This window comes from Rhodococcus jostii NBRC 16295, from assembly GCF_001894825.1.
GTDB classification, from domain to species: Bacteria; Actinomycetota; Actinomycetes; order Mycobacteriales; family Mycobacteriaceae; genus Rhodococcus_F; species Rhodococcus_F jostii.
Map to the genome: position 1 here is coordinate 1 of NZ_BCWY01000037.1, position 89,262 is coordinate 89,262.

Annotated in this window: 88 protein-coding genes and 2 pseudogenes; 61 read left to right on the forward strand and 29 right to left on the reverse strand. The window is 68.8% G+C overall.

Going from position 1 to position 89,262, the window contains the following annotated elements:
- The 3 genes from RJ1_RS23140 to RJ1_RS23150 all read right to left on the reverse strand — a co-directional run.
- Positions 1-770, reverse strand: a 770-nt coding sequence (locus tag RJ1_RS23140; RefSeq protein WP_073364324.1) for a ribokinase, incomplete at its 3' end; no start/stop codon positions are given.
- 9 nt (positions 771-779) lie between these two features.
- On the reverse strand, positions 780-2,249 hold the full coding sequence (locus RJ1_RS23145) for an MFS transporter (RefSeq protein WP_073364325.1): 1,470 nt from the start codon (positions 2,247-2,249) through the stop codon (positions 780-782).
- Positions 2,250-2,491: 242 nt separating this feature from the next.
- A complete protein-coding gene (locus RJ1_RS23150) occupies positions 2,492-3,592 on the reverse strand; it encodes an NADH:flavin oxidoreductase/NADH oxidase (protein ID WP_073364327.1) in 1,101 nt (366 codons plus the stop codon).
- A 114-nt stretch (positions 3,593-3,706) separates the two neighbouring features.
- Here RJ1_RS23150 and RJ1_RS23155 point away from each other — a divergent pair, with 114 nt between their 5' ends.
- The 12 genes from RJ1_RS23155 (at position 3,707) to RJ1_RS46825 (ending at position 14,782) form a co-directional block, all read left to right on the forward strand.
- Positions 3,707-4,987: a glutamate-5-semialdehyde dehydrogenase gene (locus RJ1_RS23155; RefSeq protein ID WP_073364328.1), complete on the forward strand. Its 1,281-nt coding sequence runs from the start codon at positions 3,707-3,709 to the stop codon at positions 4,985-4,987.
- 97 nt (positions 4,988-5,084) lie between these two features.
- Positions 5,085-5,966 (forward strand): AAA family ATPase, encoded by an 882-nt coding sequence (locus tag RJ1_RS23160; RefSeq protein WP_073364330.1) that lies wholly within the window; start codon positions 5,085-5,087, stop codon positions 5,964-5,966.
- Between the two features lie 10 nt (positions 5,967-5,976).
- Positions 5,977-7,437: a vWA domain-containing protein gene (locus RJ1_RS23165; RefSeq protein WP_073364331.1), complete on the forward strand. Its 1,461-nt coding sequence runs from the start codon at positions 5,977-5,979 to the stop codon at positions 7,435-7,437.
- Between the two features lie 19 nt (positions 7,438-7,456).
- Positions 7,457-8,152: a nicotinate-nucleotide adenylyltransferase gene (gene nadD / locus RJ1_RS23170; protein WP_005248045.1), complete on the forward strand. Its 696-nt coding sequence runs from the start codon at positions 7,457-7,459 to the stop codon at positions 8,150-8,152.
- Positions 8,153-8,186: 34 nt separating this feature from the next.
- Positions 8,187-8,609 carry a ribosome silencing factor gene (gene rsfS, locus RJ1_RS23175; protein ID WP_073364333.1) on the forward strand — a complete coding sequence of 141 codons (423 nt, stop codon included), beginning with the start codon at positions 8,187-8,189 and terminating at the stop codon, positions 8,607-8,609.
- A complete protein-coding gene (locus RJ1_RS23180) occupies positions 8,606-9,265 on the forward strand; it encodes a histidine phosphatase family protein (RefSeq protein WP_073364334.1) in 660 nt (219 codons plus the stop codon). The genes rsfS and RJ1_RS23180 overlap by 4 nt, the downstream gene beginning before the upstream one ends.
- Positions 9,252-10,049 carry a diglucosylglycerate octanoyltransferase gene (gene octT, locus RJ1_RS23185; protein WP_073364336.1) on the forward strand — a complete coding sequence of 266 codons (798 nt, stop codon included), beginning with the start codon at positions 9,252-9,254 and terminating at the stop codon, positions 10,047-10,049. The genes RJ1_RS23180 and octT overlap by 14 nt, the downstream gene beginning before the upstream one ends.
- Before the next feature lie 4 nt (positions 10,050-10,053).
- Entirely contained in the window at positions 10,054-10,920 is an 867-nt protein-coding gene (locus RJ1_RS23190; protein ID WP_073364337.1) for a DegV family protein, read from the forward strand.
- Between the two features lie 69 nt (positions 10,921-10,989).
- The gene (locus tag RJ1_RS23195) at positions 10,990-11,847 is read left to right on the forward strand and encodes a ComEA family DNA-binding protein (RefSeq protein WP_073364428.1); all 858 of its coding nucleotides are present in this window, start codon (positions 10,990-10,992) and stop codon (positions 11,845-11,847) included.
- The gene (locus RJ1_RS23200) at positions 11,847-13,406 is read left to right on the forward strand and encodes a ComEC/Rec2 family competence protein (protein ID WP_073364339.1); all 1,560 of its coding nucleotides are present in this window, start codon (positions 11,847-11,849) and stop codon (positions 13,404-13,406) included. Before RJ1_RS23195 ends, RJ1_RS23200 begins: the two co-directional genes overlap by 1 nt.
- Before the next feature lie 51 nt (positions 13,407-13,457).
- Complete coding sequence (locus tag RJ1_RS23205; protein WP_073364340.1) at positions 13,458-14,423, forward strand: TIGR03557 family F420-dependent LLM class oxidoreductase; 966 nt, start codon at positions 13,458-13,460, stop codon at positions 14,421-14,423.
- A gap of 188 nt (positions 14,424-14,611) precedes the next feature.
- Positions 14,612-14,782 carry a hypothetical protein gene (locus tag RJ1_RS46825; protein ID WP_162850329.1) on the forward strand — a complete coding sequence of 57 codons (171 nt, stop codon included), beginning with the start codon at positions 14,612-14,614 and terminating at the stop codon, positions 14,780-14,782.
- A gap of 4 nt (positions 14,783-14,786) precedes the next feature.
- Here RJ1_RS46825 and RJ1_RS23210 read toward each other — a convergent pair whose 3' ends face one another.
- Positions 14,787-15,515, reverse strand: a complete 729-nt coding sequence (locus RJ1_RS23210) for an ANTAR domain-containing protein (protein WP_073364430.1) — start codon at positions 15,513-15,515, stop codon at positions 14,787-14,789.
- 132 nt (positions 15,516-15,647) lie between these two features.
- Here RJ1_RS23210 and RJ1_RS23215 point away from each other — a divergent pair, with 132 nt between their 5' ends.
- Positions 15,648-17,198, forward strand: a complete 1,551-nt coding sequence (locus RJ1_RS23215; RefSeq protein ID WP_073364342.1) for a carboxylesterase/lipase family protein — start codon at positions 15,648-15,650, stop codon at positions 17,196-17,198.
- A gap of 49 nt (positions 17,199-17,247) precedes the next feature.
- Complete coding sequence (locus RJ1_RS23220) at positions 17,248-18,357, forward strand: carboxylate-amine ligase (protein ID WP_073364343.1); 1,110 nt, start codon at positions 17,248-17,250, stop codon at positions 18,355-18,357.
- On the opposite strand, the gene RJ1_RS23225 is transcribed toward RJ1_RS23220, so the two are convergent.
- Positions 18,350-19,069: a hypothetical protein gene (locus tag RJ1_RS23225; RefSeq protein WP_073364344.1), complete on the reverse strand. Its 720-nt coding sequence runs from the start codon at positions 19,067-19,069 to the stop codon at positions 18,350-18,352. The genes RJ1_RS23220 and RJ1_RS23225 overlap by 8 nt on opposite strands.
- A gap of 103 nt (positions 19,070-19,172) precedes the next feature.
- On the opposite strand from RJ1_RS23225, the gene holA reads away from it, so the two are divergent.
- Positions 19,173-20,150, forward strand: coding sequence for a DNA polymerase III subunit delta (gene holA, locus RJ1_RS23230; protein WP_073364431.1), 978 nt, complete (start codon positions 19,173-19,175; stop codon positions 20,148-20,150).
- Positions 20,151-20,221: 71 nt separating this feature from the next.
- On the opposite strand, the gene rpsT is transcribed toward holA, so the two are convergent.
- Entirely contained in the window at positions 20,222-20,482 is a 261-nt protein-coding gene (rpsT, locus tag RJ1_RS23235; protein ID WP_033232941.1) for a 30S ribosomal protein S20, read from the reverse strand.
- A 306-nt stretch (positions 20,483-20,788) separates the two neighbouring features.
- Here rpsT and RJ1_RS23245 point away from each other — a divergent pair, with 306 nt between their 5' ends.
- From RJ1_RS23245 to RJ1_RS23265, 5 genes are read left to right on the forward strand one after another with little or no spacing between them, the layout of a single operon-like run.
- A complete protein-coding gene (locus RJ1_RS23245; RefSeq protein WP_073364346.1) occupies positions 20,789-22,426 on the forward strand; it encodes a circularly permuted type 2 ATP-grasp protein in 1,638 nt (545 codons plus the stop codon).
- Positions 22,426-23,397 (forward strand): alpha-E domain-containing protein, encoded by a 972-nt coding sequence (locus RJ1_RS23250; protein ID WP_073364347.1) that lies wholly within the window; start codon positions 22,426-22,428, stop codon positions 23,395-23,397. Before RJ1_RS23245 ends, RJ1_RS23250 begins: the two co-directional genes overlap by 1 nt.
- A gap of 8 nt (positions 23,398-23,405) precedes the next feature.
- A complete protein-coding gene (locus RJ1_RS23255; RefSeq protein ID WP_073364349.1) occupies positions 23,406-24,236 on the forward strand; it encodes a transglutaminase family protein in 831 nt (276 codons plus the stop codon).
- Positions 24,237-24,296: 60 nt separating this feature from the next.
- On the forward strand, positions 24,297-25,070 hold the full coding sequence (locus tag RJ1_RS23260) for an aquaporin (protein WP_073364350.1): 774 nt from the start codon (positions 24,297-24,299) through the stop codon (positions 25,068-25,070).
- Positions 25,071-25,113: 43 nt separating this feature from the next.
- A complete protein-coding gene (locus RJ1_RS23265) occupies positions 25,114-25,947 on the forward strand; it encodes a GDSL-type esterase/lipase family protein (RefSeq protein WP_083400714.1) in 834 nt (277 codons plus the stop codon).
- 53 nt (positions 25,948-26,000) lie between these two features.
- Here RJ1_RS23265 and RJ1_RS23270 read toward each other — a convergent pair whose 3' ends face one another.
- Positions 26,001-26,564, reverse strand: coding sequence for a type II toxin-antitoxin system PemK/MazF family toxin (locus tag RJ1_RS23270; RefSeq protein WP_073364352.1), 564 nt, complete (start codon positions 26,562-26,564; stop codon positions 26,001-26,003).
- 65 nt (positions 26,565-26,629) lie between these two features.
- Here RJ1_RS23270 and lepA point away from each other — a divergent pair, with 65 nt between their 5' ends.
- Entirely contained in the window at positions 26,630-28,522 is a 1,893-nt protein-coding gene (gene lepA, locus RJ1_RS23275; protein ID WP_073364353.1) for a translation elongation factor 4, read from the forward strand.
- Between the two features lie 51 nt (positions 28,523-28,573).
- Complete coding sequence (locus tag RJ1_RS23280; protein WP_073364355.1) at positions 28,574-29,509, forward strand: NAD(P)H-dependent flavin oxidoreductase; 936 nt, start codon at positions 28,574-28,576, stop codon at positions 29,507-29,509.
- Between the two features lie 52 nt (positions 29,510-29,561).
- Here RJ1_RS23280 and RJ1_RS23285 read toward each other — a convergent pair whose 3' ends face one another.
- Positions 29,562-31,517, reverse strand: coding sequence for a glycoside hydrolase family 15 protein (locus tag RJ1_RS23285; protein ID WP_073364434.1), 1,956 nt, complete (start codon positions 31,515-31,517; stop codon positions 29,562-29,564).
- A gap of 86 nt (positions 31,518-31,603) precedes the next feature.
- On the opposite strand from RJ1_RS23285, the gene RJ1_RS23290 reads away from it, so the two are divergent.
- The 8 genes from RJ1_RS23290 to RJ1_RS23325 all read left to right on the forward strand — a co-directional run bounded on the left by RJ1_RS23290 (position 31,604) and on the right by RJ1_RS23325 (position 38,884).
- Positions 31,604-31,786, forward strand: coding sequence for a hypothetical protein (locus RJ1_RS23290; RefSeq protein WP_225929358.1), 183 nt, complete (start codon positions 31,604-31,606; stop codon positions 31,784-31,786).
- Positions 31,787-31,912: 126 nt separating this feature from the next.
- Positions 31,913-32,002, forward strand: a complete 90-nt coding sequence (locus RJ1_RS48875; RefSeq protein WP_317746273.1) for an Ms4533A family Cys-rich leader peptide — start codon at positions 31,913-31,915, stop codon at positions 32,000-32,002.
- A 181-nt stretch (positions 32,003-32,183) separates the two neighbouring features.
- On the forward strand, positions 32,184-33,215 hold the full coding sequence (locus RJ1_RS23300; protein ID WP_073364358.1) for a sulfate ABC transporter substrate-binding protein: 1,032 nt from the start codon (positions 32,184-32,186) through the stop codon (positions 33,213-33,215).
- Positions 33,216-33,222: 7 nt separating this feature from the next.
- A complete protein-coding gene (gene cysT, locus RJ1_RS23305) occupies positions 33,223-34,104 on the forward strand; it encodes a sulfate ABC transporter permease subunit CysT (protein ID WP_073364359.1) in 882 nt (293 codons plus the stop codon).
- Positions 34,101-34,907 carry a sulfate ABC transporter permease subunit CysW gene (gene cysW, locus RJ1_RS23310; protein WP_073364361.1) on the forward strand — a complete coding sequence of 269 codons (807 nt, stop codon included), beginning with the start codon at positions 34,101-34,103 and terminating at the stop codon, positions 34,905-34,907. The genes cysT and cysW overlap by 4 nt, the downstream gene beginning before the upstream one ends.
- Positions 34,904-35,917, forward strand: coding sequence for a sulfate/molybdate ABC transporter ATP-binding protein (locus RJ1_RS23315; protein WP_073364363.1), 1,014 nt, complete (start codon positions 34,904-34,906; stop codon positions 35,915-35,917). Before cysW ends, RJ1_RS23315 begins: the two co-directional genes overlap by 4 nt.
- A 25-nt stretch (positions 35,918-35,942) precedes the next feature.
- Positions 35,943-37,322, forward strand: coding sequence for a sulfatase family protein (locus RJ1_RS23320; protein WP_073364364.1), 1,380 nt, complete (start codon positions 35,943-35,945; stop codon positions 37,320-37,322).
- A 68-nt stretch (positions 37,323-37,390) separates the two neighbouring features.
- On the forward strand, positions 37,391-38,884 hold the full coding sequence (locus tag RJ1_RS23325) for a UDP-N-acetylmuramoyl-L-alanyl-D-glutamate--2,6-diaminopimelate ligase (protein ID WP_073364436.1): 1,494 nt from the start codon (positions 37,391-37,393) through the stop codon (positions 38,882-38,884).
- A gap of 1 nt (position 38,885) precedes the next feature.
- Here the strand turns inward: RJ1_RS23325 and cysC are convergent, their stop codons facing one another.
- From cysC to RJ1_RS23345, 4 genes are all read right to left on the reverse strand, one after another.
- A complete protein-coding gene (gene cysC, locus RJ1_RS23330) occupies positions 38,886-40,769 on the reverse strand; it encodes an adenylyl-sulfate kinase (protein WP_073364366.1) in 1,884 nt (627 codons plus the stop codon).
- Positions 40,769-41,698 (reverse strand): sulfate adenylyltransferase subunit CysD, encoded by a 930-nt coding sequence (gene cysD / locus RJ1_RS23335; protein ID WP_073364367.1) that lies wholly within the window; start codon positions 41,696-41,698, stop codon positions 40,769-40,771. The genes cysC and cysD (RJ1_RS23335) overlap by 1 nt, the downstream gene beginning before the upstream one ends.
- Entirely contained in the window at positions 41,695-42,498 is an 804-nt protein-coding gene (stf0, locus tag RJ1_RS23340) for a trehalose 2-sulfotransferase (RefSeq protein ID WP_073364369.1), read from the reverse strand. Before stf0 ends, cysD (RJ1_RS23335) begins: the two co-directional genes overlap by 4 nt.
- A 248-nt stretch (positions 42,499-42,746) precedes the next feature.
- Positions 42,747-43,622 carry a universal stress protein gene (locus RJ1_RS23345; protein WP_073364370.1) on the reverse strand — a complete coding sequence of 292 codons (876 nt, stop codon included), beginning with the start codon at positions 43,620-43,622 and terminating at the stop codon, positions 42,747-42,749.
- A gap of 171 nt (positions 43,623-43,793) precedes the next feature.
- Here RJ1_RS23345 and RJ1_RS23350 point away from each other — a divergent pair, with 171 nt between their 5' ends.
- The gene (locus RJ1_RS23350) at positions 43,794-44,300 is read left to right on the forward strand and encodes a sigma-70 family RNA polymerase sigma factor (RefSeq protein ID WP_073364372.1); all 507 of its coding nucleotides are present in this window, start codon (positions 43,794-43,796) and stop codon (positions 44,298-44,300) included.
- Positions 44,297-45,055 carry an anti-sigma factor family protein gene (locus tag RJ1_RS23355; RefSeq protein WP_073364373.1) on the forward strand — a complete coding sequence of 253 codons (759 nt, stop codon included), beginning with the start codon at positions 44,297-44,299 and terminating at the stop codon, positions 45,053-45,055. Before RJ1_RS23350 ends, RJ1_RS23355 begins: the two co-directional genes overlap by 4 nt.
- A gap of 64 nt (positions 45,056-45,119) precedes the next feature.
- Here the strand turns inward: RJ1_RS23355 and RJ1_RS23360 are convergent, their stop codons facing one another.
- Positions 45,120-45,518, reverse strand: a complete 399-nt coding sequence (locus RJ1_RS23360) for a cupredoxin domain-containing protein (protein ID WP_073364375.1) — start codon at positions 45,516-45,518, stop codon at positions 45,120-45,122.
- A 155-nt stretch (positions 45,519-45,673) separates the two neighbouring features.
- On the opposite strand from RJ1_RS23360, the gene RJ1_RS23365 reads away from it, so the two are divergent.
- From RJ1_RS23365 to RJ1_RS23380, 4 genes are read left to right on the forward strand one after another with little or no spacing between them, the layout of a single operon-like run.
- A complete protein-coding gene (locus tag RJ1_RS23365) occupies positions 45,674-47,386 on the forward strand; it encodes a thiamine pyrophosphate-binding protein (RefSeq protein ID WP_073364376.1) in 1,713 nt (570 codons plus the stop codon).
- Positions 47,383-48,042, forward strand: a complete 660-nt coding sequence (locus RJ1_RS23370; protein ID WP_073364377.1) for an SRPBCC family protein — start codon at positions 47,383-47,385, stop codon at positions 48,040-48,042. The genes RJ1_RS23365 and RJ1_RS23370 overlap by 4 nt, the downstream gene beginning before the upstream one ends.
- A gap of 3 nt (positions 48,043-48,045) precedes the next feature.
- Positions 48,046-49,068, forward strand: coding sequence for a 3-oxoacyl-ACP synthase III family protein (locus RJ1_RS23375; protein ID WP_073364378.1), 1,023 nt, complete (start codon positions 48,046-48,048; stop codon positions 49,066-49,068).
- 1 nt (position 49,069) lies between these two features.
- On the forward strand, positions 49,070-50,119 hold the full coding sequence (locus RJ1_RS23380; RefSeq protein ID WP_073364379.1) for an aminotransferase class I/II-fold pyridoxal phosphate-dependent enzyme: 1,050 nt from the start codon (positions 49,070-49,072) through the stop codon (positions 50,117-50,119).
- Here RJ1_RS23380 and RJ1_RS23385 read toward each other — a convergent pair.
- The 6 genes from RJ1_RS23385 to RJ1_RS48880 form a co-directional block, all read right to left on the reverse strand.
- Positions 50,055-50,810 (reverse strand): sirohydrochlorin chelatase, encoded by a 756-nt coding sequence (locus tag RJ1_RS23385; protein ID WP_073364380.1) that lies wholly within the window; start codon positions 50,808-50,810, stop codon positions 50,055-50,057. The genes RJ1_RS23380 and RJ1_RS23385 overlap by 65 nt on opposite strands.
- 4 nt (positions 50,811-50,814) lie before the next feature.
- On the reverse strand, positions 50,815-52,101 hold the full coding sequence (locus RJ1_RS23390) for a sulfate adenylyltransferase subunit 1 (protein WP_073364381.1): 1,287 nt from the start codon (positions 52,099-52,101) through the stop codon (positions 50,815-50,817).
- 2 nt (positions 52,102-52,103) lie between these two features.
- Complete coding sequence (gene cysD, locus RJ1_RS23395; protein WP_073364437.1) at positions 52,104-53,057, reverse strand: sulfate adenylyltransferase subunit CysD; 954 nt, start codon at positions 53,055-53,057, stop codon at positions 52,104-52,106.
- A complete protein-coding gene (locus tag RJ1_RS23400; protein ID WP_073364382.1) occupies positions 53,054-53,797 on the reverse strand; it encodes a phosphoadenylyl-sulfate reductase in 744 nt (247 codons plus the stop codon). The genes cysD (RJ1_RS23395) and RJ1_RS23400 overlap by 4 nt, the downstream gene beginning before the upstream one ends.
- Complete coding sequence (locus RJ1_RS23405) at positions 53,794-55,515, reverse strand: nitrite/sulfite reductase (protein WP_073364383.1); 1,722 nt, start codon at positions 55,513-55,515, stop codon at positions 53,794-53,796. Before RJ1_RS23405 ends, RJ1_RS23400 begins: the two co-directional genes overlap by 4 nt.
- Positions 55,516-55,635: 120 nt before the next feature.
- On the reverse strand, positions 55,636-55,737 hold the full coding sequence (locus RJ1_RS48880) for an Ms4527A family Cys-rich leader peptide (RefSeq protein WP_369691057.1): 102 nt from the start codon (positions 55,735-55,737) through the stop codon (positions 55,636-55,638).
- A gap of 128 nt (positions 55,738-55,865) precedes the next feature.
- On the opposite strand from RJ1_RS48880, the gene hemW reads away from it, so the two are divergent.
- Positions 55,866-57,074: a radical SAM family heme chaperone HemW gene (gene hemW / locus RJ1_RS23415; RefSeq protein ID WP_073364386.1), complete on the forward strand. Its 1,209-nt coding sequence runs from the start codon at positions 55,866-55,868 to the stop codon at positions 57,072-57,074.
- Positions 57,075-57,095: 21 nt separating this feature from the next.
- On the opposite strand, the gene RJ1_RS23420 is transcribed toward hemW, so the two are convergent.
- Positions 57,096-57,413, reverse strand: coding sequence for a type II toxin-antitoxin system VapB family antitoxin (locus tag RJ1_RS23420; protein WP_005261240.1), 318 nt, complete (start codon positions 57,411-57,413; stop codon positions 57,096-57,098).
- 209 nt (positions 57,414-57,622) lie between these two features.
- Between RJ1_RS23420 and hrcA the strand changes: the two genes are divergently transcribed.
- The 4 genes from hrcA to RJ1_RS23440 all read left to right on the forward strand — a co-directional run bounded on the left by hrcA (position 57,623) and on the right by RJ1_RS23440 (position 61,437).
- The gene (gene hrcA, locus RJ1_RS23425; RefSeq protein WP_073364439.1) at positions 57,623-58,666 is read left to right on the forward strand and encodes a heat-inducible transcriptional repressor HrcA; all 1,044 of its coding nucleotides are present in this window, start codon (positions 57,623-57,625) and stop codon (positions 58,664-58,666) included.
- An 87-nt stretch (positions 58,667-58,753) separates the two neighbouring features.
- The gene (dnaJ, locus tag RJ1_RS23430) at positions 58,754-59,905 is read left to right on the forward strand and encodes a molecular chaperone DnaJ (RefSeq protein WP_073364387.1); all 1,152 of its coding nucleotides are present in this window, start codon (positions 58,754-58,756) and stop codon (positions 59,903-59,905) included.
- A 2-nt stretch (positions 59,906-59,907) separates the two neighbouring features.
- Positions 59,908-60,669, forward strand: coding sequence for a 16S rRNA (uracil(1498)-N(3))-methyltransferase (locus RJ1_RS23435; protein WP_073364389.1), 762 nt, complete (start codon positions 59,908-59,910; stop codon positions 60,667-60,669).
- 6 nt (positions 60,670-60,675) lie between these two features.
- Positions 60,676-61,437, forward strand: a complete 762-nt coding sequence (locus tag RJ1_RS23440; RefSeq protein ID WP_073364390.1) for an alpha/beta hydrolase family protein — start codon at positions 60,676-60,678, stop codon at positions 61,435-61,437.
- On the opposite strand, the gene RJ1_RS23445 is transcribed toward RJ1_RS23440, so the two are convergent.
- Positions 61,411-63,036 carry an MFS transporter gene (locus RJ1_RS23445; RefSeq protein WP_073364392.1) on the reverse strand — a complete coding sequence of 542 codons (1,626 nt, stop codon included), beginning with the start codon at positions 63,034-63,036 and terminating at the stop codon, positions 61,411-61,413. The genes RJ1_RS23440 and RJ1_RS23445 overlap by 27 nt on opposite strands.
- Before the next feature lie 148 nt (positions 63,037-63,184).
- Here RJ1_RS23445 and RJ1_RS23450 point away from each other — a divergent pair, with 148 nt between their 5' ends.
- The 6 genes from RJ1_RS23450 (at position 63,185) to era (ending at position 68,187) form a co-directional block, all read left to right on the forward strand.
- Positions 63,185-63,850: a TetR/AcrR family transcriptional regulator gene (locus RJ1_RS23450; RefSeq protein WP_073364393.1), complete on the forward strand. Its 666-nt coding sequence runs from the start codon at positions 63,185-63,187 to the stop codon at positions 63,848-63,850.
- 108 nt (positions 63,851-63,958) lie between these two features.
- Positions 63,959-65,032: a PhoH family protein gene (locus tag RJ1_RS23455; RefSeq protein WP_073364395.1), complete on the forward strand. Its 1,074-nt coding sequence runs from the start codon at positions 63,959-63,961 to the stop codon at positions 65,030-65,032.
- Positions 65,033-65,068: 36 nt separating this feature from the next.
- Positions 65,069-65,611, forward strand: coding sequence for an rRNA maturation RNase YbeY (gene ybeY, locus RJ1_RS23460; RefSeq protein WP_073364396.1), 543 nt, complete (start codon positions 65,069-65,071; stop codon positions 65,609-65,611).
- 21 nt (positions 65,612-65,632) lie between these two features.
- Complete coding sequence (locus RJ1_RS23465; RefSeq protein WP_073364398.1) at positions 65,633-66,952, forward strand: hemolysin family protein; 1,320 nt, start codon at positions 65,633-65,635, stop codon at positions 66,950-66,952.
- Entirely contained in the window at positions 66,945-67,277 is a 333-nt protein-coding gene (locus RJ1_RS23470; protein WP_073364399.1) for a cytidine deaminase-like protein, read from the forward strand. Before RJ1_RS23465 ends, RJ1_RS23470 begins: the two co-directional genes overlap by 8 nt.
- The gene (gene era / locus RJ1_RS23475; RefSeq protein WP_073364401.1) at positions 67,270-68,187 is read left to right on the forward strand and encodes a GTPase Era; all 918 of its coding nucleotides are present in this window, start codon (positions 67,270-67,272) and stop codon (positions 68,185-68,187) included. Before RJ1_RS23470 ends, era begins: the two co-directional genes overlap by 8 nt.
- A gap of 43 nt (positions 68,188-68,230) precedes the next feature.
- Here the strand turns inward: era and RJ1_RS23480 are convergent, their stop codons facing one another.
- The 3 genes from RJ1_RS23480 to pdxR are packed head-to-tail and all read right to left on the reverse strand — an operon-like array spanning position 68,231 to position 71,741.
- Positions 68,231-68,803, reverse strand: coding sequence for a TetR/AcrR family transcriptional regulator (locus tag RJ1_RS23480; RefSeq protein WP_073364402.1), 573 nt, complete (start codon positions 68,801-68,803; stop codon positions 68,231-68,233).
- 3 nt (positions 68,804-68,806) lie between these two features.
- Positions 68,807-70,252, reverse strand: a complete 1,446-nt coding sequence (locus RJ1_RS23485; RefSeq protein WP_073364404.1) for an amidase — start codon at positions 70,250-70,252, stop codon at positions 68,807-68,809.
- A 40-nt stretch (positions 70,253-70,292) separates the two neighbouring features.
- Positions 70,293-71,741 carry a MocR-like pyridoxine biosynthesis transcription factor PdxR gene (gene pdxR / locus RJ1_RS23490; RefSeq protein ID WP_073364406.1) on the reverse strand — a complete coding sequence of 483 codons (1,449 nt, stop codon included), beginning with the start codon at positions 71,739-71,741 and terminating at the stop codon, positions 70,293-70,295.
- A gap of 78 nt (positions 71,742-71,819) precedes the next feature.
- Between pdxR and RJ1_RS23495 the strand changes: the two genes are divergently transcribed.
- The 8 genes from RJ1_RS23495 to RJ1_RS23530 all read left to right on the forward strand — a co-directional run bounded on the left by RJ1_RS23495 (position 71,820) and on the right by RJ1_RS23530 (position 81,491).
- Positions 71,820-72,449, forward strand: coding sequence for a pyridoxamine 5'-phosphate oxidase family protein (locus RJ1_RS23495; RefSeq protein ID WP_073364440.1), 630 nt, complete (start codon positions 71,820-71,822; stop codon positions 72,447-72,449).
- A gap of 241 nt (positions 72,450-72,690) precedes the next feature.
- A complete protein-coding gene (gene kdpF, locus RJ1_RS23500; protein ID WP_072946639.1) occupies positions 72,691-72,789 on the forward strand; it encodes a K(+)-transporting ATPase subunit F in 99 nt (32 codons plus the stop codon).
- Positions 72,789-74,474 carry a potassium-transporting ATPase subunit KdpA gene (gene kdpA / locus RJ1_RS23505; protein WP_073364407.1) on the forward strand — a complete coding sequence of 562 codons (1,686 nt, stop codon included), beginning with the start codon at positions 72,789-72,791 and terminating at the stop codon, positions 74,472-74,474. Before kdpF ends, kdpA begins: the two co-directional genes overlap by 1 nt.
- Positions 74,471-76,576: a potassium-transporting ATPase subunit KdpB gene (gene kdpB, locus RJ1_RS23510; RefSeq protein WP_143048881.1), complete on the forward strand. Its 2,106-nt coding sequence runs from the start codon at positions 74,471-74,473 to the stop codon at positions 76,574-76,576. Before kdpA ends, kdpB begins: the two co-directional genes overlap by 4 nt.
- Before the next feature lie 6 nt (positions 76,577-76,582).
- Positions 76,583-77,233 (forward strand): potassium-transporting ATPase subunit C, encoded by a 651-nt coding sequence (locus RJ1_RS23515; RefSeq protein WP_073364409.1) that lies wholly within the window; start codon positions 76,583-76,585, stop codon positions 77,231-77,233.
- Between the two features lie 7 nt (positions 77,234-77,240).
- Positions 77,241-79,778 (forward strand): DUF4118 domain-containing protein, encoded by a 2,538-nt coding sequence (locus tag RJ1_RS23520; RefSeq protein WP_073364410.1) that lies wholly within the window; start codon positions 77,241-77,243, stop codon positions 79,776-79,778.
- Positions 79,775-80,455, forward strand: coding sequence for a response regulator (locus RJ1_RS23525; protein WP_073364412.1), 681 nt, complete (start codon positions 79,775-79,777; stop codon positions 80,453-80,455). Before RJ1_RS23520 ends, RJ1_RS23525 begins: the two co-directional genes overlap by 4 nt.
- A gap of 58 nt (positions 80,456-80,513) precedes the next feature.
- On the forward strand, positions 80,514-81,491 hold the full coding sequence (locus RJ1_RS23530) for an ABC transporter substrate-binding protein (protein ID WP_083400457.1): 978 nt from the start codon (positions 80,514-80,516) through the stop codon (positions 81,489-81,491).
- A gap of 6 nt (positions 81,492-81,497) precedes the next feature.
- Here the strand turns inward: RJ1_RS23530 and RJ1_RS23535 are convergent, their stop codons facing one another.
- On the reverse strand, positions 81,498-82,130 hold the full coding sequence (locus RJ1_RS23535) for a pyridoxamine 5'-phosphate oxidase family protein (RefSeq protein WP_073364415.1): 633 nt from the start codon (positions 82,128-82,130) through the stop codon (positions 81,498-81,500).
- 148 nt (positions 82,131-82,278) lie between these two features.
- Here RJ1_RS23535 and RJ1_RS23540 point away from each other — a divergent pair.
- The 5 genes and pseudogenes from RJ1_RS23540 (at position 82,279) to RJ1_RS23560 (ending at position 85,667) form a co-directional block, all read left to right on the forward strand.
- A pseudogene (locus RJ1_RS23540) lies at positions 82,279-82,589 on the forward strand (DUF1905 domain-containing protein).
- Positions 82,590-82,657: 68 nt separating this feature from the next.
- A complete protein-coding gene (locus tag RJ1_RS23545; RefSeq protein ID WP_073364417.1) occupies positions 82,658-83,620 on the forward strand; it encodes an alpha/beta fold hydrolase in 963 nt (320 codons plus the stop codon).
- 58 nt (positions 83,621-83,678) lie between these two features.
- Complete coding sequence (gene recO, locus RJ1_RS23550) at positions 83,679-84,494, forward strand: DNA repair protein RecO (RefSeq protein ID WP_073364418.1); 816 nt, start codon at positions 83,679-83,681, stop codon at positions 84,492-84,494.
- A complete protein-coding gene (locus tag RJ1_RS23555; RefSeq protein ID WP_061045323.1) occupies positions 84,460-85,269 on the forward strand; it encodes an isoprenyl transferase in 810 nt (269 codons plus the stop codon). Before recO ends, RJ1_RS23555 begins: the two co-directional genes overlap by 35 nt.
- Positions 85,266-85,667: a hypothetical protein gene (locus RJ1_RS23560; RefSeq protein ID WP_073364420.1), complete on the forward strand. Its 402-nt coding sequence runs from the start codon at positions 85,266-85,268 to the stop codon at positions 85,665-85,667. Before RJ1_RS23555 ends, RJ1_RS23560 begins: the two co-directional genes overlap by 4 nt.
- Before the next feature lie 3 nt (positions 85,668-85,670).
- On the opposite strand, the gene RJ1_RS23565 is transcribed toward RJ1_RS23560, so the two are convergent.
- Both RJ1_RS23565 and RJ1_RS23570 read right to left on the reverse strand, forming a co-directional pair.
- Positions 85,671-86,096: a Fur family transcriptional regulator gene (locus tag RJ1_RS23565; RefSeq protein WP_073364421.1), complete on the reverse strand. Its 426-nt coding sequence runs from the start codon at positions 86,094-86,096 to the stop codon at positions 85,671-85,673.
- Between the two features lie 5 nt (positions 86,097-86,101).
- Positions 86,102-86,464 (reverse strand): ArsR/SmtB family transcription factor, encoded by a 363-nt coding sequence (locus RJ1_RS23570; RefSeq protein WP_073364423.1) that lies wholly within the window; start codon positions 86,462-86,464, stop codon positions 86,102-86,104.
- 244 nt (positions 86,465-86,708) lie between these two features.
- On the opposite strand from RJ1_RS23570, the gene RJ1_RS23575 reads away from it, so the two are divergent.
- Positions 86,709-88,100 carry a glycine--tRNA ligase gene (locus tag RJ1_RS23575; protein ID WP_073364425.1) on the forward strand — a complete coding sequence of 464 codons (1,392 nt, stop codon included), beginning with the start codon at positions 86,709-86,711 and terminating at the stop codon, positions 88,098-88,100.
- A 7-nt stretch (positions 88,101-88,107) separates the two neighbouring features.
- Here RJ1_RS23575 and RJ1_RS23580 read toward each other — a convergent pair whose 3' ends face one another.
- Together RJ1_RS23580 and RJ1_RS23585 are read right to left on the reverse strand one after the other, a co-directional pair.
- Positions 88,108-88,776 carry a hypothetical protein gene (locus tag RJ1_RS23580; RefSeq protein WP_073364426.1) on the reverse strand — a complete coding sequence of 223 codons (669 nt, stop codon included), beginning with the start codon at positions 88,774-88,776 and terminating at the stop codon, positions 88,108-88,110.
- A 164-nt stretch (positions 88,777-88,940) separates the two neighbouring features.
- A pseudogene (locus RJ1_RS23585) lies at positions 88,941-89,262 on the reverse strand (TPM domain-containing protein); the annotation flags it as partial.

An 89,262-nucleotide genomic window follows, 5' to 3' on the forward strand; every position in this document is an offset into this window, starting at 1 on the left:
GGGACCGCCGCGGCGGGTCCGCCCAGCCAGGACACCGCGAGGGCGCCGGCGAATGCGTCCCCGGCGCCGGTCGTGTCGACCACCGCGACCTCGGGGGAGTCGGCGTGGAGCGTGACGCCGTCGCCGTCCGTGTGGTCGGCGCCCGACGATCCACGGGTGGTCACCAGGTGGGTGACGGCTCCGGTGACGTCGGCGCCGAGTTGCGCGGATTCGGTCTCGTTGACGAGCAGGACGTCGATCAGTTCCACGAGTTCGCGTGGAAGGGGCTGCACCGGAGACGGATTCACCATCACGACGGTGTCGTGGGCCGCGGCGTGCGCGGCGGCCGCCACCACGGTGTCGAGGGGGATCTCGAGTTGGCAGAGCAGGACGTCGGCATCGGCGATCGCCGCGAGTTCCGCGGGTGTCAGGTCCGCCACGGTGCTGTTGGCGCCCGGGACCACGACGATGCAGTTCTCGCCGGCGGCATCGACGGTGATCGCCGCGATCCCGCTCGGGCCGTCCACCTCACGCAGAAACCGGGTGTCGACCTCGGCGTCCACGAGAGCCTGACGCAGGTCGAGCGCGAACACGTCGGAGCCGACGGCCCCGATGAACGTCACCTCCCCGCCCGCCCGCGCGGCGGCGATCGCCTGGTTGGCGCCTTTGCCGCCGGGGGTGGCGGCAAAGGCGCTGCCCAGAATCGTCTCGCCCGGCCGGGGCAATCGCCCGGTCGCCGTCAGTAGGTCCATGTTGACGCTGCCGACGACGGCGACCCTGGGAGTGGACATACCCCGAGACTAGCCCGCGTCGGCGGACGCCGTCTCCTGCGCGGACGTCGCGGATGCGTCGCTCTTCGCGCGGCGCAGACGCTTCAGCACCCGGCGGGCCTCCGCGTCCGTGGACACGGCCGGCGGCGAACCCTCCAGCGGCTTCCTGGCCGTTTCGGAGATGAGCAGCACCGCGACACCACCGATGACCGCCGCAACCATCATGTACATCGGCGCGACGAGGTCGCTGCCGGTCGCGTCCTGCAGCGCCGTGAGCACCAGGGGAGTGGTGCCACCGAAGATCGACACCGCCAGGTTGTATCCGATCGCCAGGCCGCCGTAGCGGATTCCGGTGGGGAACAACGCGGGAAGGACCGACGGGAAGACGCCCACGAAGAGCAGCAGGAGCCCACCGAGGATCGCGAGACCGAGGAAGACGGTGAAGTAGTTGCCGACCCCGATCAGCAGGTACGCGGGCAGCGACAGAGCGAAGAATCCGACGAAACCGGCCAGCAGCAACGGTTTACGACCGACCCGGTCGGACAGTTTCCCGACGAAGCTGATGCCCACCATCATGATCAGCATCACGACGATCATGAGGACGAGGCCGTGCGACTCGTCGTAGCCGAGCGTGTTCGACAGGTACGTCGGCATGTAGCTGAGCAGGCCATAGTGCGCGATGTTGTAGGTGGCGACCAGGATGACGCACAGCACCAGCGGACGCCAGTTCTCCACCAGCGTCTCGCGCAGTTTGCGTCCCGTGGATTCGTCTGCGAGCGAACGCTCTTCGGCCTGCTCCATCTGCTGGAACGCCGGCGTCTCCTCGAGTCGCAACCGCAGGTAGAGGCCGATCAGGCCCAGCGGGCCGGCCAGTAGGAACGGAATTCGCCATGCCCAGTCGACGAGCGCGTCGGCGCTGACGACGCTGCTGATGATGGTGACCAGGCCCGCGGCCGCGACATACCCGGCGAGGGTTCCGAACTCGAGGAAGCTCGCGAAGAAGCCGCGACGCTTGTCGGGCGCGTACTCGGCGACGAACGTGCTGGCGCCGCCGTATTCGCCGCCCGTCGAGAATCCCTGCACGAGCCGGAACAGCACCAGCAGAACCGGCGCCGCGAGCCCGATGGATCCGTAACTCGGGATCAGCCCGATCGCGAAAGTGCTTCCCGCCATCAGGATGATCGTGGTGGCGAGCACCTTCTTGCGGCCGATCCGGTCGCCGAGCGGGCCGAAGAACAGTCCGCCGAGCGGGCGGACGACGAAGGCCGCGGCGAAGATCGCGAACGTCGACAGCAGCTGTGCGGTACCGCTGGCCTCGGGAAAGAAGACCTTGCCGATTGTGGTCGCCAGGTAGGCGTACACGCCGAAGTCGAACCACTCCATGGCGTTACCGAGCATGGTGGCCTTGACGGCCCGTTTGACGGAGGCCTCGTCGGTGACTGTGACATCAGGTGATTCGGCCACCTCGGCCGAGGTGATCGAGTGGTCTGGTGCATTCATGTCGTGCGCTCCCCAGCGCAGTTATCACCCGCGCGGGGCACGTACCTGATGCACGCATCTTTTCGTCGCCCGCACGGCGATTGCTGGTCGGGTTCGGCAACCCACGGCCCTTCGGCGCGATGCGGCCCCCGCCGATCGGCTCTGGCTCGTGGCTCGGTCCCGCCCCACCGTCCGGGGTGCGGGACTACCAGCTGTAAGAGCGATTACCGTAGCAAAGGATACGGAGCTTGTCGGCCCGAGCCTCAGAACGCGCGGGCGTACTGAGCCGGAATCTCCGGCGTCACCTGGGCATTCAGTACTCGTGCGGCTTTTCGCGGCCAGTACGGGTCGCGCAGGAGTTCGCGCCCGAGGAACACGGCGACGGCTTCTCCCGACTCCACGATCCGCTCGGCCTGCTCCGGCTCGGTGATGAGCCCGACCGCGGCCGCCGGGACCGTGGTCTCGTTCTGGATGCGACGGGCGAACGGAACCTGATACCCGGGTTCCACGGGGATCCGTGCGGACGCGACGCCGCCGCTGGAGACGTCGACGAGGTCGACACCGAGGTCGGCCAGCGCCTGCACGAGGGTGACGGTCTGGTCCGGCGTCCAGCTGCCGGCGTCGAGACCGGGTTCCTCGGACAACCAGTCGGTGGCCGACACCCGGACGAAGACGGGCAGCTCGGCGGGCCACACACCACGCACCGCCTTGACGACCTCGAGTAGGAGCCGGATGCGGCCCGCGAAGCTGCCGCCGTACTCGTCGGTGCGGTGGTTGCTCAGCGGTGAGAGGAACTGGTGGAGCAGATAGCCGTGTGCCGCATGGATTTCCACCACCTTGAAGGCTGCCCGGGACGCCCGCTCGGCAGCTGCGGCGAAATCCGCGACCACCTTCCGGATGTCTTCGGCCGTCGCCTCTGCAGGCGGGGTGTGATCGCCGAATCCGATCGCGCTCGGGGCCACCGTCTGCCAGGACAGCCGGTCGTCGCCGGCGAGGCTTCCGCCCCCGCGCCACGGGACGTGCGCGGACCCCTTCCGTCCGGCATGACCGAGCTGGATGCCCGGCACCGCGCCGAAGTACTCGATCTGCGCGTTGATCTCCGCGAAGGCGTGGGTCTGGGTGTCGTTCCAGATGCCGAGGTCGGCCGGGCTGATGCGGCCCTCCGGGCTGACGGCCGTCGCCTCGGTGAGGATCAGTCCGGCACCGCCGATGGCGCGGGTCACCAGGTGCGTCCGGTGCCAGTCGCCCGGGACTCCCACGTCGCGGCCCGTCACGTCGGCCGAGTACTGGCACATCGGTGCCATCCACACCCGGTTGGGGGCGGTGACTCCACGGAAGGTGATGGGCTCGAACAACACGCTCACTACAGCACTCCTGCCTCTGATGGTCTCGACCAGTCGTAACGTGCGCGGGGGACCACATCATTCCCGATCGTTCCCGCTCCGCGGTGTACACGCCCCGGTATATAGGCTGTCTTCATGACTGCAGTGACTTCCACCTCGTCGGCCGGTGCCACGGTGGACACCCGTGAAGCCGTCCACGCAGCGGCCCGTCGCGCTCGCACCGCGTCGCGGGTCCTCGCGCTGCTCACCACCGCGCAGAAGGATGCGGCGCTCCACGCGGCGGCCGACGCCGTCCTCGCCGCCTCGGCCGACATCCTCGCCGCCAATGCCGCCGACATCGAGGCGGCCCGGGCGTCGGGCACCGAGGACTCCCTCCTCGACCGGCTGCGGCTGACGCCGGAACGGATCGAGGGAATCGCATCCGGTCTGCGGCAGGTCGCCGGTCTGCCCGACCCGGTCGGTGAAGTGGTGCGCGGCTCCACGCTCCCCAACGGTCTCGAACTCCGTCAGCTGCGCGTACCTCTCGGCGTCGTGGGCATGGTGTACGAGGCCCGGCCCAACGTCACCGTCGACGCGTTCGGGCTGGCACTCAAGTCGGGCAACGCTGCCCTGCTGCGCGGGTCCTCGTCCGCGGCGAAGTCGAACGCGGCCCTGGTCGCGGCGCTGCGGACGTCGCTGGCGGCGCAGGACCTGCCGGCGGATGCGGTGCAGTTGCTGCCGAGCGAGGATCGCTCCAGCGTGACGCACCTGATCCAGGCCCGCGGGCTGGTGGACGTCGTCATTCCCCGCGGCGGCGCCGGCCTGATCAGCGCCGTCGTCCGCGACGCGACGGTCCCGACCATCGAGACGGGTGTCGGAAACTGCCACGTGTACGTGCACGCCGCGGCCGACCTCGAGATGGCCGAGCGGATCCTGCTCAATTCCAAGACCCGACGGCCGAGTGTCTGCAACACCGCCGAGACGGTGCTGATCGACGCCGCGATCGCGGAGACGGCCGTCCCGAAGCTGCTGCAGGCCCTCCAGATGCACAGTGTGACGGTCCACGGAGATCTGCCCGGGCTGGTGCCCGCGACCGAGGCGGACTGGTCGGAGGAGTACCTCACGCTGGATGTGGCGCTCAAGGTGGTCGACGATCTCGGCGCCGCGGTCGAGCACATCGACAAGTACGGAACCGGTCACACCGAGGCCATCGTGACGTCGGACCTCGCCGCCGCCCGCGAGTTCACCGCCCGGGTCGACGCGGCCGCCGTCATGGTCAACGCCTCCACCGCCTTCACGGACGGTGAGCAGTTCGGATTCGGCGCCGAGATCGGGATCTCCACGCAGAAACTGCACGCGCGCGGTCCGATGGGTCTCCCCGAACTGACCTCCACCAAGTGGATCGTGTGGGGAGACGGGCACACCCGCGCGGTCTAGACCCCCGTCAGACACCTCTCCAAGCACCTCTCCAAGCACCTCTCCAAGCACCTCTCCAAGCACCTCTAGCCCGTACACCCTTCTGAAAGGAGCGAGCGTGGACCGCGCACTGCCCACCACGACGCCGTTCTTCGCGAGCGTCGACGACGTCATCGCTCGGCTCGCCGAAACCGGATACCTGTCCGACAAGGGCACCGCGACCGCGGTGTTCCTCGCCGACCGGCTCGGAAAGCCCCTGCTCATCGAGGGCCCCGCCGGAGTCGGCAAGACCGAGCTCGCCCGCGCCGTGGCCGAGACCAGCGGTGCCGAACTGGTGCGGTTGCAGTGCTACGAGGGCGTCGACGAGGCCCGCGCGCTGTACGAGTGGAACCACGCGAAGCAGATCCTGCGCATCCAGGCGGGCAGCGACCACAGCTGGGACGCGACCAAGGCGGACGTCTTCTCCGAGGAATTCCTGCTGTCGCGGCCCCTGCTGACCGCCATCCGGCGCGAGGACCCGACGGTGCTGCTCATCGACGAGACCGACAAGGCCGACGTCGAAATCGAGGGGCTGCTCCTCGAGGTGCTCAGCGATTTCGCGGTCACCGTCCCCGAACTCGGCACCATCACGGCCACACGCAAGCCGTTCGTCGTCCTCACCTCGAACGCCACCCGCGAACTGTCGGAGGCCCTCAAGCGCCGCTGCCTCTTCCTGCATCTCGACTTCCCCGACGCGGAGCTCGAGCGGCGGATCCTCGCGAGCCGCGTGCCGGAACTTCCCGAGGCGGTGGCCGAGCAGTTGGTCAGGACGATCCGCGTGCTGCGCGGCATGCAGTTGAAGAAGCTGCCGTCGGTGGCCGAGACCATCGACTGGGGTCGCACGCTCCTGGCGCTGGGGCTCGACACCCTCGACGACGACGCCGTGCGCGCGACGATGGGTGTCGTCCTCAAACACCAATCCGACCAGCTGCGGGCTGCTGCCGAGCTGCGACTGAACTGAAGGACTCCCCATGGCTGCTGGTGGTCCACTCGCGTCCCGGTCGAAGCCGGGCGGTCCCGCGGCGCCGCACGGCCTGCCGGGGCATCTCGTCGACTTCGTCGAGGCGCTGCGGCGCCGCGGCATCATGGTCGGACCGTCCGAGACGGTCGACGCCGGACAGGTCATGGCCGTCCTCGATCTGCTCGACCGGGAATCGCTGCGCGAGGGTCTCGCGTGCGCGCTGTTGCGGCGTCCCACTCACCGGCCCACGTTCGACGCGTTGTTCGAACTCTGGTTCCCGGCGGCGGTCGGCCACCGATCGGACGGGGCGATCGACACGAGCCTGCCGCGGAACGCGAAAGGTGATATCGACTACGAGGCGCTGCGCGAACTGATCGTCGAGCTGCTCACCGACGGGTCGCCGGAGGCGATCGAACTCACCGAGCTCCTCACCGCGCAGATGGTCGAGGAACTCGGGCAGTACCAGTCGGCGAACGGTCCGTCGTTCTCGGCGTACCAGGCGCTGCGCGACGTGGCGCCGGAATCCCTGCTCAAGAAGATCCTCGACGGGCTGCTCGGCAATCAGCAGGACGGCGAAGCGCGAACCACGGAAAGCTACGAATCCGAGGTGGCCAAGCGCACCGCCGCCCAGCGGATCGCCGATTTCCGCAAGATGATCGAGAAGGAGACGCGGCGACGGTCCGCCGAGAACCTCGGCAAGGAACGGGTGGCGTCGTACGGCGTGCCGCGGCTGGCCGAGGAAGTCGACTTCCTGCGCGCGTCCGACGCCGAATTGACCGCGCTGAAACGCAACGTCACCCCGCTCGCCCGGCTACTCGCGAGCCGCCTGGCCGTGCGGCGCAGCCGTAACCGGGCCGGTTCGATCGACCTGCGCCGCACGCTGCGCAAGTCGATGTCCACCGGGGGAGTGCCCATCGACCTCGTCCAGCGCAAGCCCCGGCGGGCGCGGCCCGAGCTCGTCGTGATGTGCGACGTGTCGGGCTCGGTGGCCGGATTCAGCCACTTCACCCTGCTGCTCGTCCATGCGCTGCGGGAACAGTTCTCGCGGGTGCGGGTGTTCGCGTTCATCGACACCACCGACGAGGTCACCCGGTTCTTCGACTCGGGCGCCGACCTCGGCAGCGCCATGTCCCGGATGATCCGGGAAGCCGACCTGGTCGGCTACGACGGTCACTCCGACTACGGCAACGCGTTCGGGGTGTTCGCCGAGCGGTTCACTCAGAGCATCACGTCGCGTTCGTCGCTGCTGGTGCTCGGCGACGGTCGCAACAACTACCGGGACCCGAACCTCGAGGCCCTCGCCCGACTCGTGTCGGTGGCGAAACACGCGCACTGGCTCAACCCGGAGCCCCGCGGCCAGTGGGGATCGGGGGACTCGGCGGCCACGGTGTACAACGAGGTCATCAGCATGCACGAATGCCGATCCGCTCAGCAGCTGGCGTCGGTGGTCGCCGGATTGCTGCCGGTGTGAGCACGTAAGCTCGACACTCGTGGAACAGGGAGCAGCGGGCGCACGTCGGCGCCGCTTGGGAGTCATGGGCGGCACCTTCGACCCCATTCATCACGGTCACCTGGTGGCGGCCAGCGAGGTGGCAGACCGATTCAGCCTCGACGAGGTCGTCTTCGTGCCCACCGGCAGGCCGTGGCAGAAGCAGGGCAAGGGCGTCAGCCCCGCCGAGGACCGGTACCTGATGACGGTCATCGCCACCGCGTCGAATCCGCGATTCTCGGTCAGCAGGGTGGACGTCGACCGCGAGAAGGTCACCTACACTGTCGACACTCTGCGGGATCTGCGCAGCTACCACCCGGACGCCGAGCTGTACTTCATTACCGGTGCGGACGCCCTGGCGAGTATCCTGTCCTGGCAGGACTGGGAGGAACTGTTCTCGCTGGCGAAGTTCGTCGGGGTGTCGCGTCCGGGATTCGATCTCAACACCGAACATCTGGCCGGTCATCTGGACGCGTTGCCCGAGGACGCGGTCACGTTGATCGAGATCCCGGCTCTGGCGATCTCCTCGACGGAATGTCGGCGGCGCGCCAGTCGCCATCGTCCTGTGTGGTACCTCGTGCCGGACGGTGTGGTCCAGTACATCTCCAAACGGAACCTGTATCGGCCACCGGACTCCGAGCGCCTCGACGGCGCGACGACGATGTCCGAACCGGCCCCGGACAAGACCAAGAGTTAGTCAGTACTTTTCGAACGAACTGGGAGAACATCGCGTGAGCGCAACGACCGAAGCCATCGAGATGGCACGCATCGCGGCAGTGGCTGCCGACGAGAAGCTGGCCTCCGATGTGGTGGTGCTCGATGTTTCCGAGCAGCTGGTCATCACCGACTGCTTCGTCATCGCCTCCGCGCCCAACGAGCGCCAGGTGAATGCGATCGTCGAGAACATCGAGGATCGTCTGCGTGAGGCAGGTCACAAGCCGGTGCGTCGTGAGGGCACCCGCGAAGGCCGTTGGGCACTGCTCGATTTCGTGGACGTGGTCATCCACGTCCAGCACAACGAGGAACGCAACTTCTACGCACTCGACCGACTGTGGAAGGACTGCCCGACCGTGCCCGTCGAGGGTCTCGGGCAGCACGGTCCGGCCGACGCGAACGGTGCGGGCGCCCCCGAGGCCGAGGAGTCCGAACTGTGACGGATGCTCAACGTGCCCCGCGGCGTCTGATACTGCTCCGCCACGGACAGACCGAGTACAACGCCGACAACCGCATGCAGGGCCAACTCGACACCGAACTGTCGGAGCGGGGGCGGTCGCAGGCCCGCGCCGCCGCATCCGCGTTGGTCGGTCGCAGGCCGATCTCCATCGTGTCCTCCGATCTGCGCCGTGCGTACGACACCGCCGTCGAGGTCGGTGACAACGCCGGTTTGCCGGTGCAGATCGACGAGCGACTCCGCGAGACGCATCTCGGTGACTGGCAGGGGCTCACGCATCTCGACGTCGACGCACGCGCACCCGGCGCCCGCGCCACGTGGCGGGGCGACGCGACCTGGGCGCCGCCCGGCGGGGAGAGCCGCCTCGACGTCGCGCGGCGCAGCAAGCCGGTGGTCGCGGAACTCGTCGAGAAGCACGAGGACTGGGCCGAGAAGCCGGTGGTCCTGGTCGCTCACGGCGGATTGATCGCCGCGCTGACCGCCGCCCTGCTGGATCTGCCCGTCGACCGCTGGCCGGTGCTGGGCGGACTGGGCAACACGAGTTGGGTGCAGCTGAGCGCGTACGGAAACCCCGATTCGCTCAACTGGCGTCTCGACGTGTGGAACGCGTCTGCGAGTGTGGCCAGTGACGTCCTCTGAGGTGGGCACCGGCTCCGGGGAACGCCCCGTCCTGCTCGTGCTCGCCGATTCGCTGTCGTATTACGGACCCAAGGGCGGTCTCCCGTCCGACCACCCCGACATCTGGCCCAATATCGTTGCACGTCAACTCGGTTGGGACGTAGAACTGGTGGCGCGGATCGGCTGGACCAGCCGTGACGTGTGGTGGGCGCTGACGCAGGACCCGCGCGTGTGGTCCGCGGTTCCCCGAGCCGGCGCCGTCGTGTTCGCCATCGGGGGCATGGATTCGCTTCCGTCTCCGCTTCCGACGGCACTGCGGGAACAGTTGCGCTACGTCCGCCCGCCCGCGCTGCGGCGTGTCGTGCGGACCGGCTACCAGTGGCTGCAGCCCCGGCTGTCGCCGCTGGGGTGGCCGGTGGCGCTGCCCCCGCGGCTGAGCGTCGAATACCTGGAGAGTTCACGGGCGGCGCTCGAGTACATGCGCCCCGAACTCCCCGTCATCGGCACCCTGCCGTCCGTGCATCGCAGCGAGGCGTACGGCAAGGTTCATGCGGGCCGCCCCGGCGCCGTGGCCGCCATCACCGCCTGGTCGGAGGAGAAGAACGTGCCCCTCGTTGATCTCGCGGAGGCGGTGCGCGCCAACGTCTTCAGCGAACACGGAAATCCGGACGGCATCCACTGGGGCTGGGACGGACACACCGAGGTCGCCGCGGCCATGCTGACCGCCCTCCGCGCGGCGGGTGTCGCGCCGGAGGTCGCCGGGGACGCGGTTCCGGCCGACCCGGTGTCGAGTGGAGCCGAGTAGTCCGATGCCCGTCGTCGTCGTCACCGATTCTTCGGCATCCATCCTGCCGGAACTCGTCGAGCAGTACGGGATCCTGGTGGTCCCGCTCCACGTCCTCAGCGGCGGCAAGGATTTCCGGGAGGGGATCGACGAGGTCCCGGAGGAACTTGCCGGAGTCACCACGTCGGGAGCCTCGCCGAGCGAGCTGTCCGAGGCCTACGCGGCAGCGCTGGAACTCAGTGACGGCGCGGGAGTTCTCGCCGTCCACATCTCGCGGCAACTGTCCGGCACCTGGGAGGCCGGCCGCCAGGCGGCGCAGGAGTTCGATGGCCGCGTGCGGATCGTCGATTCCCAGTCCGCCGGAATGGGTTTGGGCTACCCGGTGCTGGAGGCGGCGCGGCTGGCGCAGGACGGTGCCGACCTCGAGGCGGTGTACCGGCGGGCTGTCGACGTCGCGAGCCGCGGGCGTTGCCTGATCGTCGTGGACCGGCTCGACCAGTTGCGTCGCGGGGGGCGGATCGGTACGGCCGCCGCGCTGCTCGGGACCGCGCTGGCGATGAAACCGGTCCTGCACCTCGTGGACGGTCGGCTGGTTCTGAAGGAGAAGACGAGGACCTCGACCAAGGCGATGGCCCGAATGGTCGACGCCGCGGTGGAGCAGGCGGGTCTGGACAGGACGGCCGTCGCTGTGCATCACATGCACGCCCCGCGGCGGGCCGAAGCGGTCGCGCAGCAACTGAAAGACCGGATTCCGCAGGTCAGCGATATCGTCGTCACCGATTTCAGCTCGGTGATCGGAGCCCACGTCGGGGCGGGTGCCATCGGCATCGTGCTGTGCCCGGAGCCCGTCCTGCACCACGACGACCACGATTCATCCACAACTTCGCACTGATCCACAGGAAGATTCGAAACGCCCGGTCACCCGGGCATCGGGGTGGGCGGGCCACTCTACTGTCGCGTCATGGGCATCAGGGAAGAGCGCTCGAGAGGCCGGACCCGTCTCGCGTTCCTCACATCGGGGGAACGCGAGGCCCTTCCTCCGGCCACGCCGGCGGCGCCGGAGTGGCTCGTCGAGCCCGACGTAACCGACCTCGACGGCGACACGACGTGGTCGGCCGAACACCGCCGGGGTGTCTTCTCGCTGCCCGACCGGTGGCGTGACGCCCGGTTCGATCCCGGACGATCCGGTGCGATCGTACTGATCGTGGTGGGAGTTCTCGTCGCGGCGGTCACCGTGGTGGGCGTGCGTAGCGATCGGCCGGAGACCCAGGCCGTTCCGTCGCTGCCCGCGGCGGGAGTGCAGTCCCCGGCCCCGGCACCCGAATCACCGACACCGGCCGCCGCGGCGCCGCCGGCTCCGTCGGAGGAGATCGTCGTCAGCGTCGTCGGGCTGGTGGTCTCGGCCGGGCTGGTCCGTCTTCCACCGGGCTCGCGTGTCGCGGACGCGCTCGCCGCAGCCGGGGGAGTGCGCGACGGCGCCGACACGCTCGGATTGAATCTGGCACAACGATTGTCGGACGGCGATCAGGTACTCGTGGGAGTCGCGACCACGCAGGCGCCCCCGAGCGCGGTGGGCGGCACGTCCACCGGGGCCCCGGCCGCGGGTGGTGCGACCGCCACGGCCGGTGGGCTGGTGAACCTCAACACGGCGACGGCGACGGAACTCGACGCGCTGCCCGGCGTCGGCCCCGTCACGGCGGCGGCGATCGTTGCGTGGCGCACGACCAACGGCACGTTCACCGACATTTCCCAACTGGGGGAGGTGGACGGCATCGGGCCGGTGCGGCTCGAGAAGCTGCGCGGCCAGGTCACGCTCTGATGCCCGAGAGCGAACCCCGGCTCCTCGATCTGCGGCTCGTCTCGTTCGCCGGGATGTGCTGGGTGGCAACACTGGTCGGCGTTCTCGGAGGGTCCCGGGCGGCGTGGGTGTTCGTGGGCGCACTGTCGGGAGCGGGGATTCTCCTCGCCGCCGGATGCGCCCTGCTCGGGACGCGGCGATGGACGGCGGGAACGCTGGCGGTCCTGCTGTTCGGATCCTGCTGCGGTGGCGGCGTGGCCTGGCGGGTGCAGAACGTGGAACGGCACCCGTTGACCGAACTCGCGCGAAACGAGACGTGGGTGACGCTTGTCGTGACCCCGGTCGACGACCCTCGGCCGATCGTGGGCTTCGGACGGCGCGTCCTCGTGAACGCGGACGTGGTCGAGATCCGCCGGGCCACCGAGACCGTCCACACGGGCGGCGCGGTGGTTCTCCTCGCCCCGGCGGAGGGGTGGCTCGGGCTGCTACCGGGTCAGGAAGTGGTTCTGCGGGGGCAGTTGAGCCCGCCGCTGCACCGGGACCTGAGCCTGGCCACCGTCCGGGTGTCGGGGCCACCCACCGGGGTCGGCCCCGCGCCCCCGCATCAGCGGTGGGCCGGCGCCCTGCGTGGACGGTTCGCCGCGGCCGCGGCCGTCCTCCCCGAGGGTCAAGCCGGGCTCCTGCCGGGGCTGGTGGTCGGCGACACCTCCGCGCTGCCCCCGGAGCTGAAGGAAGACTTCACCGCGACCGGACTGACGCACCTCACCGCGGTGTCGGGGGCGAATGTCAGCATCCTGCTGGGCGCGGTTCTGCTCCTGGTGCGAGCGGTGGGGCTCGGTCCCCGTGCCGGCGCGGTGCTCGCCGCAGTGGCCCTGATCGCCTTCGTGGTGATCGCGCGACCGTCTCCCAGTGTGTTGCGTGCCGCAGCGATGGGTTCGGTCGCGCTGCTGGCGCTCGTGACCGGGCGACGGAAACAGGCGATGCCCGCGCTCGCCGGGGGTGTCATCGCCCTGGTGGCCTGGTCGCCGGCACTGGCGGTGGACTTCGGATTCGCCCTCTCGGTGACCGCCACCGCGGCGTTGATCGTGATCGCGCCCGTGTGGGTGGACCGCCTCATGGGCCGCGGGTGGCCGCGGGCGCTGGCCGAGACCGTGGCGGTGACCGTCGCCGCCTTCGTCGTGACCGCGCCGATCGTGGCCGCGATGGCCGGGACCGTGAGCCTGGTGTCGATCTGCGCGAACATGCTGGTCGCCCCCGTGATCGGTGTGATCACCGTGGTGGGGGCGGTGGCCGCGCTCGTCGCCGCGATCAGCGTGCCCGCCGCGGCCGTGGCGGTGCGCCTGACGCAGTGGCCGCTGTGGTGGCTGGTGACCGTGGCCGAACGGGGAGCGCGAATTCCCGGCGCGTCGATACCGGTGCCGTCCGGGCCTGCCGGTGCCGCGGTCGTCCTCGGCGCCGTGCTCGCGATCGGCGTGGCACTCCGCAGCCGCCGTTCCCGGCTGGTGCTCGCCGGAATCGCCCTCGGTGTGCTGGTGCTGTGGGCGCCGGTCTGGCCGTCGTCGCTGGTTCGGCTCGAGTGAGCGCAGTCGAATCCGGGCAACCTCCACAGAACTCGAAGAAAGGGGCGAACCATGCAGGTGGGTTTCAAGCTGATGGCTGAGACCTTCGATCCGCGGGAGATCGTGCGGCAGGCGGTGGAAGCCGAACGCGCCGGCTTCGACTTCGTCGAGGTGAGCGATCACTACCACCCCTGGCTCTACAGCCACGGCCATTCGGGGTTCGTGTGGTCGATGCTGGCGGCGGCCGCAGCCCGCACCAGCCGGATCGGTCTGGCCACCGGCGTCACCTGCCCGTTCGTCCGATACCACCCCGCGATCATCGCGCAGGCCGCGGCCACCACCGCCGTTCTCAGCGAGGGCCGCTTCACCCTCGGGCTGGGCTCGGGAGAACGGCTGAACGAGCACGTCGTCGGCGGCGGGTGGCCGTCGGTCACCGTCCGGCACCGGATGCTCCGTGAGGCGATCGACATCATCCGGCTGCTGTGGTCGGGCGGCTACCACTCCTACGAGGGCAGGCACCTCACGCTCGACGACGCCCGCGTTTTCGATCTCCCCGACGTACCGCCCACGATCGCGGTGGCGGCGGGCGGAACGGAGGCCGTCCGCATCGCGGCGGAACTCGGCGACGGACTATTCGCCACCCAACCCGACCCGGACCTGGTGAAGGCCTATACCGGTGCCGGCGGGACGGGACCGCGGTACGGGGAAGTGCCCCTCGCATGGGCGCGTGACGAGGAATCCGCGGTCGAATCGGCGCACCGGCTGTTCCGGTTCGGGTTGACCGGGTGGAAGGTTCAGGCGGAGCTGCCGAATCCGATCAACTTCGAGGCGGCGTCGTCCTCGATCCGCACCGGGGACGTCCGGGACGCCATGGCGTGCGGGCCGGACGTCCGGCGGCACCTCGAGGTGGCAGGCACGTTCGTGGACGCCGGGTTCGATCATCTGGCGCTGATCGATGCGGGACCGGACGTGGATGGATTCTTCGAGTTCTTCGCCAACGAGCTGAACGAGCCACTGCGGGCGCTGACGACATCGTGATGCCCGCTGTGCCACTGGGCTTTTCGACGACATCGACCTGGTGAGGAAAAGCCGGGAGGAGCCACTTCTGTATCGTTTCGACTTCGATTCCCGATGTGTGTATGCGACACCGAAACACCGACTACCATCCGGTGGCAGATGTAGCGGTGAACGGTCTTGGAACGCACCCGCATTGGAGGGCGAGAGGGATGTCGGAATCGGAGCGGACAGATCTCGATGTGGACGAAGAACTGGACGCCGTCCAGGTCCGGAGGGCGCAGCGCGTCGTCGCTGCGCAGTCGCTCGACGCCGCAGACTGCCGCATGCTCCTGTCGATGCTGGGTATCGCGGGCAACCCCGATGCGCCGGAGGCGGACTGACCGGTCAGGTCACCTTCCGGTGATGATGGGCGACGATTTCCTGCGCCACCGTCGCCAGTTTGACGTTCATGTCCTGCGAGGTGGTGCGGAGAATCTCCATCGCCTGGGTCTCGGAAATGTTGTGGAACGCCATCAGCAGGCCCACGGCCTTCCCGATCTCACGATTGCTGGCGAGGCCGGCCCGCAGCGTCTCGGCCTCGAGGTGCTCGTGCACGGCCGCCAGCGCTACCGCCGCGAACGAGGCGAGCATGATGCCCTGCTCGACGGACGTGGTGGTCAGAGCTCCCGGGGTGTCGGAGAACAGATCGAGCGCTCCGACCTTGCGTCCCAGGATGACGAGACGGAATCCGGCAGCCCCGCGCACCGGCGTGTGGGCCAGAACCCGCTGCGACAGCCGGGGCCACTGCGAACCGGCCGCGAGGTCCGTTTCGAACTGAGGTGTGTCGCTGACGATGGCGTCGACGCAGGGCCCCTCGTTCTCGATGCGCTCGAACTCGTCGACGCGGGCGGCGACCTCGTCACTGGCGGCGACCGTCACGTAGCGCGACCCCTCCCGGAGCATCAGGCTGGCGTGTGCACAGCCTTCGACGAGAAGCGGCGCGGCATCGCAGATGGCTTGGTGAACATGCCCGAAATCCTGACCTGCGTACAGGAGGTCCGCGAGGGTCGCGAACGTCGCGGCCGACTTGCCGATGGCTTGGACGCGCGTCGGATCGGGCACTCTGTCTTGCATCGCGTCCTCCCGCACTCGGGCTTGCACCCGGCTCTGTGATTCAGTCTGCCAGAGCGGGAGGTCGCCGCCGGACCGGGCGACGGAATTCGCGATCTTCCGCCGGGAGCGGTCGCCTCGGCGGAAGATGACGACATGGTGACGCCCGCCGAGAGCCCACTCGTGACCATTGCCCAGGGAACTCTGCGGGGCACCTGCCGCGGCGGAGTGCTGTCGTGGAAAGGCATTCCCTACGCCGCTCCACCGGTCGGCGAGTGGAGGCTGCGCTCACCCTGCGCGCCCGAACCCTTCACCGAGGTGCGCGACTGTTCCCGGTTCGGCCCGATCGCACCGCAGAACGAGCACGGGCCGCTGCCCATCGACCCCGGACTGTCCCTCGACGAGGACTGCCTGTCCGTGAACGTCTTCGCCCCGGCGACGGGGTCGGATCGACCGCGGCCTGTGATGGTGTGGATTCACGGCGGCGCGTACTACCTCGGTTCGTCCGGGCAGCGCATGTTCGACCCCACCCATCTGGTCGAACGTGGGGACGTGGTGGTGGTGACGCTCAACTACCGCCTCGGTGCGCTGGGATTCCTGGACTTCTCCTCGTTCTCGACCGAGCGGCATCCGTTCGACACGAACCTCGGCCTGCGTGACCAGATCGCGGCACTGACCTGGGTCCGTGACAACATCGCGGCGTTCGGTGGCGACCCCGACGACGTGACGTTGTTCGGTGAATCCGCCGGTGGCGGCGCCGTCACGACCCTGATGACATCCCCCCGCGCGGAGGGGCTGTTCCACCGTGCGATCGCCGAGAGCTCACCCGCCACCTCGGTGTACGGCAGAGAACGTGCGGCGAGCATCGCCGAGTCCTTTCTCGAGTTGCTCGACATCGCACCGTCCGACGCGGGACGTCTGCGCGATCTCCCCGCCGACGTGCTGACGAAGGCATGCGTGGAACTCGTCCAGCAGGTGCCCGCGCGTGTGCCCGGCACCCTCGCGGTTGCCCCCACCGTCGACGGGGACGTGGTCCCGCACTACCCCGTGGCGGCCTTCCAGAACGGTCTCGCGCACCGGATCCCCCTGCTGATCGGGACGAACAAGGACGAGGCGTCGATGTTCCGGCTGATGAAGTCGCCCCTGATGCCGATCACCCCCGACGCTGTCCATCAGATGTTCGTGGCGATCGCCGCCGACCATCCCGACCTTCCCGCCGACGAGGAGCAGGAGGTGGCGGCGGCGTATCCCGACTACCCGAAGAAACGCTCGGCCATGGAGATCTCGCGGGATGCCGCATTCCGGATGCCGACGCTGTGGATCGCGGAGGCGCACAGCCGCGTCGCGCCGACGTGGCTGTATCGCTTCGACTACGCCACCCCCTTCCTGCGCGCCGCGCGGATCGGTGCCACCCACGGCACCGAGGTGCCGTACGTCTTCGGGAACTTCGGCGTCGTCCCGCGTGACCCCACGTTCAAGCTCGGCGGACACCGAACCGCCGGGCACGTGTCGGAACGGATCCAGCGGCGATGGTTGTCCTTCGCCGTGGACGGCACCCCGGACGGAACGGACGCGGAGGTCGGCTGGCCCCGGTACGACGAAGCGGATCGCACGACGCTGCTGATCGGGAAGTCCGACGCCGTCGTCGCCGACCCGGACCGGGAACTCCGCCGGGCGTGGGGTGAGGAGGTCATCGGTTTCACGTGAGCCCGAGGGCACCCGGTTTCGTCTCGGCGGAACGGGGGATACCTGCTGAATGAGTCCTGCAGCAACGGAATCGGGTCGCGACCTCACCGTGGGGGTCGAAGAGGAGTTCTTCCTCGTCGACGAGTCCGGACACCTTTCCGGGGCAGGGCCCGACGTGGTCGCGGAGGCGGGCCACGACATTCGCGGGCTCCAGCGTGAACTCGCGCGATGCCAGATCGAGACGGCGACCGGTGTGTGCCACACCGGAGAGGAACTGCACGAGGAACTGCGCAGCCTCAGGCGCCGGCTGATGAAGGCTGCCGCCGGCCGCGACCTGTCGCTGCTGCCGAGCGGTACACCGCCGATGACCGAGGGCGTGCCTCCGGCGATCACCCCGAGCCCGCGTTACGAGGAGATGGCCCGCCACTTCGGGTCGATCGTGGACACGGTGACCACGTGCGGCTGTCACGTGCACGTGGGAATCCCGAGCCGTGAGATCGGTGTCCGGGTGAGCAACCAGGTGCGCAGTTGGCTGCCGGTGCTCCTCGCCCTCGCCGGAAATTCGCCGTTCCACGGTGGGCACGACACGGGCTACCACAGCTGGCGGCACATCCTGTGGTCGCGCTGGCCGTCGGCGGGCCCGCCCCCGCATTTCGATTCCGCGGACGAGTACGAGTCGATCGTCGGCGCGATGATCGGATCCGGCGCCGCCATGGATCGTGGAATGATCTACTGGCACGTCCGCCTCTCCGACAAGCAACCCACCATCGAGGTCAGAATCGCGGACGTCGCCATGACCGCGGCGCACGCAGCGCTCTACGCGGTGGTGGTGAAGGGACTGGTCGGGTGGGCGCTGCTCTCGGTCGAGGACGGTCTCACCGTGCCGTGGCTGCGCGTCGAACTGCTCCGTGCGCAACTGTGGCGGGCGGCCCGCGACGGACTCGACGGGGAATGCACGAGTCCCGCCGCGGACCGGTCGCTGCCGATCCGGCGGCAGCTGGAACTGCTGAACGAGTGCATAGCCCCCTGCCTGGGGGCGGGCGATCGCGCCTTCCTCGAATCGGGACTCGACTCCGTCCTGCGAGAGGGGACGGGCGCCGAGAGGCAACGCGCCGAGTTCGAACGCGACGGCACACTGGCGTCGGTGGTGGGGCTCCTGACGCGAGAAGTGGTCAGCTGAGCAGCGGCAGGGAGCGGAGATAGCCGGGATGCAGCAGCCCGGCGGAGTGCGGCCCCGTGAACAGGGCGCCCGCGCTGGAATCGGGTCCGGCACGGAGCGGACCGGGGTCGTCGATCAACGCCTCCATGGTCGCGGTGTCGACGAGGACGAGGTCGATGCGCTGCTCGACGGGGTGGTACAGCGCGAGGATCACCGGTTCGGGGTGGTGGGCGGCGGCGCGTCGCATCACCTGCAGCGCGGGATCGGTGGCCAGGGCGAGCACGGTGACCTCGGCGAACGACGCGAGCCCGTCCGCGACCTCGTGGCCGGCGACGCTGCGCCACGTCCGCCCGTACAGGGTGAGAGCGTCGGTGTGGTGCCGCTGATCGTCGACGGTCCGCACCGTGCCGCGCGGCAGGTCGAGCAGGGTCCGCCATTGCGCTTCGAAGAACTCGGTCGCGGCGTCGAAGTCGGTTTGGTTCACGGCGACGTTCCGAGACCCGTTCGGTGCGGGTTCGAGAGGGCTGCCGCCACGGGCGAACACGGTCTCGGTGTGCCCGGACACCGAGCAGCGGGCCACCAGTTGTACCGACCACCGGATGAGCAGTCCGTCGCGGCCGGTGTACCGGAACCCGAGCTCGTACCGTTGCCCCGCCGCCCTGTCGTCGTCGAGGTCGATCGTGTGCGCGTAATCCTCGCGGGCGACGCCGTCCACCCCGGTATCCGCGGTCATGTGATCGAGTGTCCACCGATGGCGCAGTGTCCGGGCGGCGATGGAGATAGTCGCGTTCCGGGGTGTCGGCGAACGTGTCCGCCCCACGTGGCACGATCTTCGCGTGAGCACTCCAACTCAGCTCGAACAGCTCCATCTCGTCCTCGGTGACGAGGAGTTCCTCGTCGAACGCGCGGTGGCGCAGGTCATCGGGCAGGTCCGTGCGACAGCGGACGTGGCGGCGGGCGCGGACCTTCCCGTCAACCGGCTGCGGGCGGGCGATGCGGGGGCGCCGGAACTCGCCGAACTGCTCAGTCCCTCCCTGTTCGCCGAAGACCGGGTGGTGGTGCTCGAGGCCGCAGCCGAGGCGGGCAAGGACGCGGTGGCACTGGTCCTGGGCGCTGCCGGAGATCCACCGCCGGGTGTCGTTCTCGTCGTCCTCCACTCGGGCGGCGGACGCGCGAAGGCGATGACCGGGGCGTTGGAGAAGCTCGGCGCCGTTGTCCACCCGTGCGCCAAGCTGAAGTCCGGCGACATCATCGGCTTCATCCGCGGCGAGTTCCGCACACTGGGGGTCCGGGTGTCACCGGAAGTGGTGCAGAGCGTGTTCGAAGGGGTGGGCTCGAATCTGCGCGAGCTGGCCGCGGCGTGCTCGCAGCTCACGGCAGACACCGGCGGCAAGATCGACGTCGCGGCCGTGCAGCGGTACTACTCGGGCAAGGCCGAGGTCAGTGGATTCGATGTCGCGGACAAGGCCGTCGCCGGCGACACCGCGGGTGCGATCGAGGCGCTGCGCTGGGCGATGCTGCGGGGTGTGCCACACGTGCTGCTGGCGGACGCGCTCGCCGACGCGGTGCACTCGATTGCCCGGGTGGCCCCGGCCGGACGGGGAGACCCGTTCCGGATGGCGTCGGAACTGGGTATGCCGCCCTGGAAGATCAAGAAGGCGCAGGCCCTTGCGAACGGGTGGACACCCACCTCGGTGGGGGAGGCGCTGCGGATCGTCGCCACACTCAACGCCGACGTCAAAGGCGCCGCCGCTGACGCGGACTACGCCGTGGAGAGTGCCGTGGGACGCGTCTCCCGGTTACGTCAGATCTGACTCGAGACACGACAACAGCCGCTCGATCCTAGGATCGAGCGGCTGTTGGAGAGCCTACGACGGAAGAACCGTCAGATCTTGTTGGCAGCCTGCGCGAGAGCAGACTTCTTGTTGGCAGCCTGGTTGGCGTGAATGACGCCCTTGCTGGCTGCCTTGTCGAGCTTGCGGCTGGTGGCGACGAGGAGCTCGTTGGCCTTGTCCTTGTCACCGGCCGCCGCAGCCTCGCGGAACGAGCGGATCGCCGTGCGCAGCGAGGACTTCACCGACTGGTTACGGAGTCGGGCCGCCTCGTTGGTACGGATCCGCTTCACCTGGGACTTGATGTTGGCCACGCGTAAAATCCTGTCGTCTTAAGCTGGTTACGGTCGAGAAAGCTGTGGGCGCACACATATGCACCGACAGGCGAGATTACCAGTGATCGGTGTCCGATCTCAAACCGGCGCCGGGACGCGCCGACAAATCCTGCAGCTGCGCTGCTGAACGGGTGTGCATGTAGCAGCATGTCTGGGATGACGCCCCCAGCATCGAAGTCGTCAACAGTAGCGAAATCGTCGGCAACCTCGAAAGCCCCCGTCCGAAAATCGGGGGGAAGCACGCAGGCGGGTGCGAAGGCAGCGGGAACCCAGCCCCGGACGCGGGTGACCGCGCGGCCGCGCAAGCCCGCACCCCCCGCTCACGTGTTCGACGGTTACACCGACCTCGGCCGATACGGGCTCGCGTTCGACGAGATGTTCGACCGCGACGGCACCGTCCGCCCGCCGTACAAGGGCGTGTTCAAGGCGCTCGAGCCGGCGGACCGGGCCGACCTCGCCGCCCGATCCGACGCCCTGGGCAGGGCGTTCATCGACCAGGGCGTGACGTTCTCGCTGTCCGGTCAGGAACGGCCGTTCCCGCTCGATCTCGTGCCGCGAGTCATCGCTGCAGCGGAATGGACGCGCCTCGAGAAGGGCATCAAACAGCGCGTGCATGCGCTCGAGATGTTCCTCGACGATGTCTACGGGGAACAGCGCATCCTGCGTGACCACGTGCTGCCGAAGCGGTTGGTCACGTCGTGCGAGCACTTCCACCGGGAGGCCGCGGGGATCGTCCCGCCGAACGGTGTGCGAATCCACGTCGCCGGGATCGACCTCGTCCGCGACGAGAACGGGGTGTTCCGCGTCCTCGAGGACAACCTGCGTTCCCCGTCCGGGGTGTCGTACGTCATGGAGAACCGTCGCACGATGGCACGGGTCTTCCCCGACCTGTTCATGTCGCACCGCGTGCGGTCCGTCGGTGACTACGCCTCCCACCTGTTGCGGGCGCTGCGCGCGTCGGCTGCCTTGAACGAAGCCGATCCGACCGTCGTCGTGCTGACACCCGGCGTCGCGAACTCCGCGTACTTCGAGCATTCGCTGCTCGCACGCCAGATGGGCGTCGAGCTGGTCGAGGGCCGCGACCTCTTCTGCCGCGACAACATGGTCTACATGCGCACGACCGAGGGGGAGCGGCAGGTCGACGTCATCTACCGCCGCATCGACGACGACTACCTCGACCCCATGCACTTCCGGCCCGACTCGGTGCTGGGGGTGGCCGGTGTGCTCAATGCGGCGAGGGCGGGCAACGTCGTCATCTCGAGTGCCGTCGGGAACGGAGTCGGCGACGACAAACTCGTCTACACGTACGTTCCTCAGATCATCGACTACTACCTCGGCGAGAAGCCGTTGCTCGCGAACGTCGACACGTTCCGGTGCTGGCTGGACGAGGAGTGCGAGGAGGTCCTGGACCGGGTCGACGAACTGGTGATCAAACCGGTGGAGGGCTCCGGCGGCTACGGCATCGTCTTCGGCCCCGACGCGTCACCGAAGGAACTGAACACGATCACCCGGAAGATCAAGGCCGACCCCCGTGGGTGGATCGCCCAGCCGGTCGTCCAGCTGTCCACGGTGCCGACCAAGGTCGGGGACGAACTGGTTCCCCGGCACGTCGACCTGCGGCCCTTCGCCGTCAACGACGGCGACGACGTGTGGGTGCTGCCGGGCGGGCTCACCCGGGTGGCCCTGCCCGAGGGATCGCTCGTCGTGAACTCCAGCCAGGGCGGCGGCAGCAAGGACACGTGGGTGCTGGCGAGCAGGAGCTCCGACGAAGAACGGGAACTCGCCGGCGAGGAGCTCGTGGCCGAGCCGGCGCAGTCGGCGGAGGCCGAGCAGGGGCCCGAGCTCAGCACGACCCAACTACAGCAACAGCAACAGCAACAGCAACAGCAGCAGCAGCAACACGGCAGGGGAGGTGATCGCTGATGCTGGCGAGGAACGCGGAATCGCTGTACTGGATCGGCCGGTACGTGGAGCGGGCCGACGACATGGCCCGGATTCTCGACGTCGCCGTGCACCAGTTGCTCGACGACGCCTCGGTGGACCCGGACCGCACGTCCCGGTTGCTGTTGCGGGTGCTCGGCATCGAAGCGCCCGACACCCAGCTCGACGTCCGGTCGGTGACGGAACTGGTGGCGTTCAGCCGCAACCAGGTGGGCTCGATCATCGACTCGCTCGCCAGCGCCCGGGAGAACGCTCGGGGTGCCCGCGAGGTCACGTCCAGCGAGATGTGGGAGTGCCTGAACACCACGTACAACGGGCTCGCGGAACGGGAGCGGGCGTCCAAGCGTCTCGGGCCGCACGAGTTCTTCCGGTACGTGGAGGAACGGGCGGCGATGTTCGCGGGTCTGGCCGACTCGACCATGAGCCGCGACGACGGGTACCGCTTCCTGCTGCTGGGCCGCTCGATCGAACGGGTCGACATGCTCGCGCGGATGTTGCTGTCCCGTGCGGGCGACCGCCCGTCCTCGCCGGCGTGGGTGACGGTGCTGCGCTCCGCGGGAGCCCACGACACCTATTTGCGCACGTACCGCGGAGCGCTGGACGCCAACCGTGTGGTCGAGTTCATCCTGCTGGACCGCCTGTTCCCGCGGTCGGTGTTCCACGCCATCCGACAGGCGGAGCAGTGCCTCGCCGAACTCGACCACCAGCCCGACAGCCGCGTCGGCCCCCGGGCCGAGGCGCAGCGCCTACTGGGCCGGGCGCGGAGCGAACTCGAGTTCCTGCCGCCGGGAGTGCTCCTCGAAGACCTCCAGGACAGGCTCGCGGGGTTACAGGAAACCTGCCGGGAGCTGGGAGAAGCCATAGCGCTGCAGTATTTTCACGCCGCGCCGTGGGTGGCGTGGACCGATGCACGGGCCGTCGGCGGCGACGCCGTCGTGGAGGGAGAGCTGTGAGCTGGCGTATGAGAGTCGTGCACACCACCGGGTATGCCTACGACGCACCGGTCACGTCGTCGTACAACGAGGCCCGTCTCACCCCTCGCGGGGACGGCAGGCAGACGGTGATCCTGAACCGTGTGGAGACGACACCGGCGACGCGGTCGTACCGCTACACCGACTACTGGGGCACCGCCGTCACCGCATTCGATCTCCATGCGCCGCACAAGGAACTCGAGGTCACCGGACTGTCCGTGGTGGAGACCGAACCGTTCTGGGAACCGGAGGAGAAGGCGGACTGGGACGAGCTGGCCGGTGCGCCGCTCACGGACCGGTTCAACGAACAGTTGAGCAACACCACGTTCGTTCCGCGGAACCGCAAACTGGACAGCATCGCCCGGGACCTGCGCAAGGGCCGCACCCCCGACGAAGCCGTCGTCGCGGCCGCGGACTGGGTGCATCAGGAGATGGACTACGTCCCGGGGACGACCGGCGTCCACACGTCCGCGGTCGACGCCTGGGCCGAGCGGCAGGGGGTGTGCCAGGACTATGCGCACCTGACGCTGGTGCTGCTCCGCAGCATGGGAATTCCGAGCCGCTATGTGTCCGGCTATCTGCACCCGAAACCCGATGCGGCAGTGGATGACACGGTGGCGGGCGAGAGCCACGCATGGGTGGAGGCGTGGACCGGCGCCTGGTGGGGATACGACCCCACCAACGCCGTGGCGGTCAACGAACAGCACGTGTCGGTGGGCATCGGGCGGGACTACGCGGACGTTCCGCCGCTGAAGGGCATCTTCTCCGGGGGCCGGGCAACTGATCTCGAAGTCGTCGTGGAGATCACACGTCTGGCGTAAAGTCCCACGCATATCTGTGGAAAGCATGACTAACGATCCATTTCGACGAAGGTGGGTTCAATGTCTCCAACCGCACAGGAATACGTAGAAGTCGAACCGATCTCGGATCTCAAGAAATACGTAGCAGAGGCGATCGGTACGTTCGTACTGGTCTTCGCGGCAGTGGGTACGGCTGTTTTCGCCGGAGCCAAGGTCGGGAACCTCGGTGTGGCACTGGCATTCGGACTGACACTCCTCTTCCTCGTCTACGCCATCGGCCCCATCTCGGGCTGCCACGTCAACCCGGCCGTCACCGTCGGGCACCTCGCGCTCGGCCGGTTGTCCGTCGTGAAGGCCGGGCTGTACGTCGTCGCCCAGATCATCGGTGGTCTCGTCGCCGGCGTGGTGATCTACGCGATCGCGCAGAGCCTGCCGTCCTACAACCGGGCCGACGACGGTCTCGGCGCCAACGGCTGGGGCGCCCACAGCCCGTCGGCGATCAAGGGACCACTCGGCGGGGTCATCGAGAACGGTTACGGCATCGGTGCGGCGATGATCGTCGAAATCCTCCTCACCGCGCTGCTGGTGTTCGTCGTCCTCGCCTCCACCGACCAGATCTCCGACGTCCCCCTGGCCGGCGTCTCGATCGGATTCACGCTCGCCGTGATCCACCTCGCGTCGATCCCGATCGACAACACGTCGGTCAACCCCGCCCGCAGCCTCGCCGTCGCGCCCTACCAGAACGGCGCGCTCGCTCAGGTGTGGTTGTTCATCGTCTTCCCGTTGATCGGTGGCGCGGTGGGAGCGCTGGCCTATCGGTCGCTGTTCGGCCGGTACGACCGACTGCAGAGCTGAGCCTCGACTGACCCTCCTGCGGGCCGGGGTTCTCGCGTGCACACTGCTCGCGCTCACCGCGGCGGTCCCCGCGGCCGCGACCGCCGAGGACGCGCCGCGGCCCGGGCCGAGCTATGTCGCCCTCGGCGACTCCCGGGCCTCCGGCCCGCTCATCGAGGTCTCCGCGCACCGGGACCTGTGCCTGCGGTCGCCGGACCTGAATTATCCGGCGAAGCTCGGACAGCTGATCGGTGCCGCCACCGTCACCGACGTCACGTGTTCCGCAGCCACACCCGCCCACGTGATCACCACCCCGCAGTTCGTGGGGACGAATTTCGCTCCGCCGCAGATCGACGCGCTCCGGGCGGACACCGACGTCGTGACGCTGAGTATCGGTGGCGGCGGCTCCAACCACCAGCCCGTATCGGTGCGCTGCGGCGCGATCGCTCCGGGAGTCGACACCGGCTGCCGCGACGACCCCCGGGCCGAGCAACTCGCGGTCGAGGGGATCGCGAAGATGGCGCCGCAGGTCGATGCCGTGGTGGCCGCGATCGTCGCGAAGGCTCCGCACGCCGAGGTATACCTGATCGGGCACGGCGGTTCCGTCGGGCGACGCGGGTGCTGGCCCGAACTGCCGGTGTCCGACGCCGACGCGGTCTGGCTCGCGCGGTATTTCGAACGGTTCAACCAGATCTACGTCGACGCCGCCGCCAGGTACGGAGTCCACTACATCGACATCGCGAAGGCCGCCGTGGACGGCGGACACGACGCGTGCGCACCGACCGGACAGCGGTGGTTCGAGGGTCTTCTGCCGCAGTCACCCGCGGAACCGGTGCATCCGAACGCGCTGGCGATGACGGCGATCGCCGAGATGGTCGCCGACGACCTGCAACGGTGACCCGTCAGTGACTCGGCGACGGTGACCCGTCAGTGACTCTGCGACGGGACCCGTCAGTGCCAGCTGAAGTCCGCCCGCAGACGACTCGCGACGACGTCGAATTTGTCGCGGTCCATGACGGCGCCCTCGCGGCGGATCCCCGCCTCCGGCACGTCCAGCACCCGATCGAGACGGATCCAGCTCGGACGGCCCTCCGCATCCCAGGCTCCCGAGCCGACCGCAATCCAGTCGCGGTCGCCGTCGTGCTTGCTCTGCGAGGACAGCATCAACCCGAGCAGCGTGTCGCCGTCGCGTCCCACGACGAGCACGGGCCGGTCCTTACCCTGGCTCGGATCCTCCTCGTACGCCACCCACGTCCAGACGATCTCGCCCGGATCCGCGCGGCCGTCGAGGTCGGGGGAGTACTCGACCTTCCGGGCCCGATGGGCCGTCGGCGCGGAGTTGGCGGTGACCGGACGGCCCGGGGTGGGCTTCGGCACGGAGGCCGCCGACCCGGTGAGAACACCGGCCGCGCGGTCCAGTGCGCCGGACTTCTGCAGCTGCGCCAGAAGCTGCGGGCCCTTGTCCCGTGCAAGTCGGCCCAACGTCTTTCCGATGCTGCTCCACGTGCTCGCCATGGCCGCCGAGCTTAGTGCGTTGATGCCGCAGCAGCCGCAACGCGGTGGCTTGGATATCCTGACAGGTGACAGTGGCCCGGAACCGGGCCGGTGCCGGTCCAGGTAAGGGGTCCCCCATCAGCAGCTTCGCCGACAAGACGTTCACGGATCCTGCCCGGATCCGGAATTTCTGCATCATCGCGCACATCGATCACGGCAAGTCGACGCTGGCCGACCGCATGCTGCAGCTCACCGGCGTGGTCGAGGAGCGGCAGATGCGTGCCCAGTACCTCGACCGCATGGACATCGAGCGCGAGCGCGGAATCACGATCAAGGCGCAGAACGTCCGGCTCCCGTGGAAGGTGGGCGACGATGAGTACGTCATCCACCTCATCGACACTCCGGGCCACGTCGACTTCACCTACGAGGTCTCCCGCGCACTCGAGGCGTGCGAGGGTGCGGTCCTGCTGGTGGATGCCGCGCAGGGCATCGAGGCGCAGACTCTGGCCAACCTGTACCTGGCGATGGAGAAGGACCTCACCATCATCCCGGTGCTCAACAAGATCGACCTACCGGCCGCCGACCCCGACCGGTACGCCGAGGAGATCGCGCACATCACCGGGTGCGAACCGGGTGACGTGCTGCGCGTGTCGGGCAAGACGGGCATGGGCGTGAAGGAACTGCTCGACGAGGTCGTGAAGCAGGTCCCCGCTCCCGTCGGCGACCCCGACGGTCCGGCGCGCGCCATGATCTTCGACTCGGTGTACGACGCCTACCGCGGAGTCGTCACCTACGTCCGTGTCGTGGACGGCCGGATCTCGCCGCGCGAGAAGATCACCATGATGTCGACGGGCACCACCCACGATCTGATCGAGGTCGGCATCATCTCGCCCGAACCGAAGGCCAGCATCGGGCTCGGCGTCGGCGAGGTGGGGTACCTCATCACCGGTGTGAAGGACGTGCGCCAGTCGCGGGTCGGTGACACGGTCACCGCCGCGCGGGGCGGTGCGACGGAACCCCTCGTCGGCTACCGCGATCCCAAGCCGATGGTCTATTCCGGGCTCTACCCGCTCGACGGTTCGGACTATCCGGTGCTGCGTGACGCCCTCGACAAGTTGCGCCTCAACGACGCCGCTCTCGCCTACGAGCCGGAGACGTCGGTGGCGCTCGGATTCGGTTTCCGGTGCGGATTCCTCGGACTGCTGCACATGGAGATCACCCGTGACCGGCTCGAGCGCGAGTTCGGGCTCGAATTGATCTCGACCTCGCCGAACGTGGTGTACCGGGTGGTGATGGAGGACGGCTCCGAGCACGTCGTCACCAACCCGTCGTACTGGCCGGAGGGCAAGATCCGCGAAGTGTACGAGCCGATGGTCAAGTGCACCGTCATCGCGCCCAGCGAATTCATCGGCGCGATCATGGAACTCTGCCAGAACCGGCGCGGCGAACTCGGCGGCATGGACTACCTGTCCGAGACCCGTGTCGAGCTGCGCTACGAGATGCCCATGGGCGAGATCATGTTCGACTTCTTCGACGCCCTGAAGTCGCGGACCAAGGGTTACGCCAGCCTCGACTATGAGGAGTCCGGCGAGCAGCAGGCCGACCTGGTGAAGGTGGACATCCTGTTGCAGGGCGAGGCCGTCGACGCGTTCTCGTCGATCGTGCACCGCTCCGCTGCCGGCGCGTACGGCGGCCGGATGACGTCGAAGCTGCGCGAGCTCATTCCCCGCCAGCAGTTCGAGGTGCCGATCCAGGCGGCGATCGGATCGAAGATCATCTCCCGTGAGAACATCCGCGCGATCCGCAAGGACGTGCTCGCCAAGTGCTATGGCGGCGACATCAGCCGTAAGCGCAAGCTGCTCGAGAAGCAGAAGGAGGGCAAGAAGCGGATGAAGACCATCGGCCGGGTCGAGGTTCCGCAGGAGGCATTCGTCGCGGCGTTGTCGTCCGAGGCGGTCGGGGACAAGCCGAAGAAGTAGGGCGCTCGATCCTGTTGTCCGTCGACGTCTGACCGAAAGTAGGTGCGGCCCGTGGCCCTCGAAACCTGGCTCACCCGAACACTGGGGATCGAGGTGCCGATCTTCGGTGCCCCGATGGGCGGACGGGCCGGCGGGACCCTCGTCGGCGAGGTGTCGAAGGCAGGTGGGCTCGGCCTGCTCGGCGCGGCGCGGTACGCCACCCCGGAGTGGGTCGCGAAGGAGACGGCGGTCGCGCGGCGCATCGGCGGGGACGCCTTCGGGATCGGGTTGATGACCTGGGCGCTCGACGACGACGATGCTCTGCTCGACGCCGCGCTGGCCGAGAGTCCGCGGGTCGTGTCGCTGTCGTTCGGCGATCCCGCACCCTATGTCGAGCGGGTGCACGCCATCGGGGCGCTCGTGGTGTCGCAGGTGAACACGATCGACGATCTGCGGGTCGTGGAGGCCGCGGGTGTCGACTTCGTCATCGCCCAGGGCGGTGAGGCGGGCGGTCACACCGGCCGGATCGGGACGTTGCCGCTGCTGCAGGAAATTCTCGAGGCCACCGCACTGCCGGTGCTGGCCGCGGGCGGGATCGCGACCGGTCGCGGACTCGCCGCGGTTCTCGCGGCGGGCGCGGAGGGCGCGATGATCGGGACCGCGTTTCTGGCCAGCCCCGAGACCATCGGACCGGAGTACGCCCGCGGCAAGCTGATCGCGGCGGGCAGCGCCGACACCGTGTACACGTCGGTGTTCGACCAGGCGCGCAGCCAGCCGTGGCCCGCCCGGTGGGGTGGACGCGCCCTCGGCAACGAGTTCACGTCGCGCTGGCACGGCGCGGACGCTCCCGACACGGAACTCGCGTCCGCCTACGATCCGGCGAACCCCGACCTCGGTGTCGTGTACGCCGGGGAGGCGGCGGGTCTCGTCACGTCGGAGCGCCCGGCGGGTGACGTGGTGCGCCGGATCGCGGCCGACGCGGAGCGGTTGCTGCGCCGCTTCGCGTAGTAACCCGCCTGATGGCGCTGCCACGCCGCAACTGGAGGGGGTCGGCGCCTGATCAGACGGTGTTGTGGGCGGGTTGGAAGCCGCCCGCCGCAGCCTCCTCCGCGCGGATGACGTGGACCACCGCGTTGATCAGCGCCAGATGGGTGAACGCCTGCGGGAAGTTGCCCAGGTGCCGCCCCGAGTCGGGGTCGATCTCCTCCGCGTACAGCTTCAGGGGGCTGGCGAATCCGAGGAGCCGATCGCACAGGCGTTTGGCGCGGTCGAGTTCCCCGATCTCGACCAGCGCCGATACGAGCCAGAACGAGCAGATCGTGAACGTCCCCTCCTTGCCGCTCAGCCCGTCGTCCGTGGTCTCCACCCGATAGCGCAGCACCAAGCCGCCCTCGGTCAGCTCGTCCGCGATGGCGAGCACGGTGGCACGGATCCGCGGATCGTCGGCGGGCAGGAACCGCAGGAGCGGTGCGAGGAGGAGGGACGCGTCGAGGCTGTCGCTGCCGTACCGCTGCGTGAGGACTCCGCGCGCGTCGACGCCGTGTTCGAGGATGTCCTCCTTGATCTCGTCGGCCAGTTCGGACCACTGCTGCGCGTAACTCGTCTCGCCCTGCTGATCGGCGAGTTTCGCGCCACGGTCGAGCGCCACCCAGCACATGATCTTCGACGACGTGAAGTGCTGGGGCTCGCCGCGCACCTCCCAGATCCCGCGGTCGGGGAGACGCCAATGCTTGACGGCCTCCTCGACCTGGCGTTTGAGCATCGGCCACAAGGTCTCCGGTACCCGCTCACGGGATTTCACATGCAGGTACACCGAATCGAGGATCGTTCCCCAGATGTCGTGCTGGACCTGGTCGTAGGCGCCGTTTCCGATCCGCACCGGTCGCGCGCCGTCGTAACCGGAGAGATGGTGCAGTTCGGACTCCACCAGCGTCTGCTCGCCGCCGACGCCATACATCACCTGCAGCGGATGATGGTTGCCGTCCTCGGCGCTCGACACGTCGTAGATGAAGGAGAAGAAGTCGTTGGCCTCCCGGTCGAGCCCGAGGCTGTACAGGCCCCACAGCGCGAATGTCGAATCGCGCACCCACGCGTAGCGGTAGTCCCAGTTCCGTTCACCCCCCGGGGTTTCCGGGAGGGACGTGGTCGACGCCGCGAGCAGCGCGCCCGTCGGGGCATAGGTCAACCCCTTCAGGGCGAGAGCGCTGCGCTGCAGGTAGCCACGCCACTTGTGGTCGGGAAAGCGGCCGATGGTGATCCATTCCCGCCAGCACTTCGCCGTCTGCCACATCTTGTCGGCGGCCTCGTCGAACGTCTGCGGCGCGGGCATGTGCGACCACGACAGGGCGACGAACACGTTGTCGCCCTCGACCATCCGGGTGCGCGCGCGGGCCTCACGCCCTTCGAGCCCGATCTTCATGTTCGTCGTCAGCCTCAATGTCGGGTGGTCGCCCGGACTGCTCGACTTACACGTGGCACTGGCCTCTTCGTAGACCTTGCCTGTGTACTCCCAGTGCGCCGCGCCGCGGTGGTAGTCGAAGGCGGGTTCGCAGCTCATCTCCAGTTCGACGGTGCCGTTGACGCACTTCACCGTCCGCAGCAGGATGTGCTCGGCATCCCAGTCGGTGGGGGTGCGGCGGTGCGAGCGCGAGCGCTGCTCGACGTTGTGCCACGGGCCGAGGACGAGGGCGTCGCGCACGATGAGCCACCCCGTCTCGGTCTGCCACGTGGTCTCGACGATCAGTCCCCCCGGCAGGTAGCGGCGGGCGGCGGGCACGTTCTGCCCGTACGGCCCGATGCGGAAGTGGCCCGCGCTGCGGTCGAGGATGGCGCCGAAGACGCTGGGGGAGTCGGGCCGCGGGATGCACATCCACTCGACCGAGCCGTTGCGGGCGATCAGGCACGTGGACTCACAGTCCGACAGGAACGCGTAGTCGTCGATCGGCGGAAACGAATGGTGATGATGATGCGGGGCGGCGTGCAGCCGGCCGTGGGAGTGCGCGTCGCTGGACACCATGTGATCATCATCGACCGCCGCCGCCGCGCCGTCCACCTGTCCGCCGACTGCGAGCCGGCGAACGATAGGGTGGCACGGTGGACCGGATGGCGAGTTGGTGGGACGGCTTCGAGCTGTGGATCGCCGGGCTCCCGTTCGTACCGCAGGTCGCCCTCGTGCTGCTGGTGATGGTGCCGGTGTGCCGAGGACTGGCGTGGCTGCTCGATCGTGGCCTGGCCGCAGTCTTCGTCCTGCTCAGGCGGGACGTTCCGAAGGTGGAGGAACCCTGATGCCGCGCTCACGCGTCACGCTCGCGCTGCTCGCGCTCATCGTCCTCGTCGTCGTCGCATGGCTGCTCACCCGGTAGATCCCGTTCGATGTGAGCAGTTGGTTCAGCCTCTGCTACAGTCCACGGCGTGTCTGAAGCCGCTGTACACCAGGTCCGCCATGAATTGGCGTTGATCGCTGTCGGCATGCTCGCAGTCGCCGACATCGACTGTTGTTGATTTCTCCCCGCACACAGAAGTGCGCCCGGGTGGCACCACACATGCTCGACCTGCCTCGCGCTGCCGATGGTCGTTCGTACCCCTGATTCCCCGCTCGGGCGATCGCTGCGTTCCCTCGTTCCGCATCTCCACCAACTTTTCGCACCACCCCTCTGTGTAAGTTCCCAGGAAGGTTTCTCCCATGAAACGCCGTTCTCGTAGTCTTCTCACGGCCCTCGTGACGCTCGGAGCTGTGGCGCTGACCGCGTGCAGCGGTGGCGCGAGCGACACCGCCGGTGGCGACTCTGCCGGTGCCGACGGTAGCGCCGGCACCATCAATCTGTACGCGTACGCCGTGCCGAAGCCGGGCTTCGACAAGCTGATCCCCGCGTTCAACGCCACCGACGAGGGCAAGGGCGTGGCCTTCCAGCCGTCCTACGGCGCCTCCGGCGACCAGTCCCGCAAGGTGAAGGACGGCGCCGAGGCCGACTTCGTCAACTTCTCCGTCGAACCCGACATCACCCGCCTCGTCGACGCCGGACTGGTCGACAAGAGCTGGAACCAGGACGCCTACAACGGAATTCCGTTCGGTTCGGTCGTCACCATCGTCGTGCGTGACGGCAACCCGAAGAACATCCACGACTGGGACGACCTGCTGCGCCCCGACGTCGAGGTGGTCACCCCCAACCCGTTCAGCTCCGGATCCGCGAAGTGGAACCTGCTCGCGCCGTACGCGGCGAAGAGCAACGGCGGCCAGGACCCGGCTGCCGGTCTCGACTACATCACCTCGCTGGTCAACGACCACGTGAAGATCCAGCCGAAGTCGGGCCGCGAGGCGTCCGAGGCCTTCCTGCAGGGCACCGGCGACGTGCTGCTCAGCTACGAGAACGAGGCGCTGTTCATCGAGGGCAACGGTGATCCCGTCGAGCACGTGACCCCGCCGACCACGTTCAAGATCGAGAACCCGGTCGCGGTGCTGTCGAACAGCAAGAACCTGGAGAAGGCCAACGCGTTCAAGGACTTCCTCTACACCACCGAGGGTCAGAAGCTGTGGGCCGAGGCCGGATTCCGCCCGGTCGATCCGGCAGTGGCCACCGAGTTCGCCGACAAGTTCCCGGAGCCGGCCAAGCTGTGGACCATCGCCGACCTCGGCGGCTGGGCCAAGGTCGACTCCGAGGTGTTCGCCAAGGACACCGGGTCGATCGCTGTGATCTACGACAACGCCACCAAGTAAGACCGACATGAGCGACACCCCGACGACGGCGGGCGGACGCGGCACCACGGTGCCGTTCCCGCCCGCTCCGCCTGCCCGCAAGAAGATCGCCCGGGTCACCGGAGCGGTGGGACCGCTCGGCATCGGCATCGCGACGCTCTGGCTGAGCATCATCGTGGTCCTGCCTCTCGCCGCGCTCACCGTGGCGTCGTTCGGCGACGGGATCGCCGGGTTCGTGGACGCGATCACAGCGCCCGTGGCGCTGGCATCCCTGCGCGTCACCGTGCTGGTGTCGGTGGTGGTGGCCGTGATCAACGTGATCATGGGCACGCTCATCGCCTGGGTTCTCGTGCGCGACGAGTTCCCCGGCAAGCGGATCGTCAACGCGCTGATCGACCTGCCGTTCGCACTGCCGACCATCGTGGCCAGCATCGTGCTGCTGTCGCTGTACGGACCGGAGAGCCCGATCGGGGTCCACCTCAACGCCACCCAGCCCGGTCTGATCGTGGCGCTGGCATTCGTGACGTTGCCGTTCGTCGTCCGCTCGGTGCAACCGGTGCTGATCGAGGTGGACAAAGAGGTGGAAGAGGCCGCGGCCTCACTCGGTGCGGACAACGTGACGATCTTCCGCCGAGTGGTGCTGCCGACCCTGACACCGGCCGTCATCAGCGGCGCCGGGCTCGCGTTCGCCCGCGCGATCGGCGAATACGGATCAGTCGTCCTGATCGGCGGAAACATTCCCCGAGAGACTCAGGTCGCATCCCAGTACATTCAACAGCAGATCGAAATCGATCGGCCGGCCGCCGCGGCGGCCGTGTCGGTGGCCCTCCTGGCCATCGCGTTCGTGACGTTGTTCGCCCTCCGGGTCTTCGCCAGCCGGGGGCAGCGTCGTGAGGAGCAGGCGGAATGAAGCTCTCGGGATCCACCCGGATCACCCTGCGCGCGGTCGCGCTGCTTTATCTGTTCGGCCTGCTGGTGGTGCCGATCGTCATCATCCTGTTCCGGACGTTCGAGGATGGCATCGGCGCTTTCGTCGAGTCGATCAGCACGCCCGCCGCGATTTCCGCGCTCAATCTGTCCCTGCTGATCGTGGCCATCGTCGTCCCGGTCAACGTGGTGTTCGGGATCGTCACGGCCCTGGCGCTGGTACGGGGCCGCTTTCCCGGCCGCGGGTTGGTGCAGGCGGTGGTCGACCTCCCGTTCGCCGTGTCACCCATCGTGGTCGGTGTGTCGCTGATCCTGCTGTGGGGGGCCAACGGCTGGTTCGGCGGACTGGAATCGCTGGGCTTCAAGGTGATCTTCGGGCTTCCCGGCATGGTCATCGCCACCCTGTTCGTGACGCTGCCGTTCGTCGTGCGCGAGGTGGAACCCGTCCTGCACGAGATCGGCGAAGAGCAGGAACAGGCAGCGGCGACGCTCGGTGCGAGCCGCTGGCAGACCTTCTGGCTGATCACCCTGCCCGCCATCCGCTGGGGCCTCACCTACGGTGTGGTCCTGACCGTCGCCCGGTCGCTGGGCGAGTTCGGTGCGGTGATCATGGTGTCGTCGGGTTTCCCCGGCGTGTCCCAGACCCTGACCCTGCTGGTGCATTCGCGCTACATCGACGACCACAACACGTTCGGTGCGTACTCCGCAGCCACCCTGCTGATGGGTATTGCGCTGATCACCCTGCTTCTGATGACCCTGCTCGACCGCAAGAGGAGCACCACATGATTACCGTGACCGGCGCCCGGAAGAACTACGGGTCCTTCGCTGCTCTCGACGACGTCACCATCGACATCCCCTCGGGTTCGCTGACCGCGCTCCTCGGGCCGAGTGGTTCCGGCAAGTCGACGCTGCTCCGGTCGATCGCCGGCCTGGAATCCCTCGACTCCGGCACCGTGGTGATCGGCGGGACCGACGTCACCGACATCTCCCCGCAGAAGCGGGACATCGGGTTCGTGTTCCAGCACTACGCGGCGTTCAAGCACATGACGGTGCGCGACAACGTCGCGTTCGGTTTGAAGATCCGCAAGCGGCCCAAGCCGGAGATCGACAAGAAGGTCAACGAGCTTCTCGAGATCGTCGGCCTCGACGGATTCCAGCACCGGTATCCGGCGCAGCTGTCCGGTGGTCAGCGTCAGCGGATGGCCCTCGCACGGGCACTGGCCGTGGACCCGAAGGTGCTTCTCCTCGACGAGCCGTTCGGCGCGCTCGATGCGAAGGTCCGCACCGACCTGCGCACGTGGCTGCGCCGCCTGCACGACGAGGTGCATGTGACCACCGTGCTCGTGACCCACGACCAGGAGGAGGCGCTCGACGTCGCCGACCGGATCGCGGTCCTCAACAAGGGCCGGATCGAGCAGATCGGTGAACCGGAGGACCTTTACGACCGTCCGGACAACGACTTCGTGATGTCGTTCCTCGGGTCGGTGGCCAAGCTCAACGGCCAGCTGGTCCGACCGCACGACATCCGCCTCGGGCGCGATCCCAACATGGCTCTCGCTCAGGAGGCGGGGACGGCCGAATCGCTGGGCGTCACGCGGGCCACGGTCGAGCGAGTGGTGCACCTGGGTTTCGAGGTGCGGGTGGATCTGCGCAACGAGGCCACCGGTGAACCGTTCTCCGCGCAGGTGACGCGCGGCGACAGCGCGGCGCTCGGCCTGCAGGAAGGCGAGACCGTGTACGCGCGGGCGACGCGGGCTCCCGAACTCCCGGAGGCCGAAGTTCCCGTGTCCCTGTAATTCCCGAGTCAGGTAGGAGGCGACTGTGCCGACCCCGGCAAATCCCGTCCGAGACAACGTCCTGATCGTGCACTGGCACGACCTCGGTCGTCACCTCGGGTGTTACGGCGCATCCGGGGTGCACAGTCCGAACCTGGACCGGCTCGCCGCCGAGGGAATCCTGCTGACCGACGCACACGCGGCGGCCCCACTGTGCTCGCCGTCGCGGGGCGCTCTGTTCTCGGGCCGGTACCCGCACAGCAACGGCCTGATCGGTCTCGCCCACCACGGGTGGCAGTATCACGACGACGTCCGCACGCTGCCGTCCCTGCTGGCGGAGGCGGGCTGGTACACGGCGCTGTTCGGGATGCAGCACGAGACCGCGTATCCCACGCGGCTCGGCTATCACGAGTACGACGTCACCAATTCGTACTGCGATTACGTCACCGATCGGGCGTCGCGGTGGCTGGCACGGTTCCCGACGCGACCGTTCCTGCTCACCGCAGGCTTCTTCGAGACCCATCGCCCGTACCCGGTCGACCGGTATCCCCCCGCCGATCCGGACGGTTTCGACGTCCCGCCCTATCTGCCCGACCGGCCGAAGGTCCGCGAGGATCTGGCCGGATTCCACGGTTCGATCGAGGTGGCCGACGCGGCCGTCGGCAGGTTGCTGCAGACACTGGACGACGAGGGTCTGGACGACAGCACGTGGGTCGTGTTCCTCACCGACCACGGTGAGGCGTTCCCCGGGGCGAAGTCGACGCTGTACGCGCCGGGTACGGGAATCGCGACGATCATTCGTCCGCCGCGACGGCTGCGGGCGGAGCCCCGCGTGTACGACGACCTGTTCAGCGGGGTGGATCTGCTTCCCACACTCCTCGACCTACTCGGAGTCCCGGTCCCCGCGGCAGTGGAAGGCGTCTCCCACGCCGCGCAGTTGCTGGGGCGGTCGGAGTCGACGGCGCGCGACGCGTTGTTCACGGAGAAGACCTTCCACGACAGCTTCGACCCCATCCGGTCGGTGCGCACCAAGCAGTTCAGCTACATCGAGAACTACGCGCCGCGGCCCAAGCTCGACCTGCCGCTCGACATCGAGAACAGCCTGTCGGGGGAGGCGCTGGGCACCGAGCACCTCGATCCCCGTCCGAGCCGGGAACTCTACGATCTGCTCGCCGATCCCGGCGAGCGCGACAACCTGGCCGACACCGAGGAGTTCGCGGCGACCCAGGCCGAGCTCGCGCTGGAACTGTCGACGTGGCGGCGGGCGACGGGTGACTCGATCCCGAGCGAGGAGGAGGGAACGGCGTACGCGCGGAAGGCGATGGACGACTACCTCGCCACCCTCGGACGGACGCCGGATGTGCGTTCGGCCTACAGCGCGGACCGCGGCATCCTCGACGAGCCCCGGAGCGCCGCGAACACGTAGTGGCCGGTGGCCGGCGGATGACGACGGTTCCGACCTCGCGCGCCGCTCGGCAGTGGTGCACTGGAACCGTGAGCGTCGACTGCCCGCGCTGGAACCCACCGAAACCTCTGCGCGAGGTGGTGCGCAGTCTCGGCCGCTCGGCTGAGCTCGTCGGATCCGGCGACGCCGCGGTGACGGGCGTCAATCAGGACTCTCGGCTCGTCCGTGCCGGAGACCTCTATGCGGCGCTTCCCGGGCAGCATCGTCACGGGGTCGCGTTCGCCGCGGAGGCCGCGTCGCACGGGGCCGTCGCGGTGCTCAGCGACCGCGAGTGCGGCGTGCTGCCGACGATCGTGGTGGACGACCCGCGTCGTGCCCTCGGGCCGTTGGCCTCGTGGATCTACGGCGACCCGTCCGGAAGTCTCGACGTCTACGGCGTCACCGGGACCAATGGAAAGACCAGCACCGCGTACCTGCTGGACGCAGGACTGCGCGCGGCGGGGGTCGCCGCCGGGCTGGTCACAGGCATCACCGTCCGCGGACCGAACGGCTCACGCACCGCGATCCGGACCACTCCCGAGGCGTGCGAACTCCAGCAGACTCTCGCCGCGTTCACCGAACAGGGGACCGATGCCGTGGCGATGGAGGTGTCGAGCCACGGCCTCGCTCTGTATCGAATCGACGGGACGTTCTTCCGGGTCGGGTTGTTCACCAACCTCGCCCGCGACCATCTGGATTTCCACCCCGACATGGACGCGTATTTCGCGGCGAAGGCCCGGTTGTTCGACCCCGGGCGCTGTGCCACGGCAGCCATCGGCATCGACGACGAATTCGGACGACGCCTCGCCGCCGCCGTGACGGTGCCCCGCTTGACGTTCTCGTCGACGACGGTCGCGGCCGACATCCACGCCTCCGCCGTACACGCCGACGAGGGCGGCACGTCGTTCACACTCCAGGGGGCAGCAGAACGAAAGTCGGTGCGGCTGAGGCTACTCGGAGTGCATCAGGTCGACAACGCGCTCGCCGCGATCTCCGCCCTCGCCGCTCGCGGCGTGGATCTCGACGCGGCGATCGCCGGGATGGAGAACCTCGACACCGTGCCCGGCCGTCTGGAGGCGGTCGACGTGGGCCAGCCGTTCCTCGCGTTCGTCGACTACATGCACAACACCGCCGGACAGCGGCGACTGTTCCCGTACCTCCGCTCGCTGACCCGGGGGCGGGTCTTCGCCGTCGTCGGGGCGACGGGGGAACGCGACCCCGGCAAGCGGGCCCCGCTCGGCGCGACCGCGGCCTGTTTCGCCGACACCGTCATCGTCACCGACGAGAGTCCGTACTCCGAGGACGCGGGGCGCCTGCGCGAGGACGTGGCCCGTGGAGCGCGGGCGGGAGGGGACGCCGAAGTGCTCGTCGTTCCCGATCGTGCGGAGGCGATCCTCACCGCCGTCGGCCTCGCCGGCCCCGGTGACGTGGTGGTGGTCGCCGGTCGTGGGCACGACCCGGTCCAGGAGTACGGCGGGCACCGACGGGTGTTCGACGACCGCGTCGCACTGCGGGAGGCTCTGCTCCGGCTCGCCGCACCCTGAACTATGTCCTCCGCGCCTCGTGCCGGGCGAGTTCGGCGAGGATCCGCTCGACGAGGTCCTCGAGGTCCGCGCCGGTGGTGTCGAACGCGAGGTCGGGGTCCTCGGGGGCCTCGTACGGGGCGTCGATTCCGGTGAGGCCGCGGAGTTCGCCGGCCCGCGCGCGGGCGTAGAGCCCCTTCGGGTCGCGTCGCTCGCACTCCTCGACCGGTGTGCTGACGTGGATTTCGAGAAACGACAGGTCCGCGGCCTCGTTGAGGGCGCGGGCGATCGCCCGGTCCGACCGGAGCGGCGACACCATCGACGCGATCGCCACCACCCCGGCGTCGGCGAACAACCGGGTGAGATGGCCGACGCGCCGGATGTTCTCGGCCCGGTCACCGGGGGAGAACCCGAGATCGTCCGAGATACCGTGCCGCACGTTGTCGCCGTCGAGCAGGTACGCGGTCCGCCCGGCGTCGACGAGGGTCCGCTCCAGCGCGACCGCCACCGTCGATTTCCCCGATGCCGGCAGTCCGGTCAACCAGATCGTGGCGCCCCGCTGCCCGGTCGCGAACCAACGCCGATCCCGCTCCAGCGACGACGGGTGCCACTTGATGTCGCGCCGGGTCTGCTCACCGGGAACGACTTCCCGGGCCTCGCTGACGGTTCCGGCGCCGACGGTATCGTTGCTCTGCTCGTCGATGAGGATGAACGCGCCGGCGTCGCGATTGGTGACATAGGGGTCGGCGAGCACCACCGTGCTCGTCCGCAGCGTGATTCGGCCGATGTCGTTGAGGGCGAGTTCGCTGGGCGAGTCGTGTTCTTCGAGGGTTTCCGGGTCGAGCCGGGTGTGCAACTCCTGAACCGTGGCGCGCACGGTGCGGCTGGTGTGCTTGAGCGCCACCCGGTCACCTGCCCGCAACGGTGTCTCGCTCAGCCAGCACACGGTCGCGTCGATTTCGCGGGCGGCGACGGGGGCGGTCGCCGCGGCGGCCGCGCTCACGACGAGGTCGCCGCGGGCCACGTCGAGGTCGTCGGCGAGTTCGAACGACACCGACAGCGGTGCGACCGCGACGGACCGGTTCGGATCGAGGGTGTCGAGGGCCGTGACCGTGCTGCGGGAACCCGCAGGTAGCACCACGACTTCGTCCCCGACCGCGAGGGTGCCGGCGGACAGCCGGCCGGTGTATCGCCGTCGCTGCTCGTCCGTGGGACGCGCGACCCACTGGATCGGCAGACGCAGTTCGGACGCGACCGCCGACGGCGCGGCGAGCTCCACCCCCTCGAGATACTCGAGGATTGTGGGCCCGTCGTACCAGGGTGTCGAATCCGACCGCGTCACGACGTTGTCGCCCCGCGTGGCGGACACCGGGATCACCGTGAGGTCGCGGCCGCCCAGCCGGTGCGCGAGCAGGCCGAGTTCGGATTCGACCTCCTTGAACCGGGTCTCGTCGAAGTCGACGAGGTCGATCTTGTTGACCACCGCGACCAGGTGCGGCACACCGAGGAGGTCGGCGATCCGGGCGTGGCGGCGGGTCTGCCGGAGTACGCCGGCGCGTGCGTCCACGAGCAGCACGGCCACATGGGTGTTCGACGCACCGGTGAACATGTTGCGGGTGTACCGCTCGTGCCCCGGCGTGTCGGCGAGGACGAAACTCCGGGTGGGTGTGGAGAAGAACCGGTACGCCACGTCGATGGTGATGCCCTGCTCACGTTCCGCTCGCAGTCCGTCGGACAGGGCCGCGAGGTCCGGCTCGCCGTCGGCGTTCGTCACCGCTTCGAGGTGGTCGGTGGGCAGGCTTCCGGTGTCGTGCAGGAGGCGGCCGATGAGGGTGCTCTTCCCGTCGTCGACGCTGCCCGCGGTGGCGAGTCGCAGCAACTGGCGGGGCCCGCTGGTGGTGGTCATCAGAAATACCCCTCGCGTTTGCGGTCTTCCATCGCGGCAACGGAAGTCCTGTCGTCGGCCCGGGTCTCGCCGCGTTCGGAGACCGTGGCCGCGGCGATCTCGTCGATCACACCGGCGACGTCGCCGGCGTCGGAACGCACGGCGCCGGTGATCGTCAGGTCCCCGACCGTGCGGTACCGCACTCGGAGCCGTTGCACCAGTTCGTCTTCGGTGGGCAGCGTGTACTCGGACAACCCGAGCAGGATGCCGTCGCGCTCGAATACCTGCCGATCGTGCGCGAAGTAGATCGACGGCAGCGCGAGGTTCTCGAGTTCGACGTAGCGCCAGATGTCGAGTTCGGTCCAGTTGCTGAGCGGGAACACCCGAACCTGTTCGCCCCGGCGAATTCTCCCGTTGTACAACGACCACGGCTCGGGACGCTGGGAGCGAGGATCCCACTGCCCGAACTCGTCGCGGAAGCTGAGCACCCGCTCCTTCGCGCGGGCGCGTTCCTCGTCCCGTCGCGCGCCACCGAACGCGGCGTCGAAGCGGTGTTCCTCCAGGGCGTCGAGCAGCGTCCTGGTCTGCAGCCGGTTCCGGGACGCGCCGGGACCACCCGATTCGGTGACCCGGCCCTTGTCGATCGACTCCTGCACCGACGCGACGATCAGCCGATGCCCGCCCTCGTCGAGCCTGCGGTCGCGGAACTCGATCACCTCGGGGAAGTTGTGCCCGGTGTCGACGTGCAGGACGGGAAACGGCAACGGGGACGGCCGGAACGCCTTCTCGGCGAGCCGCAGCAACACGATCGAGTCCTTGCCTGCGGAGAACAGCAGAACCGGCCGCTCGAGTTCCGCGACCACCTCGCGGATGATGTGTACGGCCTCCGCCTCCAGCGCGCGGAGTTCGTCCACCCGTGCGGCGGTGTCGGTCGCGCCGAGGGCGGTCACAGGGGATATCCGTTCGCCGCGGCCTCGGACCGATAACGCAGGGCCCACTCCTTGGAGCGGCCGTCGCTCTGCCGGTTCAGCGGCGGCGGGGGTGCGAGATCGGCGTCGAGGCCGAGTTCGACGAGCACCTTCGCCGCCGTCGCCTGCGGGGCTGCGACGAGGTCGTCGAAACCGATGTCGATGTGGTCGAGTCCCTCGGTCTCGAACCAGTTGCGCCACTGGCGATCTTGATCGCGCAGAATGCGGACGAGGTGCGCGATGCCGCCCGCGTGGTACTCGGCGCCGTCGTGCGGGGCGGGCGGGGTGGCGTCGTCGCGCCACACCTGAGTCTGCACCGCCCGCCACATCGACACCGCCTGCGCGACGACGTCAGCCCGGAACACATGGATGAAGACGAGGTCGCGGTCCAGGATGTCGTCGAGGGCGGACCGCAGGTCGTCGCCGGACCGGTCCGTGAGGCCGGCGGCACGGTCGAGGACGAGCGGCACCTGGTTCCACATCAGCTTTCCGCCCCACACGCCGTTGGGGGTGCGCCCGAGGCTCAGCAGTTGATCGCGCCACTGTTCGGACGTCCGGGTGTCGGCCGTTCCGGGTTCGAGCGGGGCGAGCCGCGAGAGCACCGTCTCGTCGGTGACGCCGTCGAACCACTGCCGCGGTTGCGGTGATCGGCTGGTGGACGGCAGGTACTGGAAGAACTCTTCGGGGTTGCCGGCCACGGTGGTGGCGCGTAGGGATTCGACGAGCAGGGTGCTGCCGCTGCGCTGAGACGCGCAGACGAGATATGAGCGTGGCTCCGACATGCCGGAAACTATAAACGCGAAATCGGGTGCCGCAATCGGGGGGAAATCTAATTATCGTGATCGAAACACTTGATTATTCTGCGGCGTATGTATTTGTCGGATTTGTTTCGCCTCATTTTCTATTTACGCTGTTCACAATGGTTTTCCGGCAGCGGAATGCGACGCCGCTCCTCGCTGGGGAAATGGCGAAGCGGTGTGGGAATTCGAATCAGGCTGATTTCAAACGGGACGGGCGAATGGGGGAGGATTCAGCCCTTGCGGCAAATGAGCACCGGGCACCGCGCGTGGTGGATGAGGCTCTGGCTCGTCGAGCCCACGATCGACGCGGTGAACGGATTCCGCCCGTGACTGCCGACGGCGATCAACTGCGCCCCGAACGAGTACTCGAGAAGCACCTTCATCGGCCCGCCGCGCTCGAGGCAGCGGGTGACCTCGACATCGGGATACTTCTCGCGCCACCCCGCGAGACTCTCGGCGAGCCACGCTTCCTCGTGCTGCACCAGATCGGACCAGTCGGTGAAGCGCCTTTCCTCCGAGTACCACGCCCCGAGGGTGGAGTGCTCGGCCCAGGTGTGGACCGCGACGAGGGGAACCCCGAAGAACGCCGCGAACTCGAACGCATGGGCAACGGCCATGTCGCTCAGTTCGCTTCCGTCTACACCGACCACGACGGGCCGGCTTTCGCTGACCTCGTGGCCCTGGATGCCGCGCCACACGACCACGGGGCATTCGGCGCGATTCGACACGCGCACGACATCGGAACCGGCAACCACCGATTTCATCTCACTCGTCGCCGCGGGCCCGAGCACCAGCATGCGGGCCGTCTTGGACAGTTCCACCAACGCGTGGGCGGGCGGGCCGGGATGGGTGCTCCGCTCCACCTCGAGGTCTCGCTGCCCGTTCAGAACCGCCTTTTCGGCTGCGTCGAGCATCTTGTCGACCTCGGGGTCACCGTCGGTGCTGCCGCCGCCACGGGAATTCGGATGCTTCGGTAGCACGTGGACGAGGCGAAGCGGCTCCTCGAACCGCCTCGCAGCGGATGCGGCCCACGACGCCGCCTCCAGAGCGCCGTCAGAACCGTCGATACCTGCCACGATCCCGCGTCGAATCCGTTCTGTGGTCATGGGGGTGCTCCTCACCTCCATTCCAGTTTGATCCAGGACGGCGCCGGCGCGCCAGAGGCAAATCGTCGATCACCTCGGAGGCGTGTTTCACCTGGGGTTTTCCGGTGTTTCGGCCGCACGGTGAACCGGAAACGCGGTTGTACCGTGTGTACAGCTGGGAGGTGGTGACCGATGCCGGATGCCCAGACGGAGCTCATGCATGCCCTGTACGAGGAGCATGCCCCCGCAGTGTGGAGGTATGCCCTGAGGTTGACCGGCGACCGTGCCCGCGCCGAGGACATCGTGCAGGAAGTGCTGCTGCGAGCCTGGAAGCATCCGAACGTGCTCGACCAATCGGAATCGTCGGCGCGGGCCTGGCTGTTCACCGTCGCCCGGAACCTCGTGTTCGACGAGCACCGCAGCGCCCGCTCCCAACGGGAGATCGGTATGAGCTCGACACCCGAACGCGCCGCTCCCGACAGTTCGGACGGTGCGCTCGACGCCTGGATGATGGGCGACGCGCTCGCCCGGCTGAGTCCCGACCACCGCGCGGTGCTCGTGCTCGGTTACTACCGGGGAATGTCGACGCATCAGATCGCGGGCGAACTCGGGATACCGGAAGGAACGGTGAAATCCCGCATGCATTACGGATTGCGGGCCCTTCGATTGGCTCTGCAGGAAATGGGGGTGACCCGATGACGTTCGACGGCTTCGAGTCGCACGAGGATCCCTACGTCCGTTGGGACGCGGCGTACGTGCTGGGGGCGATGTCGCCCGGCGATCGGCGCGAATACGAGGCGCACCTGGCGCACTGCGCACAGTGCTCGCAGGCTGTGTCCGAACTGGCGGGCATGCCCGGACTGCTGGCCCTCATCACACCGGAGGAGGCGTTCGGCACGCTGCCCGGGAACGACGCGCACGAGGACGAGGAGACCCCCGCACCCCGTGTGCTGACCCAACTGGTGGGCACGGTGCAGCGGCGCCGACGCCGCCGGCGCGCGGCGGTGGCACTCGCCGCCGCGGCCGCCGTGGTGGCCGTCGCCGTTCCCGCCGGGGTGCTGGCGACGCAGGACCGGACCCCGGCCACTTCCGCGACGGCCTTGCCCGCCCCGGACCCCGCGAACACCATCGACGCGGTGTTCACACCCGTGGTTCCGACCACGATCACCGCGAGCGCATCCGTCGCGTCGACGTCCTGGGGCACGGTCGTCTTCGTCGAATGCTCCTACCGGGAGACGTGGCCCGGCGACGGTCGGTACGGCGCCGCCACCGAGGAGTATGCGTTGACCGTCACCGACCGCGCCGGAGCCGTCACGATTCTGGCCACCTGGACCGGCGAGGCCGGCCGGACGGTGCGGCCCACCGCCACCACCAGCCTGCCCGTCGACTCGATCGCGAGCATCGACGTGCGATCCGCGGACGATCATCAGGTACTGCTGACCACGACGCTGTGAGCGACCGCCGGAAAGCCCCGGCCGAGGGGGCTGGGGCTCTGTGGGGGCAGGTATGGGCAGCCGGTCAGCCGACGACCAGGGCGGCGTGCATGGTCGGGTGATACGTGCAGTGGAACGCGTAGGTCCCCGGCGTCGACGGCACGGTGAGGGTGGCGGTTCCGCCGCCCTCGATCTCGACGTCGAAAGCCCCCGCCGCGTCCGCGGTCACGGTGTGTTCCGCGGTGTCGTCGTTGCGAACGGTGATCCGATCGCCGGGCGGCACCCTCGCGGGAACGGAGAAGGCGAACCCCGCGATCACTATCTCGTTCGGGGCTGCGGCTGCGGCAACTCCGGGCGCGGGCGTCGTCCCGGCCATGGTCATGTCTGCCGACGTGGTTGTCGTGGCGCCGTCGTTGCTACAGGCGGTGAGTGCGCAGGCGGCCACGAACACCGACGCGAGGAGAGGTGTTGTCCAGGGTTTCATACTCTCTCCACGGTTCACCGCCGTGTTTCGTTCATCGCGAACGTTCCCGGAAAAATGTTCTGCCACCGGTGAACCCGACCGGCACGCCGTTCGTGTGTATATCCAGTGGGCGGCCGCAGGTCGCCCCGACCGATCCACGACACGGGGGTCTGCCGATGAATCTCACGTACCACGAGCCGCGGAAAACCCAGCAGAGCATGCGCGTCGCCGACTACATCGTCGCGGCACTGGCCGCCGAGGGTGTTGCCCACGTCTTCGGGGTGGGCGGCGCGAACATCGAGGACCTGTACGACGCACTGCACCGCTCCCGCGATGTCGAGGGTGTCGTCGCCAAGCACGAGTTCTCGGCGACGACGATGGCCGACGGGTATGCCCGGACATCGAACCGAATCGGCGTCGTCGCGGCGACGTCGGGCGGGGGAGCACTCAATCTGGTTGCCGGACTCGGGGAGGCCTTCGCTTCGCGGGTGCCGCTTCTCGCCCTGATCGGGCAACCGCCGACGACGCTCGAAGGGGTGGGCGCGTTTCAGGACACGAGTGGGCTGGCGGGGTCGATCGATGCCGCCCGGTTGTTCCGCGAGGTGTCGCTGTACTGTGCACGCGTCGAGTCGCCACTCGACATCGACCGTCACCTCGCCGAGGCGCTCGCAGCTGCGCGACGTGGCGGACCGGCAGTATTGCTGCTGCCGAAGAACATTCAGCAAGCGATCGGCGAATTCCCGGGACCGACGCGGACCGTGTCGACGGCGCCGCGGTCTGCCGCGTCGGATGTCACGCGGCTCGCCGAAGCGCTGCGCGACGACTACGGCCGGATCACGGTGATCGCCGGCGACGAGGTCGCGCGGGCAGGGGCGCGCACCGAACTCGCCGAACTCGCGCACACCCTCGGGGCGCGGGTGGCGGTCACCCCCGACGCGAAGGACGTGCTCGATCCAGCGGCGCCGGGGCGGCTCGGGGTCACCGGTGCGATGGGAAACCCGGATGTGATCGACGCGCTGCACGATTCCGACGTCTGCCTGCTCGTCGGCACGCGACTGCCGGTGATGGCACGGGGTGGGCTCGACACCGTGCTGGAGAAGACGCTGGTGTACAGCGTCGGGTCGGCGCAACCGTATCTGCAGACGCACCACGTACCGACGCGGGATCTGCGGGCGACGCTGCGCCGGCTCGTCACCGAGATCGGGCCGGCGGCCTCGCCGGTACCCGTCGCGGACAGCGATCCGACGTCGATCGACATACCACCGTCGGGCGCGTCGGGCCTGCGCTACACGGACGCGGTGAAGGCGCTCGCCGCGGCGCTGCCCGACGGCGCCGACGTATTCGCGGATGCAGGCAACACGGGTGCCGCTGTGGTGCATCATCTACCGGTCCGGCGCGGCGGCCGGTTCGTCGTCGCGCTGGGAATGGGCGGGATGGGATACACGTTCGGCGCGGCGATCGGTTCCGCGTTCTCCCGCGGCCGCCGCACCTTCGTGATCGCCGGTGACGGCGCGTTCTACGCGCACGGTCTCGAGATCCACACCGCGGTCGAGTACGACGTACCCGTCACGTTCGTCGTGTTCAACAACAATGCCCACGCGATGTGCCTGACGCGCGAGCAGGTGTACTACGAGGGCACGTACACATACAGCCGGTTCCGTCCCGCCCGCATTGCGGCGGGTGTCGGCGCACTGTTTCCCGGACTGCCGTCCCACACGGTCGACACGCACGCCGCCCTGGCCCACGCCCTGCGGGCCACGGTCGAGTCGGTGGGGCCCGCTGTCATCGAAGTCGCCTGCGACGCCGACGAGTTACCGCCGTTCCTGCCGTTCCTGCCCGCACGAGGCACCACCGAGAGAACCGAAAATCGAGAAGGAGCACGCCGATGACCGCCCACGAGATCGCAGCCCTGCCCGACCTTCCCGCCGACCTGCCCGGCCTCGTCCGTATCGAGACCTCCGACCGTCAGGCCACGACGCCGATCATCATGGACATGCTCAGGTCGGTGTACCCCCACGACCAGGTGTTCGGAAAATACTGCACCGTCAACGAATACATCGACTGCCCACCCGACGAGGTGTTCCGCTACCTCTCGGACACCCGGAGCCTGGAGGAGTGGACGTACAGCCTGCGGGGATTCACCCCCACCGACGACCCCGGACTGTGGCTCGCGTACGACCGCCTCGGCGACACGACCGAGATCTACACGCGCACCGTGGCTCACGCCGACGCGAGGACGGTCGACTATCACTGCGCCTGGGACCAGGGAAAGCACCTGTGGATGGTGTACGTGATGCGGGTGATGGACGCACGCACGGTGCTGGACGTCGAGGGATCGGTGGTGCTGTGGACGAACTGCCGCCACCCGTTCTACGACGAGAATCCGTACCCCGAGACCGCGCCGACGGACCGGGTGCCGTGGGTGGGTGACTTCTGGGACATGTTCGCCGCCGGACACCGACTCGAGATGAGCAACCTCAAGGCCATCTGCGAGTACCGGTGGGCGAACGATCTGCCCGTGACCCCGAACTGGATGAGTGAGTGAGACATGGACACCGTCAGCCTGATCGACATCGCCGGCTATCTGCCCGAGAACAGGGTGGGAGCAGACTATTTCGCCCAATTCGCCACGTCCGACCGGTTGGCCGCGAACATCATGTTCCGGGCGCCGAACTTCCGCCACCACATCGCGAGCGACGAAAACGCCGTCGACATGGCGGAACGCGCGGTCGCCCCGCTGATCGAGCGGAACGGTTCCGAGCTGATCGCCAACGTGGACATCCTCGTCACGCACACCCAGCTGCCGGACGTCCCGATCCTGGGCACCGGCGGTGACCTGGCGCGCAGGATGGGCATCACCCCGGACTGGGTGGTGGACCTGCACAACGGCGGCTGCGCGTCGTTCGTGTACATGATCAGACTGGCGCGTCAGATCATGCAGACCAGTGATGCGTCGACCGCCCTGATCGTGTCGGTGCAGAACAGCGCGGGCCAGATCTTCACGCAATCGGACGTGCGCACGCTGGCGCAGTCGGCGGTTCCGGGGGACGGGGCCGGCGCATGCCTGCTCGTGAAGTCGGAGGTGGCGCCCGTGCTCGGGCTGGAGTGCCGGACCTACCCCGAGTTCGCCGGGGACATGACCGCCGCGGTGGATCCGCCCCGCAAGTACTGGGAGACCGGAACCGGGCAACTGCACATCGGATTCACCGAATCGAAGATCGCGAAGGTCTTCGCCCGCGGGAACCGTCTCGTCCCCGAGGTGGCGATGGCGGTGTGCAAGCAGATCGGTATCACCCCGGGCGAGATCGACACACTGGTGACCAACCAGCCCAACCGGTTGTTCCTCCGCAACTGGCGTGACGCGCTGGAACTCCCGGTGGAACGACACCCCGACACCTTCGACGAATGCGGGAATCTGTTCGGCGCCGCGATACCCGTCACACTCGACATCGAGAACCGGGCCGGCCGGATCCCCAACGGATCGCTGGTGATGATGTCCGCGTTCGCGCACGCGGGCGACTTCGCCGGGGCCGGGGCGGTCCGATGGGGCGCAGCCCCGGTGGGGGTGTGAGATGACCGCGCCGACCATCGCCGGACCGGCGGTGCGATTCGATCTCGCGCTGAGCGAAAATCCCTTCGCTCCACTCCCGTCCGTGCTGTCCGCGCTCGACGACGTGATGCGCCGGGCGCACCGATACCCGGAGTTCCTCCCCGACCGGCTGATCGAGGTCATCGCGAATCACGAAGCGCTCGAACAGGATCAGGTGGTGGTGGGGGCAGGAGCCACCGGCGTCGGCCTGCAGATCATGCAGTCCGTCGCCGGGCCGGGGGAGCGGATCGTGTACTCCGCTCCGACGTTCGACGGGTACCCGATCATGGCCGGAATCGCGTCGCTCGACGTGGTGCCGGTGCCGATTCTCCCCGACGGCGAGCAGGATCTGGCGGCGATGGCGGCCGCGATCGACGGCCGCACCCGACTTGTCGTCGTGTGCCGTCCGCACAACCCCACCGGAACGCTCGTCGGCGCCGCCGAATTGCAGGCTTTCCTCCGCCGAGTCCCGGAGCGGGTGATCGTGATCCTCGACGAGGCCTACGTGGAATTCGTCGACCGCGGGCTGGTCCTGGACGCACACCGCATCATCGCCGAACACCCGAATGTCGTGTTCCTGCGGACGTTCTCCAAGGCGTACGGGCTGGCGGGCCTGCGCATCGGATTCGGCTTCGCGAGTGCGCGACTGGCGCACCGGATTCGAAGGCTGCAACTCCCGTTCGGGATGGGCAGCGCCGCCGTGGCCGCCGTCGCCGCGTCCTATGCTGCGGAACACGAACTCCGCGCCCGCGTGGCCGCCATCGTCTCCGAACGAGAGGAACTGTGGCGCACCGTGAGGGCAGCGGGGATTCCGGCCCCGCGCAGTCACGCGAACTTCCTGTACCTCCCCGGTACGGGCATGGGCGACGCACTGGCCCGCGCCGGGATTCACGCGCGCACCTATCCCCACGGGGACGCGCGGATCGCGGTCGGGAACCCGGACGCCGGACGTGCGGTGGTCGACGCGCTCAGGCCGACAGCGCGCGGGACCTCTGCAGCTCGGCCCGGGTGTGGGAGTACCGGTCGAGCATGACGTCGAGCAGCCGCGGGTGCGGGCCGATGGTGGCGGCGTAGGTGATGCCCTGCCCGCAGGATTCTGCGGCGCGGCTCAACCGGTCGGTGAGCAGTCCGGGCGCGAGGAACCACGGTGCGATCACGATGCGCTCCGCGCCCCCCTGGCGAAGGGTCGAGATCGCCTGCTGGACCGTCGGTTCGGCCGCCGTGGCGAAACAGGTGACGCCACCCGACCAACGGGTGCCCGCGACGACGGACTCGGCCAGTGCGCGGGTTCGGTCGTTCGCGGACGGGTCGGACGAGCCGACTGCGGCGAGAACCACCCCGAGACCGGATTCGCCGGTGGAACCACCGGCCTCACCGATCCGCTCGCGGACGGCGTCGACCAGGCGCGCGTCGTGCCCGAGGACGTCGGCCTGCCGGACGTGGAGTTGGGGATGACGGAGCCGCGCGGCGTCGAGGAGAGCCGGAAGGTCGACGCGGGCGTGGAACGCACTGCCCAGCAGCATCGGCACGACCACCGCCGCGGCGTGACCTTCGGCGGCGACCGCGTCGATCACCTGGTCGACGGACGGCGCGTTGAGGTCGAGGAAGCACAGCCGTACGTCGAGATCGGGTCGCCGGACGCGGAGCGCCGACACGGCAGCCGCCACCACCCGCGCGCTGCGGGGGTCGCGACTGCCGTGGGCTACAGCGATCAGCGGGGTCATCGCACTAGACGCGCTCGCCGAGCTCCACCGCTGCGATGGCATCTCCGACGAGCCCGGCCGCGAGCGTGTTGCCGCCGGCCGGATCGATCAGCAGGAAGCTGCCGGTGTGGCGGTTCACGGTGTAGTCGTCCGCCACGATCGGCTCGGCGACACGCACCGAGATCTTGCCGATCTCGTTGAGTTCCAACGACTCCGGGGTGGGCTCCGACGTGAGGTCCTGCTCGTTGAACCGCTCGACGAGCGTTCCGACGATGGCCTGCGTGGTGCGGGTGCCGTGCTTGAGAAGCAGGCGGGCACCGGGACGCAGCGGCTTCTCGGCCAGCCAGCAGACGGTGGCGTCGAACTCACCGAGCGGCTCGGGCGCGTCCGCGGGAGAGGCGATCACGTCACCGCGGGAGACGTCGACGTCGTCGGCCAGCACGAGGGTGACGCTCCGGCCGGCGTGGGCGCTGTCGAGTTCGCCGTCCGCGGTGTCGATCCGGGTAACCGTGGTGCGGACACCGGAAGGCAGGATCACGACCTCGTCGCCCGGTGCCACCTCACCGGCGGCGACCTGTCCCGCGTACCCACGGTAGTCCGGGAACTCCGCCGTGCGAGGCCGGATCACGTACTGCACGGGGAAACGGAGACCCACCCGGTGCGGTTCGGCGTCCACCGGGATCGACTCGAGGTGCTCGATCAGGGTGGGGCCGTCGTAGTACGGGGTGTTCTCGGAGCGGACGGCCACGTTGTCGCCGTGCAGCGCGGAGACGGGGATCTCCACGACGTCCTCGGACGCCCACCCCAGCGAAGTGGTCAGGGCGTTGAACTCCCCGGAGATGTCCGCGAACACCTGGGCGGGGTTCTCGACCAGGTCGATCTTGTTGACCGCGAGCACCAGCTTCGGCACGCCGAGCAGCGCGAGCACGGCGGCGTGCTTGCGGGTCTGCGAGATGACGCCCTTGCGCGCGTCGACCAGCAAAATCACCAACTGTGCGGTGGAGGCGCCGGAGACGGTGTTGCGGGTGTACTGCACGTGGCCGGGGGTGTCCGCGAGCACGAAGGTGCGGTTGGGCGTCGCGAAGTAGCGGTACGCCACGTCGATGGTGATGCCCTGCTCACGCTCCGCGCGCAGGCCGTCGACGAGCAGGGACAGGTCAGGGGTGGACAGGCCCTTGTCGACCGACGCGCGGGTGACGGCGTCGATCTGGTCTGCGAGAACCGATTTCGTGTCGTACAGCAGACGGCCGACGAGGGTCGACTTGCCGTCGTCCACACTGCCCGCGGTGGCAAGCCTCAGAAGGTCGCTCATGATCAGAAATAGCCCTCTCGCTTGCGGTCTTCCATGGCCGCTTCGGAAACTCGGTCGTCGCCGCGGGTCGCGCCGCGCTCGGTCAGCCGGGACGCTGCGACCTCGGCGAGGATCGCCTCGTTGTCGCCGGCCTCGGAAAGAACTGCGCCGGTGGTCGACCCGTCGCCGACGGTGCGGTACCGCACCGACAGCCTCTGCAGGTCTTCACCCTCGGACGGTCCGCCCCACACGCCGGGGGTCATCCACATGCCGTCGCGCTGGTACACGTCGCGCTGGTGCGCGTAGTAGATGCTGGCCAGTTCGACGTCGTCACGGGCGATGTACCGCCAGATGTCGAGTTCGGTGAAGTTGCTGAGCGGGAAGACGCGGACCTGCTCACCGGGGGAGTGCTTGCCGTTGTACAGGTTCCACAGTTCGGGGCGCTGCTTCTTCGGGTCCCACTGGCCGAACGAGTTGCGGAGCGAGAAGATGCGCTCCTTGGCCCGGGCACGTTCCTCGTCGCGGCGTGCGCCACCGAAGACGGCGTCGAAACGGTTCTCGGCGATCGCGTCGAGCAGCGGAACGGTCTGGAGCGGGTTCCGGATCCCGTCGGGACGCTCGGTGAGCCGGCCGTCGGCCAGGTAGTCCTCGACCTTCGCCACGTGCAGGCGCAGATTGTACTTGGACACGACGTGGTCGCGGAAGTCGAGGACTTCCTGCAGGTTGTGGCCGGTGTCGACGTGCAGCAGCGCGAACGGCAGCGGAGCGGGCCAGAACGCCTTGATCGCCAGGTGCAGCAGCACCGTGGAGTCCTTGCCGCCGGAGAACAGGATCACCGGGCGCTCGAACTCGCCCGCGACCTCACGGAAGATGTGGATGGCTTCCGACTCGAGGGCCTCGAGCGTGTCGAACTGCGACCCGTCCAACTGCGGCCGGACCGCGGACTCGGTGAGGGGAGTGGAGATGTCGATGGTCATGAGGCGTGCAACCCGCATTCTGTCTTGGCCTGACCGGCCCAGCGTCCGCTGCGCGGATCGCTGCCGGGGGCTGGCTTGCTGGTGCACGGAGCGCACCCGATGGACGGATAGCCCTCGTCGACGAGCGGATTCACCAGAATCGAGTGCTCGTCGATGTAGGCCTGCATGTCTTCGTCGGACCACGTCGCGATCGGATTGATCTTCACCAGACCGAAGGCGTCGTCGAACGAGATCAGTGGGGCGTTGGCGCGCGTGGGAGCCTCGACCCGCCGGATACCGGTGACCCAGGCCTTGTAGCCGGAGAGGGTCTTCTTCAGCGGGGCGACCTTCCGGAGCGCGCAGCACCGGTTGGGTTCGCGGGCGAACAGGTCCTTGCCCTCCGCCGCGTCCTGTTCTGCGACGCTCGCCTCGGCGCGCGCGTTGATGACGTTGACGCCGTACACCTGCTCGACGGCGTCACGGGTGCCGATGGTCTCCGCGAAGTGGTAGCCGGTGTCGAGGAACAGCACGTCCACGCCGGGATGAACCTGGGCGGCGAGGTGGACCAGAACGCCGTCCTGCATATTCGAGGCGACGATGTAGCTGTTCCGATACCCCGTCGCTTCGCTCGCCCCGGCCCCGAACGTGTCTTCCGTCCACTGCAGCAATTCCCGCGCGGACGCACCCTCGAGACTCGACGCCCCCTTCACGGCGAGTTCCCTCAGGTCGTCCTCGGTGACGCTGGAAAGGTCGACGCTCATCGCAGGTCCTCCTCTTCTGCTCGGACTGTCCACTCGGCGAATCGCTCGCCCTCGTTGCGGTGCTTGACGAACTGGCGCACCACGCGCTCGATGTAGTCGCCCAGCTCCCCGCTGGTCACCTTGTGCTGGCGCAGCTTGCGGCCGAAACCGGCGTCGAGGCCGAGGCTGCCGCCCAGGTGTACCTGGAAGCCCTCGATCTGGTTGCCCGCACCGTCGTCGACGAGCATGCCCTTGAACCCGATGTCGGCGATCTGGGACCGGCCGCAGGAGTTGGGGCAGCCGTTGATGTTCACCGTGATCGGCACGTCCAGGTTGGCGTTGATGTCCGCCAGGCGCTCCTCGAGTTCCGGCGCGAGCACCTGCGAACGCTTGCGGGTCTCGGTGAACGACAGCTTGCAGAACTCGATGCCGCTGCATGCCAGCAGGTTTCGACGCCAGTGCGATGGACGCCCGTGCAGCCCAAGGGGCTTGAGCTCGTCGATCAGCCATTCGACCTTGTCGTCCGGCACGTCGAGCACGATCAACTTCTGGTACGGGGTGAAGCGGACGCGGTCGGAACCGACGGCGGCCACCGCCTCGGCCACCTTCGTCAGGATGGTGCCTGACACCCGGCCCGCGATCGGGGAGAAGCCGATCGCGTTGAGCCCGTTACGCAGCTTCTGCACACCGATGTGGTCGATCGGGCGCTCCGGCTTGGCCGGTGCCGGGCCGTCGATCAGCTTCCGCTTCAGGTACTCGGTCTCGAGCACCTCGCGGAACTTCTCGATGCCCCAGTCCTTGATCAGGAACTTCAGCCGCGCCTTGGAGCGCAGCCGGCGGTAGCCGTAGTCGCGGAAGATCGAGACCACGGCCTCCCACACGTCCGGCACCTCGTCGAGCGGCACCCAGGCGCCGACCCGTTGCGCGAGCATCGGGTTGGTGGACAGGCCGCCGCCGACCCACAGGTCCAGGCCGGGGCCGTGCTCGGGGTGGTTGACGCCGACGAACGCGACGTCGTTGATCTCGTGCACCACGTCCTGCTGGCCGGAGATGGCGGTCTTGAACTTGCGCGGCAGGTTGGAGTACTCGGGCTTGCCGATGTAGCGGCGCACGATCTCGTCGATCGCGGGCGTGGGGTCGAGGACCTCGTCGAGGGACTCGCCGGCCAGCGGTGAACCCAGGACCACGCGGGGGCAGTCGCCGCAGGCCTCGGTGGTCTGCAGGCCGACGGACTCGAGGCGCTTCCAGATCTCCGGGACGTTCTCGATCTCGATCCAGTGGTACTGGACGTTCTCGCGGTCCGAGAGGTCGGCGGTGTCGCGACCGAACTCGGTGGAGATGCCGCCGAGGGTGCGTAACTGCTCGACGTTCAGGGCGCCGGCGTCGCAGCGGACCCGCATCATGAAGTACTTGGCCTCGAGCAGGTCGATGTTCTCGTCACCGGTGAAGGTGCCGTCGTAACCCTGCTCGCGCTGGGTGTAGAGACCCCACCAGCGCATGCGGCCCCGCAGGTCACCCTTGTCGATGCTGTCGAAGCCCTGCTTCGAGTAGATGTTCTCGATGCGGGCGCGAACGTTGAGCGGGTTGTCGTCCTTCTTCGCCTGCTCGTTGGCGTTGAGGGGCTCGCGGTAACCGAGGGCCCACTGGCCTTCGGCGCGTCGCCGAGCCGGCTTCGCCGTGCGCGTCCGCGCGGGTGCTGCGTCGACGGCAGCGGGGGAGGCGTCGGTGGTCGACGTCATGGAGCACTCCTGAATCTCAAGATGCACCGGCTGAGGCCGAGGAGGAGGGCTGATCCTCGCTCGGGGCATTCGAATCCGGCCGGAAGTCGAGAAGAATGATGAACGGGCTGACAGGCTGAACTACTGCGCGAGACAGGGCAGACAACAACAGCTGCAGACACGCTTGAGATCGACGTGACGACGCGCCACAAGTCGCACTCCGGGTCCGGTCATGCCGACCATTGTGCCACGTCAGATCGCTCACGCAGAGCCGGGCACCGATTTCCACCATTTTTGCGGGAAATATCACGGCGAGGGCCCCGGCACGGTCGGGTGGGGAGCACAGGTCGCAGACCGTGGAGACTGGAGGGGTGAACGGAACGAGCAGTACCACAGTGGGTCGCGACGAGGCGGCGGCGTTCGCGCTGCCCGAACGGGCGCTGGTCGGTGTGGGGAGCCGGCCGTTCGGGATCTATGTGCACGTGCCGTTCTGTGCCACACGCTGCGGATACTGCGACTTCAACACGTACACGGCGGGCGAGCTGGGGACGTCGGCGTCGCCGCAGTCGTGGATGGAGGGGTTGCGCCGCGAACTCGATGTCGCGGCGCAGATGACGGGAGCCCCCGCAGTCGACACGGTCTTCGTCGGCGGGGGCACGCCGTCCCTTCTCGGCGGCGACGGCCTCGCGGACGTCCTGGGCGCGATCCGGTCGAGTTTCGGGCTCGCCGGCGGCGCCGAGGTGACCACCGAATCGAATCCGGAGTCCACGTCGCCCGAGTTCTTCGACCGGCTGCGGGCCGGCGGTTTCACCCGGATCTCGCTGGGCATGCAGTCGGCGGCGCAGCACGTGCTGAAGGTGCTCGACCGCACCCACACGCCGGGACGCGCGGTCGCGGCGGCGCTGGAGGCGCGGGCCGCCGGGTTCGAGCACGTCAACCTCGACCTCATCTACGGCACGCCGGGGGAACGGGACGAGGACCTCGACCTCTCGTTGGACGCGGTGCTCTCCGCCGGCGTCGACCACGTGTCGGCCTACGCGCTGATCGTCGAGGACGGCACCGCGCTGGCCAGGAGGGTGCGCCGCGGTGAACTGCCCGCGCCCGACGACGACGTCCTCGCGTCGCGGTACGAGCGCATCGACGCGCGGCTCGCCGAGGCTGGGCTGACCTGGTACGAGGTGTCGAACTGGGCGCGTGACGACGCCGCCTGCCGGCACAACCTGGGCTACTGGGACGGCGGGGACTGGTGGGGCGCCGGGCCTGGCGCGCACAGCCACGTCGGTGGTGTCCGCTGGTGGAACGTCAAGCATCCGGCGCGCTACGCGGACCAGCTCGCCGCGGGGGCCCTGCCCGTCGGCGGAAGCGAGCAGCTGACCGCGGAGGACGTCCACGTCGAGCGGGTGATGCTGACGGCGCGGCTGCGCACGGGACTGCCCGTGCCGGAGTTGGACGCCGCGGAGCAGCGCGCCGCGGAGGAGGTGGTGGCCGACGGGCTGCTGGTGCGCGAGGGCGACCACCTGGTGTTGACCGACCGGGGACGGCTCCTCGCCGACGCCGTGGTCCGGACGGTGCTGCGGTAACCGCTCAGGCGGTGGCGGTGCTCAGGCGGTGACGATGCCCGGCATCTCGTCGTAGTCGAACACGCGGGCGTGCAGGACCACGCGGTTCCGCAGCGCCGAGCGCACCGCCCGGTGCAGGCCGTCCTCGAGGTACAGCACCCCGTGCCACTGCACCGCGTGCGGGAACAGGTCGCCGTAGAACGTCGAGTCCTCGGACAGCAGCCGGTCGAGTTCGAGAACCTTGGTCGTCGTGACGATCTCGTCGAGCCGCACCTGCCGCGGCGGGATCTTGGACCAGTCGCGCAGCGACAACCCGTGGTCCGGGTACGGCTTGCCGTCCATGACACCTTTGAAAATCATCGCCTCGTCATCCGCCCGTGGTCGTTGCCTCTGCTCGTCTCCGGTCACCACAGTAAGGCCTGAACCGGTATCGGCGGCGCGGCGATTAGACTGGATCGAGCCGAGATGCGCGTGCACATGCACGGAGCTCAGGGGATGTGACGGCCGACCCGAACGGAAGTTCGGGGACGCCGCTGCTCGTGATGATCGAGAACTGGAGGTGGATGGCGATGTCGAGTACGGACGACAGACGGTTCGAGGTTCTCCGCGCCATCGTCGCCGACTACGTCTCGACCCAGGAGCCGGTGGGATCGAAAGCGCTGGTCGAGCGGCACAACCTGGGTGTTTCCAGCGCTACCGTGCGCAACGACATGGCGTTCCTCGAGAGCGAGGGCTACATCGCCCAGCCGCACACGAGTTCCGGCCGCGTCCCCACCGACAAGGGCTACCGGCAGTTCGTCGACCGCATCGCCGACGTGAAGCCGCTGTCGACGGCGGAGCGGCGCGCGATCCTCGATTTCCTCGAGTCCGGGGTCGACCTGGACGACGTCCTCCGGCGCGGCGTGCGCCTGCTCGCGCAACTCACACGCCAGGTCGCGGTTGTGCAATATCCCACATTGTCGGCGTCGTCGGTCCGGCACCTCGAGGTGGTCGCGTTGACGCCCGCCCGCCTGCTGCTGGTGCTCATCACCGATTCGGGACGAGTGGATCAGCGCATCGTCGAACTCGGCGACGTGCTGGACGACGAGGATCTGGCGCGGCTGCGCGGGCTGCTCGGCGGCGCCCTCGACGGCAAGCGGCTGGCGGCGGCGTCCATTGCCGTGTCGGAACTCGCCGACGAGGCGCCGGAGGATCTGCGCGACGCCGTGATCCGGTCGGCCACCGTGCTGGTGGAGACCCTCGTCGAGCACCCCGAGGAGCGACTGGTCCTCGGCGGCACGGCGAACCTGACCCGGAACGCCGCGGACTTCACGGGAATCAGCGGATTCCCCGGTTCGCTGCGCGCGGTCCTCGAGGCGCTCGAAGAGCAGGTGGTGGTGCTCAAACTGCTCGCCGCCACCCAGGACGCCGGCACCGTGACGGTGCGGATCGGTGAGGAAACACAGGTGGAGCAGATGCGCGGCACGTCCGTCATCTCCACCGGCTACGGTTCGGCAGGCACCGTGCTCGGCGGAATGGGCGTGCTCGGACCCACCCGAATGGACTATCCGGGAACAATCGCGTCGGTGGCAGCCGTTGCGAGATACATCGGACAGGTGCTCGCCGAGCGGTGACGGCCGGCCCCGGCGACAGCGCTCCCATGGGGCGAGCACACGTACCAGTGGCGAGATAACGAAGTAGAGAAGGACGAGAGACTCAACGTGGCACGGGATTACTACGCAACGCTCGGCGTCGATCAGAAGGCGACCGACCAGGAGCTCAAGCGCGCGTACCGCAAGCTTGCGAGGGAACTGCATCCCGACGTGAACCCCGACGAAGCGGCGCAGGCCCGGTTCCGGGACATCTCGACGGCCTACGAGGTGCTGTCGGATCCGGAGAAGCGCCGCATCGTCGACCTCGGCGGCGACCCCCTGTCCTCGGGTGGCGGCGGCGGCGGTGCCGGCTTCGGCGGCGGTTTCGGTGGCGGACTCGGCGACGTGTTCGAGGCGTTCTTCGGCGGCGGAGGCGGCGCCGGCCGTGGTCCCCGTGGCCGCGTCCAGCCGGGCGCCGATTCCCTCCTGCGCACCAGGCTGACGTTGGCGGAGTGCGCGACCGGCGTGAGCAAGCAGGTCACCGTCGAGACGGCGATACTCTGCGACAGCTGCACGGGTTCGGGCACCAACGGCGACTCCAAGCCGGTGCGGTGTGAGACCTGTGGCGGCGCGGGTGAGGTCCAGTCGGTGCAGCGTTCGTTCCTCGGTCAGGTCATGACCTCGCGGCCCTGCCCCACCTGCCGCGGCGCCGGTGAGACGATTCCGGACCCCTGCCACAAGTGTGGTGGCGACGGCCGCGTCCGCGCCCGCCGCGACATCACCGTGAAGGTGCCCGCAGGCGTCGGCGGCGGAATGCGGATCCGGCTCGCCGCGCAGGGCGAGGTGGGCCCCGGCGGCGGACCCGCCGGCGACCTGTACGTCGAGGTCGTCGAACAGGCGCACGAGGTGTTCGTGCGCGACGGTGAAGACCTGCACTGCACGATCCGGGTTCCGATGATCGACGCCGCCCTCGGCACCAGCGTCACGATCGACACGATCATCGACGGGCCCAAGGAAATCGCCATCGAGCCGGGAACCCAGCCGGGATCGGTCACGGTCCTGCGTGGGCACGGCATGCCGAAGCTCCGGTCCGGTATCCGCGGCGACGTGCACGCACACCTCGAGGTCGTGGTTCCGTCGCGCCTCGACCACAAGGAGGCGAAACTCCTCCGCGAACTCAAGGACCTGCGCGACCGCGACGTCGCCGAGGTCGTCTCCACCCAGTCGCAGCACAGCGGCGGATTGTTCTCACGCCTGCGTGAAGCCTTCAGCGGTCGCTGACCGTGGCGGCGACGGTCTTCTTCCTCGACCCGCTGCCCGAGGTGGGGAGCACCGCGGTACTGGACGGCCCGGAGGGCCGGCATGCCGCGACGGTGCGCAGGATCGGCGTCGGGGAGCGGATCGTGCTGGCCGACGGCCGGGGCGGTCTCGCCGACACGGAAGTGACGGCCGCCGGGAAGGACCGGCTCGAACTCACCGTCCACGAGCGTCGGCAGGTGTCCGCGCCGTCGCCGAGTGTCACTGTGGTGCAGGCGCTTCCGAAGGCGGAGCGATCCGAGCTGGCGGTCGAACTGGCCACCGAGGCGGGGGTCGACGCCATCGTGCCGTGGCAGTCCTCGCGGTGCGTGGCGCGGTGGGAGGGCCCCAAGGTGGCGAAGGGCGTCGCGCGCTGGCGTAGTGCCGCACTTGCCGCAGCGAAGCAGTCGAGGCGGGCGATCGTGCCCGAGGTGTCGGAGCTGCACCGCACCGCGGGGATGCTCGCCGTCGTCCGTGAGGTGGTCGGCCGAGGCGGAGTCGTCGCGGTGCTGCACGAGGCGGCCACCCAGGGTCTCGCCGCGCTGCCGCTGCGTGCGGCCGCCGAGATCGTGCTGGTCGTCGGCCCCGAGGGCGGCATCTCCGACGACGAGATCGCGTCGCTGACCGAGGCCGGCGCCGTCCCGGTGCTGCTCGGGCCGCACGTCCTGCGGACCTCGACCGCGGCAGCCGTTGCGCTGGGCGCCATCGGTGTCCTCACCGACCGCTGGGGCGCGGCCCCGCTAGCCTGACTGTCCGTGGACCGCATTCGCATCGCCTACGGAACCGAACCGCAGCAGTTCGGGCACTTCTATCCGCCCGAGGACCCGGTGTCGACCCCGGTCCCGGTGGTGATGGTCGTCCACGGGGGTTTCTGGAGCGGGAAGTACCACCTGAACCTGGGAACGAGTTTTTCCGTCGACCTGGCGCGGCACGGTGTGGCGGTGTGGAACATCGAATACCGCCGGCTCGGTGCGGGAGGCCGGTGGGACGAGATGGCCGCCGACGTCCTCGCCGCGCTCGACGCGATCGCCGGTCCGGTCGCCGCGCAGTCGTCCGTCCCGTTCGACCTGTCGAAGGTCCGGGTCGTCGGCCACTCCGCGGGTGGGCAGCTCGCCGTGTGGCTCGCCGGGGAGAAGGGGACGACGGTTCGGCCGGAGCGGGTCGTGTCGCAGGCCGGCGCCCTCGACCTGGCCTCCGCGGGGGAGCGTGGCCGGCGGATCGGGTACATCGAGGATCTCCTCGGCGTCCCGTTCGCCGGGGACCCGGACCGGTACCGTGCCGCGTCCCCACTGCACCGCATCCCCGTCGGGGTCCCGGTGGTGTGCGTCCACGGCACGGAGGACGCACAGGTTCCGGCGAAGGTGAGCGTGCGGTACAGCGAGGCCGCGCGAGCGGCCGGGGATCCGGTCGCGCTGCATCTCGTCGAGGGCGAGGACCACTACGCGTTTCTCGACCCCGAGACGGAGTGCTGGAAGATCTCGCGGGACGCCCTACTGTCCGACGCCGACGAGTTCTGAACTGCGGTCGCCGATTTCGGGCGTCGTCTTCCGTCCCGGCAGGACGAGGGCCACGACCACGGCCCCGATGCCCAATGCGATTCCGCCGGCCAGGCTGGCCTGGGAGATAGCGTGTCCGAACGCCGTACCGGCGGCGTCGAGGAGTGCCTGCGACTGCGACGCGAGCATCGGATCGGCGCCGAGTTCCGCGGCGACCACCGACGCCCCGCCGATCGAGTCGCCCGCGACGTCCATCGCCTGAGCGGCCTGAGCGGCCTGTTCCCCGGACAGCTGACCGACGGGCAGCGTGCCGAGGAACCCGGCGATGTCGTCCTTGTACGCCGACGCGAGCACCGACCCGAGGATCGCGATCCCGAGCGATCCGCCCAGTTCGATCGCGGTGTCGTTGAGACCTCCCGCGGCGCCGAGGTCGCTCTCCGGGAAGTTGCCCATGATGGCGTCCGTCGCGGGAGACACGCTCAGGCCGATGCCGACACCGAGCAGGACGAGCGGGGCGAGGAAGTCGAGGTACGTCGAGTCGCCGTCCACGGTCGTCATCACCAGGACGCCGGCGGCCGCGATCACCAGGCCGGCGACGACGGTGACCCGGGTGCCGAGCCGCGGGTGCACCCGTCCGCTGAGCACCGATCCGACCGACACCGCAGCGGCGAGCGGCAGGAGGTGGACGCCTGTGGCCAGGGGGCTGAGTCCCAGGACGAACTGGAATTCCTGCGACACGTAGTAGATCGACCCGAACGCCGCGAGGAACAGCAGCAGCACGGCCAGGGCGCTGCCGCCGACCTCGCGCCGGCCGAGCCTGCGGACGTCGAGCAGCGGTTGCGGGTGGCGGAGTTCCCACGCGACGAACAGTCCGAGACCCACGGCCGCGGTGATCGTCGCACCGACAGCGCCAGCGCCCCAGCCGAAGTGGAACCCGTCGATGATCGCGTACACCAGCGACCCGATGGTCACCACCGACAGGAGCCCGCCGAGCCAGTCGATCGGACCGCGGCCCTCGGCCTTCGACGGCGGGACGATCATCAGGGCCGCGACCATCGCGACCGCGGCGATCGGCACGTTGATGAGGAACGTCGCACTCCACGAGTGGCTCCCCAGCAGCCAGCCGGCGAGCAGTGGCCCGAGGGCGATGGCGAGGCCGGACGTCGCGGCCCAGGCGGCGATGGCCCGGGCCCGCTCCGCACGCGGGAACGTCGCGACGAGGAGGGACAGCGTGGCGGGCATGATGATCGCCGCGCCGACACCCATGATCATGCGCGCCGTGACGACGGCTGTGGTGGTGTCGGCGAGGCTGCCGACGACGGCGCCGCCGCCGAACACCAGTAGTCCGGTGAGCAGCGCCCCGCGCCGGCTGTACTTGTCGCCGATCACGCCGAACAGCAGCATCAGCGCCGCGTAGGGGACGGTGTACCCGTCGATCACCCACTGCAGGTCGGAACTGCTCAGCGCGAGGTCGCGGGTCATGTCGGGGGCGGCGACGATCAGGGCGGTGTTCGCCATCACGACGATCAGCAGGCTCAGGCACAGCACGCCGAGCGCGGCCCAGCGCCGGCGGTACGGCCCGTCCATCTGCGAGACCGGTGTGTTCATCACGGTGGCCATGTCGACGCTCCTCGGGTAGCTCGATCGAACCCGCGCAGTTAGTTGCACAGTGATGTGTAAGTTAGTTACTTGCACACTGGTGTGCAAGTAAGCTTGGCGTAGATCACACCAGCCAACGGTCACACCAATCAGGGAGGGGGTTCCGCCCGTGTCGGTCCCGACGAAGTCGCCCGGTGGTTCCGAGAAGGCCCGCCGAAGTCACGCGCGCGCCAACCGGGCGCGGATCCTCGACGCCGCGGTCGCCGCCTTCATCGCGGACCCCGACGCGAGCATGGACGACGTCGCCCGCACTGCCGGGGTCGTGCGCCGCACCGTCTACGCGCACTTCCCCAGTCGGGAGGCGCTCGTGGAGGGCATCGCGGACGAGGCCTCCGCCGCGCTCGTGGCCGCCATGGGAGACGAAGCGGAGCAACCGCAGCGCCCCGACCTCGCGGTAGCGGTGATGGCGCTGCGGACGTGGCCGATCGGCGACCGGTTCCGGATGCTGTTGGCGTTCGCCCGCCGCGAACTCGGCGAGCAGCGCATCCGCGATCTCCTGGGGGTGGTGCGCGACCGGGACGCGCGAGTCGTCGAGCAGGGGCAGCGATCCGGGGTGTTCTCGACCTACCTCTCGTCCACGGTGCTCGTGGCGCTCGCCGAGTCGATGACCATCACCCTGCTCGACCAGGCGAATTCCGGCGAACTGCAGGATTCGGGGGAATCGTTCGCCGTCGCGTACCTCGCGGTGCTCGGGCTGACGCCGGCCGACGGGGCCCGTGTCGTGGACGAGGCGCGGCGGTGGTTACGCGAGAATCCGGACGAGTCGGACCGGTGACGGCGTCGCGTAATCGGGTGGGCGGTGCGACCTGCGAGCGATAGACTTCGTTCATCACGACGACCGTCGTGACCGACCAGGAACCGGGAAGAAGGCCATATCCCTCACGTGAGCGAACAAGACCAGAACGGCGAGACGTTCGGCGCCACGCGTCCGGCGGAACGCACCGTGCGTTCGAGTATCGATCTCCCACCCGAAACGGTCCCGCCTCTCCTCGGTTCTTCCGACGAGAATCTGCGCGCTCTCGAACGGGTCCTGGACGCAGACATCCATGTACGCGGCAACGCGGTCACACTGACGGGTCGGCCGGGCGACGTCGCGCTCGCCGAACGGGTCATCGCAGAACTGGGCGCCATCGTCGGTCGCGGGCAACCGCTGACCCCCGACGCGGTCCGTCGCACGGTCGGCATGCTCACGCAGGGTATCGGCGAATCGCCCGCCGAGGTCCTCACCCTCGACATCCTGTCGCGGCGCGGCAAGACGATCCGGCCGAAGACGCTCAACCAGAAGCGGTACGTCGACGCGATCGACGCCAACACCATCGTGTTCGGCATCGGGCCCGCGGGTACCGGAAAGACCTACCTCGCGATGGCGAAGGCGGTGCAGGCCCTGCAGACCAAGCAGGTGTCGCGGATCATCCTCACCCGCCCCGCGGTCGAGGCGGGGGAGCGGCTCGGGTTCCTGCCCGGCACGCTGCACGAGAAGATCGATCCGTATCTGCGGCCGCTGCACGACGCCCTGCACGACATGATGGACCCCGAGGCCATCCCGAAGCTGATGCAGTCGGGGGTCATCGAGGTGGCGCCGTTGGCGTACATGCGTGGCCGCACGCTCAACGACGCGTTCATCATCCTCGACGAGGCGCAGAACACCACCGCCGAGCAGATGAAGATGTTCCTCACCCGCCTGGGCTTCGGGTCGAAGGTCGTCGTCACCGGCGACGTCACGCAGGTCGACCTTCCCGGCGGCGCCCGGTCGGGTCTACGCGCGGCCACCGAGATCCTCGGCGACATCGACGACATCTACTTCGCCGAACTCAACAGCAGCGACGTGGTCCGGCACCGGCTCGTGTCCGACATCGTGGACGCGTACGAGCGTTTCGAGGCGGACCGGGACGGCAAGGTCGAGCTCGGAAACCGCGCACAGCGGAGAGCGGCGCACTCGCGTTCTCCACGACGGTAGGGTGAGTGTCGCCGGAACCAGGAGGAAGCGACACACATGAGCATCGAAGTCTCGAACGAATCGGGCATGGACGTCTCCGAAGAGGAGCTGATCAGCGTTGCCCGCTTCGTGATCGCGAGGTTGGACGTGCACCCCGCGGCCGAGTTGTCGATGGTCCTCGTGGACTCCGCCACCATGGCCGACCTCCACATGCGGTGGATGGACCTCCCCGGTCCCACCGACGTGATGTCCTTCCCGATGGACGAGCTCGAGCCCGGCGGTCGTCCGGACTCACCCGAGCCAGGGCCGTCGATGCTCGGTGACATCGTGCTGTGCCCGTCCTTCGCCGCCGATCAGGCCGAGAAGGCCGGTCATCCGCTCGCACACGAACTCGCTCTGCTCACCGTGCACGGTGTGCTCCACCTCCTCGGCTACGACCACGCCGAACCGGAGGAGGAGAAGGAGATGTTCGGCCTGCAGAACCAGTTGCTCGACGACTGGTACGAGGATCTGCGCAGCGCCGAACGCGACGCCGCACTCGCTGCCCGGGATCAGAAGCTGCTCGGCAAGGCCGGCTTCGTCGACTCGCCGGATCAGTAAGCGCCACGTGAAGGGTCTTCTGTGACTAGCGCCGCCGCGCTGATCGTCCTCGCGATCGTCCTCGTCCCTCTCGGTGGTGTCTTCGCCGCCGTCGATTCCGCTCTCAACACGATTTCGTCCGCGCGCATCGAGGAGATGGCGAAGGACGACCGTCCCGGCGCCACCCGGGTGCTCCGCATCCTGTCGGATCGCCCCCGCTACGTGAATCTCATGGTGCTGCTGCGCATCCTGTGTGAGATCACGGCGACGGTGGTGCTCGTCGGTGGACTGTCCGATCTTCTCGAACCCGTGTGGGCGCTCACGTTCACCGCGATCATCATGGTGCTCGTCGACTACGTGGTGATCGGGGTCGGCCCCCGCACACTCGGCCGCCAGCACGCCTATTCGATCGCGTTGATCACGTCGTTTCCCCTGCAGGTCATCGGAACCCTGCTGGGCCCGATCAGCCGCCTGCTGATCCTGATCGGTAACGCGATCACCCCGGGTAAGGGATTTCGCAACGGCCCCTTCGCCTCCGAGATCGAATTGCGCGAACTCGTCGACATGGCGCAGGAGCGCGGCGTGGTGGCCGACGAGGAACGCCGGATGATCCAGTCGGTGTTCGAACTGGGTGACACCTCCGCCCGTGAAGTGATGGTGCCGCGCACCGAGATGGTGTGGATCGAGAGCAACAAGAGCGCCGGACAGGCGACGTCGCTGGCCGTGCGCAGCGGACATTCGCGCATCCCCGTGATCGGGGAGAACGTCGACGACGTGCTCGGCGTGGTCTACCTCAAGGATCTCGTGCAGGAGACCTACCACTCGCGTGACGGCGGACGCAGTGTCCTCGTCCACGACGTGATGCGGCCCGCCGTGTTCGTGCCCGATTCCAAGCCCCTCGACAGCCTGCTCGCCGAGATGCAGCGCGACCGCAACCACATGGCCGTGCTCGTCGACGAATACGGCGGAGTGGCCGGGCTGGTCACCATCGAGGACGTCATCGAGGAGATCGTCGGTGAGATCGCCGACGAGTACGACCAGGACGAGACCCCGCCGGTGGAGGACCTCGGAGACGACATGTACCGGGTCTCCGCGCGACTGCCGATCGAGGATCTCGGTGAGCTGTTCGGCATCGAGGTCGAGAACGACGAAGTCGAAACGGTCGGTGGGCTCATCGGATACGAACTCGGCCGGGTGCCGCTCCCGGGATCCGAGGTCGTGTCGCACGGTCTCGTCCTCCGCGGCGAGGGCTCGCCGGATGTGCGCGGGCGGGTGCGGATCAGCACGGTCTTCGTGCAACGCGCACCCGTCGACGAGGACGAAGACGTCAACGACCGTGAACGGGAGGACGACGATGACTGAACTGGACGCCGAGGACGCGAAACTGGTCGTGCTCGCGCGAGGAGCGTTCGGCCGCACCGGAAGTGGTCAGGGGGCGGCGGTCCGCGACCTCGACGGCCGCACCTACTCGGCGGGCGCGGTCGCGCTGGCGTCGCTGACACTGACCGCCCTGCAGGCGGCCGTCGCGGCGGCGGTGTCGAGTGGCGCCGAGGGTTTCGAGGCCGCTGCGGTGATCGGCGGGAACGCGGACGACCCGGGCATCGCCGCACTACACGAAGTCAGTGCGCAGGCGGCCGTCGTCTTCGCGCGAACCGATGGATCCGTGATCGAGGAGCAACATGAGTAAACCCGAATTCCGTTCCGGATTCGTCTGTTTCGTCGGACGACCCAACACCGGCAAGTCCACGCTGACCAACGCGCTCGTGGGCAGCAAGATCGCGATCACGTCGTCGCGTCCGCAGACCACCCGCCACACCATCCGCGGGATCGTGCACCGCGACCACGCGCAGCTGATCCTCGTCGACACCCCGGGTCTGCACCGCCCCCGGACGCTCCTCGGTCAGCGCCTCAACGACCTCGTGCGCGACACCTACTCCGAGGTCGACGTGATCTGCCTGTGCATCCCGGCGGACGAGAAGATCGGTCCCGGCGACCGGTGGATCGTGCAGCAGGTCCGTCAGATCGCGCCGAAGACCACCCTCCTCGGCGTCGTCACGAAGATCGACAAGGTCAGCAAGGACATGGTCGGGCAGCAGTTGCTGGCCGTGTCCAAGCTCCTCGGCCCCGAGGCGGACGTCGTGCCGGTGTCCGCCGCGTCCGGTGAGCAGGTGGAGGTGCTGGTCGACGTCCTCGCGTCGAAGATGGAGGAGGGGCCGGCGTTCTACCCGGACGGCGAACTCACCGACGAACCCGAAGAGACGCTGATGGCCGAACTCATCCGTGAGGCGGCTCTCGAGGGGCTCGGCGACGAACTGCCGCACTCCCTGGCCGTGGTCATCGAGGAGATCATTCCCCGCGAGGGGCGCACCGAGAAGCAGGGTGAACTGCTCGACGTCCACGCGCTGCTGTACGTCGAACGCCCGTCCCAGAAGGGCATCGTGATCGGCAAGGGCGGCGCCCGGCTCCGTGAGGTCGGCACCAAGGCCCGCCTGCAGATCGAGAAACTCCTCGGCACCAGGATCTTCCTCGAACTGCACGTCAAGGTGGCCAAGGACTGGCAGCGCGACCCGAAACAGCTGGGTCGCCTCGGCTTCTAGGCGGCTCCGCCGCCCGTGAGTGGTCGACGAGTCCCCGGACTCGTCAACCACTTACGGGGCCGGCGGCCCGCAGCAGCAGGAGTACCGACGCCGCGAAGTCGTGATCGCCGTCGCTTCCGGTGGCGAGTCTCCTGAGCTGCAGGCCGGCGATGGTGGCCACGACCGTCGGGGCCACGGACGCCGCATCGGGGACCCCGAGTGCGGTGAGGATCGTGACCGTCAATTCGTCATAGGCGGCGAAACACTCGGCGGCGGCCTGCCGCAGTTGGTGATCGCGGCCCGCCTGGATGTACAGCTCGAACGGGGCGATCCGCTCGGCGGAGAACGCCAGATCCTGCGCGACCTTCTCGGTGAGCGCCGCGACATCCTCGAAGCTCAGCCCCTTGTCCCGGTAACCCTCCGCCAGCTCCGACAGGCGCTGCGTCTCCTCCGTCACGAACCCCGACAGCGCGGCACGCAGCAGGTCCGTCTGCGTGGGGAAGTGGTACGTGATGGAGCCGAGCGAAACCCCGGCCTGCGCCGCGATCCGCCGATTGGTCACGCCGGGAATGCCTTCCGTGCCGACGATGTGCAGCGCCGCCGCGAGGATGCGGTCACGGACGTCCGTCGAAGCCACCGATCACCACCATCTCTCGGGCCGCGCCAGGTCCCACCGGAGCACCGATTCGAGCTGGGCCGCAACGGAAACCAGTAGCGGTTCGGAATCGCCCGGCCCCATCAGCTGGGCTCCGATCGGCAGGTTGCCGGAAGTGAACCCGGCCGGGACGTTCACGCTGGGCCAGCCCAGCACGTTCCACGGCCACGCGTACGGGCACACCGCGGTGATCACCTTGTCCGTGGCCCAGGAGCTGATGCCGTCGATCCCCTCGACCCTCGGTGGGGGAGTCGCGGTGGTGGGGGCGAGGACCAGGTCGTACTTGTCGAAGATCGCTCCGACGCGTCGCTGCGCCCGCGGTTCGGCGGCCCGGGCGGCACGTAGCGGCGCCCCGCGCAGGAGTCGCCCGGTCCGGGCATTGCTCTTGGTGCGGGGGTCGACGAGCGACGGGTCCGGGACCTTCCGCATCCAGTCGTCGATGCCGGCCATCGACCGCGGGAGGAAGCCGAGGCCGAACATGATGCCGTAGTCGGGATCGTCGACCACGACGCGATGCCCGAGCCTGCGCAGCGCCTCGGCGATCCGGGCGACGCCCTGACGCACTTCGGGGTGCAGCGTCGTGGGGGTGGCGGTGAACGGGATCCGCAGGGACAGCGCGATGCGCAGCGGTCCGGGGTCGCGGCCGACGGCGTCGCTGACGGTGACCGGTGCCGGCGTGTGGATGTCGCCGTCGTGAGGTCCTGCCGCGACGTCGAGCAGCAGGGCCGCATCGGCGACGGTCCGGGCCAGCGGGCCGTTGACGGTGAGACCGTAGAACGCCTCGGCGGCAGGCCAGGTGGAGATGCGGCCGCGTTGCGGCTTGATTCCGACGAGGTTGGTCCACGCGGCGGGGATGCGGATGGAACCGGCGCCGTCGGAGCCGATTGCCGCGGACACCACGCCGGCGGACACGGCCGCCGCGGCGCCACCGGACGATCCTCCGGGTGTGTGGTCACCGTTCCAGGGGTTGCGGGTATGACCGAAGGCGGGACCACCGGTGAGTGGCCACTGGCCGAGTTCGGGACTGTTGGTCTTGCCCACGATCACGGCACCGGCGGCGCGCAGTCGCCGCACCATCTCGGAGTCCCGTGCCGCGGGCGGGAAGTCACCCGGACATCCGAATGCGGTCGGCTCCCCGGCCACGTCGACGTCGTCCTTGACGGCGATCGGCACGCCGAGCAACGGGAGGCGCTCGCCGGCCGCGATTCGGCGGTCGGCCTCGGCGGCTTCGGCCAGTGCCTTGTTCCGCCGGACCACCTTGAAGGCGTTGAGTGTCGGCTGGCTCGCGTCGATGCGGTCGAGCGCGGCGCCGGTGGCCGCGACCGAGGTGGCGGCGCCGGACGCCAGCGCCGTCACCTGCTCGACGAGCCCCGGCGCCCAGTCGCCCTCGTCTTCGCGCTGTCGTTCGCTGCCCAGTTGTCCCGTACTCATCTCGCCCCTCCCGCGTCACTGTTCGTTCGAACGAACAGTATCAGCCGAGATGTCGGCGGACTACCTCTCCGATCACCTCGGCGGCCCCGTGAGCCCGCGTTTCGGGCAGCCGGGCGTAACCGCAGACGAGCCCCCGCGGTCCGCTCGGTGTGGTGCGGTAGTCGGCGAGGCTCGGGACGGTCACCCCGCGATCCTGCAGTTCCGCAGACAGGGCCACGTCGTCGACGGAGCGCGGCAACGTCACGACGACGTGGAGGCCGGCCTCGATGCCGGCGATCCCGACGCCGTCCACGCCGCGCGCGGCCAACTGCTGATGCAGCGCGGTGACGAACGCGGTCCGGCGGGCTGCGTAGGTGCGGGAGGCGCGCGCGAGGTGCCGCGACAACGCGCCCGAATCGATGAAATGCGCCAGCGCGAGCGCGGTGATCGAGCAGCAGGCCTCGCCGCTCGTGTCCAGGGCTCGGACGAGCTCCGTCCGGAGCGTGGGAGGCGCGATCACCCACGCCATGCGGATCGCAGGGGTGAGTATCTTCGACGCGGTGCCCACGTATGCCACGCATTCGGACCCCCGGTCGATGCTGCGCAGAGCGGGCAGCGCCGACACGTCGTAGCGGAATTCGCCGTCGTAGTCGTCCTCGATGATCAGTACGCCGGACGCGGCGGCGTCGGCGACGAGTCGGGCCCTGCGGCCCACCGGCATCCGGGCGCCCATCGGATACTGATGGGCCGGCGTGCAATACGCCGCCGCGTCGGTCCTGCGCTGCACCGCGGGATCGAGGCCGTCGTCGTCCACCGGTACGCAGCGTGTTCGCGCGCCCGACGCCTCGAGGACTCGGCGGGCCCGGCTGTACCCGGGCTCCTCGAACACCACATCCCGGCCACCGAGCCCGGCCGCGGCGACGAGGGTCCGCAGCGCGGAGCCCACGCCGGGAACGATCACCAGGTCGTCCGCGTGCGCCGTGATCCCCCGGGTGCGGCGCAGATGCCCCGCGAGGGACTGCCGCAACTCCGGGTGCCCGTCGGGGCCGGGGACGTCGGAGGTCACCGCGGCTGCGGCGGCCGACCGCCACGCCCGACGCCAGTCGGTGGTGGAGATCAGACCCGGGTCGGGGTGGCCCGGGGTGAGATCCCACAGCGCGTCCGGTGTGTCCTGTGCCGCCGCGGACGCCTGCTCGGGCGAACCGGTGACCGCGTGCGAGGCGACGTGGGCGCGGGCCGCGACGTCGGCGCCCGGCGCGATCCGGGTGCCGGAACCGGCGCGGGCGTTCGCGTACCCGGACGCGCAGAGTTCGTCGTAGGCGTCGACCACCGACGCCCGCGCGACCGTCAGGTGATCGGCCAGCGCCCGGGTGGAGGGCAGGGGGTCGCCCGGCCGGAGGCGGCCCACCCGGATCTCGTCGAGGATCGACTCCGCGATCCGGTGCCGAAGCGGCGCATCGGTGTGGGGGAGCCGCCACGTCAGGTGCAGTTCAGGGCTGATCCGGGGCATGCCCCCACCATACTGGTCTGCCGATAATCTCGATTGTGGATCTGGCAGCTGATCCACATGGAGGTCGAGAATGGTCTCGTGGACAAGATCATGAGATACCCGGACCGTGCCCGAACCGAACGAGCGCAACTCGACGCCGTCCTCGACGCCGCGCCGATGGGCACCCTCGCCACCGTCGTCGACGGCCTGCCGTGGGCCGTGCCGATGCTCTACGCCCGCGACGGCGACAGGATCCTGCTGCACGGGTCCACCGGCGCCGGTGCGCTGAGGCAGGTGGCGGCGGGCGCCCCGGCGGTGCTGTGCGTCGCGATGCTCGACGGAATCGTCGTCGCGGACACGCTGTTCGACTCGTCCGCCAACTACCGTTCCGCAGTGGTCCGCGGCAACCTCGTCACGCTGGACGAGGACGAATCCGCCGATGCGCTGAACGCGTTGTCGGACGTGCTGATCCCGGGCCGCAGCACGGAGGTCCGGGGGCACCGGCGCAAGGAACTCGCCGCGACGCTGGCCCTCGCCCTTCCGATCTCGCCGGGCCAGTGGACCGTCAAGGTGCGCGACGCGCCGCCGGGCGAACCCGCCGAATCCACCAGTGCGTGGGCCGGGGTGGTCCCGGTGCGGTCGGTTGCCGGTGCACCTGTTCCGGCGCCGTGGGTGGCGAGCGGCACCCCGGTGCCCGCGTCCGTGTCGCGCCTCACCCGGACCGCGTAAGGAAAACGTCAAGAGCCGTCGGCGACCCGTAAGCGCTTCGTCAGCGCCGCCTCTTTCGCCGAGATCCGGCGCGATGCTGGCATGACACCCCGCAACCGTGGGGTGTCATGCCTGCGCTGAACCGCAGGATCAGTACGAAGAGGGATCCTCACATGGCCGACGTGGCCTACGTAGCGCTCATCCTCGGCGGATTCGCCTGTTGTGCGCTCGTTCTCCGTGCCCTGCAGACCGGACGCGTGAAATGACGGGCGCCGGAATACTCGCTGTCGCCCTCGTGGCGATCGCGGCCGCGCTCGTCGTGTACCTGCTGGTCGCGCTCATCGACCCGGAGCGGTTCTGATGTCGCCCGCCCTGGCGGCCGGGCTGCAGATCGCCGTCGTTCTCGCGGTCCTCGCGGTGTTGTACGTGCCGGTGGGCGACTACATGGCCCGCGTGTACGAATCGCGACGCGACCTGCGGGTGGAATCCGTGCTGTACCGACTCTGCCGCATCAACCCCCACACCGAGCAGACCTGGTACGGCTATGCCGGCAGCGTGCTGGGATTCTCGATGGCCGGCGTGCTCTTCCTGTACGTCCTGCAACGCATTCAGGGCGTGCTGCCGCTGTCCGGCGACCTGTCCGGGGTCAGCCCCGCCGTCGCCTTCAACACCGCCGTGTCGTTCGTGACCAACACCAACTGGCAGTCGTACGCTCCCGAGACCACGATGAGCAACCTGACCCAGCCGGTCGGACTCGCCGTGCAGAACTTCGTGTCCGCCGCGGTCGGCATGGCCGTCGCGGTCGCACTGATCCGCGGGTTCGTCCGGGTGTCGCGGGGCGGTGAGATCGGCAACTTCTGGGTGGACCTCACCCGCGGTAGTCTGCGGATTCTGCTGCCGTTCTCGTTCGTCATCGCGCTGATCCTGTTGAGTCAGGGCGTGATCCAGTCCTTCCACACGGGCTTCGAGTCCACCGGCCTGGACGGCAACTCCGTCACCAACGCGCTGGCGCCCGTCGCCTCGCAGGAGGCGATCAAGGAACTCGGCACCAACGGCGGCGGCATTCTCGCCGCCAACTCGGCGCACCCCTTCGAGAACCCGACCCCGGTCAGCAACGTCGTCGAGATCCTCGCGATCCTGCTGATCCCGGTCACGCTGACCCGCACGTTCGGCACCATGGTCGGCGACCGCAAACAGGGTCTGACGCTGCTCGCCGTGATGGGCGTTTTGTGGGGTTCGCTGCTCGCCGTCACGCTGGCCGCCGAATCGGGGCAGCGGGGCGTCGCAGCTACCGCGGCAGGCGCGATGATGGAAGGCAAGGAAGTCAGGTTCGGAATTCCGAGTACGACACTGTTCGCCGTGAGTACCACCGGAACTTCCACGGGCGCGGTGAATTCCGCACACGACAGCCTGTCGCCGCTGGGCGGCGGAGCCGTGTTGCTCAACATGCTGCTCGGTGAGATCGCGCCCGGCGGTGTGGGCACCGGCCTCTACGGAATTCTCGTGCTCGCGCTGATCGCCGTCTTCGTCGGCGGCCTGCTCGTCGGCCGCACACCCGAGTACCTGGGCAAAAAGCTGCGGCAGCGGGAGATCACCCTCGCCGCGCTGTCGGTGCTGGTGATGCCGGCGCTGGTCCTGATCGGGACGGGCATCACCGTGATCCTGTCCTCGACCACCGGCTTTCAAGGCAACGGAGGCGACCCGGGAACCCCGGGATCCATCCACGGATTCTCCGAGGTGCTGTACGCATTCGCGTCGGCGTCGAACAACAACGGCAGCGCGTTCGGCGGTCTGACGGTGACGAGCGACTGGTTCCAGAGCGCTCTCGGCCTGTGCATGCTGTTCGGCCGATTCCTGCCGATCATCTTCGTTCTCGCCCTCGCCGGATCGCTGGCGTCGCAGAAGAAGACCGCGGCAGGCGCCGGAACCCTGCCGACGGCGGGCCCGATGTTCACCGGGCTCCTCACCGGCACCGTCGTGCTCGTCGCGGCGTTGACATTCTTCCCGGCCCTGGCGCTGGGACCGATCGCGGAGGCTCTGCAGTGAGTGTGAACGTGACCAGCCGTCCGGAGACCACGGCGGCAACCACGGGTAACGGGGACGGCCACGGCCCGGCGCCCGTGAAAGCCGGGATCTTCAGCGCCGCTCAACTGCTGACGGCGCTACCGGGAGCCGTACGCAAACTCGACCCGCGGCACCTCGCCCGCAACCCGGTGATGTTCGTGGTGTTCGTCGGTTCCGTCGTCACCACCGTGATGGCCGTCGCCGACCCGTCGGTGTTCTCCTGGGCGGTCACCGCCTGGCTGTGGTTCACCGTGCTGTTCGCGAACCTCGCCGAGTCCGTCGCCGAGGGCCGGGGCAAGGCGCAGGCGGCGAGTCTGCGGAAGGTGAAGCAGGACACGACGGCGCATCGCATCACGGCGAACGGCGGTCTGGAATCGGTACCGGGCACCGACCTCGTCGTCGGTGACCGCGTGGTCGTCGTCGCGAGTGAGGTGATACCGGGCGACGGAGACGTCGTCGACGGCATCGCCACCGTGGACGAGTCGGCGATCACCGGTGAGTCGGCCCCTGTCGTCCGCGAATCGGGAGGCGACCGGTGCGCCGTGACCGGCGGCACGACCGTGCTGTCCGACCGGATCGTCGTCGAGATCACTGCGGCCCCGGGGCATTCGTTCGTGGACCGGATGATCGCCCTCGTGGAGGGGGCCGCGCGGCAGAAGACGCCCAACGAGATCGCGCTGAACATCCTTCTGGCGTCGCTGACCGTCATCTTCCTGCTGGCCGTCGTCGCGATCGGTCCGATGGGCCTGTATGCGGGACAGGAGCAGGATCCGATCAAGCTGATCGCGTTGCTGGTGTGCCTGATCCCCACGACCATCGGGGCCCTGCTGTCTGCCATCGGCATCGCCGGCATGGACCGGTTGGTGCAGCGCAACGTCCTCGCGATGTCGGGGCGGGCGGTGGAGGCCGCCGGCGACATCGACACATTGCTGATGGACAAGACCGGCACCATCACGTTCGGCAACCGGCAGGCCACCGCCCTGCATCCCGCACCGGGTGTCTCCGCAATCGAGTTGGCCACGGCGGCCCGGCTGTCCAGCCTCGCGGACGGAACCCCCGAGGGGCGCAGCATCGTCGACCTGTGCGCCCGGGACTTCGGCCTGGATCCGGCGCCGTCCGACGCGGAGCGAGACGCCGAGTTCGTGCCGTTCACCGCACAGACCCGGATGAGCGGGCTCGACATCGACGGCGCCCGGATCCGCAAGGGCGCGAGCGACGCCGTGCTGAACTGGGTGCAGGCCCTCGGCGGGTACGCATCGCCCGCGGTCACCGACATGGTGAACGAGATCGCGCAGGCCGGAGGCACGCCGTTGGTGGTGTCTTCGGTGCACGCCGGCGCACCGACGGTGCTGGGTGTGATCGCGCTGTCGGACGTGGTGAAGCCGGGCATCGCCGAGCGGTTCGCGGAACTGCGGGCCATGGGCATCCGCACGGTGATGATCACCGGCGACAATCCGCTCACCGCCAAGGCCATCGCGGCGGAGGCCGGTGTCGACGACTTCATGGCCGAGGCGACACCCGAGGACAAACTCGCGCTGATCCGCAAGGAGCAGGAGGGCGGACGACTGGTCGCGATGACCGGTGACGGCACCAACGACGCCCCGGCCCTGGCCCAGGCGGACGTCGGTGTGGCGATGAACACCGGCACGTCCGCGGCGAAGGAAGCCGGGAACATGGTGGATCTCGACTCGGATCCCACCAAGCTCATCGAGGTGGTCGAGATCGGCAAGCAGTTGCTGATCACCCGCGGGGCGCTGACCACGTTCTCGCTCGCCAACGACCTGGCCAAGTACTTCGCCATCCTCCCCGCGCTGTTCAGCGTCATCTACCCGCAGCTCGACACGCTGAACATCATGCGGCTGGCCACACCGGAATCGGCCATCCTGTCGGCGGTGATCTTCAACGCCCTGGTGATCGTCGCGCTGATCCCGTTGTCGCTGAAGGGCGTTCGCTATCGCCCGTCGTCGGCGTCGAAGCTGCTGGGCCGCAACCTGCTGATCTACGGACTCGGCGGCGTCGTCACGCCGTTCGCCGGCATCTGGCTGATCGACCTCGTCGTCCGTCTCATTCCTGGAATTGGGTGATCCCGCATGCGTTTCGTCATCGGTCTGCTACGGCAGACCTGGGCCGGACTACTGGTCCTGCTCGCGCTCACGGCCGTCCTCGGCGTGCTTTATCCTGCCGCGGTGTGGGGGGTGAGCCGGATCGGCGCCGGCGCGGCCGAGGGGTCGCCGGTGCGGGACAGCACCGGGTGCGTCGTCGGCAGCGCCTGGGTGGGTGTCGACCCACAGGTGCCGGCGGGGGAGCCGGACCCGTTCTTCCACAACCGGGTCACCGGATCGGTGGCCGGACAGGATCCGTTCACACCCGGCGACCCCGCTGTCGCGCTGCCCACCAACCAGGGACCGAGCAGTGAGATCCTGGCGGCGTTCGTCGGTGAGCGCCGCGCCGCGATCGCCGCGCGCGAGGGCGTGAGTCCCGACGCCGTTCCGGCGGACGCGGTCACCGGATCCGGTTCCGGTATCGATCCGCACATCAGCCCCGCGTATGCGGCGTTGCAGGTGCGGAGGGTGGCGGAGGCAAACGGCCTGAGCGAGACCCGGGTACGGCAGCTGGTCGACGAGAACACCGAGGGACGGCAACTCGGGTTCCTCGGCGAGGAGCGGGTGAACGTTCTCGAACTGAATCTGGCCCTCGGCCTGACCGCTCCTCGGTGCACGGCCCCCACCGCTGGTGGATGATGGCGAGGTGAGTGGTACCGGACCCGACGGCGAGCGCCGGGACGTCGAACGCAGACGCGGCGAGCTGCGCATCTATCTCGGTGCCGCACCGGGTGTCGGCAAGACGTTCGCGATGCTCGGTGAGGCGCACCGCCGCCGCGAACGAGGATGCGACGTGGTCGCGGCCGTGGTGGAAACCCACGGCCGCGACCGCACGGCGGCGCAGCTCGGCGACCTCGAACTGATTCCGCCCAAGGTCATCGCCTACCGCGGCACGCTCGGCCGCGAGCTGGACGTCGAGGCGGTGCTGGCGCGCAGACCGGCACTCGTGCTCGTGGACGAGCTCGCGCACACCAACACGCCGGGTAGCGTCCACGAGAAACGCTGGCAGGACGTGGAGATACTCCTCGCCGCGGGCATCGACGTCCTCTCGACGCTGAACGTCCAGCACCTCGAGAGTCTCAACGACGTGGTCCAGCGGATCACCGGGGTGGTGCAGCAGGAAACGGTCCCCGACGAGGTGGTGCGCGCCGCCACCCAGGTGGAGCTGGTGGACATCACCCCGGAGGCACTGCGCCGCAGACTGTCCCACGGCAACATCTACGCCGCGGAGAAGGTCGACGCCGCGCTGAGCAACTACTTCAGGAAAGGGAACCTCACCGCACTCCGCGAACTGGCGTTGCTGTGGGTGGCCGATCAGGTGGATGCCGCACTCGCGAAATACCGTGCGGAGAACAAGATCACCGACACGTGGGAGGCCCGCGAACGCGTCGTGGTCGCGGTCACGGGCGGACCGGAATCGGAGACGCTGGTGCGGCGGGCGAGCCGCATCGCGTCGCGGTCCAGTGCCGAGCTGATCGTCGTGCACGTGGTGCGGGGCGACGGCCTCGCGGGCGTCTCGGCGCCGGAGATGGGCAAGGTGCGCACGCTTGCCGCGAACATCGGGGCGAGCCTGCACAGCGTCGTCGGCGACGACGTGCCGACCACGCTGCTCGACTTCGCCCGGACCGCCAACGCCACCCAGCTGGTGCTCGGGACGTCCCGACGGTCCCGGTGGGCGCGGATCTTCGACGAGGGAATCGGCGCGAGCGTGGTGCAACAGTCCGGGTCGATCGACGTGCACATGGTGACACACGGCGAATCGCACCGCCCGCGACGGTTGTCGCCGGTGGGATCGCGTTCACGCACCGCGATCGCCTGGATCGCCGCGGTTCTCGTCCCGTCGGTGGCGACGCTGGCGATGATGGCCGTCGACCGGTGGCTCGGACTGGTCGGCGAGGGGGCGCTGTTCTTCATCGTGGTACTGCTCGTCTCGCTGCTCGGCGGTGTCGCGCCCGCGGCCTTCTCCGCCCTGATCTCGGGACTGTTCCTCAACTACTTCTTCACACCGCCGGTGCGCAGCTTCACCATCGCCGAGCCGGACAACTTCATCACCACGGTCGTGCTGCTCGTGGTGGCCGTCGCGGTCGCGGTCCTGGTCGACGCTGCCGCCAAGCGATCACGGGAAGCTCGCCGGGCGTCGCAGGAGGCGGAGTTGCTGGCACTGTTCGCCGGATCCGTGCTGCGGGGCGCCGATCTCGGCACGCTGCTGGAGAAGGTACGGGAGACCTACGGCCAGGATTCGGTCAGTGTGCTTCACCGCGACCGCGGTCCGGTGGGGTCCGTCGGACCGCACCCACCGCTGAGCGTCGACGACGCCGACACGGTGTGCGAGGTGGGGGAAGGTGAGTACGCACTCGCCCTCCGGGGCAGTGAACTGCACGCCCGGGACCGTCGCGTGCTGCTCGCGGTCGCCAACCAGGCGGTGGGCATGATCCGTCAGACCGAGCTCGCGCAGGAGGCGGGGCAGGCGCAGGCGCTGGCCGAGGCCGACCGGTTGCGGCGGTCGCTGCTGTCCGCCGTCAGCCACGACCTGCGGACCCCGCTGGCCGCCGTGAAAGCGGCCGCGTCCAGCCTGCGCAGCGACGACGTCGACTTCTCCCCGGAGGACACCGCCGAACTGCTCGCCACCATCGAGGAATCTGCCGATGTCCTCACCTCGCTCGTCGGCAACCTGCTCGACTCGTCCCGCCTCGCGGCGGGGGTCGTGACACCGACCCTGCGTCCCGTCTACCTGGACGAAGTGGTGCATCGCGCGCTGGTGGGGCTGGGAATCGGCGGCCGGACCGGGACCCGGGCGCGCGAGAGGGTCGAGGTCGACGTCGGATCGGTCACGGCGATGGCGGATTCGGGTCTGCTCGAGCGGGTGCTCGCGAATCTGATCGACAACGCGCTCCGCTACGGTGAGGACTCCGTGATCCGGGTCGGCGCGGCGGCGGTGGGAGACCGCTCCGTCATCACCGTCGCCGACACGGGGCCGGGAATTCCGCGTGGCCGGGCCGACGAGATGTTCGCCCCGTTCCAGCGGCTGGGGGACCGCGACACGACCACCGGGGTCGGGCTCGGGCTCTCCGTCGTCCGCGGATTCGTCGACGCGATGGGCGGGACGATCAGTGCCACCGACACCCCCGGCGGTGGCCTGACGATGGTGGTGGAACTGGCCGGGGCGGGAGGGGAGCACCCATGACGCGAGTTCTCGTCGTCGACGACGAACCGCAGATTCTCCGCGCCCTGCGGATCAATCTGAGTGTGCGCGGATACGAGGTGGTGACGGCCGCATCCGGGGCCGCCGCTCTGCGTGCCGCCGCCGAGCGACCGCCGGACGTGATCGTGCTCGACCTCGGGTTACCCGACATGGACGGGACGGAGGTGCTGGCCGGCCTCCGTGGGTGGTGCCCTGCCCCGGTGATCGTGCTGTCGGCGCGGACCGATTCCGCGGACAAGGTCGAAGCCCTCGACGCCGGCGCCGACGACTACGTCACCAAGCCGTTCGGGATGGACGAGTTCCTGGCGCGGGTGCGGGCGGCGGCCCGCCGTGCGACCACCGCCGTCGACACGAGTGAGCCTGTGGTGGAGACGGATTCGTTCACCGTGGACCTCGCGGCGAAAACGGTCCGGCGGTCCGGGGCGGAAGTCCACCTGACGCCGACCGAATGGGGAATGCTCGAGATGCTCGTGCGCAACAAGGGCAAGCTGGTGGGTCAGAAGGAACTGCTGCGCGAGGTGTGGGGTCCGGCGTACGCCACGGAGACCCACTACCTGCGGGTGTATCTGGCGCAGCTGCGCCGCAAGCTCGAGGACGACCCGTCCCATCCACGCCATCTGATCACCGAGGCCGGGATGGGGTACCGGTTCCAGGTGTGAGGTCGCGAGTAGCGGGGCCGGAAGCCGCTCCGCACCGGGGGTTGGTTAGCCTTGCCTTATGCGAATGAGGAGTCTCGTGTCGGTGTCCCTGCTGGCCCTGGCGGTGGCCGGCTGTGGAGGCGGCAGCGGGGAAGAGCAGGACGCAGCGGCGGGCCCCGGAGACGCCACCTTCCCGGCGATCGTCGCCACGAAGTTCGGCGACGTCACGGTCGAGTCGAAGCCCGAGCGCGTGGTCGCCCTCGGCTGGGGTGACGCCGAAACCGCGCTGGCGCTCGGTGTCGAACCCGTCGGGGCCAGCGACTGGGTCGCGTTCGGCGGCGACGGCGTCGGCCCCTGGGCAGACGGGATGTACACCACTGCGCCGGCGATCATCGGAACCCTCGAACCGTCGTACGAGCAGATCGCGGCGCTCGAGCCGGACGTCATCCTCGACACGAAGAGCGCCGGCGACAAGGAACGCTACGGCCACCTGTCGCAGATCGCGCCGACGATCGCGCTGCCGGAGGGTGCCGACAACTACAAGACTCCGATCGAGAGCCAGGTGTCGATGGTCGCGACCGCCCTCGGCGTGCCGGAGCAGGGGGATGCGCTGCTCGCCGACATCGACCGGCGGTTCGCCGAAGCAGCCGCGGCCCATCCCGAGTTCGCGGGGAAGACGATCACGGTCGGCGCGTTCTCGGGGGCGGGATGGGGCGCCTACACCGCCGACACCGAGCGCCTCCAGTTCATGAAGAAACTCGGATTCGTCAGCAATCCGACGGTGGACGCGCAGCCGGCGGTGAAGTTCTCCGTCCCGGTGTCGGAGGAGAATCTCGGCGTGATGGACGCCGACATGGTGGTCGTCTTCCCGATCGGCAGGCCGGCCGCCGAGGTCACGAACCGCCCGCTGTTCCAAGCGATCCCGGCTGTGCGAGACGGACGGTCCCTCGTGTTCGACGATCAGACCGTATCCAAGGCGTACTCCACGAACTCGGTGCTGTCGTTGCGGTACGCACTCGACACCGTCGTGCCGCTGGTGTCCGATCGGCTGCGGTGATGTCCCTCAGTAGAGCAGCGTGCGGTAGTACTCCTGTCGGCGAGGTGTATCCGGGCTGTGTTCCAACTCGTGCTGCTCCGCGTGCATTTCTCGCAGCGAGGGGATTTCGTCGGGGTCCGGCCACGACTCCGGGTCCCACATGCGTGACCGGAGGATGGCCCGGGCGCAGTGGGTGAAGGCCTCGTCGATCCGGACCACGACGGCGAGGTTGGCCGGCTTGCCGTTGATCGACATCGACTGCAGCAGTTCGGGATCGACGGTCAGAGTGGCGGTGCCGTTGATGCGTACCACCTCGTCGATCCCGGGCACCACGAACAGGATGCCCACGTGCGGGTTTTCGAGGATGTTGCGGTACGAATCCGCGCGCCGATTGCCCGGGCGGTCCGGGATCACCAGGGTCCGGTCGTCGAGGAACATCGTCTTCGCCGTGATGTCGCCGCGCGGGGAGGAGTCGCAGTGACCGTTGGCGTCGGCCGTCGCGAGGACGAAGAACCGCGACTCGGAGATGAAGCGGCGGATCAGAGGCATCGTGTGATCGGTGTGCTTGGTGACGATGGAGGGATGGGGAACGCCCAGCACCTGCTCGAGTTCGTCGAGGGAGGTGATCGTGTGCTCCGGCGAGGGGGCGTGCGCTGCCACTGGGGTGTTCCGTTCGTCGAGGGCCGTTCGAGTTAGGGTAGCCTTCGGCGGATCGTCGGGCGTCCCGTGGCTCACGACAGATGATTCCGGCCCGCTCCGTGAGTCCTACCTTCGACCGCAGCATCCCACCCAACTCGAGGAGCCACGAATGCCCGCACCGAAGACCCCGCAACCCCTCGAACACACCTTCACCGCGCCGATCCAGAAGGACGGGGCGTTCGCGACGTACGTGACCGTGCCGCACTCGGCTGAACTTCTCGGGACGAGGCGGCCGGTGAAGGTCGGCGGGACGATCGACGGCCACCCGTTCAATGCGACCCTGATGCCCTCAGCGAGGGTCCGCACTGGCTGCCCCTGAAGATCGCGCTGTGCAAGCTCATCGGCAAGGACGCGGCCGGCGTCGAGGTGTCGGTGCATCTCGACCAGCGGCTGAGCTGGCCGGGGGGCGCCGCCGTTTGAACGCAGCTGACCGGGGTATGGAACCCCCGGGAGCGCGGTGCGTTTCCGGACCGGTTCCGAGGTGTGTCGTGCCCAACAGGCAACGGTTGTCGAGGTGGCTCCCTGCAGTGGGCGTCGTGTTGCTCGTCGCCGCGTGCGGAACCGATGACGGCGACGGCGCGAGCAAGGATTTCGCGGGCACCGTCGACATCGGCGGGGACCGCCACATCTACTTGGAGTGCGCGGGCACGGGATCACCGACGGTGGTCTTCGAATCGGGTCTGCGGTTCGGCGCCGATCAGTGGACCACCACGGCCGATCCGGCCGCCACCTCGGCGTTCGACGGTGTCGCCGAGTTCACCCGGGTCTGCTCGTACGACCGGCCGGGGGTCGTGCTGGGCGGGGACGCACTGAGCCGCAGCGACCCGGTACCGCAGCCGATCACCACCACGGACGCCGTCGCCGACCTCCGGTCGCTGCTCGGTGCCACCGATGAGTTGGGACCCGGCCCGTTCGTGCTGGCCGCCCACTCCTACGGCGGTCAGATCGCGAGACTCTTCGCCGGCACGTACCCCGACGAGGTGGCGGGGCTCGTGCTGATCGACGCACAGTCGGAAGAGTTACAGACACTCCTGCCTCCGGAACAGTTTCAGGAGTTCCTGCGGCTCAACACCCCGCAGCAGGACAGCCTCGACGAATACCCGGACCTCGAGCGCGTCGACTTCGTGCGCAGCTTCGACGAGATACGCGCCGCCGCACCGATCCGGCCCCAGCCGCTCGTCGTCCTCTCCGCCGACCGGTCGGTGGCGCCGCAGATCGCCGAGGGCATCGCCAACGGGAGCCTTCCCGCCGACATCGATCCCGGCTACGGCCCGGCCCTCGACGCCGTGCAGCCGATCGCTCAGCGGAATCTCGCCCAGCTCGTTCCGGGTGCCACGCATGTCACGAACACGAACAGCGGCCACAACATCAACATCGAGCAGCCGCAACTCGTCATCGACGGGGTCCGCGACGTCGTCGACGCCGTGCGCGACGGACGCACCGAGCCCTGACCCTCGTACCCGGCTCGGCCTGCGGAATGTGGCCGCCTCGACGTGGGAGACTGGACCGGTGAGGTTGTATCGAGACACTGCGGTGGTGCTGCGCCAGCACAAGCTGGGCGAGGCCGACCGGATCGTCACGCTCCTCACCCGGCAGCACGGTCTGGTGCGCGCGGTCGCCAAGGGGGTGCGCCGCACGAAATCCAAGTTCGGGGCCCGGCTCGAGCCGTTCGCGCACATCGACGTGCAGCTCTACCCGGGTCGCAACCTCGACATCGTCACCCAGGTGCAGACGGTCGACGCGTTCGCCACCGACATCGTCGACGACTACTCCCGGTACACCACGGCGTGCGCGATCCTCGAGACCGCCGAGCGGCTCGCCGGTGAGGAACGGGCCCCGGCTCCGCAACTGCACAGTCTGACGGTCGGGGCGTTGCGGGCCGTCGCCGAACATCACCGCCCGTGTGAGCTGATCCTCGACGCCTTCCTGTTGCGGGCCATGGGTTTCGCGGGCTGGGCTCCCGCCCTCGACGACTGCGCGCGCTGCAGCGCGCCCGGGCCGCACCGGGCGTTCCACGTGGCCGCCGGGGGAGCGGTGTGCGTGCACTGCCGCCCGCCGGGCGCCGCCACCCCGTCACCGGGTGTCCTCGACCTGATGGATGCACTGTTCCGCGGCGACTGGGCGAGCACCGAGACGGTGCCCGAATCGTTGCGGGGGCAGGCCAGCGGTCTCGTCGCGGCACATCTGCAGTGGCACCTCGAACGGCAACTCCGCACGCTCCCGCTGATCGAACGCGCACGACCGCATGCGGCGGTAGGGGCGGAGGATTCGGTCAGGCAGGATGGGGACCGTGATTCGACGACGCGAACCTCGAGCCCCGCATAACTCCGGGGCCGAGCGCCAGATCCGGCCGCCGGACCCGCACCCCTCGGGCGCCCGCCCACCCGGCCTGCAACCCGAACTCGTGCCCCGGCACATAGCGCTGGTGATGGACGGCAACGGTCGCTGGGCGCAGGAGCGGGGACTGCCCCGGACCGCGGGCCACGAACGCGGCGAGGCCGTGCTGATGGACGCCGTCTGCGGGTGCATCGAGATGGGCGTCGAATGGTTGTCGGCGTACGCGTTCTCCACCGAGAACTGGAAGCGCAGCCCCGAGGAGGTCCGCTTCCTGATGGGGTTCAACCGTGACGTGATCCGTCGTCGCCGGGACGAGATGCACGAGATGGGGGTGCGTGTGCGGTGGGCGGGGCGCCGCCCGAAGTTGTGGCGCAGCGTCATCAAGGAACTCGAGATCGCCGAGGAGCTGACGAAGCACAACACGGTCATGAATCTGACCATGTGCGTCAACTACGGCGGTCGCGCGGAGATCGCGGACGCGGCGAAGGAGATCGGCAGGCGGGTGGCGGCCGGACAGCTGGACCCGGAGAAGATCACCGAGGCGACCGTGGCCCGGTACCTCGACGAGCCGGACATGCCGGACGTCGACCTGTTCCTCCGGCCGTCCGGCGAGCAGCGCACGTCCAACTTCCTGATCTGGCAGTCGGCCTACGCCGAAATGGTGTACCAGGAGAAGCTGTTTCCCGATTTCGACCGCCGCGACCTGTGGGCGGCGTGCGTCGAGTACGCGTCGCGTGACCGTCGGTTCGGTGGGGTGAAATGACCGTCGACGGGGCGCCCGCGCTGCTCGGGCGGGCAGCGGACGCGCTCGAGCACTTCGCCACCGTCGCCCGGGCGGAGGACGGATCGCTGAGTTTCGAGTACGCCGGGGCGTTGTGTTCGATCAGTGCGATGACCCTCACCGAGGGCCTCGATGTGCTGTCGATGACGTGCGTGCTGGCCTGGGATCGTCCGGTCAGCGCGTCGCTGCACAAGAAGGTCGCGGAGCGGAACAGCGCACTGCAGTTCGGTTCGATCGCGGTGTTCGGTCACGGCCGGCTCGCGGACGTCATCCTGCGGTACACGTTCCCGGCAGCCGGGCTCCAGGACGAGGCGCTGACCACGATGCTGCTTCTCGCGTTGAGCGGCGCGGACACCGCCCGGCAGGGACTGATCCCCTGACGCTCACTGCGTCGCGGTGCAGTCCTTGCAGAGACCGAAGATCTCGATGGTGTGGCTGACGTCGGAGAAGCTGTGGGCGTCGGCGATCGACTGCGACCACTGCTCGACGGTCGGTCCCTCGACCTCGACGGTGTAGCCGCAGGCACGGCAGACGAGGTGATGGTGGTGCCCGGACGAGCAGCGCCGGTACACGGACTCGCCGGTGTCGGTGCGCAGGACGTCGACCGTGCCGGCGTCCGCGAGGGTCTGCAGGGTGCGGTAGACGGTGGTCAGACCGATGCCCTCGCCCCGCTTGCGCAGTTCGTCGTGCAGTTCCTGCGCCGACCGGAATTCCTCGATATCGTCGAGGAGGGCGGAGATGGCGCTGCGCTGCTTGGTCGCGCGGACGCCCACGACGACGGGTTTGCGCTGGCCGGTGTTCTGGGTCAAGGCTTCTATCCTTCCTCGGCGTGCGCGACGGCGTCCACGACGATGTGGGCGAGGTGGTCGTCCACCAGGCGGTAGAGGACCTCACGTCCGGTGCGTTCGCCGCGCACCACGCCCGCGGCCTTGAGTACGCGGAGATGCTGGCTGATCAGCGGCTGGGTGACGCCGAGAGCCCCCACGAGTTCGTGCACGCAGCGTTCCGATTCGTGGAGTTGGAGGACTATCGCGATGCGGACGGGGGCGGCCAGAGCGCGGAGGATGTCGCCGGCGGCGGTCAGCGTCTCCTTCGACGGCACGGGGGCCGGCGGGGCGGCCTCGAACGGGGGTGCGGCCTCGAACGGATGCAGATCCCCGGGATCGGTGACGCTCACCAGTGATCTCCTTCGGTGTGCCGGACAATGGACGGGACCGTGGTCACGAGGCGGACGAGAATGTGGCCACGAGGCCAGGGCCCCGGGATGATCACCCTCATCTTATTGCAAATCGATTCCATTTTGATATGCACGAATACGCATGTCAACCGGGTGGGTGAACCGACAGGAATCGGGCAGATAGGCTGGGATCCGAAAAGCGCACGTGAACCATGCATCTATTACCCAGATGGAGAGCACTCGAGTGGCACCGAAGTCCAAAGTCGAAACCGTCGTCAATCTCGCCAAGCGTCGTGGCCTGGTCTACCCGTGCGGTGAGATCTACGGAGGCACGAAGTCGGCCTGGGACTACGGCCCCTTGGGCGTCGAGCTCAAGGAGAACATCAAGAAGCAGTGGTGGCGCAACATGGTCACCAGCCGCGAGGACGTCGTCGGCCTCGACTCCTCCGTCATCCTGCCCCGCGAGGTGTGGGTGGCGTCCGGTCACGTCGGCGTGTTCAACGACCCGCTGGTCGAGTGCCTCAACTGTCACAAGCGTCACCGTCAGGACCACCTGCAGGAGGCGTACGCGGAGAAGAAGGGGATCGACAACCCGGACGACGTCCCGATGGACGTCGTGGGCTGCCCCGACTGCGGCACCGTCGGTCAGTGGACCGAGCCCCGCGACTTCAACATGATGCTCAAGACGTACCTCGGCCCGGTCGAGAGCGAAGAGGGCATGCACTACCTGCGCCCGGAGACCGCTCAGGGCATCTTCGTGAACTTCGCGAACGTGCTCACCACGTCGCGCAAGAAGCCGCCGTTCGGCATCGGCCAGATCGGCAAGAGCTTCCGCAACGAGATCACGCCCGGAAACTTCATCTTCCGCACCCGCGAGTTCGAGCAGATGGAGATGGAATTCTTCGTCAAGCCCGGCGAGGACGAAGAGTGGCACCAGTACTGGATCGACTACCGCATGGACTGGTACACCGGGCTCGGCATCAACAAGGACAACCTGCGCCTGTACGAGCACGCACAGGACAAGCTGTCGCATTACTCTAAGCGCACCGTCGACATCGAGTACCGCTTCCACTTCCAGGGCAGCGAATGGGGCGAACTGGAGGGTGTGGCCAACCGCACCGACTTCGACCTGTCGACCCACTCGAAGCACTCGGGCACCGACCTCAACTACTACGACCAGGCCACCGGTGAGCGGTACACGCCGTACGTCATCGAGCCGGCAGCCGGTCTCACCCGTTCACTGATGGCGTTCCTCGTCGACGCGTACACCGAGGACGAGGCGCCGAACGCGAAGGGCGGCGTCGACAAGCGCACCGTTCTGCGTCTGGACCGTCGTCTCGCGCCGGTGAAGGCCGCGGTGCTGCCGCTGTCGCGGAACGCGGATCTGACGCCGAAGGCCAAGGATCTCGCGGCGACGCTGCGCCAGCACTGGAACGTCGAGTTCGACGACGCCGGTGCGATCGGCCGGCGCTACCGTCGTCAGGACGAGATCGGCACCCCGTTCTGCATCACCGTGGACTTCGACACCCTCGAGGATCACGCCGTGACCGTGCGTGAGCGTGACTCGATGGCTCAGGAGCGGGTCGCGCTCGACCAGGTCGAGGGCTACCTGGCGCAGCGCCTCATCGGTTCCTGACCCGCCGTCACCTGCGCGCGTCGCAGGTTTCGGTCAGGTAGTTCGTCAGGATTCGGCGGTTCTCCTCGGACACCGGGATGCGCGAGTATTCCGGTTCCGAGGAGCCGACGACGATCCACAGTGGAAAGACGAACGGCTTCTTCGCTTCCGCGAGGGCGTGCGGGTCGCATCGTGCCGCATCGATGGTGATGTCGACGCTGAGCCGATCCTGGTCCGCCCGCATGGTGGCGGGCAGCGCGCCGCGCACCGCATACAGGACGCTGCCACCGACCTCGTCCAACCGGATGTCGCCCGATGCCGTCCCGCGGCTCACGACCAGCTGGGCGGGCAGGGGAGCGGTCGGCTCGGGCGGCGCCGGCGCCGGTATCAGGGTCACCGGTGCCGCCTTCGCCAGATCCTCTGCGGCGCAGTCGCTGTCGTGGATGCGGCCGAGGACGTCGTACGGGGTGGCGAGCGGCACCCGCGCGGGGGACGCTCCGGCCACACCGATCAGGGCGAACGCCGGCTCCGGCGCCGCGTGGCAGCGGACAGCGCCGTACCCGGCCTCGACGTCGATCCGGTTGCCGGGTCCGAGTTCGACCTCGCGCCGGGTCTCGGGCGCCGCATCGAAGCCCGGGCTGTCCAGCGCCACCGACGTCACCGTGGTGGGGGCGTCGCCGGTGTTCGTTATCCGCACGTGTATCCGTCCGCCGGCGGCGTCGTCCTCCCGGCTGCGATACGCCTCCGCCGACAGCGGGACCGTCGGCTCGTCCTCACCCTGATCCTTATTGCTGCAGCCGGACAGGACGCCGCAGGCGGTGGCCGCGACGCACGCGAGGAGGACGAAGGTTCGGGGCGACGTCAGAATCGGCCGCCCCCGCTGATCCGGCCCGAACTGGTCGGCCCCCCGAAGGAACGCGGCCCGCTGCTCCGGCCGCCACCGCTGCTCCGGCCGCCACCGGAGCCCCGGCTTCCCCAGTTGCCGCCCCCACTGAATCCGCCGCGCAGGATGCTGTCGATCAGGATGCCGCCGAGGATCGCGCCGGTGGCATTACCGCCACCACTGCCACCGCCGGGCCCGGGGCGCTGGCGGGACTCCCAGCGGCTCACATCGTTCTGCGCCAGGCGCAGGGCGTCGGCGGCCAGACCCGCGGCGGCCTGAGCGTGCTGAAGCGCGCGGGAG

Coding starts and splice junctions, on each gene's coding strand:
- RJ1_RS23145 (WP_073364325.1), bottom strand. CDS start 2,249: ATGAATGCACCAGACCACTCGATCACCTCGGCCGAGGTGGCCGAATCA.
- RJ1_RS23155 (WP_073364328.1), top strand. CDS start 3,707: ATGACTGCAGTGACTTCCACCTCGTCGGCCGGTGCCACGGTGGACACC.
- RJ1_RS23165 (WP_073364331.1), top strand. CDS start 5,977: ATGGCTGCTGGTGGTCCACTCGCGTCCCGGTCGAAGCCGGGCGGTCCC.
- RJ1_RS23190 (WP_073364337.1), top strand. CDS start 10,054: ATGCCCGTCGTCGTCGTCACCGATTCTTCGGCATCCATCCTGCCGGAA.
- RJ1_RS23195 (WP_073364428.1), top strand. CDS start 10,990: ATGGGCATCAGGGAAGAGCGCTCGAGAGGCCGGACCCGTCTCGCGTTC.
- RJ1_RS23200 (WP_073364339.1), top strand. CDS start 11,847: ATGCCCGAGAGCGAACCCCGGCTCCTCGATCTGCGGCTCGTCTCGTTC.
- RJ1_RS23205 (WP_073364340.1), top strand. CDS start 13,458: ATGCAGGTGGGTTTCAAGCTGATGGCTGAGACCTTCGATCCGCGGGAG.
- RJ1_RS46825 (WP_162850329.1), top strand. CDS start 14,612: ATGTCGGAATCGGAGCGGACAGATCTCGATGTGGACGAAGAACTGGAC.
- RJ1_RS23210 (WP_073364430.1), bottom strand. CDS start 15,515: ATGCAAGACAGAGTGCCCGATCCGACGCGCGTCCAAGCCATCGGCAAG.
- RJ1_RS23215 (WP_073364342.1), top strand. CDS start 15,648: ATGGTGACGCCCGCCGAGAGCCCACTCGTGACCATTGCCCAGGGAACT.
- RJ1_RS23220 (WP_073364343.1), top strand. CDS start 17,248: ATGAGTCCTGCAGCAACGGAATCGGGTCGCGACCTCACCGTGGGGGTC.
- RJ1_RS23225 (WP_073364344.1), bottom strand. CDS start 19,069: ATGACCGCGGATACCGGGGTGGACGGCGTCGCCCGCGAGGATTACGCG.
- RJ1_RS23250 (WP_073364347.1), top strand. CDS start 22,426: ATGCTGGCGAGGAACGCGGAATCGCTGTACTGGATCGGCCGGTACGTG.
- RJ1_RS23255 (WP_073364349.1), top strand. CDS start 23,406: ATGAGAGTCGTGCACACCACCGGGTATGCCTACGACGCACCGGTCACG.
- RJ1_RS23260 (WP_073364350.1), top strand. CDS start 24,297: ATGTCTCCAACCGCACAGGAATACGTAGAAGTCGAACCGATCTCGGAT.
- RJ1_RS23270 (WP_073364352.1), bottom strand. CDS start 26,564: ATGGCGAGCACGTGGAGCAGCATCGGAAAGACGTTGGGCCGACTTGCA.
- RJ1_RS23285 (WP_073364434.1), bottom strand. CDS start 31,517: ATGGTGTCCAGCGACGCGCACTCCCACGGCCGGCTGCACGCCGCCCCG.
- RJ1_RS23290 (WP_225929358.1), top strand. CDS start 31,604: ATGGCGAGTTGGTGGGACGGCTTCGAGCTGTGGATCGCCGGGCTCCCG.
- RJ1_RS23300 (WP_073364358.1), top strand. CDS start 32,184: ATGAAACGCCGTTCTCGTAGTCTTCTCACGGCCCTCGTGACGCTCGGA.
- cysT (WP_073364359.1), top strand. CDS start 33,223: ATGAGCGACACCCCGACGACGGCGGGCGGACGCGGCACCACGGTGCCG.
- cysW (WP_073364361.1), top strand. CDS start 34,101: ATGAAGCTCTCGGGATCCACCCGGATCACCCTGCGCGCGGTCGCGCTG.
- RJ1_RS23315 (WP_073364363.1), top strand. CDS start 34,904: ATGATTACCGTGACCGGCGCCCGGAAGAACTACGGGTCCTTCGCTGCT.
- cysC (WP_073364366.1), bottom strand. CDS start 40,769: ATGACCACCACCAGCGGGCCCCGCCAGTTGCTGCGACTCGCCACCGCG.
- stf0 (WP_073364369.1), bottom strand. CDS start 42,498: ATGTCGGAGCCACGCTCATATCTCGTCTGCGCGTCTCAGCGCAGCGGC.
- RJ1_RS23345 (WP_073364370.1), bottom strand. CDS start 43,622: ATGACCACAGAACGGATTCGACGCGGGATCGTGGCAGGTATCGACGGT.
- RJ1_RS23350 (WP_073364372.1), top strand. CDS start 43,794: ATGCCGGATGCCCAGACGGAGCTCATGCATGCCCTGTACGAGGAGCAT.
- RJ1_RS23355 (WP_073364373.1), top strand. CDS start 44,297: ATGACGTTCGACGGCTTCGAGTCGCACGAGGATCCCTACGTCCGTTGG.
- RJ1_RS23360 (WP_073364375.1), bottom strand. CDS start 45,518: ATGAAACCCTGGACAACACCTCTCCTCGCGTCGGTGTTCGTGGCCGCC.
- RJ1_RS23365 (WP_073364376.1), top strand. CDS start 45,674: ATGAATCTCACGTACCACGAGCCGCGGAAAACCCAGCAGAGCATGCGC.
- RJ1_RS23370 (WP_073364377.1), top strand. CDS start 47,383: ATGACCGCCCACGAGATCGCAGCCCTGCCCGACCTTCCCGCCGACCTG.
- RJ1_RS23375 (WP_073364378.1), top strand. CDS start 48,046: ATGGACACCGTCAGCCTGATCGACATCGCCGGCTATCTGCCCGAGAAC.
- RJ1_RS23380 (WP_073364379.1), top strand. CDS start 49,070: ATGACCGCGCCGACCATCGCCGGACCGGCGGTGCGATTCGATCTCGCG.
- RJ1_RS23385 (WP_073364380.1), bottom strand. CDS start 50,810: ATGACCCCGCTGATCGCTGTAGCCCACGGCAGTCGCGACCCCCGCAGC.
- RJ1_RS23390 (WP_073364381.1), bottom strand. CDS start 52,101: ATGAGCGACCTTCTGAGGCTTGCCACCGCGGGCAGTGTGGACGACGGC.
- cysD (WP_073364437.1), bottom strand. CDS start 53,057: ATGACCATCGACATCTCCACTCCCCTCACCGAGTCCGCGGTCCGGCCG.
- RJ1_RS23400 (WP_073364382.1), bottom strand. CDS start 53,797: ATGAGCGTCGACCTTTCCAGCGTCACCGAGGACGACCTGAGGGAACTC.
- RJ1_RS23405 (WP_073364383.1), bottom strand. CDS start 55,515: ATGACGTCGACCACCGACGCCTCCCCCGCTGCCGTCGACGCAGCACCC.
- RJ1_RS48880 (WP_369691057.1), bottom strand. CDS start 55,737: ATGGTCGGCATGACCGGACCCGGAGTGCGACTTGTGGCGCGTCGTCAC.
- RJ1_RS23420 (WP_005261240.1), bottom strand. CDS start 57,413: ATGATTTTCAAAGGTGTCATGGACGGCAAGCCGTACCCGGACCACGGG.
- hrcA (WP_073364439.1), top strand. CDS start 57,623: ATGTCGAGTACGGACGACAGACGGTTCGAGGTTCTCCGCGCCATCGTC.
- RJ1_RS23445 (WP_073364392.1), bottom strand. CDS start 63,036: ATGGCCACCGTGATGAACACACCGGTCTCGCAGATGGACGGGCCGTAC.
- ybeY (WP_073364396.1), top strand. CDS start 65,069: ATGAGCATCGAAGTCTCGAACGAATCGGGCATGGACGTCTCCGAAGAG.
- RJ1_RS23470 (WP_073364399.1), top strand. CDS start 66,945: ATGACTGAACTGGACGCCGAGGACGCGAAACTGGTCGTGCTCGCGCGA.
- era (WP_073364401.1), top strand. CDS start 67,270: ATGAGTAAACCCGAATTCCGTTCCGGATTCGTCTGTTTCGTCGGACGA.
- RJ1_RS23485 (WP_073364404.1), bottom strand. CDS start 70,252: ATGAGTACGGGACAACTGGGCAGCGAACGACAGCGCGAAGACGAGGGC.
- pdxR (WP_073364406.1), bottom strand. CDS start 71,741: ATGCCCCGGATCAGCCCTGAACTGCACCTGACGTGGCGGCTCCCCCAC.
- kdpF (WP_072946639.1), top strand. CDS start 72,691: ATGACGGGCGCCGGAATACTCGCTGTCGCCCTCGTGGCGATCGCGGCC.
- kdpA (WP_073364407.1), top strand. CDS start 72,789: ATGTCGCCCGCCCTGGCGGCCGGGCTGCAGATCGCCGTCGTTCTCGCG.
- RJ1_RS23515 (WP_073364409.1), top strand. CDS start 76,583: ATGCGTTTCGTCATCGGTCTGCTACGGCAGACCTGGGCCGGACTACTG.
- RJ1_RS23525 (WP_073364412.1), top strand. CDS start 79,775: ATGACGCGAGTTCTCGTCGTCGACGACGAACCGCAGATTCTCCGCGCC.
- RJ1_RS23530 (WP_083400457.1), top strand. CDS start 80,514: ATGCGAATGAGGAGTCTCGTGTCGGTGTCCCTGCTGGCCCTGGCGGTG.
- RJ1_RS23560 (WP_073364420.1), top strand. CDS start 85,266: ATGACCGTCGACGGGGCGCCCGCGCTGCTCGGGCGGGCAGCGGACGCG.